General features: G+C 49.9%; 96 protein-coding genes and 1 pseudogene (1 of these 97 cut by a window edge). 47 read left to right on the forward strand and 50 right to left on the reverse strand.

The window, feature by feature from the left end; translation table 11 throughout:
- From C2M17_RS13325 to C2M17_RS13335, 3 genes are all read right to left on the reverse strand, one after another.
- Positions 1-1,953, reverse strand: a 1,953-nt coding sequence (locus tag C2M17_RS13325) for an Ig-like domain-containing protein (protein ID WP_199776028.1), incomplete at its 3' end; no start/stop codon positions are given.
- A gap of 74 nt (positions 1,954-2,027) precedes the next feature.
- Positions 2,028-2,912: an OmpA family protein gene (locus tag C2M17_RS13330; protein WP_105201231.1), complete on the reverse strand. Its 885-nt coding sequence runs from the start codon at positions 2,910-2,912 to the stop codon at positions 2,028-2,030.
- An 897-nt stretch (positions 2,913-3,809) separates the two neighbouring features.
- Complete coding sequence (locus C2M17_RS13335) at positions 3,810-4,526, reverse strand: hypothetical protein (RefSeq protein WP_105201665.1); 717 nt, start codon at positions 4,524-4,526, stop codon at positions 3,810-3,812.
- Positions 4,527-4,691: 165 nt separating this feature from the next.
- On the opposite strand from C2M17_RS13335, the gene C2M17_RS13340 reads away from it, so the two are divergent.
- The gene (locus tag C2M17_RS13340; RefSeq protein WP_105201232.1) at positions 4,692-5,120 is read left to right on the forward strand and encodes a GNAT family N-acetyltransferase; all 429 of its coding nucleotides are present in this window, start codon (positions 4,692-4,694) and stop codon (positions 5,118-5,120) included.
- Positions 5,121-5,241: 121 nt separating this feature from the next.
- Here the strand turns inward: C2M17_RS13340 and C2M17_RS13345 are convergent, their stop codons facing one another.
- The 3 genes from C2M17_RS13345 to C2M17_RS13355 all read right to left on the reverse strand — a co-directional run bounded on the left by C2M17_RS13345 (position 5,242) and on the right by C2M17_RS13355 (position 8,061).
- Positions 5,242-5,898, reverse strand: a complete 657-nt coding sequence (locus C2M17_RS13345; RefSeq protein ID WP_199776029.1) for a HEPN domain-containing protein — start codon at positions 5,896-5,898, stop codon at positions 5,242-5,244.
- Positions 5,899-6,115: 217 nt separating this feature from the next.
- Complete coding sequence (deoD, locus tag C2M17_RS13350; RefSeq protein ID WP_105201233.1) at positions 6,116-6,817, reverse strand: purine-nucleoside phosphorylase; 702 nt, start codon at positions 6,815-6,817, stop codon at positions 6,116-6,118.
- An 11-nt stretch (positions 6,818-6,828) separates the two neighbouring features.
- Positions 6,829-8,061 (reverse strand): phosphopentomutase, encoded by a 1,233-nt coding sequence (locus C2M17_RS13355; protein WP_105201234.1) that lies wholly within the window; start codon positions 8,059-8,061, stop codon positions 6,829-6,831.
- A gap of 304 nt (positions 8,062-8,365) precedes the next feature.
- Here C2M17_RS13355 and udk point away from each other — a divergent pair, with 304 nt between their 5' ends.
- From udk to C2M17_RS13375, 4 genes are all read left to right on the forward strand, one after another.
- Positions 8,366-8,995, forward strand: a complete 630-nt coding sequence (udk, locus tag C2M17_RS13360) for a uridine kinase (RefSeq protein WP_105201667.1) — start codon at positions 8,366-8,368, stop codon at positions 8,993-8,995.
- A 14-nt stretch (positions 8,996-9,009) separates the two neighbouring features.
- Entirely contained in the window at positions 9,010-10,233 is a 1,224-nt protein-coding gene (locus C2M17_RS13365; protein ID WP_105201235.1) for a NupC/NupG family nucleoside CNT transporter, read from the forward strand.
- 402 nt (positions 10,234-10,635) lie between these two features.
- Positions 10,636-11,403: a substrate-binding periplasmic protein gene (locus C2M17_RS13370; RefSeq protein ID WP_105201236.1), complete on the forward strand. Its 768-nt coding sequence runs from the start codon at positions 10,636-10,638 to the stop codon at positions 11,401-11,403.
- Between the two features lie 119 nt (positions 11,404-11,522).
- Positions 11,523-14,738 carry a S41 family peptidase gene (locus tag C2M17_RS13375; RefSeq protein ID WP_105201237.1) on the forward strand — a complete coding sequence of 1,072 codons (3,216 nt, stop codon included), beginning with the start codon at positions 11,523-11,525 and terminating at the stop codon, positions 14,736-14,738.
- 64 nt (positions 14,739-14,802) lie between these two features.
- Here the strand turns inward: C2M17_RS13375 and C2M17_RS13380 are convergent, their stop codons facing one another.
- The 10 genes from C2M17_RS13380 to C2M17_RS13425 are packed head-to-tail and all read right to left on the reverse strand — an operon-like array spanning position 14,803 to position 22,764.
- Complete coding sequence (locus C2M17_RS13380) at positions 14,803-15,492, reverse strand: hypothetical protein (protein WP_105201238.1); 690 nt, start codon at positions 15,490-15,492, stop codon at positions 14,803-14,805.
- Positions 15,480-16,208 (reverse strand): hypothetical protein, encoded by a 729-nt coding sequence (locus C2M17_RS13385; protein ID WP_105201239.1) that lies wholly within the window; start codon positions 16,206-16,208, stop codon positions 15,480-15,482. Before C2M17_RS13385 ends, C2M17_RS13380 begins: the two co-directional genes overlap by 13 nt.
- The gene (locus C2M17_RS13390; protein ID WP_233998016.1) at positions 16,205-16,546 is read right to left on the reverse strand and encodes a cupredoxin domain-containing protein; all 342 of its coding nucleotides are present in this window, start codon (positions 16,544-16,546) and stop codon (positions 16,205-16,207) included. Before C2M17_RS13390 ends, C2M17_RS13385 begins: the two co-directional genes overlap by 4 nt.
- Positions 16,531-17,817, reverse strand: coding sequence for a sensor histidine kinase (locus C2M17_RS13395; RefSeq protein ID WP_105201241.1), 1,287 nt, complete (start codon positions 17,815-17,817; stop codon positions 16,531-16,533). The genes C2M17_RS13390 and C2M17_RS13395 overlap by 16 nt, the downstream gene beginning before the upstream one ends.
- Positions 17,814-18,488, reverse strand: a complete 675-nt coding sequence (locus C2M17_RS13400) for a response regulator (RefSeq protein ID WP_105201242.1) — start codon at positions 18,486-18,488, stop codon at positions 17,814-17,816. The genes C2M17_RS13395 and C2M17_RS13400 overlap by 4 nt, the downstream gene beginning before the upstream one ends.
- Positions 18,489-18,503: 15 nt before the next feature.
- Positions 18,504-19,166 (reverse strand): tetratricopeptide repeat protein, encoded by a 663-nt coding sequence (locus C2M17_RS13405; protein ID WP_233998000.1) that lies wholly within the window; start codon positions 19,164-19,166, stop codon positions 18,504-18,506.
- Positions 19,167-19,169: 3 nt separating this feature from the next.
- Positions 19,170-19,955 (reverse strand): SDR family oxidoreductase, encoded by a 786-nt coding sequence (locus tag C2M17_RS13410; RefSeq protein WP_105201243.1) that lies wholly within the window; start codon positions 19,953-19,955, stop codon positions 19,170-19,172.
- Positions 19,952-20,641, reverse strand: coding sequence for a TenA family transcriptional regulator (locus tag C2M17_RS13415; RefSeq protein WP_105201244.1), 690 nt, complete (start codon positions 20,639-20,641; stop codon positions 19,952-19,954). Before C2M17_RS13415 ends, C2M17_RS13410 begins: the two co-directional genes overlap by 4 nt.
- A gap of 6 nt (positions 20,642-20,647) precedes the next feature.
- Entirely contained in the window at positions 20,648-22,081 is a 1,434-nt protein-coding gene (locus C2M17_RS13420; RefSeq protein WP_105201245.1) for an AMP-binding protein, read from the reverse strand.
- Complete coding sequence (locus tag C2M17_RS13425) at positions 22,078-22,764, reverse strand: thermostable hemolysin (protein WP_105201246.1); 687 nt, start codon at positions 22,762-22,764, stop codon at positions 22,078-22,080. Before C2M17_RS13425 ends, C2M17_RS13420 begins: the two co-directional genes overlap by 4 nt.
- A 273-nt stretch (positions 22,765-23,037) precedes the next feature.
- Between C2M17_RS13425 and C2M17_RS13430 the strand changes: the two genes are divergently transcribed.
- The gene (locus tag C2M17_RS13430; protein WP_158684027.1) at positions 23,038-23,991 is read left to right on the forward strand and encodes a HEAT repeat domain-containing protein; all 954 of its coding nucleotides are present in this window, start codon (positions 23,038-23,040) and stop codon (positions 23,989-23,991) included.
- 56 nt (positions 23,992-24,047) lie between these two features.
- Here C2M17_RS13430 and C2M17_RS13435 read toward each other — a convergent pair whose 3' ends face one another.
- The gene (locus C2M17_RS13435; protein WP_158684028.1) at positions 24,048-27,989 is read right to left on the reverse strand and encodes a rhombosortase-dependent M36 family metallopeptidase; all 3,942 of its coding nucleotides are present in this window, start codon (positions 27,987-27,989) and stop codon (positions 24,048-24,050) included.
- A 206-nt stretch (positions 27,990-28,195) separates the two neighbouring features.
- Here C2M17_RS13435 and C2M17_RS13440 point away from each other — a divergent pair, with 206 nt between their 5' ends.
- From C2M17_RS13440 to C2M17_RS13460, 5 genes are all read left to right on the forward strand, one after another.
- A complete protein-coding gene (locus C2M17_RS13440; RefSeq protein WP_105201249.1) occupies positions 28,196-28,603 on the forward strand; it encodes a hypothetical protein in 408 nt (135 codons plus the stop codon).
- Positions 28,604-28,697: 94 nt separating this feature from the next.
- The gene (locus tag C2M17_RS13445; RefSeq protein WP_105201250.1) at positions 28,698-29,861 is read left to right on the forward strand and encodes a BamA/TamA family outer membrane protein; all 1,164 of its coding nucleotides are present in this window, start codon (positions 28,698-28,700) and stop codon (positions 29,859-29,861) included.
- Positions 29,862-29,928: 67 nt separating this feature from the next.
- On the forward strand, positions 29,929-30,714 hold the full coding sequence (locus C2M17_RS13450; RefSeq protein WP_105201251.1) for a hypothetical protein: 786 nt from the start codon (positions 29,929-29,931) through the stop codon (positions 30,712-30,714).
- Between the two features lie 133 nt (positions 30,715-30,847).
- Complete coding sequence (locus C2M17_RS13455) at positions 30,848-33,106, forward strand: tetratricopeptide repeat protein (RefSeq protein WP_105201252.1); 2,259 nt, start codon at positions 30,848-30,850, stop codon at positions 33,104-33,106.
- Positions 33,107-33,136: 30 nt separating this feature from the next.
- Positions 33,137-33,589 carry a methyltransferase family protein gene (locus C2M17_RS13460; protein ID WP_233998001.1) on the forward strand — a complete coding sequence of 151 codons (453 nt, stop codon included), beginning with the start codon at positions 33,137-33,139 and terminating at the stop codon, positions 33,587-33,589.
- Positions 33,590-33,651: 62 nt separating this feature from the next.
- On the opposite strand, the gene C2M17_RS13465 is transcribed toward C2M17_RS13460, so the two are convergent.
- Positions 33,652-35,148: an arylsulfatase gene (locus tag C2M17_RS13465; protein ID WP_105201253.1), complete on the reverse strand. Its 1,497-nt coding sequence runs from the start codon at positions 35,146-35,148 to the stop codon at positions 33,652-33,654.
- A gap of 243 nt (positions 35,149-35,391) precedes the next feature.
- Between C2M17_RS13465 and C2M17_RS13470 the strand changes: the two genes are divergently transcribed.
- The 3 genes from C2M17_RS13470 (at position 35,392) to C2M17_RS13480 (ending at position 38,263) form a co-directional block, all read left to right on the forward strand.
- Positions 35,392-36,918 carry an arylsulfatase gene (locus C2M17_RS13470; protein ID WP_105201254.1) on the forward strand — a complete coding sequence of 509 codons (1,527 nt, stop codon included), beginning with the start codon at positions 35,392-35,394 and terminating at the stop codon, positions 36,916-36,918.
- A gap of 358 nt (positions 36,919-37,276) precedes the next feature.
- Positions 37,277-37,447, forward strand: coding sequence for a hypothetical protein (locus C2M17_RS13475; RefSeq protein ID WP_158677988.1), 171 nt, complete (start codon positions 37,277-37,279; stop codon positions 37,445-37,447).
- A gap of 183 nt (positions 37,448-37,630) precedes the next feature.
- Positions 37,631-38,263 carry an acyl carrier protein phosphodiesterase gene (locus tag C2M17_RS13480; RefSeq protein WP_105201256.1) on the forward strand — a complete coding sequence of 211 codons (633 nt, stop codon included), beginning with the start codon at positions 37,631-37,633 and terminating at the stop codon, positions 38,261-38,263.
- A 264-nt stretch (positions 38,264-38,527) separates the two neighbouring features.
- Here C2M17_RS13480 and cspE read toward each other — a convergent pair whose 3' ends face one another.
- The gene (gene cspE, locus C2M17_RS13485) at positions 38,528-38,740 is read right to left on the reverse strand and encodes a transcription antiterminator/RNA stability regulator CspE (RefSeq protein ID WP_105189283.1); all 213 of its coding nucleotides are present in this window, start codon (positions 38,738-38,740) and stop codon (positions 38,528-38,530) included.
- Between the two features lie 419 nt (positions 38,741-39,159).
- Here cspE and C2M17_RS13490 point away from each other — a divergent pair, with 419 nt between their 5' ends.
- From C2M17_RS13490 to C2M17_RS13500, 3 genes are all read left to right on the forward strand, one after another.
- On the forward strand, positions 39,160-39,624 hold the full coding sequence (locus C2M17_RS13490) for a hypothetical protein (protein WP_199774433.1): 465 nt from the start codon (positions 39,160-39,162) through the stop codon (positions 39,622-39,624).
- A gap of 3 nt (positions 39,625-39,627) precedes the next feature.
- Entirely contained in the window at positions 39,628-40,086 is a 459-nt protein-coding gene (locus tag C2M17_RS13495; protein WP_105201257.1) for a hypothetical protein, read from the forward strand.
- A 114-nt stretch (positions 40,087-40,200) separates the two neighbouring features.
- Entirely contained in the window at positions 40,201-41,013 is an 813-nt protein-coding gene (locus C2M17_RS13500) for an alpha/beta fold hydrolase (protein WP_105201258.1), read from the forward strand.
- Here the strand turns inward: C2M17_RS13500 and C2M17_RS13505 are convergent.
- Together C2M17_RS13505 and C2M17_RS16135 are read right to left on the reverse strand one after the other, a co-directional pair.
- Positions 40,989-41,663 (reverse strand): M15 family metallopeptidase, encoded by a 675-nt coding sequence (locus C2M17_RS13505; RefSeq protein ID WP_105201259.1) that lies wholly within the window; start codon positions 41,661-41,663, stop codon positions 40,989-40,991. The genes C2M17_RS13500 and C2M17_RS13505 overlap by 25 nt on opposite strands.
- A gap of 155 nt (positions 41,664-41,818) precedes the next feature.
- Entirely contained in the window at positions 41,819-47,128 is a 5,310-nt protein-coding gene (locus C2M17_RS16135) for a S8 family serine peptidase (protein WP_105201260.1), read from the reverse strand.
- A 379-nt stretch (positions 47,129-47,507) separates the two neighbouring features.
- Between C2M17_RS16135 and C2M17_RS13515 the strand changes: the two genes are divergently transcribed.
- From C2M17_RS13515 to C2M17_RS13535, 5 genes are all read left to right on the forward strand, one after another.
- Positions 47,508-48,347 carry a MipA/OmpV family protein gene (locus C2M17_RS13515; protein ID WP_105201261.1) on the forward strand — a complete coding sequence of 280 codons (840 nt, stop codon included), beginning with the start codon at positions 47,508-47,510 and terminating at the stop codon, positions 48,345-48,347.
- Between the two features lie 15 nt (positions 48,348-48,362).
- Complete coding sequence (locus C2M17_RS13520; protein ID WP_105201262.1) at positions 48,363-48,737, forward strand: DUF3019 domain-containing protein; 375 nt, start codon at positions 48,363-48,365, stop codon at positions 48,735-48,737.
- Positions 48,738-48,739: 2 nt separating this feature from the next.
- Complete coding sequence (locus tag C2M17_RS13525; RefSeq protein WP_158681416.1) at positions 48,740-49,429, forward strand: response regulator transcription factor; 690 nt, start codon at positions 48,740-48,742, stop codon at positions 49,427-49,429.
- A complete protein-coding gene (locus tag C2M17_RS13530) occupies positions 49,422-50,627 on the forward strand; it encodes an ATP-binding protein (protein WP_158677975.1) in 1,206 nt (401 codons plus the stop codon). The genes C2M17_RS13525 and C2M17_RS13530 overlap by 8 nt, the downstream gene beginning before the upstream one ends.
- A 211-nt stretch (positions 50,628-50,838) precedes the next feature.
- A complete protein-coding gene (locus tag C2M17_RS13535) occupies positions 50,839-51,204 on the forward strand; it encodes a DUF1232 domain-containing protein (protein ID WP_105201265.1) in 366 nt (121 codons plus the stop codon).
- Here C2M17_RS13535 and C2M17_RS13540 read toward each other — a convergent pair.
- Positions 51,201-54,059 (reverse strand): FAD-binding and (Fe-S)-binding domain-containing protein, encoded by a 2,859-nt coding sequence (locus tag C2M17_RS13540; RefSeq protein ID WP_105201266.1) that lies wholly within the window; start codon positions 54,057-54,059, stop codon positions 51,201-51,203. The genes C2M17_RS13535 and C2M17_RS13540 overlap by 4 nt on opposite strands.
- Before the next feature lie 280 nt (positions 54,060-54,339).
- Between C2M17_RS13540 and C2M17_RS13545 the strand changes: the two genes are divergently transcribed.
- Genes C2M17_RS13545 through C2M17_RS13565 form a run of 5 tightly spaced genes read left to right on the forward strand, consistent with a single transcriptional unit; the run spans position 54,340 to position 59,424 of the window.
- Positions 54,340-56,145, forward strand: coding sequence for a glycoside hydrolase family 3 N-terminal domain-containing protein (locus C2M17_RS13545; protein WP_105201671.1), 1,806 nt, complete (start codon positions 54,340-54,342; stop codon positions 56,143-56,145).
- A 35-nt stretch (positions 56,146-56,180) separates the two neighbouring features.
- Entirely contained in the window at positions 56,181-56,975 is a 795-nt protein-coding gene (locus tag C2M17_RS13550; RefSeq protein WP_105201267.1) for a putative hydro-lyase, read from the forward strand.
- An 8-nt stretch (positions 56,976-56,983) separates the two neighbouring features.
- Positions 56,984-57,712 carry a 5-oxoprolinase subunit PxpA gene (locus C2M17_RS13555; RefSeq protein WP_105201268.1) on the forward strand — a complete coding sequence of 243 codons (729 nt, stop codon included), beginning with the start codon at positions 56,984-56,986 and terminating at the stop codon, positions 57,710-57,712.
- Positions 57,700-58,557 carry a glutamate cyclase domain-containing protein gene (locus tag C2M17_RS13560; protein WP_105201269.1) on the forward strand — a complete coding sequence of 286 codons (858 nt, stop codon included), beginning with the start codon at positions 57,700-57,702 and terminating at the stop codon, positions 58,555-58,557. The genes C2M17_RS13555 and C2M17_RS13560 overlap by 13 nt, the downstream gene beginning before the upstream one ends.
- A 9-nt stretch (positions 58,558-58,566) precedes the next feature.
- On the forward strand, positions 58,567-59,424 hold the full coding sequence (locus C2M17_RS13565) for an aminotransferase class IV (RefSeq protein ID WP_105201270.1): 858 nt from the start codon (positions 58,567-58,569) through the stop codon (positions 59,422-59,424).
- Positions 59,425-59,458: 34 nt separating this feature from the next.
- Here the strand turns inward: C2M17_RS13565 and C2M17_RS13570 are convergent, their stop codons facing one another.
- The 4 genes from C2M17_RS13570 to C2M17_RS15945 all read right to left on the reverse strand — a co-directional run bounded on the left by C2M17_RS13570 (position 59,459) and on the right by C2M17_RS15945 (position 62,523).
- On the reverse strand, positions 59,459-59,857 hold the full coding sequence (locus C2M17_RS13570) for a hypothetical protein (RefSeq protein ID WP_105201672.1): 399 nt from the start codon (positions 59,855-59,857) through the stop codon (positions 59,459-59,461).
- Entirely contained in the window at positions 59,857-60,222 is a 366-nt protein-coding gene (locus C2M17_RS13575) for a hypothetical protein (protein WP_199774421.1), read from the reverse strand. Before C2M17_RS13575 ends, C2M17_RS13570 begins: the two co-directional genes overlap by 1 nt.
- A gap of 181 nt (positions 60,223-60,403) precedes the next feature.
- Positions 60,404-61,768: a TonB-dependent receptor gene (locus tag C2M17_RS15940; protein ID WP_199776030.1), complete on the reverse strand. Its 1,365-nt coding sequence runs from the start codon at positions 61,766-61,768 to the stop codon at positions 60,404-60,406.
- Between the two features lie 38 nt (positions 61,769-61,806).
- Positions 61,807-62,523, reverse strand: a complete 717-nt coding sequence (locus C2M17_RS15945) for a TonB-dependent receptor plug domain-containing protein (RefSeq protein ID WP_199776031.1) — start codon at positions 62,521-62,523, stop codon at positions 61,807-61,809.
- 238 nt (positions 62,524-62,761) lie between these two features.
- On the opposite strand from C2M17_RS15945, the gene C2M17_RS13585 reads away from it, so the two are divergent.
- Positions 62,762-64,258, forward strand: coding sequence for a dipeptidase (locus C2M17_RS13585; RefSeq protein ID WP_442792610.1), 1,497 nt, complete (start codon positions 62,762-62,764; stop codon positions 64,256-64,258).
- A 59-nt stretch (positions 64,259-64,317) separates the two neighbouring features.
- Here the strand turns inward: C2M17_RS13585 and C2M17_RS13590 are convergent, their stop codons facing one another.
- Positions 64,318-64,629, reverse strand: coding sequence for a monooxygenase (locus C2M17_RS13590; RefSeq protein ID WP_105201272.1), 312 nt, complete (start codon positions 64,627-64,629; stop codon positions 64,318-64,320).
- Between the two features lie 202 nt (positions 64,630-64,831).
- Here C2M17_RS13590 and C2M17_RS13595 point away from each other — a divergent pair, with 202 nt between their 5' ends.
- Positions 64,832-66,763 (forward strand): hypothetical protein, encoded by a 1,932-nt coding sequence (locus C2M17_RS13595; RefSeq protein WP_158684029.1) that lies wholly within the window; start codon positions 64,832-64,834, stop codon positions 66,761-66,763.
- 57 nt (positions 66,764-66,820) lie between these two features.
- Here C2M17_RS13595 and C2M17_RS13600 read toward each other — a convergent pair whose 3' ends face one another.
- From C2M17_RS13600 to C2M17_RS13610, 3 genes are all read right to left on the reverse strand, one after another.
- Entirely contained in the window at positions 66,821-70,597 is a 3,777-nt protein-coding gene (locus C2M17_RS13600) for a S8 family serine peptidase (RefSeq protein ID WP_105201274.1), read from the reverse strand.
- A 402-nt stretch (positions 70,598-70,999) separates the two neighbouring features.
- Complete coding sequence (locus C2M17_RS13605; protein WP_105201275.1) at positions 71,000-71,638, reverse strand: hypothetical protein; 639 nt, start codon at positions 71,636-71,638, stop codon at positions 71,000-71,002.
- Positions 71,639-71,892: 254 nt separating this feature from the next.
- A complete protein-coding gene (locus C2M17_RS13610) occupies positions 71,893-72,042 on the reverse strand; it encodes a DUF2986 domain-containing protein (RefSeq protein ID WP_105201276.1) in 150 nt (49 codons plus the stop codon).
- 275 nt (positions 72,043-72,317) lie between these two features.
- Here C2M17_RS13610 and C2M17_RS13620 point away from each other — a divergent pair, with 275 nt between their 5' ends.
- Positions 72,318-72,623: a hypothetical protein gene (locus tag C2M17_RS13620; protein WP_105201277.1), complete on the forward strand. Its 306-nt coding sequence runs from the start codon at positions 72,318-72,320 to the stop codon at positions 72,621-72,623.
- Between the two features lie 95 nt (positions 72,624-72,718).
- On the opposite strand, the gene C2M17_RS13625 is transcribed toward C2M17_RS13620, so the two are convergent.
- The 5 genes from C2M17_RS13625 to C2M17_RS13645 all read right to left on the reverse strand — a co-directional run bounded on the left by C2M17_RS13625 (position 72,719) and on the right by C2M17_RS13645 (position 79,976).
- Positions 72,719-74,905 carry an OsmC domain/YcaO domain-containing protein gene (locus tag C2M17_RS13625; RefSeq protein ID WP_105201278.1) on the reverse strand — a complete coding sequence of 729 codons (2,187 nt, stop codon included), beginning with the start codon at positions 74,903-74,905 and terminating at the stop codon, positions 72,719-72,721.
- Positions 74,906-75,124: 219 nt separating this feature from the next.
- The gene (locus tag C2M17_RS13630; RefSeq protein ID WP_105201279.1) at positions 75,125-75,469 is read right to left on the reverse strand and encodes a hypothetical protein; all 345 of its coding nucleotides are present in this window, start codon (positions 75,467-75,469) and stop codon (positions 75,125-75,127) included.
- Positions 75,470-75,603: 134 nt separating this feature from the next.
- Complete coding sequence (katG, locus tag C2M17_RS13635) at positions 75,604-77,820, reverse strand: catalase/peroxidase HPI (RefSeq protein WP_105201280.1); 2,217 nt, start codon at positions 77,818-77,820, stop codon at positions 75,604-75,606.
- A 160-nt stretch (positions 77,821-77,980) separates the two neighbouring features.
- Entirely contained in the window at positions 77,981-78,253 is a 273-nt protein-coding gene (locus tag C2M17_RS13640; protein WP_105201281.1) for a DUF4242 domain-containing protein, read from the reverse strand.
- A gap of 142 nt (positions 78,254-78,395) precedes the next feature.
- The gene (locus tag C2M17_RS13645) at positions 78,396-79,976 is read right to left on the reverse strand and encodes an ABC-F family ATPase (RefSeq protein WP_105201674.1); all 1,581 of its coding nucleotides are present in this window, start codon (positions 79,974-79,976) and stop codon (positions 78,396-78,398) included.
- 271 nt (positions 79,977-80,247) lie between these two features.
- Here C2M17_RS13645 and C2M17_RS13650 point away from each other — a divergent pair, with 271 nt between their 5' ends.
- Positions 80,248-80,439 (forward strand): DUF3185 family protein, encoded by a 192-nt coding sequence (locus C2M17_RS13650; protein WP_105188797.1) that lies wholly within the window; start codon positions 80,248-80,250, stop codon positions 80,437-80,439.
- A 503-nt stretch (positions 80,440-80,942) separates the two neighbouring features.
- Complete coding sequence (locus tag C2M17_RS13660) at positions 80,943-81,365, forward strand: hypothetical protein (protein WP_105201283.1); 423 nt, start codon at positions 80,943-80,945, stop codon at positions 81,363-81,365.
- 470 nt (positions 81,366-81,835) lie between these two features.
- On the opposite strand, the gene C2M17_RS13665 is transcribed toward C2M17_RS13660, so the two are convergent.
- Positions 81,836-82,708, reverse strand: coding sequence for a hypothetical protein (locus C2M17_RS13665; protein ID WP_105201284.1), 873 nt, complete (start codon positions 82,706-82,708; stop codon positions 81,836-81,838).
- A 237-nt stretch (positions 82,709-82,945) separates the two neighbouring features.
- The gene (locus tag C2M17_RS13670) at positions 82,946-84,385 is read right to left on the reverse strand and encodes a coniferyl aldehyde dehydrogenase (RefSeq protein WP_105201285.1); all 1,440 of its coding nucleotides are present in this window, start codon (positions 84,383-84,385) and stop codon (positions 82,946-82,948) included.
- 291 nt (positions 84,386-84,676) lie between these two features.
- Between C2M17_RS13670 and C2M17_RS13675 the strand changes: the two genes are divergently transcribed.
- Positions 84,677-86,629, forward strand: coding sequence for a fused MFS/spermidine synthase (locus C2M17_RS13675; protein ID WP_158684030.1), 1,953 nt, complete (start codon positions 84,677-84,679; stop codon positions 86,627-86,629).
- 317 nt (positions 86,630-86,946) lie between these two features.
- Here the strand turns inward: C2M17_RS13675 and C2M17_RS13680 are convergent, their stop codons facing one another.
- From C2M17_RS13680 to C2M17_RS13695, 4 genes and pseudogenes are all read right to left on the reverse strand, one after another.
- Positions 86,947-87,588, reverse strand: a complete 642-nt coding sequence (locus C2M17_RS13680) for a hypothetical protein (protein WP_158684031.1) — start codon at positions 87,586-87,588, stop codon at positions 86,947-86,949.
- 461 nt (positions 87,589-88,049) lie between these two features.
- Positions 88,050-88,502: a hypothetical protein gene (locus C2M17_RS13685; protein WP_158684032.1), complete on the reverse strand. Its 453-nt coding sequence runs from the start codon at positions 88,500-88,502 to the stop codon at positions 88,050-88,052.
- 126 nt (positions 88,503-88,628) lie between these two features.
- Positions 88,629-88,730, reverse strand: a pseudogene (locus C2M17_RS13690) (IS3 family transposase); the annotation flags it as partial.
- 165 nt (positions 88,731-88,895) lie between these two features.
- Positions 88,896-90,962, reverse strand: a complete 2,067-nt coding sequence (locus tag C2M17_RS13695; RefSeq protein WP_105201289.1) for a bifunctional 2',3'-cyclic-nucleotide 2'-phosphodiesterase/3'-nucleotidase — start codon at positions 90,960-90,962, stop codon at positions 88,896-88,898.
- A 177-nt stretch (positions 90,963-91,139) separates the two neighbouring features.
- Between C2M17_RS13695 and C2M17_RS13700 the strand changes: the two genes are divergently transcribed.
- The 3 genes from C2M17_RS13700 to C2M17_RS13710 all read left to right on the forward strand — a co-directional run bounded on the left by C2M17_RS13700 (position 91,140) and on the right by C2M17_RS13710 (position 93,512).
- Entirely contained in the window at positions 91,140-91,724 is a 585-nt protein-coding gene (locus C2M17_RS13700; protein ID WP_105201290.1) for a TetR/AcrR family transcriptional regulator, read from the forward strand.
- A gap of 100 nt (positions 91,725-91,824) precedes the next feature.
- A complete protein-coding gene (locus C2M17_RS13705) occupies positions 91,825-92,859 on the forward strand; it encodes an NADP-dependent oxidoreductase (RefSeq protein ID WP_105201291.1) in 1,035 nt (344 codons plus the stop codon).
- A gap of 23 nt (positions 92,860-92,882) precedes the next feature.
- Entirely contained in the window at positions 92,883-93,512 is a 630-nt protein-coding gene (locus tag C2M17_RS13710) for a glutathione S-transferase family protein (RefSeq protein WP_105201292.1), read from the forward strand.
- 86 nt (positions 93,513-93,598) lie between these two features.
- Here C2M17_RS13710 and C2M17_RS13715 read toward each other — a convergent pair whose 3' ends face one another.
- Entirely contained in the window at positions 93,599-94,540 is a 942-nt protein-coding gene (locus C2M17_RS13715; protein WP_199776032.1) for a DUF3644 domain-containing protein, read from the reverse strand.
- Positions 94,541-94,578: 38 nt separating this feature from the next.
- Positions 94,579-94,905 carry a hypothetical protein gene (locus tag C2M17_RS15950; RefSeq protein ID WP_199776033.1) on the reverse strand — a complete coding sequence of 109 codons (327 nt, stop codon included), beginning with the start codon at positions 94,903-94,905 and terminating at the stop codon, positions 94,579-94,581.
- Between the two features lie 498 nt (positions 94,906-95,403).
- Between C2M17_RS15950 and C2M17_RS13720 the strand changes: the two genes are divergently transcribed.
- Positions 95,404-95,817, forward strand: coding sequence for a hypothetical protein (locus C2M17_RS13720; RefSeq protein WP_105201293.1), 414 nt, complete (start codon positions 95,404-95,406; stop codon positions 95,815-95,817).
- Complete coding sequence (locus C2M17_RS13725) at positions 95,814-96,011, forward strand: helix-turn-helix transcriptional regulator (RefSeq protein WP_105201294.1); 198 nt, start codon at positions 95,814-95,816, stop codon at positions 96,009-96,011. Before C2M17_RS13720 ends, C2M17_RS13725 begins: the two co-directional genes overlap by 4 nt.
- A gap of 90 nt (positions 96,012-96,101) precedes the next feature.
- Here the strand turns inward: C2M17_RS13725 and C2M17_RS13730 are convergent, their stop codons facing one another.
- A complete protein-coding gene (locus C2M17_RS13730) occupies positions 96,102-97,088 on the reverse strand; it encodes an LLM class flavin-dependent oxidoreductase (RefSeq protein WP_233998002.1) in 987 nt (328 codons plus the stop codon).
- A gap of 218 nt (positions 97,089-97,306) precedes the next feature.
- Between C2M17_RS13730 and C2M17_RS13735 the strand changes: the two genes are divergently transcribed.
- The 5 genes from C2M17_RS13735 to C2M17_RS13755 all read left to right on the forward strand — a co-directional run bounded on the left by C2M17_RS13735 (position 97,307) and on the right by C2M17_RS13755 (position 104,638).
- Positions 97,307-98,566, forward strand: coding sequence for a glycerophosphodiester phosphodiesterase family protein (locus C2M17_RS13735; RefSeq protein WP_105201295.1), 1,260 nt, complete (start codon positions 97,307-97,309; stop codon positions 98,564-98,566).
- A 201-nt stretch (positions 98,567-98,767) separates the two neighbouring features.
- Positions 98,768-99,724, forward strand: a complete 957-nt coding sequence (locus C2M17_RS13740; RefSeq protein ID WP_105201296.1) for an SPFH domain-containing protein — start codon at positions 98,768-98,770, stop codon at positions 99,722-99,724.
- A gap of 16 nt (positions 99,725-99,740) precedes the next feature.
- Positions 99,741-100,196: an NfeD family protein gene (locus C2M17_RS13745; protein WP_105201297.1), complete on the forward strand. Its 456-nt coding sequence runs from the start codon at positions 99,741-99,743 to the stop codon at positions 100,194-100,196.
- Positions 100,197-100,332: 136 nt separating this feature from the next.
- Positions 100,333-102,399: a TonB-dependent receptor gene (locus tag C2M17_RS13750; RefSeq protein ID WP_105201298.1), complete on the forward strand. Its 2,067-nt coding sequence runs from the start codon at positions 100,333-100,335 to the stop codon at positions 102,397-102,399.
- 196 nt (positions 102,400-102,595) lie between these two features.
- Positions 102,596-104,638 carry a S9 family peptidase gene (locus tag C2M17_RS13755; protein WP_105201299.1) on the forward strand — a complete coding sequence of 681 codons (2,043 nt, stop codon included), beginning with the start codon at positions 102,596-102,598 and terminating at the stop codon, positions 104,636-104,638.
- A gap of 134 nt (positions 104,639-104,772) precedes the next feature.
- On the opposite strand, the gene C2M17_RS13760 is transcribed toward C2M17_RS13755, so the two are convergent.
- Together C2M17_RS13760 and C2M17_RS13765 are read right to left on the reverse strand one after the other, a co-directional pair.
- A complete protein-coding gene (locus C2M17_RS13760; RefSeq protein WP_105201676.1) occupies positions 104,773-106,239 on the reverse strand; it encodes a DEAD/DEAH box helicase in 1,467 nt (488 codons plus the stop codon).
- A gap of 241 nt (positions 106,240-106,480) precedes the next feature.
- Positions 106,481-107,620 carry a serine hydrolase domain-containing protein gene (locus C2M17_RS13765; RefSeq protein ID WP_105201300.1) on the reverse strand — a complete coding sequence of 380 codons (1,140 nt, stop codon included), beginning with the start codon at positions 107,618-107,620 and terminating at the stop codon, positions 106,481-106,483.
- 357 nt (positions 107,621-107,977) lie between these two features.
- Here C2M17_RS13765 and C2M17_RS13770 point away from each other — a divergent pair, with 357 nt between their 5' ends.
- Positions 107,978-108,385, forward strand: coding sequence for a hypothetical protein (locus C2M17_RS13770; protein ID WP_105201301.1), 408 nt, complete (start codon positions 107,978-107,980; stop codon positions 108,383-108,385).
- A 203-nt stretch (positions 108,386-108,588) separates the two neighbouring features.
- Here C2M17_RS13770 and C2M17_RS13775 read toward each other — a convergent pair whose 3' ends face one another.
- Together C2M17_RS13775 and C2M17_RS13780 are read right to left on the reverse strand one after the other, a co-directional pair.
- Positions 108,589-109,617, reverse strand: a complete 1,029-nt coding sequence (locus tag C2M17_RS13775) for an energy transducer TonB (protein ID WP_105201302.1) — start codon at positions 109,615-109,617, stop codon at positions 108,589-108,591.
- 122 nt (positions 109,618-109,739) lie between these two features.
- Positions 109,740-110,078, reverse strand: a complete 339-nt coding sequence (locus C2M17_RS13780) for a MerR family DNA-binding protein (protein WP_233998003.1) — start codon at positions 110,076-110,078, stop codon at positions 109,740-109,742.
- A gap of 346 nt (positions 110,079-110,424) precedes the next feature.
- On the opposite strand from C2M17_RS13780, the gene C2M17_RS13785 reads away from it, so the two are divergent.
- The gene (locus C2M17_RS13785; protein ID WP_105201677.1) at positions 110,425-111,840 is read left to right on the forward strand and encodes a serine hydrolase domain-containing protein; all 1,416 of its coding nucleotides are present in this window, start codon (positions 110,425-110,427) and stop codon (positions 111,838-111,840) included.
- A gap of 159 nt (positions 111,841-111,999) precedes the next feature.
- On the opposite strand, the gene C2M17_RS13790 is transcribed toward C2M17_RS13785, so the two are convergent.
- A complete protein-coding gene (locus C2M17_RS13790; RefSeq protein WP_105201304.1) occupies positions 112,000-112,308 on the reverse strand; it encodes a hypothetical protein in 309 nt (102 codons plus the stop codon).
- A 441-nt stretch (positions 112,309-112,749) separates the two neighbouring features.
- Between C2M17_RS13790 and C2M17_RS13795 the strand changes: the two genes are divergently transcribed.
- Positions 112,750-113,673, forward strand: a complete 924-nt coding sequence (locus C2M17_RS13795; RefSeq protein WP_105201305.1) for an NAD-dependent epimerase/dehydratase family protein — start codon at positions 112,750-112,752, stop codon at positions 113,671-113,673.
- A gap of 10 nt (positions 113,674-113,683) precedes the next feature.
- Here the strand turns inward: C2M17_RS13795 and C2M17_RS13800 are convergent, their stop codons facing one another.
- The gene (locus C2M17_RS13800) at positions 113,684-114,610 is read right to left on the reverse strand and encodes a LysR family transcriptional regulator (RefSeq protein ID WP_105201306.1); all 927 of its coding nucleotides are present in this window, start codon (positions 114,608-114,610) and stop codon (positions 113,684-113,686) included.
- Positions 114,611-114,748: 138 nt separating this feature from the next.
- Between C2M17_RS13800 and C2M17_RS13805 the strand changes: the two genes are divergently transcribed.
- A protein-coding gene (locus C2M17_RS13805) for a PepSY-associated TM helix domain-containing protein (RefSeq protein ID WP_105201307.1) crosses the window boundary here: on the forward strand, positions 114,749-115,343 show its 5' portion. It continues 473 nt past the right edge of the window; 595 of the gene's 1,068 nt are visible here — the first part of the coding sequence; it begins with the start codon at positions 114,749-114,751; its stop codon lies off the right edge, out of view.

Below are 115,343 nucleotides of genomic sequence, written 5' to 3' on the forward strand. Positions count from 1 at the left end.
ATTGCCGTTGCTATCCGTGCTGATCGCCGAGCTCGGTACCGTGATGGTGGTCACACCATCACTGATAGTGATGCTGTCGACGGTGGCACCGGCTTCGACAACGCCAGAAAGGGTCACGTTGGTTGCTTCGTCTGCGCTTAACAGCTCATCGCCGCCGTCGTCGAACGCAATACTGTTTGCACCATCACCCGTGCTCGGCGCGCCCGTATCCAAGGTGGTGGTATCGGTGACCGTGCCCGTGTTCCCGGCAGCGTCGGTCACTGTCATGGTGACGGTCAACTCGCCGTCGGCGAGACCTGACAGGTCTTGCCCAACGACGGTCAGGTTGCCGTTGCTATCCGTGCTGATCGCCGAGCTCGGAACCGTGATCGTCGTCACGCCATCACTGATGGTGATGCTGTCGACGGTGGCACCGGCTTCGACAACGCCAGAAAGGGTCACATTGGTCGCTTCCTCTGCGTTTAATAGCTCATCGCCGCCATCGTCGAACGCAATACCGTTTGCGCCATCACCTGTGCTCGGCGCGCCCGTATCCAAGGTGGTGGTATCGGTGACCGTGCCTGTGTTCCCGGCAGCGTCGGTCACTGTCATGGTGACGGTCAATTCGCCGTCAGCGAGGCTTGAAAGGTCTTGCCCAACGACGGTCACGTTGCCGTTGCTATCCGTGCTGATCGCCGAACTCGGTACCGTGATCGTCGTCACGCCATCACTGATGGTGATGCTGTCGACGGTGGCACCGGCTTCGACAACGCCAGAAAGGGTCACGTTGGTCGCCTCACTCGCGCTTAATAGCTCATCGCCGCCGTCGTCAAACGCAATACTGTTTACGCCATCACCCGTGCTCGGTGCGCCCGTATCCAAGGTGGTGGTATCGGTCACGTTTCCTCGGTTACCAGCAGCATCTTCAACCGTCATGGTAACGGTCAATTCGCCGTCGGCGAAAATACTGAGGTCTTGTCCGCTAATGGTCACGTTACCGTTTTCATCAACGCTAATTGCTGTAGGGTCAACCTCAATGTCGGTGGTACCGTCACTGATCACGACGCGGATGATTGATGCGCCTGTTTCGATTTGGCCACTTAAAGTGGCATCGGCCGCTTCCGTAGCAGATAATAGGTTATCACCGCCATCATCGAAGATGATGCTATTACCATCATCGCCATTACCTGGCGCTACGGTATCAATAACAACCTCGCCTTCAGCCTCCCCTTCGTTACCAGTTGGATCCGTCGCGATCACAACAACCGCGGTGGTGCCATCTTCTAATTCGGCAACGACGTCATCAGCAAGTGTCCAAGTGCCATCGCCATTGTTGGTTGCTTCATACTCAACACCGTTAATGATAACGACCACTTTCGCATCTGGATCATTGACTGTGCCGTTGAGCTCGGGCGTTGTATCATTAGTAATTAAGTCGTTAAAAGTAACGATTGGAGCTTCTGTATCACTGTTATCAGGAGGAATAATGACATCGTCGTCATTATCACTTCCACCACTAAGTGCCAATGCCGCTAATGCTGCACCGCCTAACACTAATGGCCACCACATTATACCTGAGTCGCTATCTTCGTAACCTAAGCTTTGATAAGTCTCGTCGTCTTCGTCAAGATTTTCCAACAGGTCGTCAGTCAAGCCGCTTTGCGGAACGAAGGAATAGTAATCTCCGTCTTCCGCTAAACCGAAAAACATGGGTGGCGTGCTCAGGTCATAATAACCTGTAATAATAACGTCTGCGCTTGCATCTGGCGCCGCATCACCAAAGTGAAGTTCTAAATTTTCGCCTTCACGTTTAAAGAAAACTTGTTGGGGCGCGACACCTGTTGTTGGGTCGAGTAGTTCGAAACGAACGTTGTTTTGAGCATTGATGGTCAATGCTCCCCCGTCAATCATTGAAGAGTGGTGCTCGACTACGCGCTCACCGCTGTAAACAATAAGTTCATACCCTTTGACCATGACATCATCTCCGTTAATGTTATAAAAATAGTCAGTAAGCGCTTTGACTTAGTAAGTGCGCTTGTAAATTAGAATTAGTTAGCCTGCCAAACACGTACTGTTACGCGTCGATTCGGTTGTAAACATTGAATAAGGACATCTCGGCTTAACGAAGAAGGGCAATCCGTTACAACTGGATCCGCCGCACCAAAACCAAATACTTGGAGACTGCCACTAAAACCTTTGCTTTTAAGGTAATTGGCGACGGTTTGTGCACGTTGCTCTGAGAGTGTTTGGTTGTAGTCGCGAGCACCTAGAAGGTCGGTATAGCCAGATACAGTAATACGTAGAGGGTGGTCAGAATGGGCCTCGATAAAGTTCACGACTTTGTCTAATGGGTGCGAGGCTATAACGTCAATGAGTTCAGCTCCATTAAAAGTAAAGAGCGCTTCTGAGTCAAAATTAAACGTTACAGGCTCCTCTGGTGCGGCGCAGTTAGATTGGTGACGCGGCACCAAAAATGAGCGTGCTTTGTAACTTTCTAAAACGTCGTTTACACGGTCATGTTTTGAAACGTTAAAACCTACACGTGAAGTTGTTGATACCGGCATTAAATTTACGTAATACACAGCATGCGGAGCGATGGTTAACTCAATAGAAGTCGCGGCGAGACCACCTTGGGTGATTTGAAAATCTTGAATGCCGTTGCATGCAGAGAGAACTGTGTATTGTTGCGGGTGAAGACCAGAAATGACTTTTCCTTGGGTTGAGATAACGATCGAGTTCGTTCGTAACGGCTCGGTATCAACAGGACCATCATGGAAAAATACAACTTTTGCAGTAGCTTCTGCACCACTAATTTGAGAAAAGGCTTTGCTCGGTTGGCCGGTTAATAGGGAACCTGAGGTGGTGCAGGCTGCTAAGGTTGCAGCGCAAGTAAGCGTACAGAGTAATTGAACGTGTTTTAGGTAACTTTTCATTATTTACTTTTCTCGGGAGCGTGTGAAACACCAGACTTACTTGTGGAATGAGAGAAAAAAATTAACTTCATCAATTAAGCAAGCGCTGAATTTTTAATTTTTGTAGCACAATATATTGTACATAACATACTCAATCGTCAAGTATATATAATAAAAAGGTACCAGTGAATAAAAATTGTTAATTGAATTTATATTTCAAATAAACTCAAAAAAATAACCACAAAAAAAGAAAGGTCAATTTTAACCAATGAAAATTATTAAATTTTATTCATTATTGATAAAAACAAAACAAATGTTTAAATTACAATTAAATCATATAGATACATCAATTTTAAATAAAAATAAGCAACTAGACGAATTCAACAAATAAAAACAAACTGTTAATATAAAATTAAAAAAGGTTTTATATTAAAAAACAAAGAAAAATTTAATTTTTATTTTCTAACCACTTTTAAAAAATCCCCCTATCTACCTACTTTAAACAGCGCTTTAAAATATTCATGGACAGCAATTTTTACCTGGTTTCCTGTAGCCCGATATTTCGTTAATCACTGCGCTATTTAACCGTAGGCAAGATGTATCATTTGCAAGCAGGGTGTTAACAAAATTGAAACTTTTAATTTCTTTATTCACACGCTCGAGCGCGCCGGTCATTCTTGTACGGCGACGGTACCCGCTAACCTTCAGAAAGCGCTGTTTCAGACCAAATGACAAATCCTGTTACGATTAGCTCGTTTATTGCACAAAATTTCGATGTGGTGTGTTGAAATAAAACAAACTTTGTCAGTTTAAAAAGAAGAGTTCGCAGGAACACCCACTCTTATTCTTCACAGTCTGAGGTGGGTGTCTTGGTAATTTTTAAGATTTGAGATGGATGTCTTGGTAATTTTTCCCTGCTCATTGTTGGCTCGATTCTGCCATACAGAATCCTTCTTTTTGAGCGGCTCGTCGGGCCCTTGCTATCGGGCTAAAACGGACCCACCTGAATAAATAAAGCACGGCGATTTTTGTAATGGCACTGACACTCGCCAACAGCAATAGCGGCCAACCTTGTGTAAGCCCCATGCTCAGAGAAAATGCGATAGTTGAAATGTCCATCAGTAAAATGAACGCACTCATTTTTCTATCCAGCGCCCCGGTCTCCCCCGCCTTAAGCACTAAGGTGATCTGACTGTAATAGCCATGCGCAATGAGCCCGGTAATACAGACTATCATTACCGCCATTATTTGCTGTCCTTGATCTTCATAAGCAGTTCCTATGACACCAAACAAAGCGCCTATCAAAAGTAGCGCCAGGGCCGCTGAAAAACATAGAAACGACGGCCGTGTCTTCCTGTCTCGCCATATTTCATAAAGAATGATACTAACCAGCACTGAGGCGCATAACCTAGGCCACACAATATAGTGATTGAAAGGCTCTATCGACATGCCATATACAAAGAAGGAGTAGTAGGCGAAGAAGCTAACCATAAACATTTTCAGCGACAGGATATGCGTTGGATTTTGTATGTGCTCTTGTTTCCTTCGCCATATAGTACGTACTTGTGAATACACCCCTAATAAACTAAATAAGATGAAGCAAGTATTGAGCGTTCCGAAAAAGTTAAACCACATTAGCATCTAATTCCCAAATTAACATTGTCGACAATTTTAATTTAAAAACCCATACAAACAATTTATTCATATGTATATCGAAAATAATTGTCGACAATGTGGATTTGAGATAAGTTTTATGTACGATGACGTTCGTTGCTTAAAGACACCAAAATGGAGAAGTAGATGGAAGTTAGGTTTATGAGTCAAGGTGACCTTCAAGACAAGGTGCTTGATGTACTCTTGCAGCTGCGCCCGCAGTACAGTCGTGAAAGTTTGCATGTGCAGATAGAGAAACAGAAAGCACAGGGCTATCAGCTAGTCTATGTGATATCGGAGGGCGAGGTGTTGGCGGTTGCCGGGTTCAGCATAGGCGAAAAACTCGCTTGGGGAAAGCACATCTATATTGAGGATCTGGTTACCAATGAAGCATACCGTTCAAAAGGCGTCGGCACTTTTTTTATGAACTGGTTTAAAAGCTATGCGAAAAAAGTCGGCTGTACGCAGATCCACCTCGATTCAGGCGTGCAACGCTTTCCCGCCCATAAATTTTACCTTAGGGAGGGCTTTCGAATAGCCAGTCATCACTTTTCTATAGTGGAAGGTTTGGACTAAAAGCTACCAAGAGAGCTAAAGAACCCAAGGGCTGAAAGAGAGCCGCTAGAAAAACTGAGTAATAAACAAGACACCCACTCTTATACTTTAAGCTTTGAGATGGGTGTCTTAGTAATTTGCTTTATTCTACAACGGGGTAACTTGCTTCTCCCCAAAACTCTTGGGCGTTATCCATCATGATTTCAATTGTGAACGGAATAAACTTGGATAAGAAGGTAACCGCATCACGGACCTGAGCCCGGTTTGCTGAACTATTCCAGGTGGCGCCACCATGGATAATCTGGTTTCTTAATGTATATAGGCGAGAAAATATGACCGATAAAACAGCGGAGGTGTTTTTACCGCCGAGTGCTTTATTAGCATAGGATTTTGCGGCTTTAAAGCGCTCTTCCCACTCTTGTTCGGACTTTTTATGATTGTGGAAATCCCAAAAGGGCTGAAACACAAATTTGTTGTTTAACAATACCCTGATACTGCTGGCAAATTCGTTCCAGACCAGATCTGCTAAGCGGCCTTGCTCGTCCAGCTGACATAAGCGTTCGATAAAATTACGGAATGTATCTTGCTCGGTATAACGGTAACAATCGTCAATAACATTTGAGTATGCGGCATTAAAGGCTATCCAATAAAAGATAAACTGGGAGTCTTTATCCCCTTCCATCTGCTCTGCTTTATGCAGCCAGCTCAGTGCCCTGTGTACCCGCAAGCCTATGTTTTCAGAGTATTCACTTCGTTCGCTACGCTGTCGCGCTTTTAAGCTCTGGTAAGTCACTTCCATATCAAATACCTAAGGTAATTCAAACAAGTTACCCTCAATATTAATAAGTTAATTGCTCCCCCTAGTCAAACGCCCACTATAAAAACGACAAAGCGCTCTCCTTATCTGCAGGCATAAAAAAGCCCCGCTAAAAAGCGGGGACTTTGAGGTTAACGTTTTTCACGTATTACCAAGGAACACGGGGGTTGCAATCTAGGGTGGCCCCTAGGTGCATAAATTAGATTGATTCGAGGGCGATTTTCACCATCTCGTTAAAGGTGCTTTGACGCTCTTCGGCTGGCGTTGCTTCACCGGTGATCACATGATCGCTCACGGTAAACAGCGCCATGGCGTTGGCACCGTATTCGGCGGCCACACCGTAAAGGCCGGCAGTTTCCATGTCCACCGCCAGTACACCTAGCTTATGCAGCTCTTCGTAAAACGAGGAGTCGGCCTGATAGAAGGTATCCGTGGTAAACACGTTCCCTACCTTGGCATCGATACCCAATTCACGGGCGGCGCGTACGCCGTTTTCAAGCAAGCCATAGTTGGCCAGGGCGGCAAAATCGTAGCCACGTACACGGGCACGGTTAACATTGGAGTCGGTGCTCGCACCCTGCGCAAAAATCACGTCGCGGATCTTAGTGTCTGCAGCGATGCCGCCACAGGTACCGATACGAATGATATTTTTCACACCGTAGCTGACGATCAGCTCGCGGGCATAAATGGACATGGATGGAATGCCCATACCCGAGCCCATGATGCTCACCGGCTTACCTTTATAAGTGCCGGTAAAGCCGTACATATTGCGTACGCCAGTCACTTGTTTCGCATCGTCGAGAAAGTGCTCGGCAATGTATTGGGCACGCAGTGGATCGCCCGGCATTAATACCGTTTCGGCAAAATCGCCCTGGGCTGCGCTAATATGTGGCGTACTCATATCTTGTCCTCTTACTGTGCTGTGTCCGGCGTATCAATCGACAGCGCCGCAACAAAGCCGTTACCATATTCAAGTGTTGTTAGGTCAAACCATTGCGCCAGGGTCTGGCCGATATCGGCAAAACTCTCACGCTCACCCAGAGCCACGGCTTGCATGCCCGGGCGATAGGCGATTACCGGCACATACTCACGAGTATGATCCGAGCCTGCGGCGGTGGGGTCGCAGCCATGGTCGGCGGTGATGATCAGCAGATCATCTTCTTTTAACTGCGCCAATACATGGGGCAAAAAGTCATCGAATACTTTCAATGCTTCGCCATAACCCACGGCGTTACGACGATGACCATAGAGTTCATCGAAGTCCACCAGGTTAGTAAATACCAAGCTGTTGTCCGGTGCCTGTTTGAACACCTCGACGGTTTTCGCCAGTAGGTTTTCCAGGCCCGGCGCCTTATATTTTTGGGTGATCCCCTGATGGGCATAAATATCGGCGATTTTGCCAATACTGATCACCTCGCCACCGGCGGCCGCCAGCTTATCAAGCACTGTCGGGGCCGGCGGTAACACCGAATAATCGCGGCGATTACCGGTGCGCTTAAAATCATCCTTGTCATTGCCAACAAAGGGACGCGCAATCACGCGGCCGATGTTGTAGTCATCAAGCAGTGAGCGTGCAACTTCACATACCTGATATAACTTATCCAAACCAAAGCTTTGTTCATGGGCGGCAATTTGGAACACGCTATCGGCCGAGGTGTAACAAATTGGCTTACCCGTGCGCACATGCTCCTCACCGAGCTCGGCGATAATGGTCGTGCCCGAAGCATGACAATTACCCAATATCCCGGGAATACCGGTGCGCGCTACCAATTCATCAATCAACTCGGCGGGAAAGCTGGGTGTCGTTAAAGGGAAATAACCCCAATCAAACAACACCGGCACACCGGCCATTTCCCAATGCCCCGACGGCGTGTCTTTGCCACTGGATAACTCCTTGGCATAACCCCACGCAGCCATTGGCTGTTGGCGATTGGCAACGTTAAGGATTCGACCAGACGCCGCCTCACAGGCATCAATCAAACCCAGTCGCGACAAGTTTGCCAGCGCCAAGGGTTCACCCCATCGCTGCTGGTAGGCATCTAAAATGTGACCCAGGGTGTTGGCACCAAGATCGCCAAAGGCCTCGGCATCGGGTGCCGCGCCAATACCCAGACTGTCGGCCATCAAGATCATTGCTCGTGCCATACTTGCCTCGCTCTATTACGCTATGTTGCTCACTTTAACCACTTGATAAATTTAGCTACAGGACAAAAGTCCTACACTAATTATAGGTTTGTTCTGGACGCTAGGGGTTCGCCGCTGATGTTTTTTCAAGCGGACATAAGTCCTTAATAAAAACCCGTTATAAAGGCTACATTTGTCGAAATAACGTGAGGATTTGCGTCACTTTTGGCGCGCATAAGCGCTAATGGATGGCATCAATTGAGATTATTCGTGGCGAATTTGCTAAAGTAATCAATTGTCTAATTTCAGTCTGGATGCTTTGTTTGTGACACAAACCATTATCGCCATTGCCGGTGCGTCTGCGTCGGGTAAGTCGTTGTTTAGCCAAACTATTTATTACGAACTGGTCAATGAGCTAGAGCCTGGGGCGATCGCCATTATCGAGGAAGACGCCTACTACCGGGATCAATCACATTTACCTATGGCGCATCGCGTCAAAACCAATTATGACCACCCCGATGCCTTTGAGCACGAATTGTTGGTCGAGCACCTGCGCAAATTGCGTGAAGGGTGCGCCGTGGATGTGCCCATTTATGACTATAACGAGCACACCCGCGCAAAGGAAACACGCCGCGTTTTACCGGCAAAGATCCTCATCGTCGAGGGTATTTTGTTATTAAGCGATCCGGCACTGAGAGATGAATTTGATATCAAGGTGTTTATCGATACGCCGCTGGACATCTGTCTGATGCGCCGTATGCAACGCGATATTGAAGAGCGCGGTCGCACAATCCAGTCGATTGTCGAACAGTATAAGCGCACCGTGCGACCTATGTTTTACCAGTTTATCGAGCCGTCCAAGCACAACGCCGACTTGGTGGTCACCCGAGGTGGTAAAAACCGCGTAGCAATTGACATAATAAAAAGTAAAATCAAACACCTACTACAAGAATAACGGGAACATCGGCAATGACAACATTAATGAGCCTGATCGGTATGCTGGTGCTACTGGCGATTGCCTACGGGGCATCAACAAACCGTAAAGCGATAAATCCACGCACAGTCGGCGTGGCATTTTTACTGCAAGTCATCATAGGTGGCTTTGTATTATTTTTTGAATTTGGCAAAAACATACTTGAAGCCATGTCCAGGGCGGTTGCCAAAATAATCGGCTATGCCACCGATGGCATCAGCTTTTTATTCGGTCCCTTGGCCAAGGAAGACACACTAGGCTTTTTATTCGCCTTTCAGGTGTTGCCGGTTATCGTATTTTTCTCATCCCTGGTGGCGGTCTTGTATTACCTCGGCATCATGGATTGGGTGATTAAATTCTTAGGCGGCGCGCTGCAAAAACTGTTGAAAACATCGCGTCCCGAGTCGCTCTCGGCCACCGCCAATATTTTCGTTGGCCAAACCGAAGCGCCTTTAATAGTTAAACCTTTTATAACCACCATGACCAAGTCGGAGTTATTCGCGGTCATGGTCGGTGGCTTAGCCACGGTAGCGGGCTCGGTCATGGCGGGTTATGTAAAGATAGGCGTTGAACTGCACTACCTGATTGCTGCCAGCTTTATGGCCGCACCCGGTGGTTTCCTGATGGCCAAAATGATAGTGCCGGAGACGGAAACCCCGAAGGAAACCCTGGCAGAGCTCGATACCGAGCATGAGCAGCCGGTTAACGTCATCGATGCCGCGGCCGCTGGTGCCTCAAGCGGTATGCAACTGGCCCTGAACGTAGGCGCCATGCTGTTGGCTTTCGTAGCGCTTATCGCCCTGCTTAATGGTGTATTAGGCTGGTTTGGTGGCTTCTTCGATAACCCGGAGCTGACGCTGCAACAGATTTTAGGTTATGTCTTCGCCCCGGTCGCCTGGTTATTGGGTGTGCCTTGGGATGAAGCCATGCGAGCCGGTAGTTTTATCGGCCAGAAATTAGTCGTAAATGAGTTCGTCGCTTATTTGGACTTTGTAAATTATCGTGATGAGTTAAGTGAGCACACACAAGCAATCGTAACCTTTGCACTGTGTGGTTTCGCTAACCTGTCATCGATAGCCATCTTACTAGGCGGGATTGGCGGTATGGCGCCAAGCCGGCGGAAGGACATCGCACGTCTAGGGCTCAGAGCAGTGTTGGCAGGATCTATGGCCAACCTTATGAGCGCCGCAATTGCTGGGTTTTTCCTCTCTATTGCTTAGAAAGAAAGAGAAGCCACAGTTGCAAAACAGGGTCTCAGACCTAGGTTGTTGCCTTAAGGGGTTAAGGCAGCAGCTAACTTGAACGATACTTCACCAAAGGGCCGCAAGGCCCTTTTATCGTTTCTGCGCCCTACTAATACCAATTCACTTAAATAGCTAATCATTCTAGCGGGCTAAATGTCATGCTCACGGCGTTGGAATTTTTCGATGTAGAGTAACTACATAAGAAAAATTCCGCCTTGTTATCACATCATTTATCCGGCGCTATATCTGCTCACATACTTAACAGAATTGGTATAAATCCATTAAAGTACCCAAATAAGGAATATTTTCTTCGTTATTAGGTGCATTCTTCATTGCATTTATCTATGCTTAGGGGAATTATTGGCTTAAGGAAAGAGCATGCCCCCCTTGCTGCGAACGTCACTCCCCTTGTTATGTTTCCTATGCGCACTTCTATCTTTTAACAGTGCTGCGGATGACACCGTGCAGGTGGTGACCGAACTGAGCCCGCCCAACCAGATTTTAATCAATGACAATATCGGCGGCAGCAGCACGGATATCGTTCGTCATGTGCTCAGCGAAGCGAATGTGGATGCCGATATCAACATCTACCCCTGGGCACGGGCCTTTTACCTCGCCAAAAAGCAGGCCAATACGCTGATATACAGTTTAGCGAAAACGCCGGAGCGGGAGCCGCTCTTTCACTGGCTTGGCAAGGTCGCCTATTTTCGTTTGGGCTTTGTCAGCTTATCGTCAAGCAAACACATCAACATCAAACAACTCGAGGACGCCCGAGCCTATCGCATAGCGGTGCAGCGCGATGATATCAGCGCCTTGTTTTTTGTAAAACGCGGCTTTACCGTGCTGCAAACCACAGATATCAAGCACTCCTACCGCCTCTTGCTTTCCGGTAAAGTGGATCTGATCATCGATGACCCTAACTATGTGGGTGCCATGGCGCAGCAGTTTAATCTGCCCGCCAGTCATTTGCGTTTTATCAGCGCCATCGAAGAGCTTAGCGTCTACGGCTACTTGGCAGCCAACAAAGACATGGACGCTACCACGGTCGCCAACATCAAAGAGGCCTTCGCCGCCATTGAAGACACGACCTGGTACCAGCAAAAGCTGCGCAATCCCTATCATGAGCTGCAAACCTTTAATGACTAGTGCGCCACCACAAAAACAACCATCTACATAATTTTTAACAAACTTTTAGTCGCACCTCGGTCGCAGTTATCCGCTCCCTTGCTATGATGTAACAGTCTCCCCAAAAGGATAGGATAACCATGAAAACAATAACGACCTTGGCTTTGGCCGTGGCAACCACGCTGGCCCCCTGGGTGTCGGCCTATGAAACCGAAGACACGCGCCTGTTGCGCTTCCCCGATATTCACAACGAACATGTCACCTTTATTTACGCCGGTGATGTGTATGTGGCTAACACCGCAACCGGTGCCAGCCAACGCCTGACCGATCATGTTGGCTTTGAGACCTTTCCTAAATTCTCACCGGATGGTGAGCGCATCGCCTTTGCCGCCGAGTACAACGGCAGCCGCCAAATTTACGTGATCAACCGCGATGGTTCCGGGCTAAAGCAACTGACTTACTATAACGATGTTGGCCCTATGCCGCCGCGCGGTGGTTATGATTACCGGGTGTTGGATTGGACCCCAGATGGCAAAAACGTGGTCTTTCGCGCCAACCGTACACCTTGGGGTAAGCGCATGGGCCGTCCCTATATGGTGCCGGCGGATGGTGGCTTAGAGCAGCCACTGGCTATCCCGGAAACCGGCGGGGGTATGCTCTCTCCCGATGGCGGTAAGTATGTGTACACCCCCATCGACCGCGAGTTTCGTACCTGGAAGCGCTCGCGAGGCGGTCGTGCCCAGGATGTGTGGGTGTATGACTTAGAAAACAACACCTCCAAGCAATTGACCAGCAGTCGCGCCACCGAGCAGCAACCGACCTGGGTGGGCGACAACATCTATTTTGTTTCCGACAGCGACTACACCCTGAATCTGTACCAATACCGCGAGGGAGCCGAGGCGAAAAAACTCACCAATCACCAGGATTTTGACGTGCTCTGGCCATCGGCTGGCCCTAACGCCCTGGTCTATGAAAATGGCGGCTACCTCTATCGCTTTGACCCTATTACCGAGCAAAGCACCAAGCTCACCATTAATATTGCCGGTCTACGCCAGTACGCCATGCCCTACAGCAAGAATGTCAGTGAGTATATCGACTCCATGTCCTTGTCTCATGATGGCAAACGCGCCCTGTTCACCGCCCGTGGTGAGCTCTTTAGCGTGCCTGTTAAACAAGGGCCCACACGCAACCTGTCCTATACGCCTACCGGGCGTGAAATTGACGCCAGCTGGTCGCCCAATGGTCGCTACATTGCCTATATGAGCGATGAAAGTGGCGAATATGAGATTTACGTCAAGGATCGCGCCAACAACAATGCGGTGAAGCAACTCACCGACAACGGCACCATTTGGCGTTTTACCCCGGTCTGGTCGCCGGATAGCTCAAAACTGCTGTTTGCAGATAAGAACCACACCCTGTGGTGGCTGGATGCAAAATCCGGTAAACAACACAAGATAGATACCGGCCTGTACGATGAGGATGGTATTCAACAGTACATCTGGTCGCCTAACAGCGAAGACATCGTCTTTGTGAAAAACAACGAAAACCGCTATGCCTCGCTATGGCACTACAATACCGATGAGCAAACGGTGACGCGCTTAACCGACGAGATGACCAATGAGCACAGCCCGGCCTTCTCACCGGATGGCCAATACCTGTACTTTACCTCTGAGCGCGACTTCAACCTCGCCTTTAGCAGCTACGAGTTTGACTACATGTTTAACCGTGCCACGCGCATTTATGCCGCCGCGGTAAACAGCAAGATCACACCCTTAATTGCCCTGCAAAGCGATGAAGCGGCCATCCTTAGTGACGATGACGACAGCAAAGAAACAAGCAAAAAGAATCAGCTGCAAAGCAGTGGCTTTATGCAACGGGTGACCGCTCTTAACGCTCCAGCGGGAGACTACAACGCCTTAGCCGGCGTCGAAGGCGGCGTGTTAACCATGAGCAGTGGCGATTTACAGCTGCTTGGCACCGAGCACGATGCTGAACTGAAAACCGTGGCCAAAGGTGTTAGTGGCTATACCCTGTCCAGCAACCGTGAACATGTTTTGGTACAAGCGGGTAAGGACTACAGCGTTATTGCGCCGAAAGCGGATCAGGATTTAAACGCGGCCAAGCTGGATTTAACCAAGATGACGCTGAAAATCGACCCGCAAATCGAGTGGCAGAAAATGTATGTGGAAGGCTGGCGCACCCTGCGTGATTGGTTCTACGATGAAAACCATCATGGTCAGGACTGGGATGCTATCTTGGCCAAATATCAGCCGTTGGCCAATGCCGTGGCGCACCGCGCCGATCTTGACTATGTGCTGAGCGAAATTGCCGGTGAGATCAATGCCGGTCACATCTATGTGCAATCCGGTGATATGCCTACGGCCGAGCGCAAAAAGCACGGTTTGCTGGGCGCCAAACTGGCGAGCCACGACTCGGGTTATGTGCAAATCGAGCAGATTTTCCAAGGCGAAAACTGGCATGAAGACTTCCGTTCCCCACTGGGCACCACGGGCGTTAAAGCCAGCGACGGAGACTTCATTATCGCCGTTAACGGCCGCCCGGTCACCCAGGTGAGTAACTTCTATGAATTGCTGGAAAACACCCAGGGAGAGCAAGTTGAGCTGCTAATAAACTCCAAACCAAGCCAAAAAGGTGCCTGGAAGGTCAGCGTCAAACCAGTGGCCAGCGAGCAAGGCCTGCGTTATCTGCAATGGGTGCACGAGCGCGCCGACTATGTGACCAAGCTTTCCAATGGCCGAATCGGCTATGTGCACTTGCCCAACACCCATTACGAGGGCAACCGCGCCATGTTCAAAAACTTTATGCCGCAAACCACCAAGGACGCCATGATCATCGACGACCGCTACAATGGCGGTGGCTTTATTCCCGAGCATATGATCACCTGGCTGGCACGTAAGCCGCTGAACTACTGGAAACGCCGTGGTGTTGAGCCGACAAAAACCCCGCAGTTTGCCCACGATGGTCCTAAGGCCATGCTGATCAATGGCTATTCCAGCTCTGGCGGTGATGCCCTGCCTTACTATTTCCGTCAGGCGGGTTTAGGTAAGCTGATTGGTACTCGTACCTGGGGTGGCTTAATCGGTATTTCCGGCAACCCGAATCTGGTCGATGGCGGCCAGGTGATTGCGGCGACCTTCCGCATCCTGGATAACGAGGGGAACTGGATCATCGAGAACGAAGGCGTAACGCCGGATATCGAGGTGATTGATCGTCCCGAGCTTATTTATCAGGGTAAGGATCCATCCATTGAGCGCGCCGTTGAAGAGCTACTCAAGGAACTTGAGGCCAAGCCGAGACAACCCCTGAGCGTGCCACCGGCACCCAGTAAGTTCTAACTAGAGCGTTAGGGCCTGCCTGTCTTTTAGAGATGCAGGCCCTGATAACAGCTGCAAAGTACTGTTAAAACTCGAACTCAAGGGCCAGGCGAAAGCTATGGTCTTTACCGCCATGCCCCACTTCGCTGATAAAGCCCGCTTCCCATTTAAGCTGATGCTGACCGTCATAACGATGCAAACCGATAAAGCCCGGGCCTACACCGACAAAGTCTTCGCCGCTGTAGAGCTCTAATGCCGGCTGAAACGCAGAGCGCAAACGGTAACGATATTGCGCCCGAAACTCCGACTCCCATTCTGATTCAATATCACTGCCCCACTCATACACCAAGAAGGCATTGACGGTGAGGCTGGTGATGCCGAACTCTTTTTCGAACAAGAGCCCAGAAGTGATTTCATAGTTATCTTCCTTGTGCTGCTTTTCTATTTCAAATAAGGCACCCAGGTCTGCCCAATAACGCCCCTGCTCGACCATTTGCCAGCGCAACTCCGCTTCATAGGCGGCCAGACCAAAGTCGCCTTCATCGTCGCGCTCACCGACACCATAGACTTCCAGGCTCAGGGTTTCACTGATGGCACCGCCGACACCAAAGCGCTGCGCCAGCACATTGCCTTCATCGGTTTGTCGCGACACCAGACGCCATTCCAGCTCCCTCTCATAGGGCAGGACATAGGGATGGTAGACCTTATCGACCACCATGCCATCGGCCCAACTGCTGGCACTCAGCAGCAATAAAGCCCAGGTTAAATATCGCATTCTTGTCTACTCCGTTGCCATTTTGCTGCCCCTAGCAGCGCCAACAGCGTCAATATATACACCCATAATGACAGCGAACTGGGGGTCGCTTCATAACCCACTACCACCTTGGCCAAACGGCCAAAAATACTGTGCTCGTCCAACAGGGTGCGCAGATCCACCAAGGGCGAGGGCATGGTTAATAAGCCTGCACCGGCGGCAATATCCAGCATGCCAACCATGGAGCCGGCAATATGCATGCTAAACAGGCCGAGTACCCCCCAGGGCCCGTAGTGCTCGGCCAACCAGGTAAGAAAGAAATAAAATAAAATGGCAAAACTACCGACTATGCCCACCCCGAGACACACCCCCAGGGCACGAGCCAGCTCCATCTGCCCTTGCAGCAGCCAGGGTAAGTAGTGACTCAAATATAAACAGCTGGCACTGGCCAACAGCAACACAAAACTGGCCCACAGCCGCAGCGCCAAACCGCTGAGCGCCGCCAGCACCAATAGGGCCACCAGCAGCATTTGTGAATACTCAAAGCCCAGGTAATCAAACCACTGGCTGATCTGCTCAAGCGCGAGGATATAGCTCAATGTCGGCACCACCAGCCACAGGGCTAAAATAAGCCAGCGCTTTCGACCCAAGGGCTTAACGTGCAACACCAGGGCAAACACCAGCAACACCGCCGGCGGCAACAATTGATTGATGGTCACTAATAAACTGTTGATCATGGCCTTTGCTCCGCAAATGGCACCGCTACCAAGGTTCCCCGTGCGGTGTCGGGTGCAAATTCGCCAAAAAAGAAGTACTCACCGGGGGCCAGAGGGCCGACATAGATAACGTTAATGCGCCCGGGGAACAGTACCTTCTCGCGGTTTAAATCAAAGCTGTCGAACTCTTCCGGGTCGCCGTCGAGGTTGTGCACCAAGAGGCGAATTTTTTCACCGCTCGGCACTTCCATACGCGCCGGATAGAAAAGGTGATCCTTGAGCACCAGCTTAAACTCTTTGAGCTCGGCGAACGCCGGCATACTCAGCAGCATCAATATCCATATCAATCGCTGCATAATGTCTCCCGCTGTACCGCCATGGTAATGATCACTTCTAATCCGCCCCACTCACTTTGCTTGAGTTGCACCTCGCCCTGATAGAGGCCAATCACATGCTGAACTATGGCCAAACCCAAACCCGCACCGGGAATATGAGCTGGGTGCGAGTCGCCGCCAACGCGAAAGAAACGATCAAAAATGCGCTCCCGTAACTCGCTGGCAATGCCGGGGCCGGAGTCGGCCACCCGCAGCTCAATATTATCACCTCGGTCGGCCAAGTGAATGGCAATACGGCCATTAGCCGGGGTGTATTTCACCGCGTTGCTAATGATGTTTTTCAACATCACATTAAGGGTAAAGGGCTCACCTATAACCTCGCGACACTCGCCGCTTAAGCTGATATCCAGATTTTTCTGCGCTATTTGCGGATAGAGCTCGGCGATTAACTGCTGGCAAATATGCGCCAGCGACTGCTTGGCCAGTTTGTCCTGCCACTGCTGGGAGGAAGTCCGTCCCAGGGCCAGCATTTGCTCCACCAAATGATTAAGGCGGTCGACACTCAGGCTCAGCGCTTTGGCATCCTCATCATTATGACGCTGTAATAAGTTGTGCAGGTTGATTTTCATCGCGCTCAAGGGTGTGCGCAGCTCATGGGCGGCATCGCTGGCAAAGTAGCGCTCACGCAAATAGGCCTGCTCGGTGCGCCGCAACAGGGCATTCAGGGTGTCCACCACGGGTTTGATTTCCGAGGCCTTGGCTTCGGTGCGCAACATGGAAAAGTCATTGGCGGCACGTGTTTTGAGCTCGCGAGAGAGTAAGGTGAGGGGTTGTAAGGCGCGCTTCACCGCCAGACTGATAAACACCGCCAATAAAGCAATGCCGAGCAACATGGGCAACATCAGGGCGATGATCAATTGCTCCGACAGGGCAAAACGCTCACTGATGGGCTCGCCCAGCACCACGCAATCTATTTGCCGGCAATAGGTGGCGATACGCAGTCGTTGCCCTTGGCTGTTAATGGTTTGCAGGCCCTGGGGCGGCACCTTGGCGAGTAAGCTTTCGCTTCCCCCCACTAAAGTATCGCCTTGCCAACGCTGCCAAAATTGCGCCTGTTGCTTGGGCAGGGCCTCGGGAGCAACGGCAAACAGCAATTGGGTGCGGGCCTGGAGATGCTGGTCAAACAAGGCATCGGCACGGGCCAAACTGCGTTGATAGCCCTGGGCCAGGGCTAAAAACAGGATAAGCACCAGCATGGCCAACAACAGCATCATCAGCTTGGTGCGTATGCTCAAGGTTCGCCGCCTTCATTGGTGGCCAACACATAGCCGATGCCACGCAGGGTTTTGATCATCTTGGCCGGCAACTTTTTACGTAAATGGTGAATATGTACTTCGATGGCGTTGGAGCCGAGCTCCTCCCCCCATTGGTACAGCTTTTGTTCCAGCTGCTCCTTGGACTGCACCCGACTTTGGTTTTCCATTAACGCCTTCAACAGCATGTACTCCTTGCGCGGCAGATTGAGCGAGGCGCCATCGACACTGACCTGATGGGCACCGAGATCCATTTGCACCGAACCACATTGCAATATGCTTGATGCCACACCAGTGACGCGCCGGCCCAGCACCCGCAAACGTGCTAATAGCTCGTCCACGGCAAAGGGCTTGACCAGGTAATCGTCGGCGCCCAAGTCCAGGCCCTGAATTTTGTCATCCAGACTGTCACGGGCGGTGAGGATAAGCACCGGCAAGGGCTTGGCACGACGTTTAATATCCGCTAGCAGGCTTAAGCCATCGCCATCAGGCAAGCCGAGGTCGAGGATCACCAGATCCACATCATCATGGGCCACCATGGGCCGCGCCTCGGCCAAACAGGTCACCGATTCCACCGCATAACCCTCGTGAGCCAGGGTACGGCTCAAGCCTTCATTAACGATGACATCGTCTTCCACCAGTAACAACCGCAATCCCTGTCTCCTTTGTTAGCGTTTTAGCTTGCGCTCCACCTTAGCCAGTAACTGAGCCACCTCTTGCTGGCGATATTTATCGGCCAGTGGGCGCTCGGCGCGTGGCGCCGCTGCCTGGGCACGCAACAAATGCGCTTTCGCTTGTTTATACTTCCTTTCATCATAGAGGAACTGAGCATAAAAGTAATTAATATCAATGCCGTCAGGGTTGATAGCCAAGGACTTTTTAAACAGCTCCTGAGCCTTCTCCTCATCGCCAAAACCGATAGGCCAGCCCGGCACCTGCGCATACAGGGTACCTAAACTGGTGTAGGCCGAACCTTGCAGTGCTTCGCCATTGATGCGCATGGCCATTTCAAAGTCTTTTTTCGCTTCTTTAGCCAGACCTAAGGCCCCCAAGCCGCCCTTTGCACCGGCGTAACTGGAATGAATAATGCCGGACCAGATATGGCCTTCGGCCTCATCCGGGTGTGCCTGACGATAGCTTTGCGCACTCTTCGCCAGCTCGGCGAAGGCATCTTCCTGATCGTCGCCCTTGAGCTCATAATTTACATGGGCCCACTGGCGCATCAGTTGTTGCAGATTCATCTGCTCATCGGCACTGGACAAGGTACTTTGAGAAAAGGCACTTTGAGACAGGGCCGCGGCCACAAGAGCCATTGCGAAATAGGGTTTCATAGTTCACCTCATTAATTGTTTAATGGTCGCAAGTTGTTTAGCTAGGGCGTTATCCACCACCTTGGGCAATAACGCATTGATTTTTGCAAAGAAGGACTCTTTGGCCCCGACACTGCGGCGGCGCTCGTCGGAGTCGAGTAAACGCATAAATTCTTCGGCCACATACTCCGGCGTATCCATGGCGTTACCCAATGCCTTATTGAGTGCCGTGACCTTGTCGCTGTTGATGGCCGTTTGTGTGGCACGCGGGGCAAAGTATTTAACCCGCACCTGAGTATCACTTAGCTCTCTGGCCAGCGCTTCACTAAACCCGCGCAAGGCAAACTTGGTGGCGCAATACTGGGCCTGTAACGGATAACCTATGGCGCCAAACGAGGAGCCAATATTCACTATGGTGCCGCCACCTTGTTGCAGCAGGGGTAATAACCCTTGAGACAGCAGCATGGGCGCACGGACATTGACCGCCAGCGCCGCGTCGAGATCACACTTGCTCAGGGATTCAAAGGGCACCATGGTGTTCACCCCGGCGCTGTTGACCAACAAATCACAGCGGCCAATATCGCCAAGTAGATCAACCACCCGGCTAATATCGGCGTCGTTGCTTAAATCCACCTGTAAGGCCAGATGATAAGACGCCTCGTCGCTTGGCAACTGTTGGCGAACCTGCTCCAAGGCCGGTAGATCGCGACCGAGTAAGATCATCCGGTAATTGCGGGCCGCCAATCGTTTGGCGATGGCACCGCCGATACCACCGCTGGCTCCGGTCAAAACCGCAATCGGCGCGCTCATAACGCCTCCACCTCTTCGCTCAGGGGCGCCAGTCCATGGTTAGTATCCAGGGTGCGGAACATGTCGCCGTAGAGACGATAAAAACGCTTCGCCGCATTCACTATCACCTGCTGATCCTGCTCGTCGGTAATACGGTCCATCAGCCCCTGGAAGAACTTCACATGCTCTATATCCAAGGCACCATGGGAGGTGAGATAGCTAAAGGCTTTTATTGGCAGCCCCAGCTTAGTGCGTATGGTGTCGGCAGCATTATCGGCCAGCGCAATGGACGTGCCTTCAAGCACATGCACCATGCCGAAGAAACTGAGCGGCGAAATACGCGCTATGCTGTCGTAGGCATAGCTGACCATCATTTCGGTGGCAAAATTGGGCTCGCTGTAACGGGCCTGCTCTTTATCAAAACCACAGGCCTTGATGTCATTGAGCACCCATTCCTGGTGTCCCAATTCTTCTTCTATGTATTCGGCAATGGCGTCGCGTAACCATTCCTGCTCGCTGCTAATGCGGGCGCCACAGGCCATCAAGAGTGGGATGGTGTGTTTAACGTGATGAAAGGCTTGTTGTAAAAAGGCCACATAAAGGTCGACGCTGACCTGACCGGCCAACGCCTTTTGGATCACCTCGGCAGACAACAGGTATTGACGCTCTTGTTCGGTTTGTTCGACCAGTTTTTGGAAAAATAACATAGCGGACTACTCCTGATATAACTGAGAAATTTGTTGTGAAAAATGCGCATTGATAGCCGGGCGCTTGGGCCTTTGATTGGCACTGAGCAAGCCCTCGGCAGCACTGAGCGGCGCACTTAAGCGCAGGGTTTTAACGATTTGCGCATACTCGGGCAGTTGCGCATTAGTGGTGTCGATAAGCGCCTCTAGCTGGGCGTTATCGACGGCCTCATGACAATAAATAAGGGCGCTCAAAAAAGCCTGACCTTCACCGACCACCACGGCTTGCAATATGGGCCCATGACTAAGCAAGAGCGACTCGGGCCACTCCGGGGAAATATTGCGCCCGGTGCTCAGAATAAGCTGGTTCTTTTTACGGCCAAGAATATGCAACTCGCCATTGTCCATGCGCACCAGATCGCCGGTGGCGAAGCCTTGTGACTGAGTGTTCGGCTCGCCAAGGTAACCAAGGAAGGTCGGTGCCTTGATGATCATTTCATCATCGCGTATTTCATAACGAACATGCGCCAATGGCTCGCCCACACCGGCGCCGTCACCCGTTGTTAAACTCACCACCGAGCCGGCCTCAGACAAGCCATAGCCCTGATACACGGGCAGACCCAGATCATGGGCTCGTGCAATTAACTGAGGCGCAACCTTGGCACCACCGACGGCTATAAAGGTTAAAGAACTGGGTGCCTGCCAACCCGAAGCGCAGGCTTGCACCAGGGCTTTTAATAATTCCGGCACCAAAATCAGGGTATTGGGCTCTACCTCGCTAATGGTGGCCAAGAGCTTTTGTGGGGTAGTTAACCGGGCGCCGTCGAAGCCTAAGCTTGTCAGCGAAGGCACATAAATATCGCCACCGGCCAACATGGGCGCATAAACCCCGGCTACGTTTTCAAGCAACACGGGCAAGGGGAGCAGACATAAATGCTTGGGCGCATCCACTTTGGTGCGACTGACCAAGGACGCGGCGACATCAAACATATGCGCCGCGGACAGACACACGCCCTTGGGTTGACCGGTAGAGCCTGAGGTAAAGGTAATTTTTTGCGTGCCTTGGGGCACTGCGTGCTCGGGAGCCGCCAGATTACTCGGTTGCAGGGCTATGCTTTCACTGCCAATAGTCCAGGTTTCTATGCCATTTTGTGCGGCGTTTTTTGCCTGGTCGGCGGCGCCAATAATAAGTTCGGGACGCGCCTTATCCAGGGCAAACTGGCGTTGCTCGGGCGAAAAGAAGGCTGGCAAGGGCAAGGACACTATGCCCGCCTGCATCAGGGCAAAATCAACCACCAGCCAGGGCAGGCCATTATCCAGTGCCACCGCCACACAGCTTAACTGCATGTCTTTTAGGTGCGTAGCCAGGCGCTCCACTTGCTGCCAAAACTGCGCTGCATCCATGTGTTGTTGCTCATCGACCACTTGGCCGTGCCAAAGGCTGGTTAATTCGGCCATCATAAATGCGCCACCTCAACGGCCAGATTAGCGATATCATTCTGATAGGACTTGGCAAAATAGGACAGGGTGTCGGTGCTATCCACATGCTTACAAACCTGCGCCACGTCCACCACACAGACCTGAGGTGTATTGGTGTAATAACTGCCCCAACTAAGCCCACAATCTGCCAAGCGCTCCGGCTTGGCATCGCCAAGTACTTCGAAGGGCGCACCAATGCGAGTAAGCAGGTTACGAATATGAGCGGTGGCACAAAATACCAGTTTGCGTTTATCGGCTCGTTGCAGCGCTTTGGCCAAGAATACAAAGTGTGCCAGCGTTGCCTGACTGTGGGTGGACACCAAATTACCCAGCTCGATACACTGAGACGGCAGGCATTGCCATTGCTGCAGGTGCTCGGCTAGTGGCTGATCCAAATATTGGTTAATAAACAAAGGCTGGCTGGCACTGCGCAAACCAAAACAGCAATAGCGCTGCTCGGAGTAACCAAGACAGGCCAACAGCGGCATAAACTCCTGCACATCGGCGCCATAATGCTTGGCAAACCCCGCTTGAATACGGGTCGCCAAACTACGATGGATGGGCTGCTCTGAATTGGCAACAAAATAACCCTGAGCGATAGATGCGGGCTCGGGTAACAGATATTGCGACTGCATTGTGCCGTAGCTGAGCGATAAAGATTCCATAACAAACCCTACTGAAGATGAGGCGATGGAATCAATTTAGAAAGCGAAACTTAAGAAAGTCTTAAGAAACTTAAAAAAGAGAAAATAATTAATTTGCTGCGCCTGCACGCGCTTACCGTGCACAGCCGTTGACGAGCGCTGACACCCTTTTATTCCCGTATTTTCAAAAGACCGGTTTACATCTTGGTAACAAACTCGTTGCTTTAGATTCAGCGGTTTGCTATTTTCATGCGGCTAATTATTAAGCAAATTGAAGGATCTATGATGTTTACAATGAAAACAATAACAATAACAGTTGCACTTTCCTGCTCTCTTTTACTTCAAGGCTGTGCGCCCAGCTCATACAAGCTGAGTAAGCCACAACCTTCGCCAAATGCCTATGAGGCGACGGCTCAGACCAACCAGCAAAAAATACAGGTGGTCGACCAGCGCAGCGATAAAAGCGCGCCCTTCACTTCGGGTATTTTGCCCAGCGCCTTGATGTATGAAGGCACGGTACTCAAGCAAGTGGAGTTCCTCAAGGCACATTTAGCCGAAGAATTTGCCGCCCGTGATTTGCCCATCACCTTAGGTGAGGGCGAAAACAAGCTAGAGATCTTGCGTTTTAATATGCGCAACCATAGAACCAATGGTTTCACTCCTTTTATTACCTTCACCATGCTCAAAGGCAAACTGGAGACGACTAAAGGCAGTTATCCCGTTGCCGTCTATGTGAAGCGCGGCAAGGTGCCGGTGTGGAGCTTTGACGAAATTATTGAGCCAACGCTGAATGAACCCATGAGCCTGGTGGTTAAAGAATTAAGCGCGAAAATTAATCAGCAACTTATGGGCGGCAAGTTGTCCGATGAAAAAACCCAGACTCTGATCGACAGCATTAAGGGTGCCGGCGTTAAAGCCAACTACCTGGATGTGTATGAGCTTGGTTTTAGCAATAACCCAATCGCCCTGCCTTATTTGCGCGAACTGGTTAAATCTGAGGATGAATACCTTCGTCTCGCCGCCATCTCATCACTTGGTAATATGAAAGACGACGCCAGTGTGCAACTCTTAATTGACCTGTATGAAGGTACCGGCTCCTGGTCGGATCGCGCCATGGCGCTTAAGGCCTTGGGTGATATAGGCAACACGGTGACCTATAGCTATTTGCAAAAGCAAAACGAAGTGCTGCAAAGTGACGGCTCTAAAGAAGGCTTGTGGAATCGCGAAATCATTCAGCTTTATTTATAAGCTGTAATTACCCTGCAAGATAAAAAGGCCGCATCCTCTTGCGGCCTTTTTCTTTGCTATTTCCGCAACAAGCGGATCAGGGTAAACAAGGCGAGAGAGAACCAACCAAAGGAGCCCCCTCCGCCGCCAGAGCTAGAGACGGGAGGAGGGGGGGGAGGCGTTACTACGGGCACATCATTGACCGTGACCACCACACTTTGCTCGGCGCTTAACGCGCCATCGCTCACGCTCAGGGTAAAATGCAACTGCTGCTGACTACTCACTTGAGGCGCGGTAAAGCTGACACTGGCGGTTTGTGCGCCACTGAGGGTCACACTGGGCCCTTGTGTCTGCCGCCATTGATAACTGAGCTCATCACCATCAACATCCTCGGCCTGAGCGGTTAAGGTCACTTCGTCGCCTTCATCCACGGTTTGCGCCATCAACTCCACTAAGGTAGGAGCGCGGTTATCACAATTGTCTGGATCCGGGGCGCTGAGTTGGTAAAAGGCGGCACTGTCCATACCGGCTATGGTGAGGTTATCTATCCACCAGCCGCTTTCATTAACGTTAATATCTGTGCTGATGCGAAAACGCAGTTGCACCTGCTTTCCTGCCAACAGGGTGCCAAAGCTCACCTGCTCTTCGTTGCCAAGCACACCGCCACTGCTGTTACGACCCGTGTATGCGTTGCGCAACTGTAGAGATTGCGATGGGCTCTCGTTAAGCGTGCCGTTGTAGCCAACACTAAATTGACCACCGGCCTCAGTCACATCCTGCCAGTCGCCATCATCGACCTTAATTTCAAGCACCGCGCCATCCCAGAATGCCTCCAAGGCATAGTAATGCCAAAATGACAGGCTGAATTCGCTCTGCGTCGACACCATAAAGGGTCGAGTTGTCAGCGCCACATCTGACTCATAGCCATTGTTATTGAGGAACAACGCCTGCTCTCCCAGCTCGAAACCGCCTTGCTCAAAGAGCGCGATTTGTTCCGAGTTATCAAAGCGCAAGGTGTTTTCTGCACGGGGGTCCGACTTCAGCAAAAGTAGCGGTAAATTGGCGCGACTGAGCACCGCCTTTTCCATATCATCGCCTTGGCTGGCGCTAACAAGCGGCGCGTCAGTAAAGCTAAAGTTGACCGTGAAACGCTCGATCACCGCCTGTGGCTCGACGATATCGTCGCCGACGCTTTGCTCGGGGAAGCTCACCTCGATCTCGAGCTCACTGGCCACTTCAGCATTAAGCAGGTCAATGCTGATGGGCACGCTCCAGGCCGACGCAAAGGGAGCAAGTTCTGCCACTGTGCTCTTGCCACCATTACCTAAAATCACGCCTTGGGCGGACATAAGGGTAAATTGTACCGGTATATTGGTTAGAGTTTCGCTACCTGTATTGGTGAGCTGTACGCTAAGACTGCCACGCTCTCCCACGTCTAAAAAGCCATCCAAACTGCAATACAGATCGCTGTCGGCGTCGAGCTTAACTCCCTGGACGGCGAACGCGGCCAACTCGGTTTCAAATGATTCCACCACACCGGCCAGGGTGACGCTGTAACGCTCTGGCGACTGTGCCCCTAAGCCTAAACCGCGCCTAGCAAAGGCGGCCAAGGCCAAGCGGTAGTCGGTCATATCCTCGGCGGCTATGGTAGCCAGTAGCGCATCCCGCGCCTCGGTGTAGAGCGGTGCAACCGGGGTCATCTTGTAACCGCCAATCAGATAACGGGCCATGCGTTGTTGCGCCTGGGCAAAACCATGACGATTAATGAGTGCCACATAAGTATCCCATAGCACCGACGCCCATAACTCCCCCGGGTCATGGGGCGAGGCCACCGAGGTCGGCGGCAGATTGACATCGGCACCGGCACCTTCGCTAATGTGTCTAAAATTAAGAGGGTTAATAGTCTGATCCGGGGTGTAAGGAACACGGCGAAGACCAAAGTAAAAGTCTGACACATAGGTACTGATGGCATAGGGCTTAGTAAAATCACTGTTACCCGCAATTGACGCATCTTCTTCCTTGGCGATAAACATCAGAGAATGAAAGTCTCCCCACCCCTCGCCCATGGCCTGGCCCTGAAAGTTCACTAGGCCAGCGCCATTCCCTACCAGGCGATTGCTAATATAATGCCCCCATTCGTGAGCAATAATACCATTATCAAAGGTGCCGTCCTTCAATGGGTTGGTGTCGAACAGACGCACGTTGACCACGCCATTATTCAAGGCAGTATACAGTGATTGACCGTCGGCAAAGTTGAGTCCCATATTGCCTATGGTGATGCTGTCATCGACACCGCCCATGGGCGCCGCAGTCCCGTCATCAACATTATTAGTGATCAAAGCCCCTACAGCACCTGCGTTCTGGGCGTTTTTCACCTTGGTCACAAAGGTACAACTACCACGCTCGATAATGGCTACCTTGCCCACCAGTAGGCTGGGGTCGAGGGGCACTTCACAGCCATCATAGACGCTAGCGGAATCCACATCGTTGCCATCGTTATAGCGCACCAGCTCGGCGCTGATATCAAAGGCATCCGGGCCAAATTGCGAACGCCGCGACGAAGTTAACACTCCACCGGGGCCTATCACCCCATAGTCCTCTCCTACCCTGGCGTCTTTGGAGTTAAACACAAACATCTGCATGCGCGGGCTGGCCCCATCCGCAGGCGTTGCCATATTGGCATTATTCAGGCCACTGTAGTCCTGTGCTTCGGCATTAATCGGGTCGCCCTCAACACCGCCGCGACCATAGTTGCTCAGTTGCGCCACACCGGCACTTTCATCAAAGCCATGGTCGTAGAAAAAGTCGTGGAGAAAGTTATTCATATAAAACAGATTCACCACCGCAGCCTTAATATTGACCTCGGCGCTGGGTGGTAAGTCTGGGTCGAGCACATAATCAAAGGTAAAAGCCGAGGTGGTTTCGGCATTGAGATCACCGGCGCTAAAGCCTTGAGGCGCAGTGAGATCGGCATAGGCATAGACATTGTTACCTTGGGTTTGGGTGGCCGTGTCGCTTAACCAAGGATCGGCGGTGGACAGCCCTGAGTAATAACTGAGAGACACGAGATTGGCGTTGAGCACTGAAGTTTCATCTTCCTGCCCCAGCCCCATGGCCGGGATCACGTCACCATGAGGGCCTTCCATCGGATAGCCGCTTTGTCCATCGGCATACACCCGATAGTTGTATGCCGTGGCATGACTTTGCAGATTCTTCTTGAACAGCACCTTGTTAGTGCCGCTGGCTATAACATAGGCAAAGTAATCACTCACCAAGGTGTCGCGGTTTTGCCGTTCAACCTCCACATAGTGAGCCGCCAATAGTTCTCCGTTAAGGGGGTAAAACACGGCTTTGGCGCGCACTCCAGCAAAGAGCTCATCGGCGTCGCTGCTGCCTACCCTAAACCAGTTATAGCCCTGTTGTGTGCCCATTGATTCAAGCTGCAGCGCAGCTCCACTAAGCTGATGCAAGGCATGGCGCACCGCGGTAGAGGCATGGCTAAAAGCAGTGAGGGCACTGAAATTCTGTGCCTCGCTAGGCACCTCGGCAAAATAGCCGGAACTGGCCACTAGCTCGCCACGGCGGTCGAGCATCACGTTATAGTGGCGATTAAATACCTCAATACCCTGCACATACTGACGATAGCGTCCGATCACCGCGCCCTGACCCGGGTCATGCCAGTGACTGAGCTGAGCTTGATGCCCAGCTTGATGTTGAGCCGACTTATTGTTGGCAATGCCGCTTAAACGCTGCATATGTGCCTGGGCTTTTTGCTGCAGGGAATCCTGAGAAGTGAAGTTAAGTACCGATGTAGCCGGTGCCCAGACAAAGGTGGCTCGGTTAAGCAAGGGATCAAAGTGCGAGGACATACCGAGTTTGGTCTGTTGCTGGGCTAATCGCTGTTGTTCTTTGGCCAACAACTTAGGCGGTTGCGATTGTGCCTGATAATGATCTCCAGGCGCAGAGGCGCCATATGCCATCGGCATATTCAACGACAAGGTGAGGAAAAGTGTCGTCATGACCCGGGTCGTGACTGTAGTCGGAACTGTCGTCGTGGCATTAGTCTTGACCGGTCCCAAAACCACACCTGATTCTGGCTTGTTCCTAGGAGTAATACCTTGCTTTATAACCATAATATACCTTGCCTATTTGAAACCAATGCAACTACCCTATCTGTAGGGCAAGAGAAAAGTGAGCGAATAAGGTGCTAATACGATCCCTGTTAATGCTTTTAACGGTAACAACCTTAGCCGCATGTGGTGAGGACGAGCCAAAGCAATCATCACCCCAGCCCAGCACATCTGCACAGACCTATTTCACCTTAGACAACAATGGCGAAAAAATCCGCTGGCGGGGACAAAAGTTATTGCCAGGAACCCGTATCGACAACCTCAGCAACGGCGAACCAGGACTCGTGGGCAGAGATTTTGTCGTCACCAGTTCGGCGCTGCCTTATGAACAACTGACACCCGAGTACAGAGTTACCCATATTGCCGGGGACAACTATCGCCTCAGCGCCACAGTGACTCTGGATATGGCCGCCGAACTGACTCGTTTAAAAACCATGCCCGAGCTCACCTTGGTCGAGCTGCAAATCGATTACAGTCCTCTGACCGAACTACCTCAATATTAGGCCGCTTTTACCCTCTTTTACCAGATTAGTAACGCATTGAATGTAAAAATAATTTGCTATACTAACGGTTTAATTTGCGAACAAGACAGAGACTATGGAAGGCACCTGGCCTCAACGCATCACTTTTTGGTTATTGCTACTTCTAGGCGGAGCGTCCCAGAGCTGGGCGCAACAAGCACCCGACTCAAGCCCGGCTCAAATTGAACAAAAGCCACGACGCTTTTTACCAGTACCCACCATTATTACCGAGCCAGCGGTTGGCGCTGGACTGGGCTTGGCCGGGCTGTTTTTCCACGACAGCAAAAGCAATCAGGACAAGGCCACCACAGATACGCCTATTATGCCAAGCGGCATCAGCGTGATTGGCGGCGCCTATACCAGCAATCACTCCCACCTTTTCGCCCTGGGTCACCTTGCATTTTGGCGCCAGGACACCCTACGTTATCGCGGCGCTGTGGGTTATGGGGATATTAACCTCGATTTTTACAGCCTAGGCAAACTGCAGTTAAGTGAGCCGCTAAAGCTCAACTTACGCGGACCGGCGTTAATACAAACCTTCAGCGCCCGGTGGCGCGACTCAAATTGGTTCTTTGGCGCCAAACAACTCTATCGCCATGTCGACATCAGCCTGGCCGAGTCGCCTTTGCATGCCTTTGAAGGCCGCTGGGTCGATGAGGTAAATCATGCTCTTGAGCAAATAGAGCTGGAGAACAACACTTCTGGCTTGGGGCTGGTTGCCGAATACGACTCCACGGATAGCCCCTTTAGCCCCGAACTCGGCTATAACTACAATCTGGAATACATGATCTTTGATGGTGCCCTTGGCAGCGACAGCGACTACCACAGCTATGTGTTTAGCGCCCTAAACTACTGGCATTTGACCAATAAAGTACGCCTTGCCCTACGCCTGGATTATGAGGGAGTAAGCAATCAGGGCGCAGGCAATTTACCCGTCTATGTGCTGCCCTATATCGACCTACGGGGTATTGCCAAGTCGCGCTACCAGGGTGAAGATATAGCTGTTGCCGAACTTGAGCTCGGTTATCACCTCAACGACCGTTGGAAGCTGATTGCCTTTAGCGGCATAGGCCGTGCCGCCAATGGGTGGGATAAAATGTCTGCGGCCAGCAGCAAAACCACGCTTGGGACTGGGTTTCGCTACCTGGTCTCGCCACGATATGGCTTTCACATGGGCATAGATGTCGCCCATGGCCCAGAAGAAAATGCGATATATATTCAAGCCGGCAGCAGTTGGTAGGCCACAACAATTATGAAATTTACTTACCCTGTTTGCAGTAAGGGACTTTGCTAATAAGGATAGAGAAATGAAATACGCTTTATTGACCCTGTGTGCGCTCCCCCTATGTAATAGTGCCTTAGCTCAAGAGCAAGACGTTGCCGATATGTCAGACCCGCTGGCAATTTATACCCAGGTTGGTGGCGGCGCCACCGACAAGGGACTGAACTTTAAACTGGGTAAGGCCTACGACACCGGGGATGATGCCACCGCCGCCCAGTTTGTGGTTGAGGCCAAGGGCCTGCTCGGCGATACCCTGGGCTGGCGTTCAGAGCGTCACACCACCGAGTCACTCGACTCGCTGCGTTTTCGCAACTTCGCCGTGACGCTAAAGAGCCTGCGCGCCACCCAACTCGATGTGAACTATAACTTTCGTGCCAATCTGGTCGCCGATGAAAGCGCCGACATTTCCTACTCTATTATCCAGGCACTACCACCTAAGGGGGCATTCAACTTTTACCCCCTTGCCGGCGTAGGCGCCTCAGTCGGTAAGGATGAACGTCAAAGCGATGGCAGCGTAGACGATGGTTACTCGTTAATGGGCGGCTACGGCCTGATCGGTATGTATGCCAAGGTTAATTTAAGCGATAAGATCTGGCTGAACTACAATCCTTTTTGGCTGACAACCCTCACCGGTTCAAGCACCTACAAAGACAATTATTACGGCCTCAACGAGAGTAGTATTTTAACCCATGAGTTTGCCGCCAGTTATCAGATCACCCCACGCATGAATGTGCGTTACTTTGCCAACTGGAACGAAAACGTCGATATTTTCGATGGCGATCACCGCATCGAGTTTAATTACCAGCTTTAGGCTCTGTTGACCCCTGATCACGTTGCGCTGACGCGCTCGGCAGGATAAGTTATTGAATACAGGCTGATATATAGCCTTATACTGGCCGAAGGGCGTCAACTATGCATTTTCAGGGTTAGGGAAAATTATCGTCATGTATTTGGGTTTATTAAGGAACATAGCACTCGTTTTCACGTCATTTCTCTTGCTCGGCAGTGCTTATGCCGAGCCCCAGCAGTGTCAAAGCTGCCATCAGGAACAGGTTGCCGACTGGCAAGCCTCCCATCATTTCCGGGCCATGAATCCCGCCACCGCCGAGTTTGTCCTCGGTGCCTTTGATGGGCAGCGCATTGCCTTCGAGCAGCAGATGCTGACCCTTAGCAAGGAAGGGGATGATTTTGTACTGCACCGTGAATATCCAAACGGCAGCAAAGAGAGTGAAAAGGTTCACTACACCTTTGGTTATCAGCCCCTGCAACAATATCTGGTTGCAGACGAACGCGGCGGCTATCAGTTTATCCCTCTGGCGTGGGACAGCCGAACCAAGGAAGAAGGCGGCCAACGCTGGTTTATTTTGCACCCGCAGCAGCGCAGCACGGATGAATTTCATCACACCCAAATGGGACAAAACTGGAACCATATGTGCGCCGACTGCCACAGTACCGACTTTAAAAAGCAATTTTCCTCTCAATCGAATCGCTTCGCATCGAGCTATGCAGCCATCAATGTCGATTGTGCCGCCTGCCACGGCGATAGCCAGCAACACCTGCAATGGGCCGAAGGCGACAAAAACATAGCACATAAGGGCTTTAGTAAAGACATAAGCACTCAGATAGCGCTTTTTAGCCGCGGTGCCGATGGCAGCCTATTACCTCAAGGAGAGGTAAAACAGACCGAGCAGATCGCTCAGTGTGCCACCTGCCATGCCAGGCGCTCGCAGCTCGCGGACCGTGAACCTCACGCCGAGCTGTTAGATACCTTTAAGCCCGCCCTGCTCACACCGCAGCTTTATCATGTGGATGGACAAATCCTCGACGAGGATTATGTCTGGGGCTCCTTTTTACAAAGCAAGATGTACGCCGCCGGCGTCACCTGCAGTAACTGTCATAACCCCCACTCGGGCAAACTAAAGCTGGACGGCAACCAAACCTGTACGCAGTGCCATGACAGCAGTCAATACCAAAGCACAGAGCATCATGGCCATACCCTTGGCAGCACCGGCAGCCAGTGCGTCGACTGCCATATGCCCAGCACCACCTATATGCAGGTTGATCCCCGCCGCGATCACAGTCTGCGCGTACCGCGCCCGGATCTCAGCATACAGACACAGGCACCGAATGCCTGTAACGGCTGCCATCAGGATAAAACCCCACAATGGGCCGTTAACGCCATTAAGACTTGGCATCCAGACTCTAACTACTTGGGAAAAAGCCATTTTTCTCAAGCCTTTTATGCCGCCGACCAAGGGTTGCCAACGGCGTCTCAATTGCTGACCCGTATCGCGCAAAGCAGTGAGTATACGGATATTATCCGCGCCTCGGCGCTGGCACGTATGGCCCGTTACCCGGATAAAAATACCCTGGTCGCAATCAGCCGAGCCGTTAGGGATGAAGAGCCGTTAAAGCGTTTGGGGGCCATCGAGGCCGCAAGGGGGTTTCCATTGCCACAACGCTATACCCTGCTACAACCCTTGTTGGCTGACCCGCGTCTGGCTATTCGCACCGGTGCAGCCCGCGCTCTGGCGGCGATGCTGGTGGTCCCCTTTCCAAATAACTTACAGGATGCGCCCAGAGCCGAGTTGGCAAAAGCGTTGGAGGAATACCGACAAACGGAGCGTTACAATAGCGAGCGCGCCAGTAGCCATACCAATTTAGGTAACCTGGCCTTGGAGCTGGAGCAAATTAAAGTGGCCCACCAACACTATGAACAAGCCATTGCAGTGGAACCCATTTATATCCCCGCCTACGTTAACCTCGCGGATCTTTACCGGCGCCAAGGCGATGAAGGCAAGGTACGGGCAGTACTCACACAAGCATTGCAACAGGATGCCGACAATGCCGATGTGCATTACGCCTTGGCCATGAGTTGGGTGAGAGAGAAAAACAGAACCAAGGCCAAAGAGCATCTTGCACTCGCCGCCCAATATGGCAGCGTAAATCATATCTACACTTACGGCTTGCTCCTGAACGAAATGGGTGAGACTCAGGGCGCTTTAACACAATTAGCGCGGGCCTTCGCCCTCGATAGCAATAACGCGGATCTGTGTTATACCCTGGTACAAATCCACATAAACGAGCAAAACTACCGCCAAGCTCTGCGCTATGCTACCCGGCTACAAGAGCTGGTGCCACAAGATCCTCAAATAGCGGCCCTGGTAGAAAAGCTTACCCTGATGCAGTCGGTCACGCCCTAGCTGAGTGCTCATAAGAATAAGGAGACAAGTGTGGCGCTAAAAATCCCACCTTTGGTTCTGGTGCTGCTCGCTGCACTGATAATGTGGCTGGTCGCAATCCTGACTCCGGATTTGACCTTCCAACTTTGGGGACGCCTAGGTTTTGCCCTGGCATTGGTGTCAACCGGTGGAGCTATCGCCGCCCTTGGCGTGCTGCAATTTCGCCTGGCCCAAACCACGGTCGACCCACGCTACCCACAGCGCTCGGCGCGCCTGGTCAGCGGCGGCATTTATAAAATGAGTCGCAACCCCATGTACCTGGGATTCTTGCTTATGTTGAGTGGGTGGGCTCTTTGGCTTGCTAACCTAGCGACCGTCCCCGTATTGCCTTTGTTTGTTATCTACCTCAACCGTTTTCAAATACGGCCGGAAGAGCATTTTCTCAGACAAACCTTTAGGGATAAATACAAGCGCTATTGCCGCCGAGTGCGGCGCTGGCTTTAAGGTCTTAAGGGATTATCAGATAACCTCACTCGGCCACAGTGCAGCCGAGTGAGGATGAACTATCAGCGGTTAGTCGATGCCGATTTGGCTTTACTGATGGCCTCGTTAATATTCAGCGAAGCCGACTCTTGACGTGGCGGGAACTTTTCAAAGGTCTTGATATGTTCCGTCAACAAGGCGATGGCCGGTTGGAATACCCAGCTTTTCTTCATGATCTGATGAAAACCGGTGACCCCGTCATAGTGCTCCATGGGATCCTTACGCAGGTTAAATAACTTGGGCATGGTATGCGTTACCAGGTATTCATAATAACGACCGCCTGGTTTAGAGGCAAAGTGCATCTTCCACGGACCAACGCGTACCGCGGTCAGCTGTGACTCGTAATAGTAGAAAAAGTGGTTACGCGCCGACTTTTCTACCTTGCCACGCCAGTACGCGAGGTTATTTTCACCATCGATATAGACATTAAATTCCTTTTCCATGGCTTTGCGCAGATTTTTCTCACCCACAGCCGCGGCTATAGTGGGGAACACGTCTTCATGTGAAGAAATGCCGTTGAGTTTTAACCCCGCCGGGATCTCCTTAGGCCAGCGCACCATAAAGGGTACGCGCACACCGCCTTCCCAGGTGGTCATTTTCTCACCGCGGAATTTAGTGGTACCGGCATCGGGCCAGGAGCTTTGCTCCGGGCCATTATCCGTGGTGTAGATCACTATGGTGTTGTCGGCAATCTTAAGCTCATCAAGCTTATCCAAAAGCTGGCCCACATGGCCATCATGCTCGATTAAACCACTGCCAAACACATCTTCTTCCGAGCTGATCTGCGTGGCCAGATGACGACTTTCGGGTTTAAGGTGGGTATACACATGCATGCGACTTGGCGCATGCCAAATAAAGAAGGGCTTATCCGCTTTGACCGCACGCTCCATAAAATCTAGGCTGCGAGCGAGCACCTCTTCATCGAATGTTTCCATGCGCTTGCGCGTCAGCGGGCCGGTATCTTTAATCCGGCCATCGGCATAGGCCTCTATGACCCCACGCGGGCCGAACTTTTTCTTAAAGTCTTTGCCCTTGGGGTAATCCTCCTGCTCTGGCTCCTCGGAAACATTGAGGTGATAGAGGTTACCGAAGAACTCATCAAAGCCATGACGGGTGGGTAAATGCTCATCCAGATCGCCTAAATGGTTTTTACCAAACTGCGCCGTCATATAGCCTCGCTCTTTCAAAAACTCGGCCATGGTCGGATCCGCCTCTTTAATGCCCAGCGGGTTACCCGGCTGCCCGACCGTGGTCAAGCCGGTGCGCACCGGCAACTGACCCATTAAAAAGGCCGCACGTCCGGCGGTGCAACTGGGCTGGGCATAGTGATCGGTAAACAGCGCGCCTTCATTGGCGATACGATCGATATTGGGGGTGTTATAGGTCATGCCGTGCGAGTATGCGCTCAGTGACAGTTGCGCAACATCGTCGACCATAATGGCAAGTACATTAGGATCATCTTTCGCATTTACCGCCAGCGATAACAATCCTGCCATTACACCTATCAATGGCAATTTCATAACTTCTCCTTGATTATTAGCAAGATAAAAATAAGTTTTAAACTACATCGATAAATAAATTTTGAGCCCTAGTAACTATAGACGAAGGTTGAGAAATAACGATGATTTATCAAAAAAAGGGACATCTTTTGTGATTAAAATCAAATACCAAGGCATGAGCTAGATAAAATAATCAGTTTCCTTGTTGTAATACCGGGAACTGCTATAACTTATGGGGACTCATATAATTTCAAGGAGAGAGCTATGTTACGTTTCGCTGTATTTATATCCTGCCTATTAACCTGTATTCCCAGTTTTGCAGCAGATAAGCCCAATATTCTGGTGATTTGGGGCGACGATGTGGGTATGTGGAATATCAGCGCCTACCACCGCGGCATGATGGGGGGCAGCACCCCAAATATAGACCGTATCGCTAATGAAGGCATGATGTTTATGGATCATTACGCGCAGGCTTCCTGTACCGCAGGTCGCGCTGCGTTCCTTCTCGGCCAATACCCTATCCGTACAGGTTTGAGTACTGTGGGCTTACCCGGTGCCAAGGAGGGAATACAAACATCCGATCCAAGTTTAGCGACTATGCTTAAAGCACAAGGTTATACAACAGGTCAGTTTGGTAAGAATCACCTGGGTGATCGTGACGAGCACTTACCGACCAACCACGGCTTTGATGAGTTTTACGGCATTCTTTATCACCTCAATGCCGGTGAATATGCTGAGCAATATGACTACCCACAAGATAAAGAGACGCAAGAGCGCGTTGGCTTAGCCCCCATGCGCGGTGTTACTCACTCCAAGGCTTTGGCAAATGGCAAGCAAGAAATCAAAGACTTAGGCCCCTTCGGTAAAGAAAGACAACGTAATATCGATGAAGAAGTTCTGGTTGAGTCCAAACGCTTTATTCGCGATGCGGTCAAAGCCGATACGCCATTTTTTGTCTGGCATAACACCACCCGCATGCACTATCGCACCAACCTCAACGAATACTATGAAGGCCGCAGTGGTTACGGCATTTATGCCGATGGCATGATGGAAATGGATGATGATGTGGGCGAGTTACTTAACCTACTCGACGAATTAAAAGTGGCCGATAACACCATAGTAATGTTCTCGACCGACAATGGTGCCGCCTCTAATTCCTGGCCCGATGGCGGCAATCAACCCTTCCATGGTGAAAAAGGTGTAGGCGGCTGGGAAGGCGGTTTCCGCGTTCCCCTTGTTGTTAAATGGCCGGGTAAAATCCCCGCGGGCGTCAGCACCGGCGAATTTATGACCATGGAAGACTGGCTACCCACCCTAATGGCCTGGGTTGGTCAGGGCAACCTTAAAGAGGAGCTGCTTAAGGGTAAAAAAATCAATGGCCGAAAATACAAGGTGCACCTCGATGGCTATGATCAAAGCGACTTGCTCCTTAATCAGGGCAAAACCAAGCGTAAAGACTTCTACTACTTTACCGAAGCAACGTTTCATGGATTACGTCATGGCGATTGGAAGTTATTGTTTAAAGAGCAGAATCACTGGTTTAGGGCTACACAGCAATCGTTAACCTCCCCCTATATCACTAACCTCAAACTCGATCCGTTCGAGCGCTTCCACGAAGCCCGCGGCTATGATGAATGGGCGGAAAATCGCAGCTGGATCTTAGGCCCAGCCGGCAAGCAAATTGCGGAGTTTGTTGAGACCTTTAAAGAATTTCCACCGACTCAGAAGAGCATGAGCTTGCAGGTAGATGACGTCAGCAAGTTTATTAATAACCAGGCTATTAGCCGCTAGTTATACGTCACAGGCAGGGTTCATCCCCTGCCTGATTTCGAGCGATAAAGCACACTCGGTAGCGACAGCTAAATAAAGTACTTGCTTTATCTTTTTTACATGGGTATATTGTTGGATTGCTTGCTCATCCTCAATAAGTAAGCAATTGCACATATTAAATGTGCGCGTGTGATGCCTTTCCTTGATCCAGTCAGTTCCATCCCGAAATTTATAACGCCTTAAAAGTCTGACAAAGATTAACCGGGTACTGCCGTTTTGTAACAGCAGCTAGCCCCAATGCCGCGCAATTGACGCCGCTTTCCAGACGATAATAAGGCAATTTGAATGCGCCCTACGGCGCCAATAAATGAGTTTTATTATGTCCTATTTATATAACAATCAACGTATTGATATTACCTTGCCGATCGCAGGTATTTCTATCAACAAACGCCGCATGGCCATTAGTCACCATCAAGGCAAAAGCTATATCGAGTTTGCAAATAACGCCGATATGCAAGGCTTTATGCAGTGGCTAAAGGGCCAGGCCTAAAACCAAAAAAGGGAGCGTTTAGCTCCCTTTTTTATGCCTTAAAACCCGAGGCAAACCTAATTGCGGTTAACTTTCACCGCGCACATTCAAAAATGGTAAAATCTCCCTGCGCGTCGCCCCTTATCTGAGCGCCTTAAAAGCGTTACACTCATACTCCTGTTTATAGCAAGGCGATCAGTGGCCATGAATTACCTCGCCCATCTGTATTTAGCTCAGCCCACTGCCGACTCCCACTTTGGCAACCTGCTCGGTGATTTTCGCCGCGGCCTGGTTAATCAACAATGGCCCAAGGCGGTGCAATTAGGTTTAGAGAATCATTTACTGGTGGACAGGTTTACCGATAAGCACAGCAGTGTGCGTGCCGCAACTAGCTTATTTTCGCCACAACGACGACGCTTCGCGCCGGTAGCATTGGATGTGCTGTTTGATCATCTGCTGATCCGTCATTGGCAAGACTTTACCAGCAGCGAATTTAACGATTTTTGCCAGCAAAGTTACCAGCTTCTCAACACTCGCACCGAGCTGATGCCCGAGCGTATGCAACATGTGGTGGGGAAAATGTGCGAACAAGACTGGTTTGCTACCTATGCCGAACTCGATGGCGTTGCCCTGGCACTGGATAGGATCGCTAGCCGGATCCGTTTTCGCAATGACTTTACTGGCGCAATCGAAGATATTGAGCGCCATTTCGATGCCTTTGAAGCCCATTTTTTGGCCTTCTTCCCCGAGCTTATCACCCATGTGCAAACCCATAACCTTGAATTGGTGAACATGGATTCGAACGCCTTGCCCGCGCCATTGAAATATCGGACATAAAGTAGCCGCTCACAGAGCTAATACACAGGGCTGCAAGGCTTAGAGTTAACAGTTCAAGAACGATCGAGATGAAGATGACAAAGGGCGTAAGTAAGGTTACTAAGGGCTTTATTGCTTTTTTATAGCAATTTCAATTTTTATGCTCAAAGCAAGCTAGGGGATGAAGCTTAAGAAAGCTTTAATAAAAAGCGAGAGGTAAAAATAGTGGTAAAGAGGAAGGTAAACGGGTGGAGCGAGGGCGCCCCACCTGGATATGCCAGCTAATTAGATAGCTGTAACGTCAGAAGCTTGAGGGCCTTTAGCGCCTTCTTCAACGTTAAATTCAACTTGCTGACCTTCTTGAAGGGTACGGAAACCGCCTTCAGCAACGATAGCACGGAAGTGTACAAACACGTCTTTGCCGCCATCAGTAGGAGTAATAAAACCAAAGCCTTTTGCTTCGTCGAACCATTTAACTGTACCAGTTGTTTTAGACATAGTGTCTCCAAAATATTTAAATTAAATAATGTGTTGCGTTGCAACATCAGAATTGCCGAACTAAGTACTAGCTAACACGAGTGGCTTACGCTGCATAAATTCGGGTGGAACACTAACTGGGTAGAACACACGAAGAACTGAAGTACAAAAGCAAAATCGAATCTGGGTAGAACTCATCAGACGCGAGCATCCTAACACAAGGGGACGAGATCACCTAAGGTTTACGTCATTTTTTTGTACAATTTTCACCCAACAAGTTCATAACCCCCGTTGCCGAGCCCTTGTTACCGACTTTGCTTGGTGTTTATTATGAATCTGATATCAATGTGTTACATTAATGTTCAGGTTTAAACTTAGTTTTAACTATATCGAGTTAAACATTCCCTAACCTTAGATATAACAAGAACAAAGGACTTCTTATGCGACATCAACTTGCGGCAATGGCACTGGGCCTATCGGCGGCTTTGTTAAGCACCACGTTAAGCGCTGCCCCTGAACCATTCGAATATCAAAAACAAGGACGAGGCATGGCATCCGAATCTAAGATGCGCGGCGTCTATGATCTGATCCCTAACCCCAGTGGCGATGCAGCCAAGGCGCGTTTGGCTATTCTCCAAGGCATGCAAAAAACCAAGGGCGTTGCCTGGCTACTGGAGCAAGAAGGCGACGGCTATATTCTGGCGCGCTGGGATTACAAGGGCCACACCATTTTTCATCGCATTGAATACAACGGCGAAGCGGTACAAATCAAATATGCAGGTGGCCTAAACGATTACCAATGTGAAAAACTGGTCGGCGATTATTGCTACAAAACACATAGAAACTATTACAAATACAACCGCTCGCTGGTCAAGCAGTTGAAAATCGCCTTGCAGGGAGTCTAAAGCATGAAAAATATAAAAAGCACCTTGTCGTCGTTATTGCTCACTGCCACCTTGAGCTGCACCTTAGTTAGTCAGGTTCAAGCGGAAACAAATCAATCATTTACCTTGTATGACGATCCATTGTTGTTGCAACCCTATGTCACCGAACCCGCTAAGGTGATCAAACTGGGCATGAACCAATATCAATGGCGCAGTGTTAACCAAACTCCGGACACAATTGAGGCGGAACTGGACTACAAGGGCTACGTGCTGCGCGTCGATATCCATTACAACAGCGAAAAGATTTGGTTTGAGGCCATTTCAAGCGTTAACAATGACTGTAAAAAGCCACCTTGCGAAGTTGAGCAGCGCCATATTGACCGCTGGCGTACCGGCCTGCGCCGTGGTATTGCCAAGGCGATCACCGACTTAGCGGTGAAAGATGCCTATCAGCAAGTGTATCTGGATAAACCAGAGCCCTGAGCAATCTCGACCCCAAGGTGGCCTATAGGCCGCCTTGATTTACCTTCCTCACTTACCCGAATACATTTCAAAAAATTAAAACATAGAGTTAAAAATTAAACTTTGGATGTCAGGATGACTAAATTTAGTGCCATTCTATTGCTGCTTATCTCCCTTAGCCTCAATGCCAAAGTCGCTTATGTGGCCTTGGGTGACTATCGGGTCGAATACGAATTGCGAGGCGACTCTAAAGCCACCTTGCTGCTCGAGGCCGGTGGCTCGGCCGGCCTAGAAGACTGGAACCCCATCTATGACCGGCTTACCAGCGAGTATCGTACCCTGCGCTATTCACGTATTGGTAACGGCGGTTCCACCGCGGTGCGCAAAAATTACAGCTCAGAAGAATACGCCGATGAGGCGCTGGCACTGCTTGATGCCCTGAACATTGATGGTCCGGTTATTTATATCGCCCACTCGTATGGAGCCTATATTGCCCGTACCTTCGCCGCTCGATATCCAGAAAAAGTAGCGGCGCTAATGCTTATCGAGCCGGCGTCCGAGCATGATGTTGATATTATGCGTCAGATCGATTTAGCCAAGGCGGAGCAGGAAATAGCCGAGGTAAAGCGTGATGACATGAAAAACGGTATGTCGAATCAGTACCTCGACTTTTGGGCTAAACGTCCCTTGCCCGATCACCCGGAGATAGCCGATATTCCGGTAACGGTAATCGCCTCGATTAAGCGCTATGAAAATCCGCCGCTGTTATTTTATACCGATAAGGCCAGAGTGATGTGGGGCGAACTGCACAGAGATTGGGCGTTGGCCTTCCCGCAAGGGAAAATCGTCCTCACGGATAAAAGCTACCATTTTCCGCAACGGGATGAGCCCGAGATGGTGCTCGAGGAAATTAAGGCGCTGGTTCAGCGCACTACAAAATCAAAATAGGTATTGGGATAGGGCTGGGGTTTCAATGAAAAGTGCCACCATTCCAAGGGGTAAGGAGCGAAGCCCTGGGCCATCATTAAATCCCGCAACAAGTAACGGTTTTTTCGCTGCACCTCACTAATGCGTGGATCGTCTGTGTTCGATAAAGTATCGAACATATCAAAGGGCGAACCCATATCCAGTTCTTTGCCACTGCTGCTGTCCACCAGGGTCAAATCGACCGTGGCGCCACGACTGTGGCCAGACTGAGCGGCAATATAGCCTCCCAATAACTTATCCTTAGCTAAATTCGGATAGTACTCGGCCTTAGTTTTAATATCGTTATCATCTTCAACCCAGCGCACAAAATGATCCACCGCGCGCTGCGGGCGATAACAATCAAACACCTTTAGTGTAAGACCACGCGCTTTGGCCGCCTGCTGCACTTGCGCCAACGCCTTAGCTGCGTTGCGCTGTAAAATGCACTTGGGCGCCTCATAACCCTCTACTTTATTGCCGACAAAATTGTTACTGCCAAAGTAGCGAATATCCATTGCTATGCTGGGGTCCAGCTCGCCCAGGGCAGTAAAGTCCTCGGGCATAACATTGTTCGAGCTAGCACATGCAGAAAATAATAATGGAGCAATACAGAAGATAATCTGCTTTTTCATAAAGCCAAGCCTAATCACTTGAGAGTTGTTTATTTAACATACCCCAATTAAAACAGTGGATAAAGGTCACTGCATCCCTTGGGTTTTAACAGGCATAAAAAATGCCGCTTACCGAGAGGGTAAGCGGCATTAAGCTGTTAACTAGGTTGGGTTAGTTAAGCTTTTTTACGGCGTAACCAGGCTAGCGGGCTAAGAAGTAATAACCAGGCTAGTGAACCTGAGCTTGATTTGCTCTCTGGCTCTGGCACTACTGTGATTTGCTCAGCAGTAATAGTTACAACTACTTCACGTGTCGTGACCATTTCACCATCGCTTACACTTACAGTGAAGGTATGCTCACCTTCGCTCAGGCCAGTCACATTGGTTACAGCCGAGTTTGGAGACTCAATTGTACCCGGACCTTCCCACTCAAATGTGATTTCATCGCCGTCAACGTCCGTCGAAGCACTGGCATCTAAAGTAATGCTGTCACCTTCTACCGCCGAGATAGCGGTTTGAGCTACTTCAGCAGTTGGCGCATCATTTACATTCTCAACGGTCAGAATGAATGTTGTGCTCACAGCATCAGATGGGTTCTCAATATCAGCAACTTTTACGGTTACTTCGATTTCGCCGAAGAAATCTTCCGCAGGAGTAATAGTCACGGTATCACCATCCACTTCTGCGGCCATGTTGTCGCCACTGACGATAACTTCATTCGCTGAGTTAAGTTCGTCGATGTAGGTCACGTCAAAGGTAATTGACTCACCTTCATTGGTAGTCATGTCTTCCAACTCAATCACTGTGATATTGCTTGAAACAGACAGGGTGTGTGACTTAACCATGGTTTCCATGCCATCCACTTCGATTGTTGCAGTGAACTCCATATCACGACCCGCTGATGCAGAAGTGATATCGGCCCATGCCGTTACTTCGAACTGTGATGACTCAGGACCCACATAGTCCATACAGATAACCATGCCGTCTTTAACCACTTCATCAACCTCATTGAAATTGATAGAGCGACCTAGGTATCCTTCAAGAGGGCCACGTTGGTATATTTGACCTTTATAGCCCTGAACACCGATGCTACCGCGAGTATTAGTTGAGCCGAAATCAATGTTGTCATAAGCCAAGTAGATTTCGTGCTGGTTGTCGCCGAAGCGAGTATGCGGCGTAAAGATAACTTCAAAGTCAAAAGAGCTGTCCTTTTTCTCCCACTGGTTTTGACCTGTTGCACGGTCATAACCTAAGTAAGAGTAGTCGGAGGCATTATCCCATTCAACAATGGCCCAGGTACCTGTAGTCGCCAGGGTAATCCCCTCTTGTGCACTTAAACCAACGCCTAGTACATCGTTCGGGAAGCCTGGGAACCAGCCACGCCAAAGTGGACCAATTGCCTCATATGGGAAGCTATCATACGGGAACTTAGAAACAATCGGGTTAAAGTGTCTTACTGGACCGAAACTAAGCTTACCATTACCATGAATCGCCATAGTGCCAAATTCAACATTCTTCGCTTCGGCATTGTTGTACAGACTTACTTCGTTAACACCGTTGAACAAGGTATTCACTGGAATTGAATAACCACGGTCATAAGTGATGGTGTTGCTCTCATCAAAGCCTGACAGGATAGGTGTTAAACCGAATCTTGAAAGGTCAACGTACCCGCCCGGGTTTGAATTGCCGAAGTTCGGTGTACGACAGAACTCGTCTGTGATGTTGTTAGTCACAATGTAATCAGGCGCTACGTCACGCGTATCTTCTTGAGTACCAGTGATAATCAGTTTGCCATCTGCTACTTCAATATTAACGTCACCGCGTGAACTCAAGACATTTTGCTCACTAATATTCAGGCCTTCAGGGATATCCGCTGTGAAGGTGAACTCACGGTCAATACCTGTGTTGTTTGCCAACACTTCGAAGGTGAACGGTACTTTATCACCGATATTAGCTTTAGTCTGCGGCACATCTAAGTGAACACGGTCTACGCCACGCTCTAGCTTAAACGGGATAGAACCTAGGTTACCGGCATTGACTTCAGACGTACCTACCTCGATGGTGCTGTAGAATACATCATCTAGCTCCATGTCCAGGTTCCAGGCGATATTCATATCTACCTTGTTGATACCGTCGCTCGCTGGTAATGACGCAGTAATTGAACCGTCAACTTCATCACTAACAACGGCTACTGCATATTTAAAGGTCTCTTCAACACCAGCTTGTCCAGATTTGTTGCTGTTGTAAACCATATACCAATATTCACCTTCTTCAGGGTTATTGATATTACAGAAGTTGGCATAACTAACGTGGCTAGATACACACAAAATCTCGTCTTGTGGCTGGATTTGACCATCACCATTGTAGTCTTTACCCACATAAATAAGTGGATTACCAATGTTCAATGTCCCTTCAAGTTCAGACTCGATCACGCCTAAGGTTTCAACAATCAAGCGCTTCGAATTCGCAGCAACGGTCACAAAACCTGTATGCACTGCTTCATCGATAATGTCTTCCTCTGCAGGCACCGTTGTACGGTTCATTGCCCAAGGGAATGTACGGTCATCATCTTTTGGCAAAGTAATGGTTTTAACATCCGCTTTTACCGGCTTGTAAGCGCGCGCAACCGGGCTGTCTACCAGTGGCATAGTGATGCCTTTAGCCACATAGGTGTCGTTGTTCGCATGCGCTACCGCACTTAGGCGTGAAGGCAATTCACCACGGTCATATTTAAATGCCATTGGCCAATGCGCATCTGGAATACCTTCTTCCTGAGCCTGGAAGATAAGGTTGGTGTGCAGCTCAACTTCTGAGTTTGAGAACCAATCCTGGGTATCCATTACCGAGGCTTTCACTATGATAGTTTGCGTTTCACCGGCTTTCAGAGAGAAGGTCTCTGGGATAATCTCGATATTTACGCCGTTTTGTGCCGCTTGCGAGCGCATATCAAACGCCCAGTTCACTACGTCTTCGTGGCTAACCGTCCAGGTACCGTCTTTGGTTGCTTTAACCGTACGTACCCACTGACACTCAGGAGCACACGAGAAATCAACCAGGTTAGGCATGTTCAGCTGATGCGGTGTACCACCATTGTATGGATCGGCTGCAAGGAAGTTCTCAGCAGACTCATCCATGATAAGGCCTGATTTAACCGCATTAGCAACGTTAATACGACCGGTACCGGCGCGGTAGATCTGTGCTTTGTCAGACTCTGAGCCTTCTTGGTTTAGACGCCAGTATTGTACTTCATTGTCAGATGTCATCATCAGCGCCGATTGTACCTCGGCCGCCGTCCACTCTGGGTTTGCCTGACGGATCAAGGCCATGGCACCGGCTACGTGTGGTGAAGCCATTGATGTACCGCTGCTCATTGAGTAATCCATACCAAAAGGCGTAGACACAAACGGATGCTCATCAGAGTAGGCGGCGTAAATATTAACACCCGGAGCGGCTAGTGTAGGCGCCAGGATTTCAACGTTCGAGTACGAAGGACCGCGAGACGAGAAGTTAGCCAACCAATCGGCATCTTCTTCGTTGATGCGACGCTCGATAACCGTTGGTTTAATGGTGATCATGTGACCCATTTCACTAGCGCTATCCACCCAGTCTTCTAGGCCATCATTTGGATAAACACCATTCCACTGATTGTAGGTAAAGTGCACACTAGGAAGTGAGTAGCTTTCAGGCACTGTGCCCTGGTCGCGGTTGCGGTTGAACATAATGAAGGCATCGGCACCGCCGGCTTTTACATTATCAACCTTGGCAGTACGCGCATTGGCGTTTGGATCTTGTGGGTCGTGACGCTGACAGATTACGATAACGTCCGTAGAACCGTCTGCCGCACCAGGGATAGCCGTGCCGTCTTTAAAGAAATCAAAGGTGCCAGCCGGGTATTCCGACTCACAATAACCATCAAAGTCTTTTTCACCATTGATATCGGCGTAGTCTTTCGCCCATACCACAACACCGGTTACTTCTTCGTTGTTGATTGAACCACCAACAAGGCCCATATCCGCCCAGCTAGGTACTTCCGAGCCCAGTGCAGGGTCGATAAAGCCAGCGTATTCAATGGCAGTATCGATAGCCACGGTGCGACCATGTGTCGTTGCCGCTACCTGAGCCAGCCAAGGTGATGAGTTATCCAAATAACCCAAACACTCAGAGCCACCACAGACACCTGTGCCCGAGTTACCTGCTGCTGCGGCAACGTTGATGCCCGCTTCACGCGCCGATAGGAAGGCTAGTTGTACCGGATCGGCCCATACATTTGAGTCGGCACCACCGATTGAAAAGTTGATAACATCAACACCGTCGGAGATAGCATCTTCGATACCCGCAACAAGCGCTTCGCCTGGACAACCGCGGTAGCCGCTTTCATTTGATGAGTGACACACCTGATAAGCAATGATGTTGGCGTGCGGGGCCACACCCGAGATCTCTGGGAATAAGGCTTCTTTGATGATCTTACCGTCTTGCTCCTCACCTGTACCAGCTAGCATATAAGGCACGTCTTTAAGTACGTTACCCGCCGCCGTTGAGGCTACGTGTGAGCCGTGACCCTGATAGTCTTCACCAATGGCTGGCCAGCCTGGGATCATAGCCGAAAATGAATCTGTGATGATGTCGTATGAACGTACGCCGATCAGCTTGTCGTTACATTGAATGTGCTCAGCATCTTCAACACAGTCACCCACGTATTGGCCTGCGCCCCACGGGTTGGTGTGGTCATAGCCGTCACCGCCGATATCAGCGAATGAAGGGTGGTCTGAGTTAATACCGGTATCGATAATACCGATGATTTGACCTTCCCCCTTGTGCTTTACTCCCGTAGGAGAAGCCATGCCAGACCAAACCTGATCCGCAGCAATTTGCTTAGGGCCTTGATCTGAAAGTAAATCGTAATGTTTAGAACGCATAACCGAGGCAACGCTGCCCAAGTTAGCAATGCGCGCCGCTTCCTGTTCTGTCATTTTCACCGAGAAGCCGTTAATAGCTTTGGTGAATTGACGACGCATTTCGGTGCGGCCGGTTACCGCCGTCACTTCCTGCATCACGCTTTGTTGCTTAGAACGCAATTGACGCTCATAAGTGATTACCGCTTTAGAAGTCGGTTGACCACGCTCGAATAGTTTGCCCGTGTTGTCACCGATTGAACGCGTTAGCGCTGAATTGGGATCCTGTGCGGCAACGGCAACAGACGCATCGCGCAGACGCACGATGTAGATATGTTCACCTTCGATGTTTTCCTTAACAAACTTACTTCCATGCGCGTTTAGTTGTACGTTTACGCCTTGTACATCGGCACTGTTCAAGCCTTGAGTATTTAGTTCTTGTTGTAGTGCTTGAACGCCTTCAAGGGTAAGGCTAGGTGCTTTAAGTTTATTCTCTGCGCTGACCGAATGGTCATTAGCATTAACGGCGGCATACAAAGATGTAGCGCTAAACAGTGCCACACCAACCGCTGTTGCGATGGTTGTTTTTTTCATGATGGACCCTAACTTAGTAAGTAATTAAGTTGTAATTTCGAACCAGCCGAAATTTTTTAACAGCCCGATTCAACCACATTAACAACACCCATCACCAACAACTCTTTGTACACTTTTGTACAACAACAAAACAAAATAGACACACTAAATTAACACAGAGAACAGAAGGTAACTTGGACTGGGATTAATGTAGCAATTTGTACATTGAATTCTGTTAACAATTTAAAAATTCCATATAAATCATTGGAATACATTATCGAGCAAATATTTATCTTGGATTGATGCTTTGCCAAACCCCCTGCACTGCGCTAACGTGGCTTGCGTAATATCGACAAATAATTAAGATTCAGTTAACGCAGAGAAGGAATACAACTGAAACATGAATAAACATATCGCCCTTGCGTGTACATTATTTTCCGCCTCGGTACTGAGCCAGGATGCGCCCAGCGAGTCGGCACAATATATTGAGGTAGGTACATTAGAGGCGTCAGTCACCGTGGGATACGGTGGCATCGAAAACCCAATTCAAGGGGCGGAACACGTCACTTCTGTTCTTCTGCCGCACCTGGCTTATTATGGTGAGAAATGGTACTTCGACGATTTTGCTCTGGGCTACAGTTTGCACCAGGATAAATCTTGGTACTTGGATATTGTCGGTGCTTTTAACGAAGACGGTTTTTTCTTCGAGCTTGACGGCATAGATAAGCTCTTTGCCACCTCGGCGGTGCGCAATTCGCCGCGCCCGGGAAGACCCAACGCCACACCTATCGAACTCACTCCCATAGAGCGCAGCCTGGCCTACGAAGGCGGTCTGGCGCTCGGTTACAGTGCAAAAAACTGGGGCCTTGAACTTAGTACCCTGCATGATATCAGCGGTGTGCATAATGGCTTGGAAAACAAGTTCATAGCCTATTACAGTCAAGACTTGCTTGGCGGCCAGTTTGTCATGGAGGCCGGAGTGACCCATAAAAGCACCGAACTCATCGAGTATTACTATCGCATCCATCCGGGCGAGGCATTGTCGCGCATCCCCAGATATGATTTGAATAGTGCGCTAAATTATCACCTTAAATTTGAGTACAAATACCGCCTTAGCGAGCAATTAAGTGCTATGCTAAATATCTCAAATACGTGGATTGACAACGATTTAAGTGATACACCTATGTTTGATCGAGACCAGTATATGACTGGCTTTACCGGGATTACTTTTGAGTTTTAGCAGTACTAACATCTCATGCTAGTTAATTACTTTGTTGCCTTATCAATGCTGCCGGCATCCATGCAATCTGCTGTGGAGGGTACCCTTAAGGTGTCTCCACACACCTGCATTGGCGAGCTACAAGCCACTAGCTGCACCATGGAAATTCATGTCAATGCGGTATCGGCAGCAGCAGAGCAACTGTGCATCAGTATTGCTCTGCCAAAGCGGCAATATGAGTGTTTTAACGGCAACCGGGTGTCGGTGACCTATCAGGTGACACTTGAAACCAACACCACCATCACCCTGACCGATCAATCCGGAATGGTACTGGCAGAACAAAAATTAGAGGTGGGGAAACTCGCCTCAAAAAACTATCGCGTAAGAAGACGTTTTGGTTGGGGTATTTAACATTGACGCACCAGGTTCTACTTATAGAAGACGACAAGGAGTTAGCCAGTCTAATTAGTCGTTACTTAAGCAAAAATGGACTTGATGTAAACATAGTAAATAGTATCGCCGCCTTTAAGGCTCACTTCGACCAACTGCAGCCGGATATCATTCTCTGCGACGTCATGCTCCCGGATGGAAATGGTTTTGAACTCTTTCCTCAGTTAAAAAAACACTTTAGTTGCCCGGTTTTATTTTTAACGGCCCTCGATTCGGATCGCTCGCAAATAAAAGGGCTTAATCTGGGTGCCAATGATTATTTAATCAAACCTATTCGCCCCGAACTACTGCTAGCGCGCATTAACAATAGTCTGCGCTTAAGCGGCAAAGGTGAGGCCACCAAGGCCATAGGACAATTAAAACTCGATACCACACACCGACTTTTACACTGTAAAGAGCAACAGCTCAGTCTCAATGACGATGAAGTGCGGCTGTTTAGTCTTTTTATCCAGCACTATCCCACCCCCTTGTCGCGGGAAACCTTGTTCAAGGAAATCATTGGCCGAGAATACGACGGCCTGGATCGCGCCGCCGATCTTAAAGTGAGCCGTTTGCGCCGCAAAATTCGCGATCATGGCATTGAAGGGCTGGACATTATTTCTATTCGTGGCGAAGGCTACCTGCTGCAAGTACCGACCGAGCACGATGCGTAAGCAGTTTTTTCGCCTCTACGTATTTATCATTGTTAGTGTTATCGCAGCGCTGATCGCCTTTGGGCAGATCTACCAAAACTATGTATTTGAACAATCCCCCAGCATCGCCCTGCCGGTAAGCCAGTGGCCAGCGCTCATTGATAACAAGGGCGACAACCTGGTTAGTTTAGCGCGCCAGGATCTGGCCTTACCACCGGCCTTGGCACAACAACTTAACGAGCAGAAAATGCTGACCGTGATCCAAAGCGAGGGCAACTTCGTTTATGTTCTTGGCAGCGGCGATAAGGCCGATACTGTGTATCGCATCGGCCCCATTACCGTGGCGCCGCCACCGGATGAGCACAGCATCTATTTTTTGTTGGTCTATAGTGCCATTGCGCTTCTTGTGATGTCTTTTATCTGGCCTGTATTCAAAGACTTGGCTGAACTAAAACGCGCCTCTCGACGCTTCGCCAGAGAAAAGAAAGCCTTTAGCGCCAAGGTAAAGCCGAGTTCAACCGTCTACCCCTTGGCGCAAACCCTGAGCGATATGGCCGAGCGCATCAGCAAGTTTATTCAACTGCACGAAGACTTATCACGGATCATTTCCCATGAAATTCGCACGCCGCTGTCGCGCATGCGCTTTATTCTCTCCCTGCACAGCGAACTCGATGAAGAAATTCAGCGCACCATGGCACGTAATATCGACGAGATAGAAAACCGCCTGTGCCAGTACCTGGACTTTGCCCGGGTCGAATACCTAACTCAACCCCTGCAACTGCAGGCACTTGATGCAAAAGAGTTTATTAATCAAGAAGCGAAAAAGAATCAGCTCTTTACCGATGTCAATATCGAGACTAAGGTGGCCTTGGACAAGCTCTATTGCGAACCAAATAGCTTTGCCATCCTAGTGCAGAACCTGCTTTTTAACGGCGTTAAGTATGCTCAACATCAAGTGATCTTAAGGCTTCAACAACAGGAGCAGATGCAAGTACTTGAGGTTTACGACGACGGTCCGGGCCTGCCCAACGACGCCGTGTCCTTGTTAGCGCCCTTTTCATCTTCCAAAGACAGCGCGGTGGCCAGTGGTTACGGCCTGGGACTTTATATAGTCGAGCGCATCTGTTTATGGCATGGGGGACAGATGACTTTGGGCAAACATCCCGAAACCGGTGGCGCCCATATTCGCATCAGCTGGCCGCGACAAATCGAAATCTAGCCCAGCTTTTCATCAAGCCAACTTATCGAGATGGCTCAAATACCAAGACCTGTATTTGCGCTTGGATAGTTAGGAATCAACTTGGTTAGACATTTCCTTTACTGTTGTGCCCTTTAACTCGACCACGCCTGGCGCTAGAGCGATGGCGTAACTGGCTGTAATATTATTTTCTCCCCTCCCGAGCTAACTTTGTTTCAGCAGGAGGGGAAAAATGAACAAGAGAACCGTTACACCTGAACGCGCTCAAGCTTCAAGGGCACATGGCGTACAGGCAGCAACAAGCTGGCTCTGTAATTTGGCACACGCAGTACTAGCACGTATTTTACTGCTGTACTACGCCATCAGTGGCGATACCTGCACCCCGTTACACCGCCTCGCTTTATGCGCAACTCTGGCCTATGTGGCTTTTCCTTACGACCTGATCACCGATACATACCCAAGCCTAGGTTTACTAGACGACATTTTATTGCTGGCCGTGGCCGCCGTGTCCCTGCTTGCCTGTATCGATGCCAGGGTCAAGGTTCTTGCCGAACTCAAAGCCCACCAATTACTGCTTAAGGCTCGCTCCCTCGTCTAGCTAGCGAGTGCCGCCGCTCGCTCATCCAACAAAGCCAGCAGGGAAGAGAAGGTCACTCCACTGTGCCTTGTTAGACCAATCTCACAGGTACGGCTGTTAGAGTAGCCCACAGTACAACCTTGGGGTTTGCTGGCGCTAACATGGCGTAGTGCATGCTCATTTAGCTGGGGGTGAGTAAAGCCCTTATCACCGGCAAACCCACAACAACTCACCTCCGTAGTGCTGACCTTGGAACTAAGCGCCCTGGCCACGTTCAGCATGGCGCTACCAGCATCCAAATGCTGCGAACTACAGGTAATATGTAGCCACAAAGGCTGGTCGCTGGTTTCAATTGCTAGGCGAGGCAATAAATATTCGCTGGCAAAACCTAGGCTATCCAGCACCCGAATTGGGCTGCTTTCTTCGTGCTGGCTTTGCTTTTCTTGGAGTTGGCTTTGCAGGGCACAGGGACTGGCGTCCATAACCACGGGCCAGCGCCCCTGCTCGCTCAATTGCGTGATGATTTCCTGTAATTGCTGCTGTTTTTGTGTGGCCACCTCCGCCAGTCCCTTGCTTTGCCAGGGCATGCCACAGCATAACTCGGCTATCTCTTCGGGTATTACCAGGGTCAGCCCTGCCTTGTCGCACAGGCTTTGCAGCGTCTGCTGCACACTTTGCTCGGTGGCATTGGCAAAAATACGGTTGCCGCAACTGGGCACATACACCACCTTATCGCCGTCGATAACCTGGCCGCTAGTCTGCTCGCCATGCTGCGCCTTGGGCCAGGCACTAAAGTAGAGCGGCGTACCAAAACGCTGCTGCAATTGGGCACTAAAACGCTCAAGACGCTGCGCCCCCAGCAGTTTGGCGCTTAAATGAGCGCCGCGCACACCCACTCGTGCCAGAGCGCTGGTCATGGCAAAGTGATTTGCACTCCAGTTGGCGATTTTAGTGATCACAGGTTTGTTAGCCATCTGCTTGGCGCGCAGCGACTTGATATAGGCTCCGGTATCAATGCCAACTGGACAGCGAGTGGCGCATAAGCCGGTGGCGGCACAGCTGTCTATGGCCAGAAGTTGATAACCCTGTTGCACAGCGGCCAGACGTCGATAGGCGTCCTTGTCTTTGAACTCGTGATTAAGCAATTGTTGCTCATGGCGTTTCAGGCTGATGCGCTGGCGTGGCGTAAGGGTGTATTCCTTGGATGGACACACAGGCTCACAAAAACCACATTCGATACATTTATCTATGTGCGCATCACTGGCGGGCATGGCTTTAACATGCTGCACATGAGCGCGAGGGTCGGCGTTGATGATCACCCCGGGATTTAAAATCCCCTGAGCGTCAAATAACTGCTTAATTTGCTGCATAACAGCATAGCCCTCATCGCCCCATTCGAGCGCCACAAAGGGTGCCATATTACGTCCGGTGCCATGCTCCGCCTTTAAAGAGCCCTTGAGTTCCACCGCCACCAAATGCGCCACATCGGCCATAAATGCCTCGTAACGCTCAATCTGCTCTGGGCTATCGAAGGCCTGAGTAAAGACAAAATGCAGATTCCCGGCCAGGGCATGACCGAAAATAATGGCCTCCGTGTAGCCATGCTTATCAAACAAGTGATGCAGCGCCTTAATGCCCCGGCTTAAGTCCGCCAAGGCAAAGGCCACATCTTCAATGATCACAGTAGTGCCGGTTTTACGCACCGCTCCCACCGCCGGAAAGGTGCCCTTGCGCACATTCCAAAGCGCCTGTGCCAGCTCGGCATCGTCGCTCAAGGGATACTTATGCACCAGCTGCTCTTGATATTGCGCCAAAATGGTATTGACCGAGCTCGTCAGCCCATCAAGTGCCTGCTGATTTTCTTCGCTAATTTCGATCAGCAAGGCCGTGGCCTCAGAGGGGAAATCGGCGACATTTTGCGGCATCACCGCATGCCCCTGCACCGATAAAAGCGCCCTTTTATCCAGCATTTCCACCGCGGCTATGGGCAAGGCGTTTAGTTGCTCAATAAGGGCACAGGCGCTGTCGACATCGGCAAAGGTAAATAATCCGGTGCGTTTAAAGGCAGGCTCAATAACCGTGTTGTAAGTAATGTTGGCGATAAAGCCTAAAGTGCCCTCAGAGCCTATCATCAGGTGTTTAATGATCTCTATGCCATCATGATGATCCACCAGGGCATTAAGGCCATAGCCAGTGGTATTTTTTAAGCGATATTTATGAGCGATGCGCTCACTTAACCCCTGGTTATCACGCACCTGCTGCGCCAGCTGTTCAAGGGCATTGAGCAGCGCTGCGTGACTTTGCCGAAACGCCGCCTTGGATTGCTCATCAGCGGTATCGAGGCAGGTGCCATCGGCAAGGATAATCGCCATGTCCTTTAAGGTGTGGTAACTGTTGTGTTTCACCCCGCAGCACATGCCAGAGGCATTATTGGCAGCGATACCACCGATTTTACAGCTATTGATAGAGGCCGGATCCGGGCCGATTTTGCGCCCATAAGGAGCCAGAATGCGGTTCACTCGGGCGCCGACCAAAGAAGGCGATAGGCTGATCCAACTGCCATCCTCGCCCACCTTATAATCTTGCCAATCATCACTGAGCAGTACCAGTACGCTATCGCTAATGGCCTGACCGGAAAGACTGGTGCCGGCGGCCCTAAAGGTGACAGGTAATTTATATTCGCCGGCGCTTAACAACACCTTTTGTACCTGCTCGGCGCTTTTGACCAGCACCACACATTGAGGCGTTAAGCGATAAAAGCTGGCATCCGTGCCCAGGGCATAACGCAAGGCATAATCTGTGATCACTTGCTCACGGCCGAGGACTGTGGTCATGGCATCAATGAAGGCTTCCATAGCCTTAGGGGACTCTGACATAATGAGGCACTAGCTATAACATGGTTGCCCTAGCATAGCTGGGAATAAAATATTATTAAACTCGTATTCATAGATCAGTACTGATATATAAAGAATAGATGGCCATGCTGTGTATTAGCCGCGCCTAAAGCGCTTGTGCTCATGGTATTAATAACTATAGAATCTTGAATACTTTATTCCAAGGGAGCTCGCCATGATTTTCCGCCGCCTAGTCAGTGCCTTGACGCTTCGCCTGCAAGCCAACAGACTAGCCAAATTCGCCACTTTAGGATGTGTATTTATGAGTGCATCTAGCCTAGCCGCCCCGGCGCTTACGCTAAAACAGCAAATCGGCCAAAAACTCATGCTGGATTTTCGCTACTACTGCGAAGATAAGGATATTAGCAGCGCCCGCTGCCGTACGCCTATGACCACCTTACCAGCACCTTTGGCAGAGCTGCTGACGCAGCAGCAAATCGGCGGTGTGATCCTGTTTGCGGAAAACCTTGAAAACAGCGCACAAATGGTAGAACTCACCCAGCAATTGCAAAGAGCGGCACAGCAAAGTGAGCTTGGCGCCCCGCTCTTTATCAGTATCGATCAGGAAGGTGGCCGGGTTGCCCGTATTCCCCGGGAACTAGGCACCGCCATGACCGGCAATATGTCTATCGGCGCTACCTATGCGCGCCATGGCACCGACTTTGCCCGCCGCAGTGCCGAGGTGATTGCCACTGAGCTGAACGCCTTGGGCATTAACCTCAATTATGCGCCCACGGTCGATGTGAATATGAACCCGGATAATCCGGTGATCAATGTTCGCTCCTTTGGTGAAGACCCTCAGCTTGTGGCCGAGCTTGGCGGCGCTCAGGTCGATGCCTACCAGCAGCACCAGGTGATAGCTGCGTTAAAGCACTTTCCCGGCCATGGCGACACCAATGTCGACAGCCACACCGGCTTGCCGCGGGTGGCCCATGATAAGGCGCAGGTGATGGCCCAGGATATAGCGCCTTTTAAACAGATTATCGATGCCGGCCATGCTCCAGGCATGATCATGACCGCCCATATTCAATATCCGGCGCTCGACAACAGCACCTTTGTCAGCAAGGACGGCGATACCATGATCAAACCGGCGACCATGTCCCGCGCCATTATGACCGACTTGCTGCGCGATGAGCTCGGGTATAGCGGCGTCACCATCACGGATGCGCTGGATATGGCCGGGATCAGCCACTTTTTTAGCGCCGAAGATGCGGTGATCAACACCTTTAAGGCCGGGGTGGATATTGCCCTGATGCCCATAGCCGTGCGTAACCAAGACGATATCGCCAAGCTCAACGCGCTCATTGATGCCCTAGAAAAAGCGGTGCAAACAGGCGAGCTGGATGCCACAGAATTTGAGCAATCCGCATCCCGGATTATGGCGCTTAAGGCCAGCTATCAGTTACTGCCCAAGCACCATAAGAAGCTAAGTAAACAGCAGGCCGTCGCCAAGCAAGTGCTAGGTAACCCTAAGCATCGTGCTTTAGAGGCTGAGCTTGCCAGTGCCGCCATCACGGATATAAAGAATGGCAAGAACACTGCGAGCATGCTTAAAAACGCCAAAAGCGTGGCCATTATTATGCCCGACACCCGCAAGTGCATGGCCCTGGAGCAAGCGCTACAAGCATACTTGAAAGACACCCAATTCCACTGCTTGAGCCTGCAAGGCCATGATCCCGTTAAGGCGCAGGCGCTGATAGAAGAAGTTGATCTTGTCATCGCCGGAAATGCCAGCCCGGCGCAAAGCGCGGTGGAAATTGGCGGTATGGACGACAGCGATGCCATTGCCGCATTTGCCCTGAGTCAGGCGCAGCAACCAGACGCCCTGGAGCGCTTATTAAAGCAGGCCAAAAACACACAAAAGCCCACGGTTTTTGTGAGCCTGCGCGCGCCCTATGATATTGCCCGCTTTGGCTCTTATGCCGATGCCATACTGGCCACCTACGCTTATAACATAGACGTGGATGACGGCGAAACGGTGCAAGGTCCTGCCTTTAGCGCCCTGGCCAAGGTGTTGCTTGGACAACAAATCCCAAGCGGACAATTACCTGTTACTATTAAACAATAATCTAGGCTGTTAATTTACAGATAAGGCGTATAAAAATGGATACCAATGCCTCGCTAAACACCCCTGCGGATATCCGCAAGCTGATCCGTGGTGGTGATTACACAGGTCATACATCGGGTTTTGCGCCGGGATTTGTCCAGGCAAACCTGGTTATTCTGCCGCAAAAATACGCCTACGATTTCTTACGCTTTTGTCAGGCCAACCCCAAAGCCTGCCCCTTGCTGGGACAAACCGAAACAGGCGCCCTGGGCCACCCTACTCTGGCTAAAGACCTAGATATTCGTACCGATCTGCCAAAATATCGGGTGTTCGAACACGGCCAGTTGATAGATGAACCGACTCAAGTTATTGATATCTGGCGCGATGATCTAGTGAGCTTCTTAATCGGCTGCTCCTTTTCCTTTGAAGAGGCGCTGCTGGCCGATGGCATAGAAATCCGCAATATCAGCGAACATAAAAATGTGCCCATGTATATCACCAATCAAGCCTGCAACGGCGCCGGCCCCTTTGTCGGCAATCAGGTGGTAAGCATGCGCCCGATGAAACCCAAGGATGCCATTCGCGCCATCCAAATTTGCAGTCGCTATCCCAGTGTTCACGGCGCGCCGGTGCATTTTGGCGATCCGGCAGCCATAGGCATCAAGGACATTGATCGCCCCGACTTTGGCGAAGCGGTCAGCATTAAGGCGGGAGAAGTACCGGTATTTTGGGCCTGTGGTGTCACCCCACAAGTGGCCATTAGCAATGCCCGCCCGGACTTTTGCATTACCCATAGCCCAGGACATATGCTGGTGCTCGACATCAAAAATACCTCGTTGGCGACGTTTTAGGAGGCAGCATGTTACTGAACTGTGATTTAGGCGAGAGCTTTGGCAGCTGGACCATGGGCGAGGATGAACTGGCCATGGCCCATATCGACTTGGCCAATATCGCCTGTGGCTTTCATGGCGGTGACCCTTTGGTAATGCAACGCACCCTGGCGTTGGCAAAACAATATGGCGTGCGTATTGGCGCTCACCCCAGTTATCCGGATCGCCAAGGCTTTGGCCGCCGCTCCATGGCACTGAGCCCCACCGAACTGATCGCCGATCTTCATTATCAAATTGCCGCCTTGACTGGCATGGCCAAGGTACAAGGGCTGCAAGTGGAATATGTTAAACCCCATGGCGCCCTGTATAACGATATGATGGCCAATGAGTCGGTGTTTGTCAGCGTGCTGCAAGCCGTGGCTCAATATGACCCAAGCCTTAAGTTAATGATTTTAGCGGGCAACAACACCGAAAATTACAGCGAACTGGCGGCCAAGCAAGACGTCAGCCTGTTGTTGGAAGCCTTTGCCGATCGTCGTTATACCGACGTCGGTACCCTGACGCCGCGCAACCAGGCCGGCAGTGTGTTAACCAAAACCGAGATGTTAGAGCAGGTGCAGCAACTGGTCAGTGAGGGTACGGTGCAAACCCATGGTGGTCAAACCTTGCCTTTAAAGGCCGACACCTTGTGTGTTCACGGCGACAACCTGGAGGCGGTCAACGCCATTATCGAGATCCGCGCCCTATGTGCCCGCTAAACAAAGAGCTGCAACTCAGTCGCCACATCGAAGACCTCTTGGTGGCGCGCAACCTGCGCGGTATGGCACAAATACAACCGGCCCTGCAGCCGGGCTATGTGCAGCGCAGCGCAAAAGCCCTGTATCAGGCCGAAGGAAAAATTCTGATCGGCACCGGCTTTTGGGTTGCCGGCACCTTTGAAACCGATGGGCCAGTCGGCGCCATTGCCCTGTATTTAGCTCTAAAGGCGCTTGGCAAAGAACCTGTGTTGGTCTGTGGCAACCCCCTTTACAGCAAGCTAAGTGAAGATTTTAATTGTTTTCAACTGCCCTTAAACGATCTTCCCCAGGCAAAGCTCTTGGCACAGCAGTACTTCGCTACTGAGCAGGTCGGCTGTGTGCTCGCCATAGAGCGCCCAGGGCTCAATCAGCAAGGCGGCTATTGCAATATGCGTGGCGAGGATATCAGCCATGGCTGTGCCAGTTTCGATCCCTTTATTGAAACCGCGCCCTGCACCAGCATAGCTATTGGCGATGGCGGTAATGAAATAGGCATGGGCAAGGTCGCCTCGGCACTGAGCCAGCTGGACATTATTCCCAGCATAACCAGCTGCGATGAATTGATAGTGGCCGATGTCTCCAACTGGGGTGCCTATGGGCTGATCGCCTTTTTTGCCCTGTGGCAGCGAGAAGATATGCTCGCAGTTATTGACCCGCCGCACTGGTTGGCGTATTTAAGCAAACACGGCAGCGTTGATGGTGTCACCAAACGCAACGAAGCCACCGAAGACAGTCTGGATGCCACCCATGCCCAGGCAGTGATCACAGAATTACGACGGTTAACGGGCTTTTTGCCCACTGAATGAGGAAACACAATGAGCCAGGTGTATTTAAACGGCGACTATATGGCCCCCGAGGAAGCGAAGATTTCGCCCATGGATCGCGGCTTTCTGTTTGGCGATGGCATCTATGAAGTGATCCCCGCCTACCATGGCAAAATGCTTGGCTTTAATGCCCATATCGAGCGCATGCAACAGGGCCTGGCTGCCATCGAAATCGCCCTTGATTACGGCATCGAGCAATGGCGTGAGATCTGCGAGACCCTGCTAAGCACCAATCCAGGTCCCAACCAGGGCATTTATCTGCACGTTAGCCGCGGCACAGACAGCAAGCGCAATCACGCCTACCCCAGCGGCGTTGCCCCCACGGTATTTGCATTTTGCTTTACCCTGCCCGGCGAGCCCAGCTGCGATGCCGACAAAGCCAGCAGCTATGAAGTCTCTTTAGAGCAAGACAGACGCTGGCAGCGCTGTAACATCAAGTCCACCGCCCTGCTTGGCAACGTAATGCATTACCAAAGCGGCGCCCGTGTAGGTAATAAGGAAACCATTTTATTTAATGCCCTGGGTGAGATCACCGAGGCCAGTTCCAGCAATGTCTTTATCGTCAAAGATGGTGTGATCGCTACGCCACCGCTGGACACGCAAATACTGCCGGGGATCACCCGCTGGTTGATTCTACAAATCGTGCACACGCACAGCGAGCTGCGCATTGAAGAACGAGTGATCACCAAGGACGAACTACTCGATGCCGATGAAGTGTGGATCACCTCGGCCACCAAGGAAGTGGGGCCCGTGCTTAAGGTCGATGGCAAACAGATAGGTCAGGGCCGCCCCGGGCCCATGTGGCAAAGAGTGCAGAGCCTCTTTAGCCAGCATAAATTTGACTACTAGGGTCTTGCTACTCGACCCTTGTTCTGAGAATTGCTCAGCCGCCGAATAAACCCGGCGGCTTTTTTATGCTCCGCGGAGCGCCCAGTAAAATAGCGACATGGCAAACACAAATGGCCATAAAGGCACTGAGCCCCAAGGCGCCGCCATAGCCGTTTAGTTTAGGTACCAGGTATTGAAAGAGGGGAGCGAAAATAATGGCCGAGCTGGTCAAAGTATAAAAACCAAAGCGATGGGGAGCGCTCATACCGATAAAGGTGCCACCAAAAAAGACCAGGGCGTAGAGATCCGGATTATCGCTAAATAACCACAACAGGCCATAGGCGAAAATGGCCAACAGCGCCGAGGCACGAATGGCATCAAAACGTTTATGCTGCGCCAGCAAATAGGTGCTGAGGGCGCCAAGCAGTGCCAATATAATGAAGATCAGAGTGATCATAAGACTCCCCGGGTGAGCATAAACAGTGCCACGCTGACAAAAGCCACACCACCGAGCTTGCCGCCGAAACCAGTAAACAGGTTCATGGTCAAGGCATATAAAGAAGTGCCGATTAAGGCCAGCAAGGTCAGTTGCCAGTAATCACCTATCAGCTCAGCCGAGCACATACCGGCAAAGCTACCGGCATAAATAGCCGCTCTTGGATGCATGCCAAAGGCCTGAGTTGAGGGAACAAAGCTGCCCAATAAGCCGGTAATACTGGCTGCCAGCACCACGGGCACGGCAAACTGCGCATGCAAAACAAAGCACAGCGTACAACCGAGTAAAAAGGCCAGATATTTAACGACAAAGAATTTAACCATAGCGACGTTATTATAAAGCAATCGCGCTGATGCTGGATACGATTTGAGTAACTAAAATAGCAGATGTATTTCGTTGTCGTTCGGCCTTTGCCTTGTAGGTCGGGATTTTATCCCGACAAAAGGTGCGATGCCGTTCCGATGTCGGCGCAAAGCACCGACCTACAAAGGCAAAACGCGAAGCCTAGAAGTTAATCTGATAAGACGCCGAGAAGGTACGTCCTATGCCCTTAAAGTTACGCTTGTCGTTCGGGCTCGATTGCGAGTAATAGGTGTAATAATCGGTGTTGGTCAGGTTTTGAATACCCAAGGTCACCACCCCGGAAAACGCTTCTACATTGGCACTGAGGTCCACCGTGGTATAGCCGTCGAATTCGTTGACCACCTCACCTTGAGCATTGTCTACATCGCGGTCAAACAGATGATTAACCTGTAAACGCGTGCTTAGGGTGTCCGTCCAATCCCTGTCCCAACTGGCGTTAACGCGATTCGGAGCGATATTAGTGCCGCCTAAATCACTGTCGACACGCCCATCCTGGTTCGAGTCATAACGACCGTCGGAGCTGGCAAAACGCAGCCCCAGTTTATCTGCTGCCGTGGCCAGATAGTTAATACGAAACTCGATGCCATCAACCTCGGTTTTCTCGCGCTTAACGGTATAAATACCATCGTCACCGCGCTGTAAGCGCTGACCAAAATCCGAGTCTGAGGTGTAATAAGCCAGTTGCGCCTGTACCAGATCGCCGCCGTATTCCAGGCCGATTTCGGTGTTTTCCGTCAGAATGGGCTTAAGGTCGAGGAAGGTTTCCACGCTTTGCCCCGGGACATTGATGCCACGCAGCACACGGCCGACGTCCGGCATTGAAAAGGCTTCCGAGTAATTGGCAAAGGTGCGCCAGTCGCCGGTTAAACGATAGGTGGCGCCCAGGTTATACAAGGTTTGTGAAAACTCCGGCTTACCGCCGGCAACAAATTGACTGCCGTAAGAGGCCAAGGTGGTAAAGTCATCCACTTCCAGTTTTGACTTTTCGTAGCGGATACCGGCGCTGACACTCAACGGCGAATCACCGGCATATTCCAACTGCGCATAGGGCGCATAGTTGCGGTATTTAGTCGGCGGCACCCAGGCACGGCCGGTTTGAATAAGCGCCTGCCAGGTCTCGTCTTCGAGTAAATCCAAACCATAAACCAGGCTTAGCGGTTCAAAAACAAAGTTTTCTTTAACCAAGGTGATCTTCATGCCGGTTTTTTCAGAGTTATTCTGCGACTGATCGATCAGATCCGGGCCATACGCCGGGTCCTGGAAGGTCGCTAAAGGAGTGGCTTCGGCGCCATAGGTGGCGGCAAAATCCTGGCGGAATAATTGCACCGATAAACGCTGAGAGAAGAAGTCCTGCTTGGAATAGTTCAGGCTCATGGTGGTAACCTTGTTTTGAGCCGCATCACCATTGATTGTGCCTTTTTCGGCGCTGCTGGGAATATCCGCATCGACATCGCCGGGCACAGAAATCCAGTCATTCTTGCCTTCGATTTGATAGCGGTTAAACATCAGCTCTAAGCGCGAGTCGTCCCATTCATAACCGGCCTTTAAAAAACCATCAAAGGTATCGCGTCCATGGTATCGCCCTGGGTATTATCCACCCCGATCAGCTTGCCGTCGGCATCATACGACATGCCGCTGGTACGCCAGCTTACACCAGCCAGCACATCGGCATTGTCCCAGCGATTAGACAGGCTGTAGTTAACACCCACACTGCCCTCGGACAGCTTGTCGCTTTGCACTGTGGTATCAAAGCGCAGCTGTTGCTCCAAGCCACCGGTAGGCTTTTTGGTGATCAGGTTAATGATCCCGCCGGCGGCGCCCAGACCATGAATGGCATTGGCACCGTGCAGCACCTCAACGCGCTCAAGGAAAAAAGGGTCTATGGTGTGGCCGTCACGGCCGCCACTGCGCAGCGGGTTCGATTGCGGCACACCGTCAATCAAGTACAAGGGTTTACGGCCGCGCAGGCTTTCACCGGCACTGGTCATCTTCTGGCGACTTGGCGAAAAACTCGGGATCAGATTTCCCAGCACGGTGGAAATATCATGCTGTAGCGACAACTGTTGCTGCAGCTCAGATTCATCAATAACGGTAATGGTATTAGGGATCTGGCTTAGCGGCCTTTCAATACGCGAGGCGGTAACCACTATGGTTTCCACCGGTTCGGCCGACTCCTTGGAGCCTTGCTCGGCAAGCGCGTTGTTAGTGATCAGTGGACCTGCGAGAATTGCGAAACACAGCTTCGACAGCTTGAACTTCATGACCTTGTCCTTACTAGCTAAATGGCTGGGGGAAATATAATGCCGACAATGTAAATGATAACTACTATCATTTCAACATTTGTTTTTGTTTTCTCAATAATGGGGAATTAGGCGCTTAACCCTGTATCTAGAGTAAATATATGTGCTGGCATACACAGCAAAAACTGGCCTCAAAGCTTAAGCTGGCGTTACAATCCAAGTCGTTAACGCACATCAACATCAAGGAATAACAGTGAAAATCTCTATTTTGGCTTCGGCCCTGGCGTTACTCAGTACGGCATCTCTGGCGGCCACGGTTGGCAGTGACAAAGATGCAGTGGCGCACTACGCCCTAGACCAGTACCAGGAAGCACAAATTCATACCTTGGCAAACCTGGTCTCTTTCCCCACGGTTAATACCCAGGATCTAAAAGCGCCGGATAACCCAGCCTTTATCGGCTTTAAAAACTACTTAAAGATGAAGGCGGATCAGTTTGGTTTCGACTATCAGGATTTCGGCTATACGGTACTGATTGGCATGGGTGAACAAAGCGAAAAAGTCACCATAGTCACCCATGGCGACGTGCAACCGGCGGATGCCAGTAAATGGACCAAAAGCCCGTTTGAGCTAGATAAAACCACAGAGCCGGGCAAGCTGATCGCCCGTGGCAGTGAAGACGATAAGGGCGCCATCGCCACCGCCTTATATGCCATGAAAGCGATAAAAGACAAGGGCGTAGAGCTTGATAACCGCATCGAGCTGATGGTTTACCTGGCCGAGGAATCGGATTGGGGTCCTATTAAAGAGTTTATGAAAACCTATAATCAGCCCAAGTATGCGGTCACTATAGACGCCAGCTACCCCGTGGTGGTGGCAGAAAAAGGCTGGAGCCTGATTGCCCCCACCTTTAGCGGCGCCAACCCAAGCGAGGGCCTGTATGCCTCTCACCTTAAAGGCGGTGCCTTTGTCAGCCAAATTCCCGAAGATGCCAGCGTGATCCTGCATAACGCCGACGACCAGACCAAAACCCAGCTACAGCGCAATATCAGCGCCTTACAAGGGGTTAAGGTGTCCATGGTCGAGCAAGAAGATGGCCTGCATATTCGAGTAAAGGGCACTTCGGCCCATTCATCCGAGCCGGAAGCGGGCGTTAACGCCATTGCCCACCTGGGGGCCATCTTTGATGGTGTCGCCCTAGCCACCAACAGCGATGGCCAGGCACTGATGTTTATTAATGAACTCATTGGCCTAGGTTTATATGGCAAGCAGTTTGGTGATATCGCCTACGAGCATGACTTTATGGGTCCGCTGACGGTGGCCCCTACACTGCTAAGTCGCGATGCGCAAAATAACGACATCACCTTGTCGGTGAATCTGCGCCGGCCCATGGGTAAAGATGCCGACTTGCTGGCACAGCAGATCGACAGCGCTCTTAAAACCTGGCAGCAGCAACATCAGGTAACCTTAAGTAATGTAGAAGTAGAACTTGGCACCCCCATGTTGCTAGATAATGCCCCGCACGCCCAGGCGCTGCTGGATATTTTCAAGCACTACACAGGGGATCAGGATGCCTCTTTTGTCTCCATCGGCGGCGGCACCAATGCCAAGTTGTTCGATAATGCCGTTTCCTTCGGTCCATCCATGCCGGGCAAGCCTTACACCGGCCACTCGGAGCATGAATTTATTACCGAGGAGCAACTGGCACTCAACCTGAAAATGTACACCGCCATGATGCTCACCCTGGGCAAGATGTAACCACAAAAAAGCCCACGAAAGTGGGCTTCTTTATATACATTGCTGCCAATAACTGACGGTTAGGCTGGGACGAGTGGTCCCTTATTGATAAGCGTCAGCGCTTCGTTGACATCAAATAGTTTGCCACGCACCTCGTCAATCCCCATTTTCTTCAGGCGCGCTGAGTGCATTGCCAAATAATTCCTGGCACTGGTTTCATCTGTAAACAGATAGATACCGCCACCTAGCTGCTCAAGTTCACTTTCGGTCCAAATCTTCCAGATCATGCCCGGTTCATCATTAATAGACTTAGCCAGTTCAACCAGCGCATCCGCCATTTGCTTTCCATACGGGCCATTATATTGAAAGTCGACTTGCAGCAATTTTGCCATCTCAACATCTCTTTAAATTAATCCTGCGTTCATTTTCACCCATAATAAACAGAAACAAAAGCCCGTTCAGTTTCGCTCGCACCTAAACTGTAATCTTTGTTGGACAACACTCTGTACACAGAGGGTATAAGCTTGTTTTGCAACCAAATTAGATTAACAATGGCGTTATAATGTCATGCTCAAAGAATAGGCAAGGAAAGCAATGAGAAAAATGATTTTGATGTTGGGGGCTCTGGCCTTAACCGGCCTTAGCATCTATTTGCTCATGCCCTCGCAGGAGCAGCCACACATTGCCGAGGGAGCGACCCCCTCCGGCACTCAACGCCCAGAGCAACAAAGCGTCTCCACCGCCGCACAGACACCCACAAAGCGTTACCAGCCCGAGCCCTTTCCCGAGCAAACCCTTGATAGCGAGCTGTGTGAGAACGTAAAGGATCTCTTTAATCAGCACCATTACCAGAACCGTCAGCAACTGGAACTCTTGGCCGCCCGCGCCTTAAAGCAGGGCCATAGCCTGGACGATATTAGCCTGGCACTGTGGGCCGCCGGCATGGATGAAAGAGCCCTCGACCACTGGCACAACAGGACCGCCTCCTTTGAGGCGACTCTAAAGATGCGGTCGGTGCTCAAGGGTTATATTCAAAAAAATATCCCAGCCAATGCACAAACAGAGGTTGAAACAGCCCAAGCTCAGACAATGGCGTCTTTTGTCGAGAGTCTCGACGAGCTGCCGATGCAAATGCAGCAAGAGCAATACTTGCCTTCTAGCTTTCCCATAGAATATCTGTATAGGCATACCCTAGAGCAAAAAGACTTTGAAGCGCTAATCGTCAATAATGCGCCAGCCCATGAGCTGGTACAAAAAATCAAAGATATGGTTTATGACGTGGATAGCGCCTTGGTGAACGACCCACACCTCACTCCCCTTAAGCTTTCTTTTGCCACCCTGCTGATGATGGGAAAAACCGAAGCGGCGGCCATGCTTACCGAGCAATACCCCCTGGCCTTTCGCAATGACTCCCTGTTTATCAGTGACATGCAGCACGCGGTACTAGAGCATATCGAAGCCTTTGGCAGCACATTTACCGATGCTCATGCCCTGTCCCGGCTGATTGAGGGCACGCAACTAGGTAGCAAACGCTACTATTACCATAGCCGAGGGCAGCAAGGGCTAAATCGCACCCCGGCCGTCTTAAGCCAATTGAGTATCAATATTGATATATCTCCTTTAAGCGATTTACCACGGGATGCCGGGAGCACACCACTGAAATTCGATGCGGGCACCGCCTTGGACGAGCAGCAACAGGCACAATTAGAGGCCTGCTCGGCGCGCAATAAATGGTTTAAGGAGCGGGAAAAGCCCGTCGAGCAATGGCAAGCCTTTGTCGAATCAGCCTTTGTTGAAAAGGTGATTCAGTCGCCCGAGTATGAATACTGCCAACGCCATAATGATGCGGATATCAAGCTGTTTATCAATGACACCGCGGCCTTGCTGGTTAGCCTGACGCAGAAAAAGCCTTTGGCCGAGCTGATCAGCCTGGAGCTGGATAACCTCAATTTACCGCCCCTGTCCGAGCAACAAAAAACGGCAATGAGCCTGTTTATCTCCTCGGTCGCGGTGCGTGACAACAAGCTTACAGAGCAGGAAATAGTAAACAAACTCAGTAACGTCGGGCTGGCACCCGATATTGAGGCTGACCAAGTAATGGCGCAGTTTGCCGGCAATAAAGAGCTGACCCTGTGGTTAAAAACCTTCTCCCATATCCCCCAGAAAACGGCCTTTGAGCTAGCCAACGCGGTCGCCGCCAAAGGCCACATAGCGCAATATAAATTGCTCGAGCCTTACTTAGACGCAACTAATGGGGAGCGCTTGGACCCACTGTATTTTGTGCTCAAAAACTATCGTTTAGAGCGCTATCTGCCGCCCGAGTCAAAGACCGAGAGGCCAATCAGTTACCGCCGCTTTTTAGAGTACCTGAGGGATAATGGCGCCGAGATACAGCCCCACCACCTGCGTCTAATGATGAAACACAGATTTGAGCAGCCCGAGATGTACCAGCACCTGGTCAACCAACTGCCAGGGCTGGCGGTAAGCGATAATAATGACTATTTCGCCGTCAGCTGCCAAGAGTAATAAACATTAAAAAAGCCGCCCAAACGCGGGCGGCTTTTATTTCTTGAGACAGAACACTTACTTCAGCATGTAAGCACGCATTGTTAATTGCTCTGCTGTGCTGGTGCCATAGTTAGCCATTTCCACACGCAGGTGTACAAATTCACCCGCTGGAGCGTCGTTTGGTACAATCGCAACCCACTCGCCATCTAGCTGTGTGATCTCCGCATCTACCCAGCTCTCAGGGGAGAATTTCGCCGTCACCGGGCAGTATATAAAGGCTGGAATATCGCTCATACCACACTCCTGGCCATAACCATATTGCAGTTTCACGTCCGCCAGTGATACCTCACCTTCGCCATCCAAAATCGCGGAAAGCTTAATATGTGCCGGCTCTCCCGCAGGCATGGCATTGTTGATGTCTACAGGCACATCGACAACAGGCATAAGGATAGGCTGAATACCTTGCATTGTGTCGTCAGTGGTGAAGCTATATTTACCTTCATAAAGCGACCCTAATGCGTCATTCACGGGGGAACGCTCGCCTACACCGCGGGCGTAAGAGCGCATTGACAAGCTCACTTGGTTACTGCCGTGCTCAAGTGTCAAGGTGCCCTGGTAAGGCGATGTACTCTGACCATTTACCATTAAGCCATAGGCTGAACGGCCATCGTAGCCAAAAATACCATCGTGCCCCGCAGCGTCACCGAATGCAGCCATGTTAAAAGACAAGACATTGGTGTCTCTGCTGATAATTGGAATACCGCTGGTACCTAAGCTACCCATACGAGGGCCTTTAAGCCAAGTCGTTGCTTCCTCACCCGGCGTCATAATACGTGCACCATCAAAATACGCCCCTGCGCTACGCATTTGGTAATTCGGCATGACGATGTTTGTCCACGCATTTTTAGTAGTCGCACTGAAGTACTCATCACGCTCAACAGGCAACATGATCAGCTGTGAACTACCCGTTGAGTAGAACTCGCCGGTGCTGTTGGTCATCGCCATCACGTCAGTCCAAGCCGGACGCTCATCACCTTGCGAGTGATATTGACTCTCGATTTTACGCATCTTGTGCTCTTGCAACACAATTTGCCCTGCGTCGATGCGACCGTCCGTAATGTGGTTGATAGAGTAGGCATAGGGTGAGCGCTCTGCAGCAATACCCGACCAGCTTACGGTGTTACGACCTGCTGCAATTTCTGCGGCAAGCTGTTCACCCTCGGCAGTACTGATGCCAATCACAGGCACTTTTGGCGTACCCGTGATACTCCCTTTGTAACGACCGTCTCGACCCGGGCGGTAGAAAATAACGCCCATTGCACCGTGCTTCATGGCGTTACCCACCATATAACTGGTTAGGTAGTTAGGGTTGGCAATAAGGGCTATTTTGCCTTCCAGGTCGAATTGGCTCCAATCGGTGCTGTAGCCTGCATCACCTACTGGCACTACTTCCGCTGAACCTTCACCATGAAACGACAGCGCTAAACCTTGTTTGATGTAATCAAACTCGGTGCCGTTTTCCATCATTACCTTGGTTTCAGGTGCCACGGCACGTGTGGTAATGAAAGAGCGGAAACGGTCGTCATGGCCTTGTGACCATGCGTACATGTCGTTTACATAGTCTGGCGCCAGCTCCATCGCCGCAAGCTTAGCTTGTTTGTTGTCATCCAGCGCGTAGGTAAAGCCAAATGAGTAACCTTGAGGGTCAAGTGGCTGCTCCGCTTTGAAGGTCACAGGCTGCGCGTTACGGGCATCAAAGTTTAATACCGTTGCGCTTTCAATCTTGCGATCCAAAATCGCCATCTGTGCCGCAGACTCAACTAAACCCGAGCTCGAGTTTGCGTTATCAAAGGTCATGATGTTGGCGATAATGCTGTAGTTGCCGGTGGGTACCTTTACCTCGGCTTTACCGCCATTTAGACGCAATAAGCTGCCCCAATCGTCCTCTTCGTTAATTAAATACACTTTCGAAGGAAACGACGCACGGTTGCCCCAGCGATCGGTCAAATTAACCGTCAGTGACACTTGTGGCTGATCAACCCAGAAAGAAACAGGCACCGTGATTTGCTCGTCTTCACCGCCAACAGCTGTACCCGTTATCTTACCTGTGATAGCACCGTATGCACCGTCGCGCATTGCCACTGATGGGTCAATCCACACTGGCACATCAACCTGGCCATTCGCTGGCACTGTAACGGATTTAACGCCTAAACCAGCAACCGTTGCCGGAAGCTGCGTTTTACCATCTTCACCGATCAGATCTAAATTAAGCTTGAATGTAATTTCTTCACTTGTGGTGTTTTCAAACGTCACGCTACTGTCGGTGTACGCATCATTTTGGCCATATCCGAAATAACCCAACTCACGGTTAGGCTGTGCGATCACCGCCTGCTTAATCGCACGATTGATGTCCATTGCACCTGCACCCTGCTCTAGTACGTGCGCATCTGATGTGAATACCGATGATGTGAGTACTTTTTTCACATCTCTAGGCGATAAATCAGCACGTGCTTGCATCACCATAGCCGCACCGCCTGCTACATGCGGGGCTGACATTGAGGTGCCTGAAAGCGCTCGATAGGCCGTCGCACCTTGACCACCCGAAGCGGCGGCGACTACCGCCACACCTTGTGAGGCAATATCAGGTTTCGCTGAGTGGCCATCCGGAGATGGGCCGCGCGAAGAGAAAGAAGCAGTGTTGCCATCGCGATCGAGCGCACCGACAGTCAGTGCGCTTGGTGCACAGCCCGGAGAACCCACTGTTTCACGAGTAAAACTATTACCCGCAGAAATTACGAATAAGGCGCGATCGCTCAGTGCTTCAACCATATCAACAAGCGGACCATCACATGAGGTAGCCGAGCCACCCAATGACATATTGACGATATCCGCATTTTCCGACATGACCGCCCATTGCATACCACTGAGGATAGAGTACATAGAGCCACCACCTGTGTTGCCCAGTACTTTACCAATTACCAGGTCCGCCCCTGGCGCTACACCTACCCACTTGCCATTCGATTCAGCGCCAGAGCCTGCAACCGTAGATGCTGTGTGTGTGCCATGACCATTGGTGTCATCCACACCATTTGCCGAATAGGTAAAGTCTCGAGATGCGATGACCCGCCCCTGAAGGTCAGAATGCTCAATGTCGTAACCCGTATCGAGTACGGCAACCGTCACACCCGCACCCGAATAATGACGCGCAACATCGCCATATGCGCCAGTTAAAGGCACCGTAGGGGTCAATGTTTCTGATTCGCTCACTTTATGGGCGAACACGGCCGCATCAAGCCAGACAGCATCCACATCGCCTTGCGCGACAAGTGCTGAAAACACTTCGGCCGCTTTGCTCTTGTCAATGCTCAAGGCTGCACTGTCGATTAGTTCTATTTCGCCCGTTAGCGATGTACCCGCTAACTGCTTAGGCGTTGCCGCCCCCGCTAGAGTGCCATCGTGATATTCAACGATAACAGGCAACTGGTGGGTGACTTCATCCGCATAACCAGACGCGTACAGCTTATTAATGTTAAATAGTTCTAAATCTATCGCACCCGAGTCTACCCACTCTTGTGCTTGGCTTGGCATTACATACGTATTGCCGCCGCGCTTGAAAATGCTGGTGATTACTTCATTGCCGTCTTTACCCAGCATGCGAATACCGCCAAGCTCACCTTGCTTATTCACTACGGCTGACACTTTATCGCCAGTAATGAGTGTAAAAGTAAGTGCCTGCGCACTTGTGTTGCCAGCCAACTCATCACCTTGTGCCAGCACCGGCTGAGCCAAACCTAAACTCAACATAGCAAGGTAGGTCGCTTTTAAACGCCCAAACCTACGTGGTTGTTTCATCTTAGACATCCTATATATGGTTATTTTTATTGCTTACAGAGCGTGTAACCCGCTCTTAAAATAAACGTATTCATATTGTCATATGAATGCGATCAACCTTTTTAAGTTATCGGCTAGGACAAAATGCAACCATCAAATTTGTGTACCATTTTGTTCACATTTTGTATCAAAACATCACAGCCTGGCAGGCTTCAGCCGAAAGGTTTGCAAAGAGGTGGGTGCGAAAATTGCGCCGAATAGGAAGGTATTGGGAAAAGGCTGGTAAGAAATGTAAGGGACAGGGCTGACGGCAAGAACTACTGGTACACTTGCCCTAGAAGCCAACCCTTTTTAAGTCATCTCGGAACGAAAATTCGTGGTATTAGGCACAAATATAAATGAAATTGAGCCGTGTCAATTCCGCTAAAGCTGGGTGATTTTAATACGAATTTGACCGTTGTTGCCGGCCGGGATCACCTCGTTTTCCACCACCTTACGACGGCGATTAACGCTGCTTTGATGGCCTACGAGCACATACTTTTTCTCTACTACGGGCGTGTCGACCATCAAGGGTAAGTCAATCGACTCGGGCAATTGCTCGGAGTCGAGTAAGTAGGTGGCTTTGCCGATAATATCCACATCTTCGTCATCGCCAAGGACGTCAATGACGGATTTGCCCACGGTATTGGTGATCTTACCCACATAGGCACTGCCAAAACCGCCGGTAAAAATGCCCAGGGTCGAGCCGAGGATGCTGTTTAACAGCTTTTTAAATGACGCCTGAGCCTGGGAGTCCTTATCGACGCTGCAGGCCTCGATAGAAAGCTGGGCCTTGCCCCGCAGTGGCGTTTTAAACAAAATCGCCTTATCGAAGTCGCTGTCCCAGTCGGTCGGCAGGTCGTCGGTCGACAGCAGGGTTTTCACCGATTCGATGGCCGAAATTCCTTCCGCCGGATAGCTCAGCACAAAACGAAACAAGTTAATGTCTTCGGCACCGTCCATAGGGCCGCGTTTGTGTAACATCAGCTCGGCAATAGAGAGCTGAATGATCTTCTTTTCCATAATTTCCCTGCGTACATTAGCTAAATTATAACCGCTAAAAGCCTATATGAGCGCCGGGAAATATGCCAGCCAATTAAAAATTAAACAGGGAAAGCAATCAGTTAGGCTAATTTTAAAGACGCCTAACGCCTAAATGCATGAGATAAAAATCGCGCCTTAAGCTGGCGATAAGGGTAAACAACTACTAGTCCGCCGTCGGCTGCGAATAGTCGAATGTATTTTTATTGATATCGCGTATTAGTATGCGTGGGGAATTACTCTTGTGACGCCGTATTCTCTTGTTGCTCTAACTTTTCTCGCTCTGCTTTTGAGATATAGGCTGGTTTATTGCTTTTATGCAATTTTGCATTCGCACGTTTGTCTTTGGCTTTGAGCTTGGTGAAAATTTTCTTTTTACGGTTCATTGTTTCGATGCTTGGTTTAGATATGTGATTGATGACGTCGCTCTCTATTATACCCTGCAATTGCTGTTTAGGCCGACATGTTTTAAATAACAAACTCGGACACCCACTTTAACTCAGACACCCACTTTAACTCAGACACCCGCTTTAACTCAGACACCCGCTTTAACTCGGACACCCACCTTAACTCGGACACCCACCTTAACTCGGACACCCACCTTAACTCGGACACCCACCTTAACTTAGACACCCACCTTAACTTAGACACCCACTTTAACTTGGACACCCACTTTAACTTAGACACCCACTTTAACTTGGACACCCACTTTAACTTAGACACCCACCTTAACTCGGACACCCACCTTAACTCGGACACCCACTTTAACTCAGACACCCACTTTAACTTAGACACCCACTTTAACTTAGACACCCACTTTAACTTAGACACCCACTTTAACTCAGACACCCACCTTAACTTAGACACCCACCTTAACTTAGACACCCACTTTAACTTGGACACCCACTTTAACTTAGACACCCACCTTAACTCAGACATCCACCTTTACTTAGACACCCATCTCTAACCTTTACTAAAACAACCAACAAAAAAGCGAACCACTGGGGTTCGCTTTTTAGCTTTAATTCAACGCCTTACTAATGGGCATTAAACTTATTCACGCTAGCCTTTGTTGAACAAGTCAGCACGGGCTTTGTGAATCTTTTTATAGCTCTCGAGTAAACGCAGGTGCTTGTCCAAGCCTTCGAGCTTCATATTGGTTGGTGTTAGGCCGTGGAAACGCACCTCACCGGTGACCAAGCCCACGGCATTTTCCATGGTCTCTTTACCAAACATGCGTGAGAAGTTATGGATAAAATCATCCAATTCCAGCTCTTCATCTAGGGTCACTTCCAGCACCGCGCTCACGGCTTGATAGAACAAGCCACGCTCAACCGTGTTGTCGTTATATTGCAAGAAGTCACCGACCAACTCCATGGCTTCTTCCAATTCACCAAGTGCTAAGTAAATCAAAATCTTAAGCTCAAGGATGGTTAACTGACCCCATACGGTGTTTTCATCAAACTCAACACCGATCAGGGTGATGATGTCGATGTAGTTATCAAGCTGGCTTTCTTCCAAACGCTCTACCAAGGCGGCCAGTGCATCGTCCGAGAGCGAGTGCAGATTCAAGATATCTTCACGGTATTGCAGTGCCTTGTTGGTGTTATCCCAAATCAGGTCCTCCACCGGGTACACTTCTGAAAAGTCCGGCACAAGAATACGACACGCACTGCCGATTTCTGTAAATTCAGCAATATATGCTTCTTTACCAAGCGCTTTCAAAATACCGAACAAGGCTTCGCTTTCTTCTTCATTGGTACCCGAGAAATCCCATTCAACAAAGTCGTAATCCGCTTTGGCGCTGAAGAAACGCCATGAGATCACACCGCTTGAGTCGATAAAGTGCTCGACGAAATTTTCCGGCTCAGACACCGCCATGGAGTTAAATGTTGGCTTCTGTACATCGTTCAAACCTTCAAAGCTGCGACCTTGCAGTAATTCGGTCAGGCTGCGCTCTAACGCAACTTCCAGGCTTGGGTGCGCACCAAATGAGGCAAATACGCCACCGGTTCTTGGGTTCATCAGGGTCACACACATAACCGGGAATTGACCACCCAGTGAGGCGTCTTTAATAACAATCGGGAAGCCCTGCTCTTCAAGCTTTTCGATGCCCTCAACTATGTCCGGGTACTTGGCCAGCACCTCTTGCGGTACGTCCGGCAGCACAATTTCCTGCTCAATGATCTGGCGTTTAATGGCACGCTCAAAGATCTCAGACAAACACTGCACCTTGGCCTCATTGAGGTTATTCCCCGCACTCATACCATTGCTTAGGAACAGGTTCTCAATCAGGTTTTGCGGGAAGTAAACCGTTTCTCCGTCCGAATGACGAGTGTACGGAATTGAGCACACACCACGGTCCACACGGCCGGAGTTGGTGTCGATTAAATGCGACGCTTGCAGTTCACCGTCCGGGTTGTAAATCTCTAAGCAGTAATCGTCTAAGATGCCTTGCGGCAGGGCATCGTCTGCACCCGCTTGAAACCATTTTTCATTGGGGTAATGGACAAAGTCGCTGTACGCGATTTCTTCACCCAGGTACTGATCGTTATAGAAGAAGTTGCAGCTTAGGCGCTCGATAAATTCACCCAGCGCAGAGCAAAGTGCACTTTCTTTAGTCGCACCCTTACCGTTAGTGAAACACGCAGGTGAAGCCGCATCACGGATATGCAAAGACCATACATGGGGAACGATATTGCGCCACGATGCCACTTCAATCTTCATACCCAACTCGGCCAGCATGGCGGTCATGTTCTGAATTGTTTGCTCTAGCGGCAGGTCTTTACCCAAGATGTAGGTGCTGTGATCAAGGTCGGCCTCAACCATCAACATGGCCTGGGCATCTTTGTCGATATTATCTACAGGGTCGATTTGGAACTCGGGCCCGGTTTGCACCACGCGTTTAACCGTGCAACGCTCGATTGAGCGCAAAATACCCAGGCGGTCTTTATCAGAAATGCTCTCTGGTAACTCAACCTGAATTTTGAAAATCTGATTGTAGCGGTCTTCCGGGTCGATAATGTTGTTTTGCGAAATGCGGATACCGTCGGTCGAAATCTCTCGACTGTTGCAATACACCTTCACAAAGTAAGCTGCGCACAAAGCAGATGATGCCAGGAAGTAGTCAAACGGGCTTGGCGCCGAGCCATCACCTTTGTAGCGGATCGGCTGATCGGCTATCACGGTGAAGTCATCAAACTTGGCTTCTAGCCTGAGGTTGTCGAGAAAATTAACTTTAATTTCCATGAGTTATCGCTACCCTAAAAATCGCAATGACCGAGCTTGCCAACGCTGCTGAGCAGACTAGGTGGCAATGTCGGTCAATCTAATGAATTTAATGTTCCAATTATCGTCTTTTTGCGTGCAATCGTCTTGGTTTATTTTGGAATTATATAAATCAAAACTAAAAAGAGACCTTGGATTCGATGTTAGCGAGTGGTCACTCACTAACAATAAAAGTGGGGGTTACTTTTCTACCGGCTCAAAGCGTAAAGACATCAAGCCTAAATCGCGTACCAGCACGTCGCCGTCTTCAATCAGCCAGGTTTGTTCTTCATTACCCGATTTAAATACCAGATAGTCACCGGATTTGAGTTCACGCACAAAGATTTCATCAAACTCGGTGCGCTGGCCATCCGCTTCGATAAAGTTCTCGCCGATATAGATTTTTTTGGCGCCAGCAAGCTCTGACAGCGCGTTAAATACCTTGTTGTCAGAAGTACTGACATAGTGCCCTTCATACCCATGGCCACCACAGCCAAGCATAAATAATGAGGTTAAAACAATGAGGGTATATTTGAAGTACTGCATATCTGTCGCTCGATTTTGTAAAACACAATGTCCCCGCTAAGGGGGCGGTTAATTTTACATCATCTCGGATGCGATACCAATACGTAAAAAAAGGGCCGCTTTTGCGGCCCTTTTAGTAACATCACAACGTCTGTTTATTTTAGATCGAAACGATCTGCTGTCATTACTTTTGTCCAAGCATCGACGAAGTCGTTAACGAACTTCTCTTTCGCATCCTGTGAAGCATATACTTCAGCAATAGCGCGTAATTCAGAGTTTGAACCAAAGATCAGGTCAACCGAAGTCGCCGTCCATTTTTTGTCGCCGCTGGTGCGGTCAAAACCTTCATACACTCCTTCTTCCTTGCTTGATTTGCTCCACTTGGTCGACATATCAAGTAAGTTAACAAAGAAGTCATTGCTCAGCGTACCCGGCTTGTTCGTTAACACACCGTGATCCGAACCTTTATAGTTGGCATCAAGCGTACGCATACCACCTAGCAGTGCAGTCATTTCCGGAACGCTCAAACCAAGCAGGTTGGCACGTTCTACCAGCATGCCCGTTGGTGATTTCCACGCGCTGCTATAGTAGTTACGGAACGCGTCAGCAGTTGGTTCAAGTACTTCAAATGATTCAACATCTGTGTACTCAAGTGATGCATCCATACGACCCGGCTTGAATGGTACAGTGATACTGTAACCTGCATCCTTGGCACCTTTCTCGATGGCTGCTGCACCGCCAAGAACAATCATGTCAGCAAGTGAAATTTGCGTTTTACCTGCTTTTTTGTTGAATTTCTTCTGAATTTTCTCAAGTACTTTCAGTACTTTTGCTACTTCTTCAGGGTTGTTTACCGGCCAGTCTTTTTGCGGCGCTAGACGCAGGCGTGCGCCGTTTGCACCACCACGCATATCGCTGTCACGGTAGCTAGACGCCGAGGCCCAAGCAACACGCACAAGCTCAGAAACTGTCAACTTAGAATCAAGAATTTGCTCTTTCAAATCAGCGACTTGCTTATCATTCACCAGAGTGTGGTTCACTTCTGGAATGTAGTCTTGCCAAATCAATACTTCGCTTGGTACTTCACTGCCAAGGTAACGAGCACGTGGGCCCAGGTCACGGTGATTTAGCTTAAACCAGGCCTTGGCGAACGCGAGCTCGAATTTTGCAGGATCGGCACGGAAGCTCTCGGCAATCTTTCGAAACTCTGGATCTTCCTTCATCGCGATATCTGTTGTGAACATGATAGGCGCGTGACGCTTACCTTTAACGTGCGCATCGGGAACCAGGTTTTTCGCCGCCTCATCGGTAGGGATCCACTGGATTGCTCCGGCGGGGCTCGTGGTTTGTTTCCAATCAAAGTTGAAGAGGTTGTCCAGGTAGTTGGTGGTCCACTGTGTTGGCGTAACCGTCCACGCACCTTCAAAGCCACTGGTCACAGTGTCTTCAGCCAGGCCTTTGCCACATTTGTTCTGCCAACCAAAGCCCTGGTCTTCAATCGGCGCTGCTGCCGGCTCTTTGCCTACACAGTCTGGCTTTTTAGCACCGTGTGCTTTACCAAATGTGTGGCCACCTGCGATTAGTGCCACAATTTCTTCGTCGTTCATTGCCATACGACCGAATGACATACGAATATCTGTAGCTGCCAATAAGGGATCCGGTTTACCGTGAGGGCCTTGTGGGTTTACATAGATTAGACCCATTTCAACCGCTGCTAGAGGACCTTTTAACTTGCCTTTTTTGTCGCGACGCTCATCGGTCAGCATCTTGCCTTCCGGGCCCCAGTACACCAGATCCGGCTCCCAGTCATCTTCACGGCCACCGGCATAACCGAAGGTTTTAAAGCCCATATCCTCTAAGGCCACGTTACCTGTTAACGCCATTAAGTCGGCCCAGGAAATGTTGCGACCATACTTCTGTTTTACCGGCCAAAGTAGGCGACGTGCTTTGTCTAAATTACCGTTATCAGGCCAGCTGTTGAGTGGGTCAAAACGTTGCTGACCACCACCCGCACCGCCGCGGCCGTCGAATACACGATATGTACCGGCTGCGTGCCATGCCATACGTATGAAGAATGGACCGTAATGACCATAGTCTGCCGGCCACCAGTCCTGCGACTCGGTCAAAACGGCACGAATATCTTCTTTAACGGCTTGCAGATCTAGGCTTTCAAAACCCTTGGCGTAGTCAAACTCTTCACCATAAGGATGTGACTCTACCCCGTGTGCTCGTAGCGGACTAAGGTCAAGCTGCTCAGGCCACCAGAATTGATTTGATTTCGGCTCAACAGAGGCGGCCTGCGCACCCAGCGTAAGTACCGAGGTAACCGCCAGTGCCGCTGCACTGATAAAAGGACGTGATTTCTTACCCATGAAACTCTCTCCCCGTTTGGAGTAAAGTGATTAACGGGATTAAATATAGTTCATGGTTTTAATCTATTGCAGCGATAAAAATAGATTGGGTTAATCGATTATTTAGATAATTGATTTATTAGGCTTGGCTACAACAATCAATGCCAAGCCCGAGTGACCGTTATTCGGCGGTGGTGGGATCAATAATGGTTTTCACTTCATGAATGGCACTGATTGGAAACTCACCCATACTGGCGTGCTGCTTGATCAGGCTTTCATTCGGGGCAATATACACACAAAAAATCTTATTGCCGGTTACATAGCTCTCCACCCACTGAATCTGCGGGCCGAGTTGCTCGAGTACATCACAGGAGCGCTGTGAAATCCCTTGCAGTTCATCGGCGGATAGCCCGCCCGCACCCTCTATTTCTCTTTCAATTACGTACTTTGGCATTACTCACCTCCGTTAAGAGTAAGAGCAATAAGTATAGTCAAGGAGCGCTGGAGTGAAGAGGCATAGCCAAAAATGACGGGGGCAGGGCTGCGGTTGGCATGATCCCCGACCGGCGAAAGCGCCAGTCGGGAAACCTAGGGCATTAAATTCCCTGACTTTTTAGGTACTCTTCATATGAACCCTGGAAGTGCACTATGCCCTCCGGGCGAATATCAATAATTTGCGTAGCCAGTGATGACACAAACTCACGGTCATGGCTGACAAAGAACAAGGTGCCTTCATAGTTTTCCAAGGCCAGGTTCAGAGCCTCGATAGATTCCATATCCAGGTGGTTGGTCGGCTCATCCAGTACCAACACGTTAGGGTTAATCAGGCTCATTTTGCCAAACAGCATGCGACCCTTTTCACCACCGGAAAGCACTTTAACCCGTTTTTTCACATCATCATTAGAAAACAACATGCGTCCTAGGGCACCGCGCACCACCTGATCATCACCCGTGGTCCACTGTTTCATCCAGTCGAACAGGTTATCGTCTTCAACGAAGTCGGCGGCATGATCCTGGGCGATGTAACCAATTTTCGCTTGTTCGGCCCATTTTACCGAGCCCTGATCGGCCCCGATTTCACCTAATAAACAGCGTAACAAGGTGGTCTTACCGGCGCCGTTTTGGCCGATAATGGCAACGCGCTGGCCGGCCTCAACCTGTAAATCAAAGTTGCTGAACAAGGGCGTTTCAAACGCTTTTGACAAACCTTCGATGGTAATAGCCTGACGGTGCAGCTTCTTATCTTGCTCAAAGCGAATATAGGGGCTGACGCGGCTTGATGGCTTTACTTCTTCAAGCTGAATTTTATCGATTTGCTTGGCACGTGAGGTGGCCTGCTTGGCCTTAGAAGCGTTGGCAGAGAAGCGGCTAACAAAGCTTTGTAGCTCGGCAATCTGTGCCTTCTTCTTGGCGTTTTCGTTGAGCATTTTCTCACGAGCCTGAGTGGCTGCTGTCATGTACTCGTCGTAGTTACCCGGGAATAGGCGCACTTCACCATAATCCAAATCGGCCATATGGGTACACACGGTATTTAAGAAGTGACGGTCGTGAGAGATGATCACCATGGTCGACTTGCGCTCAACCAGCACCTGCTCTAACCAGCGAATGGTGTTGATATCCAGGTTGTTGGTCGGTTCGTCAAGTAGCAGTACATCCGGATCGGAGAACAGGGCTTGCGCCAGTAATACTCGCAGCTTCCAGCCCGGTGCTACTTCGCTCATGGGGCCAAAGTGCTGCTCAATGGGAATTTCCAAGCCCAGCAAAAGTTCGCCGGCGCGGCTTTCTGCGGTGTAACCGTCCATTTCCGCAAAGCGCACTTCCAGATCGGCCACTTCCATGCCTTCTTCTTCACTCATCTCGGCCTGGCTGTAAATGAAGTCGCGTCGCTCTTTCACCGCCCACAGCTCGGTATTACCCATTAATACCGTGTCCATCACAGAATATTCTTCGAAGGCAAACTGATCCTGACGCAACTTACCCAGACGCACGCTCTCACCTAGCATCACGTTTCCAGCCGAGGGCTCAAGGTCGCCTCCCAGAATTTTCATAAAGGTCGATTTACCGCAGCCGTTGGCACCGATCAGGCCATAACGGTTGCCATTGTTGAACTTAACGGAAACGTTTTCAAAAAGAGGCTTAGCGCCAAACTGCATGGCGATATTTGCTGTTGCGATCAAGGGAAGTGATATCCATGTTTGCTCAAAAAAAGGACGCGCAGTGTAACGGAATATGCCTCTTTTAGAAACCACATTAAGGCAACTCTTAACAAAAGCCTGCTGTTTACCCAAGTAGTGGCAGTTCAGTAGCAGCCCAATGCACTCATAATTACCGATAACAAAGGTGCTCATCTTGCGCTATTTATAGGCACAAAATACATGCAATCAAGTAATTAAGTGTGTAAGGTAGAAAAGTCTATACTTGAAAATAACAAAAAATGAGGCATCTATTATGAATGGTAAAATTATCGGTATTATTCTTATTGTGATCGGCGTGGCCTTGGTGGCCTGGGGTTACAACGTGTACGACGCGGTAGAAGCACAGCTAACCCGCTCGCTTAACGGTGAAACACCCATTGAAGCCTGGCTGGGCATGGTCGGCGGTGCCATCTGTGTCGCCGTGGGTGTGTTTAAGCTGAAGTAAACGCAAAGCGAGTCATTGGTTCGCCAGTGGCTCGCCATTTAAGCTGGCAAGGAACAAACTCTAAGAGTATCAAGCACACGGTCACTCACCTACTTCTCCTCACTCCAAAATGCTCTTATCAGCCAAACAGCGATAGCATCCAGACAAACTTAAATTCAGTCACAGCTTTTTTAGAAGTCGGCACAACCATATGATGCCAAGAGCAAACCCTATTACAATTACAGGGAACTGGAGCCAACCAGGCATGACCCTTGTAATGTCCGCAGCAAAGAGTTTTAGCGTGGTAAAGGCGATGACAATGAGTAGAACTTTAATAATTTCCATTTTACTTTCAATAAGTAACAGGAAACCATAAAGACTCCCAAGCCATTTCATTAAGAATAAAATTGACAATTTTCACTCGTTATTTCATCACTACACTCTGAAGCAAAAAGCTCTTTTTATAATAACAAGCTTTCACTATTAAGCTTGGTGATAGCCAACATAGAACGGAAGATAACACTATGTTGTTTGAGAATTGCATAATTGAAAATAACGCGAGAGATATAAGAAGCAGCAAAAACAAACAAAAAGCTAAGCTCCCTTTAAATGCTATTACACCTCCATTAAAAGCTGAAACTACCGTCAGGTATAGAATTTTATCTAAGCCCAGCATTTTCCTCTTTGAATTGAGAGCCCACTCTACATTGCTTCTTACCCACAAACTTATTAGGCACATTAAAACATTCAGTGATATCAACCCAAACATAAGTGTAAAAGTTGATATCAATGGGCTTTCCCAAACTATAATGCTAGACCAAAACATCAAAGGGCTTGGAGCTGCTACTTTAAAATTAGAAAGATTATTCATGTACATTTACTGCTTTTGGCAAGTGTTTTGCCAACCTGAATCAAAACTTTCACCCTCTAAAACCCCCCAAGAATGATGATGGTAGCCTCCAGTATCCCAATCAATATAGATCTCATTATTTGAATAGTCGCCGTTTATAAAGTTTGGTGAACTACTGACAAACAACGAAAATACTCCGAACACAAAAGCCGGAGCGCCAAGCGCTGGGGCCTTAGGCGCCACCGCAGTGAGACCTAAAGATATAGCTCCCAATTACGCCGAAGCCTTACTATTTGAATTGTTCCTTTTATTTGCTTGAGGGCTGAATTGTTTTGGTATAAGAATGTCCCTGCAAGTGTTGTCTCGAAGGCGCTCCCTTTCACTGTGCCACTTACACGGAGTTTATTACAGTCCCCCACTGACCAAATAAGTCCTCGTTAGAGCTCCTACTATTACCTAAGGAATCTAGCTAGGTTATTGCCCAAGTCACCCAGCTTAACTTTCTGTGGTTGCTACGCCTCTTCCTGACATCAAATAATTATTTAGAGTGACGGTATCTTTTTTATTTTAATCTTGCCAGTAACCACTTACTGAAAATATCTTATTTTTTATCTTCACCTCCCGCCCTTCGTCTAACATGTATGCGTATAGATCACTCACTTCGCCATATAAAAATGAAAACCTGGGCTTCTGGTAAATTATAGCATTGTATTTTTTTGAATAAGAAACACTATTAAAGCCAAAATAAAATGGCAACCCGATTTTCAAACCAGTTTCAACATCAAGCAAAAAACTAACTCGAGAGTTAACTTTCGAGCATAAAAGAGAATTAGCCTTAGCCAACCAAGCTACAGGTATACAATCATTAAAACCTAACCCAAAAACTTCTCTCGTGGTTGAATTATAAGCCTTAAGTTCATTTCCTTTGGTAATAAAAGTAACTAAATTATCGGATATTTTAACTATCGGGCCTGCATAATCTACTATTGAACCATTTGGCAATTTTAAACCCATTACTTCTGCAATTTTCCTCTTTTTACTATCCCCTAGAGATTGCGCGTATAACGTAGTGCCACTACTTCCAGAATCGTAAATCAATATTTCTTTATGGTTGCGCATATAAAAGGGTCGAAAACCAGAGGCTACAACCCTACTTCTTTTTTTTATGAAACTATACTCATAGCTATCGCACCCATATTTTGAACAAGCACTATAAAGAATTGAATTATCTCCGAATGAAGTAACATCACTTATATTATAACCACCTCCTTTAAAATCAACCTTTACCGATGATTCTATTGAGTTTAAATTTAAAACATTAATCGAACCACCATCGGAATAGACAAAAACACCTTGAAATTCCGAACTTCTATCACAACCAGAAAAAAACGAAAATAAAACAAAAAAAACAATAGTTTTTAATTTATATTTTAACGACATAAACTTACAGCCTTATTCACATTTCCCCTTCTGAACCGCCCTGAACGCAGTCACAAACAAGTAAAACTTAGTTATGCCTCCCACAAAAAGCAAACCTGCACCATAAATGGCCAGCCCAGGGCTTTTGAACTTACACTAACTAAGACACCCACTTTAACTAAGGGGGAGTAAGGGGCTGGGCCTGAGCCTCTTTGCTGACCTTTACTCCGGCACAAATTCACGCTCTGGCCTGAGCGCCTATTTAACAAAGAGCTTATAAAACAGTCGGTGAATGCTGCGGCCATAAGGCGGGTATAGCAGCTTGCCGCCATTGAACTTGCCCAGAATGTGTACCGCCTTGGCCTTGGAAAAGGTCTGAAAGCCCTCAAAACCATGATAATGACCCATACCCGACTCACCGATGCCGCCAAAGGGCAAATCCACCTGAGCCAAATGGGTCATGGTGTTGTTGATACAGACTCCGCCGGAGTGGGTGTCCTGAATAACCCGCGCGTGTTCATTCTTATCCAGGCTAAATAGATACAGCGCCAAGGGCCGCGGACGCGCGTTGATATAGTCCACTGCCTGATGCAAGGACTCATAGCTGACAATGGGCAGCAAGGGACCAAAAATCTCTTCGGTCATCACCCGGGTATCCTGCCCGGCGTTGTCAATCAGCACCGGCGGCATTTTCCTGCTGCCGTTAAAGTCCTCCTTGGCTGGGTTAATGGTGGTGCAGCTCGCCCCCGCAGCTTTGGCCTCTTCCAGCAGTGCCTGCAATCTTTGGTATTGGCCGTCATTGATAATGGCGGTGTAATCCGGATTGTCTTTAATGCTGGGGTACATGCGAGCAAAGGCGTTTTGATAAGCGGCGATAAAAGCCTGCTTTTTATGCTCGGGGCAAAGAATATAATCCGGTGCCACGCAGGTCTGGCCGGCGTTCAGGGATTTACCAAAACAAATGCGCTCGGCGGCCATATCCAGGTCGATGGTATCGCCGATAATCACCGGGGATTTACCGCCGAGTTCCAGCGTCACCGGAGTCAGGTTGGCCGCCGCGGCGCGCATCACCAACCTGCCCACGGCGGTTGAGCCGGTAAAAAACAAATGATTAAAGGGCAATTGCGAGAACGCCGTAGACACATCGGCAACGCCGGTAGTCACCGCCACCTGCTCCTCGCTAAAGACCTCGGCCAGCAATGCCGCTAAGCAATGGTTAAAGTAAGGTGTATGCTCTGAAAGCTTAAGCATCACGCGATTTCCCGCGGCGATGGCGGTAATTAACGGGCTTAAACTTAAATATAGAGGGTAATTCCACGGCACCATAATGCCCACCACCCCAAGGGGTTGATACACCACCTTGTTGCTTGCCGGCTGGAAAATCAATGCGGTTGAACGAGCCGAAGGTTTACACCAGCGAGCAAGGTGTTTAATGGTGGAGTCGATAGCCTCAACCAGGGTCAGCACCTCGCACAGGCGGGTTTCATCTTCGCTGCGATGACCAAAGTCTTTGCTAATGGCCGCAACCAGCTCATCCGGCCTGGCCTGCATGGCTTTTTTGAGCGCCTGTAACTGAGCTTTTCGCTCGTCTACAGCCGGGTATTTATTGTTGTTAAAGGCCCTCAACTGCGCTTCAAACAGGGGTTGAAGCTGAGCAACCTGAGTGTGCTGGTGCAGACGATTGTTTTCACTATTCATAAAGGCTCACGCATGGATTGACTAGTCGCTTGCTTTACCTGGCTTTTAAGGTAAAGGCTTTAACTAATTCTTGGGTGTCGTACCCCTTGTTATACATCAAGTGATTGAAAATAACGATCAGGCCTTTGTTTTTAAGGTTTAATTGTACTGCGGCATTGTAAACCTATGCGCCAGAAGCGTGATTTGTGCTACATTTGCCGCGTTTTCCACCCTATTGAGGCGGCTATCGCCATGCTTGCGATTATTCTTGTATTTTTAAGCGCATTTTTACTTTTCCAAGTCCAGCCTATCATGGCCAAAATGTTACTCCCCAGCTTTGGCGGCGGCACTCAGGTTTGGACGGCGTGCTTGTTGTTTTTCCAAACATTTTTGCTCGCAAGCTATGGTTATGCGCACCTTATCTCGAGCCGCTTGGCGCTGAAAAAGCAGTTTTTCGTCCATGGTGCCGTTTTACTAGCCGGAGCCATTGCCCTGCCCATAGGCACGCAAGCGCTCGGCGCCCCCAGCGACGCCCCCGCCTTGGGCGTGTTAGCCCAGTTGGCGATGGCCGTGGGTTTGCCTTATTTTGCCCTGGCTGCCACGGCGCCCTTGATGCAAAGCTGGCAGGCCAAGGTGGATAATGAGCATGCCTACAAGCTGTATAGCTATTCCAATATCGGCTCCTTTTTGGCCCTGCTCTCGTATCCATTCGCGGTGGAGCCCTGGCTCGGCCTCGGCAATCAATCCTGGTTGTGGAGCGGTTTATTTGTGGCCTTTGCCGCCACCTTCTATGCCTATATGGCGCGCTTTTATAACCAGGCCAAACGCCTAGGCAGCACAGAGCAGAGCGCCTTTCGTGGCGGTGTTCACGGTAAATGGCTGTTGTGGTTGCTGCTTAGCGGCTGCGGCGTAATGGTGCTCACAGCGAGCACCAATGCCATGACCCAAAACGTGGCGCCTGTGCCCTTCTTATGGTTGTTGCCGCTGGCACTGTATCTGCTGACCTTTGTACTGTGCTTCCACTCGCCCAAAGCCTATCATCGTATTTTCTGGCTGGCGGCGCTGGGGGTCTGTGCCTTTATCTCCTGCTTCTTGTTCTTTATCGGCAGCCAGTTCGATATTGTCAGCCAGGTTATTCTCTATTCCTTGGTGCTGTTTGCCGCCTGTATGATCTGTCATGGCGAACTGGTGCATGCCAAACCCAGCACCGAATACCTGACCCAGTTTTATCTGGTGATGGCCCTAGGTGGCGCGCTGGGCACGGCGCTTATCACTTTTGTCGCACCGCAGGTATTCACCCTGTATTACGAATACCCCTTGGCCATAGGCGCCGCCTTGGTATTGTTTGCCTGGGGAGTTGTCAGTGATAAAGGCATACGCAGAGCTCCCCTGCTAGGTGGCAGCGCACTGGGCACGGTGGCTCTGGCGGGACTCTTGTTCTTTTGGCTCGATGGCCAGTTTAAAAGTAACGACATTGAGCGCCTGCGTAACTTCTATGGCCTACTAACCGTTACCGAAGTAAACATTGAAGGGCGCACCGAGCGCCGCTTGATCGACGGCACCACCACCCATGGCGTGGAAGTACTTAAAGGTGAAGGCAAAGGCGAGCCACAAAGCTATTACCGCCACCAAACCCTGGTTGGGCAGTTACTGCAAGACCTACCGAATGGCTCCCATGTAGGCTTTATTGGCCTGGGTGCCGGCACCTTGGCGGCCTACGGTAAAAGCAAAGATACCTATACCTTCTATGAGCTTAACCCCAATGTGCTGGCCACGGCCCAGGCGCAATTTAGCTACCTTGATAACTCCCAAGCCAAGTTAGATTATGTGCTAGGAGATGGCCGCATCACGTTAAGCGCACAACAAGCGCAGGGGCAGGAACAGGTGTTTGATGCCCTGGTGCTCGATGCCTTTAGCGGCGACGCCATCCCCATGCATTTGCTCACACAAGAAGCCATGGCCTTATACTTAACCCAGCTTAAAGAAGACGGCATTCTGGCGGTGCATATCTCCAATACCCATTTGGACTTAACCCCCCTGATGCGCGGACTAGCCCAGCAATTCGATTTAACCATCCTCTATGGCGAGGCCAAGGCCGAACAAAGCCATGGTCATGATGTACGCTGGGTGCTGTTAAGCCGAGACAAAGCCCAACTCGAGCTCTACCGAGCCAGCGAATCACCCTGGCCCAGCAGTACAGCCCCCTTTGTATGGCGCGACGACTACAGCAACCTGCTGCAGGCTATGAAGTTTATGGGTGAGTAGTAGAAGTTGAGCTGGCATGAGCAAAGGCGCTCGCAAAGAGCCTTTGCTCTGCACGAACAGGGCAAAATCGCCTTCATCTTTGAAAATTTCTTTGCGTTCGCTTCCTCAGAAGAATACATGATATAAGGCACCTGAAAACTCTAAACGCAGTGGCCTACTTATAGATTTGGCACTAAAAGTGATTAAGGTTTTCTGAATATAGTTAGCCTTCAAAGAAATGCACAATGCAAGACTAGACCCCATTGGTTACGTTCAAAATATAAGTTCAGCTTATTAAAGGGTCAAAATCAATTAAGGTGGGTTTTTATATTAATTTTTCATTCGATAATCCATCCCATTGGGATCAAATCCTTGAATCCATCTCGGGAATTAGCTAAGTGTTCCACAGTGTTCAGAATTGATTCTAAAACAGCCCTCGACCCCATGAATTCTAGTGAACCAAACTCTCTATAAAACACATAAATGCATCGCTGGTCTTCATTGAGCACACTGATTTCCAGCTCCTTTGTTAACTCATATACTGTGGAAACACCTTCACATAACAATAAAAGTTTATTCCAATCAATATCCTCTGGGTCTATCTTGAAAATTGGTTGTGCCGGATATAATTTTTGGCCCAATTTTTTTATCAAGTGCCTTTTTGAGATGAAAGGGCACTGCCAATATTCTATACAATTTACCAGATTGGAATCTCGATTTAATATGTAATAGCCGCCTTCATCTTTCATGATAGACATATCAATTATATCCTTCAAAACTGGAATTTTTACCCGTTTTATATTAGAACACCAGCTTTCGCTATATCCAGAAAAAATTACTTCAGATGCTGATAAAATTAATGGCCTCAACACATTGGTGAAATAGCGTTGGGCATTTACCCACCGTTCACCATCAAAATAACAGTCGAAAGCCAACGCTATATTTTTTTCTTGTAGGGCATATATTTTTTTTATCTTCACTCTATCACCCACCTCCCAGTAGAGTGTTTAGTATTGGATACAATGGCTTATATCCTTTTACAGTGCTACAACTCATATCAAATGCTTGAGTAGTAACTAGCACAAAATAGGGGTCAGGTCTTGCTTTTTGCTACTATCTTACTCACACGAGTAATAGTGTAATCGAAAATAATCCCCCACCTCTTTCAAACTATATCCCCCTGATGCATAAGCCGCTTCTATCCCATCATTTCGATTATCAAATTTCTGTGCGTATTCTTCTAGTGGTAATGCTTGGCTTCGTCTTTTTTATATGGCACCTCAGATAAGTCACCTTCTTGTTCTAGAAAACTAAATAGGACACCCACCATAATATTTTTCTCTTTTTGAGAAGCCTGTCCCGTTAAATCTCAACTTGCTTGCAGTACACCATAAACAGCCACAACGTCTTAGAATGGGTATATTGTTTATTTCGTACCGCCCTATAAATAAACCAAATGACATATGATGAACAAATACACTAGCGGTAACCCAGATGCAGTCTCTTCATCTTTGGTTTCAGAAGAATTACGCCTCAATACAAAAAAGCAATAGATGGGCACCAAGAAAAAAAGAAGTACAGAAATGAGCCCAACAAACTTCTTTTCACTGGCAAACTCAACCTTCCTTGTTATCGCTCCCTTGTTAACAAAATAAAAATCACCATATTCCATATTTTCGAATATAAGAATGCCAACACTGTACTTGTCGCTAGAGCTGGATTCAGTACGAAGCTTTACTACCCTCTCATTTTGAATGAGCCTGTTGTTTTCAATTTCTCTTTTATAAATCACCTCACCATAAACAGGGGGAGAGAATACATAAAAGTTCTCGACAGCTAAAATAATCGAAATAATAATTGCGATATATAAACAGACTTTACTTTCAGTTTTCAAATCTATCACTCATATTTTACAGCCTCAGACTGAATATAATTTTCAAGGCAAGTCATCCCAAAACCAACTACAAAAAGGAGTATAGGGTGAATCGCCACCGCTAATCGAGGCACACTCCAGCCGTTCTTAGGAACGGTTTTCATACTCTACTGGTGATAGCAAATTATTGGAACCATGTTTTCGTTTGTCGTTATAAAACATCTCTACATAATCAAATACATCGCTGCGAAAACAACCTGGACACCCATCTAAATATATCCGTGTGGAGCAGCTGTTACAGTATGACACTACAAGCCATGAAATTTATGGGTGAGTAAGGAATACCTTATCCTAAATAATCAGGGCCAGTCGATCATGGCTGGCCCTGAGTGCAGGTTAAAACCTTTTGGAAGCTTATTGCTGTAAGTCGATGCGATAGAGGGCAAAGCCGTTTTCATCGAGTTTAAGCGGTGAGGTCGGTGTGACGGCCGGCAGAGTTTCGGCGATGGCGGCCACATCATCTAAAGGCGAGGTTCTAAACACCACATTCAGTGGCGTGTCGGTGCTGACCTTGGCAAAGCGCCAGTTGTTGTCCGCTGAAGGATCTAACCCCGTCTCTGGCGATTTAGCCGCTTCGCTGATAATATAGCTACGCAGCACACCGCGGTTTTCATCCGGGCCTTCAAAGGTTTCACGGCTGCTGCCATCTATGGCCGGGAAGTTGCCGCCACCACTGGCGCGATAGTTATTGGTCACAACCAAAAACTCCGCCTCAGGATCGATAGCCTGGCCTTGATACTGCAGGTTAACGATGCGCGAGCTCTCTGGGTTAATAAGCACGCCTTCGTTGTCATAACGCTTAGGCTGAGTCACGTCGATTTCAAAGGTGACGCCATCGATGATATCGAAGTTAAAGGTAGGGTAGCTGGTATCGAGCAGGTTTTGCTCGGCACTGGTGCTCATGTCGATTTGGTTAAACTGACCAGCGGAGCGCTCTAGCCATTCCTTTACGTCACCGCCTGATACCTTCACCATGCGAATGGTGTTGGGGAAGACGTACAGGCTGACGGTATCGAGCATTGCAATCTCGCCCGCCTTTACATGGGTGTAATCCTCCACGCCATTGCGCCCGGCACGAAACGGCGCTGCCGCCGAAAGTACCGGCAAACCATCTAATTCGGTGCCCTGAATAAAGGCCCTACCCCAGGCGATTTGCGCATCCGCAACGATTTGAATGGACGGGTCGTCCTGTACCAGGGCGAAGAAACTAAAGATGGGTGCAGATATCTTCGCAAACGGCTCACTCACCCAGTCGATGGTGGCCTTATGTTCAAGCTCGATGGCCGCGGCAATTTCCCCATCGGCCTCGGCTAGGTCGACAAAGTTGCCTTCTGCATCCTTGGTGCTGATGGCGCGGTTGCTCACCGCCGAACTTGCAACCTGCCAGCCACCGTTTTCTGTGGGCTCCAGCTCCAGGTCGATAATACCCAGATGATTACCGAAAAAGCCCGGCATCACCGCGGGCACGCCATTGAGAGTGCCATTGACATTATCTATGCCCGCTTCTTCAAAGCCATCATAGGCGGCATCGCCGGGGAAAACACGGTGGTTATGACCAAATAAGATGGCGTCTATCCCCTCTACCTGAGAAAGGTAGAGGGCGGTGTTTTCGGCCATGCTTTCATAGGCGCTGGCGGTTAACCCGGAGTGAGGAATGGCAATAACAATATCGGCGCCTTCCTCTTTCATTTGCGGCACAAACTTCTCGGCGGTGGCGACGATATCCTTGGCGATCACCTTATCCTGCAAATGGGCGTTGTCCCACTGCATAATTTGCGGCGGTGTCAGCCCCAGGTAGCCGATTTTAACGGTTTGCTCGTTGCCATCGCTGTCGAAGACGATTTTGTCTTGAATATAATAAGGCGTGTAGCGGTTTTGATCGTTACTCTCATCATTATCACCGTCATCCACGTACACATTGGCATTTACATAAGGAAAATCGGCTCCCACCAAGGTGGCATCTAAAAACTCCAGGCCAAAGTTAAATTCGTGATTGCCCAGGTTAGCCACGTCATAGTCCAATAGGTTCATGGCCTTATAGGCCACGTGAGTCGCGCCATTGAGAATATCGTCCTTGCGCACCAGGGCTTCATAGTCGCCCAGCGGGCTGTTTTGAATTAGGTCGCCGTTATCCACCAAGACACTGTTCGGCACCTCGGCGCGGGCTTCCTTGATCAAGGTGGCGGTATTAACCAGCCCCAGGGTTTCCGATGGCGCTTGGGCAAAATAGTCATAGTTCGACAAATACATGTGAATGTCTGTGGTTTCCATGACCCGCAAACTCACCGTGGCTGAGGGGCTCACGCCAATGTCTTGGTCATCGTCATTGTCGTTACTTGAGCTGCAACCGCTGAGGCTTAGAGCAACGGCTAATGCCAAAGTAGACTTTAATAAGTGCTTGTTATTGAATGGGGTTTTCATACTTGTTCCATAGTTTTTTGAAAATGAAGATTGCCCCGTCACCCTAAAAAGGTTTTATGAATTTATGATGAAAAAGTAGTATCAAAATGTAATCGAGACGCCGCTCCACACCTTTTTAAATACGCGCTTCAACAAAATTACTAGACGACTGGTCTAATCGAGTTTAAGATGCACGTCATGAACGCAAAAACCAATGACACACGCCAGCATATTTTAAAGGTCGGCTACGAGCTAATCGTCAGCAAGGGCTTCACGTCCGTGGGCCTTTCAGAGCTGTTAAAAACCGCCAATGTGCCCAAGGGCTCTTTCTATCACTACTTTAAGTCGAAGGAGCATTTTGGCGAGGCGCTGATCCAGGATTATTTTAGCCAATACCTTGAAGCCATCACCGGGCTGCTTGAGAACCCGGCGCTCAGCGGCTATCAGGCACTGATCCAGTATTTTGAGCTGTGGCTGGCTCAGGATAAGGGCAGTTGCAATGCCAATAAATGCCTGATCGTTAAACTAGGTGCGGAAGTATCGGATCTGTCCGAGCCCATGCGTGTCGCCTTGAAAAACGGTGCCGATAGAATTGTCGATACCATAGCCAAATGCATTGAACGCGGCGTGGTCGACGGCTCAATTAAGGCCATTGATGCCAAGCAAAGTGCGCAGCAAATCTATTTTCTATGGATTGGTGCCAGCTTGTTGAACAAGCTATATCAGGACCAAGCCGGGCTAAAACAGTGCCTGGAGAACACCAAACAGTTATTGCAGGGCTAAACGCCCGGCGATGAAATTACACCGCCATGTGTTTGGCGGTTTTTTTGCAACGAATACTAGACGACCGGTCTAATCAAAAATTACATTTAGGAGAATACCTATGTCAGCTTCAACCCAAAACCGCCGCATCGTATTGGCATCACGCCCTCATGGCGCCCCGACGGCGGCTAACTTTCGCTTAGAAACCAGCGCTAAACCCGAGCCGCGAGAAGGCGAAATCCTGCTGCGCAGCGTGTATTTATCGCTCGACCCTTATATGCGCGGGCGCATGAGCGATGCCAAATCGTACGCCGAGCCGGTGGCCATCAATGACGTTATGGTCGGCGGTACCGTCTGTCAGGTTGAGCAATCAAACAACAGCGACTTTGAACCGGGTGAATGGGTGCTGGCCTACACCGGCTGGCAGGACTATGGCATCTCCGATGGCAAGGATCTGATCAAATTGGGTAAAAACCCCACTCACCCTTCTTACGCCTTAGGCGTTATGGGCATGCCCGGTTTTACCGCTTATATGGGGCTGTTGGATATAGGTCAACCGAAAGCCGGTGACACCTTAGTCGTGGCCGCAGCAACCGGCCCGGTGGGCGCCACCGTAGGGCAAATCGGCAAGCTTAAGGGTTGTCGTGTGATCGGCGTTGCCGGCGGCGCGGAAAAATGCCGTTATGCCGAAGAGGTATTGGGTTTTGATAAGTGTCTCGATCACTATGCCGACGATTTTGCCGAGCAACTAGCAGCAACCTGCGACCAGGGCATCGATATCTACTTCGAAAACGTTGGCGGCAAGGTATTCGATGCGGTAATGCCGCTACTGAACACCGGCGCCCGCGTGCCACTGTGCGGTTTGGTCTCTCAATACAATGCCACCGAGCTGCCACAAGGCCAGGATCGCCTGTCATTATTGATGGGGCAACTGCTGATCAAACGCATCAAGATGCAGGGCTTTATTATCTTTGATGACTACGGCCATCGCTACGATGAATTTGCGAATGATATGAGCCAATGGCTGGCGCAAGGCCACATCCAGTATAAGGAGCAGATCGTGACCGGGCTGGACAATGCACCCGAGGCTTTTATGGGCTTACTTGAAGGGAAAAACTTCGGCAAGCTGGTCATTAAAGTTAACGATCCTCTTTAATATTGCGCAATAAGGAAGAAAATATGATTAAACTACATCACCTTAACCAGTCTCGCTCTAAACGCATTATCTGGTTGCTCGAAGAGCTTGAACTGGCGTATCAGGTTGTGCCCTATCAGCGCGATAGCGTGACATTTTTGGCCCCACCGGAGCTAAAAAGCATCCATCCGCTGGGCAAATCCCCGGTGCTTGAAGATGATAACCAGGTGATCACCGAATCCGGTGCCATCACCGATTACCTGATTGACAAATATGGCGCCCAACAGCTGGCACCCGAGCGCGGCACTGTGGCGTACACCCAATACCAGCAGTGGCTGCATTTCGCCGAAAGCTCGGCGATTTTACCCCTGTTGCTTAAGATGTTTGTCAATAAAGACGGCGCCAAGATGAATTTTCTCGACGGCTATGCCGATATCGAAACTCATAAGGTAATGAGTTACTTTGACGCCAGCCTGGCAGGCAAAACCTACCTGGTGGAAGAGCGATTGACCGGCGCCGATATCATGATGTCCTTTATCGTTGAGATACTGCACAAGTTTGGCCTAATAGAGCAATACACCAACCTTCAACGCTATAGCGAGCAACTGGCCACACACCCCGCCTTTCATAAGGCCGATGCGGTTGAGGCCGAGCTGGATACCTCGGTAAGTTAGCGCAGATTAGTGCAACGACACCCAAGGGGTGGTTTACTCCACCCCATAAAAGCCGAAGGTGATCAGTCGACTCTCTAAAGGCACAACTAGTTTACCTTACGCTTATTGTACGAGTCCTTAGCAACCTTAAGATAGCTTTCATTCTCCATCACCTTTTTTATAAACTCTTCAATTAGATCATTTGAATAGTAGCGTATCTCAGGGTATTGGTTTTTATAGTGATAGCGGTTATTGCTTTGCTTCCACTTATTTTTGAAGAGGATCGCGTCAAAACAGTTTCTGTTAATAGCCGGCATCCCCGTTTTTCTACAAGTCCCAGATAAATGCTTTTTAAGCTTCGTTTCATCATAACGACCTTGTAGTCTCACATTAATCTCATTGATTGCGTCTTTTTGTAAAAGTGGGTGAGATTTAGCCCTGTCTACTGGCTTTTCAATTACCAGTGCTTTTTTTAACCCCTCAATGCCTTCATCTGCTCTAGCTATAGCTATAGTGCTACCATCCTCAGCATCTGTGGCGAAAACTAATTTAACATTCAGAGGAATTGCGAATTCTATATCGTCACTAGCTTCTACATCCTGTTGTACAGATGAAGCTAGCTCTATAATTTCACTCGCGATATCCCCGTAAGTAGACTTCATAATGGCTGCCGGGGGGGATTTAAACTCTCCCACTAACGAAATCATCCCTGCATGACTACTATTCAGGAATGAAACCTCAGTAAACTCTTCGAACTTTGACGTATAGTTAAGTACGCCGGATTGAAAAACCCTAGACATTATCCCCTGAATTTCTGGCATTAGTAAATGGACGGCTTGATCTCTGAGATAGGCTATCTGTTCAATGTTTTTCCGGACATTTGACTTTTCTGGATACACCTTATCCAGGCATTCTCTAAGGGAGACAGTTTCCTTAAGACCTCTTTTGCTGGTTTTGCGAAATATACATTCTTCACCATCTCTTTCAATTAGAATCGCTTTAAGAAACTGCTCCCATGCAGTACAAAAGCACATGACGAAAGCATCCATTCGGTTTTCTAATGAAGGTCGATTGTAAAGTTCCAACGCTAGGAGCAATTATCTCTAGACTTACTCAAAAGTGCTTTTGATAGCTTAGATTTACAGTTGTGGCCCAGGCCGCGTCTGTGCTTGCTTTGCGAAAGTAATTTGGCAAATTCAATCTCTGTAATATCTAGGCAATTTGAAGCCTCATAGAACCCTTCACTAACTTCACTTATAAAATCAGCAAGCTGTCCCTTGTTCCAGTAAGTGGAGAAAGTAGCAGGCTTCCAACCTGTAGCTGCCAGTATGTCTTCCTTTACAAACTCTTTGTTTTCCGCCTCATGACTCCTCAAAAACTGATAAAGTGACGACAATGCTTTAGTAACTTTCATGGCAATTCCCTTTGTAATCTGACGGTTAATAAGAAGCAAAACTTCACATTAGTTTGCTCATAAATTTCCCTACTCGTTACTCCTATTGATAACAAATCGCTACTGCATTAGCCAGCTTAGACTATATCTCCATCATTACTTCCAGCCCCTAGCAATCTAGAGAGGGCGGCCAATGTTGCGTTCCTCCCCCCCTTACATTGCATCCGAAACACGATACGAGAAGAGTAATCGCCAGCACGACGCTGGCGAAAGCCTGCTCAGGCCACGGACGGCCTGTGCAGGGTGGTTACCTTCATTTCTCGTAGCGGGTTGAGGAAACAATGCAATGTCGGGGCGCCTGGGGGTTCCAAGGGGTAATTGGCGCTAATTCCCCCTTGGTTGCCTGCCGCCAACGCGGCTCCCACGACCCCTTTATGTAAAACACCCTTGACATAAAAACAATCCAAGCCTAACTTAAATGTAAAGTAAACATAACTTTTAGACAAAGGAGTTAGACTTATGACCTGTGAGCAACTTGATTCGAGACCCGCGGTGATCAACACCACCAAGCAGCTGGCGCTATGGACGGGAGCCTGGGTTGGCTCGGCAGCGCTGGCGACTCTGGGCCATCAATTGTTATGGACAAATAACATCAGCCTGTCGCTTATTGCGATCGCAATTAACCTCTTGCTGGGAATGCAAATGATCCGTGCTTATATCAAGCACATTAAGGCCCTCGACGAACTGCAACAAAAGGTACAGATTGAGGCAGCGGCGATCACCGCCGGCACTGGCATAGTGGCGGGCAGCAGTTACAGCTATTTATCGAATTTTGGGGTGATCCAGCAAGAGGCCAATATTGCCGTACTCATAGTTATTATGGCCCTGGCCTACATAGCCGCCATAATTATCGGCATGTGGAGATACAGATGAAAAATCGCTTAAAGGTACTGCGTGCCGAGCGCGATTGGACTCAAGCCGATTTAGCAAACGCCCTGGGAGTCTCGCGGCAAACGGTAAACGCCATAGAAAAAGGCAAGTTTGACCCAAGCCTCCCCCTGGCCTTTAAATGCGCGAGGCTGTTTAACCTCGCCATTGAGGAAATTTTTGAGGACGAGAACCACTAAGAAGTCCGGCAAAGATACTTCTAGCATTATTGGCGGCCTGAAGGCCGACCTACAACCTTAGCGGCAAAGGCCGACCTAAAATGATTGGCATTAGCCCTTGGCGATTAATTCGTAGGAGCGCAATCGAGCCTGTTGATCATGAATAATGGCATTAACCATGATCTCATCGGCGCCGGTGCGCGCCTGCAACCCACGTAACCCGGCTTGTACCTTGTCCCGATTACCAACGATGGACTCGCGCAACATATGAGTGACCTGCTGGCGCTCCGCTGCGGTCCAAATCATATCCATATTCTCGGTTGGCGGTGGAATTAGCCCCTCCTTCCCTCGCAGCATGCTGACAAACTTTTGCTGTCCTGTGGTGGCCAGGAATTCGGCTTCTTCGTTGCTATCGGCGGCTATCACATTCACCGCCACCATAACGTAAGGCTCGGCCAGTTGCTGGCTGGGCTGAAACTGCTGGCGGTACAACTCAATAGCACGCATCATAAAATCGGGGGCAAAATGTGAGGCGAATGCAAAGGGCAGCCCCTTTTTCGCCGCCAACATGGCGCTGTAAGTGCTCGAGCCTAATAACCATAGCGGCACCTGAGTACCGGCTCCGGGATAGGCACGTACCCTTTGTCCGGGCTTGGCATCGGCGAGGAAATAAGCCAGTTCATCGACTTGCGGTTCTAAGTCTTCCGCCGCGCTCGGATCGCGACGTAGCGCATGAGTGGTAGCGCCATCGCTACCCGGAGCGCGACCTATGCCGAGATCAACGCGATCCGGGAATAAGGTCGCCAGGGTACCAAACTGCTCCGCCACCACCATGGGCGCATGGTTTGGCAGCATTACACCGCCTGAGCCAATACGTATCTTATCGGTATGCGCACCGATATAGGCCAGCAGGGTGGAAGTAGCGGCGCTGGCGATATCGGGCATATTATGATGCTCAGCCATCCAAAAACGCTGATAGCCCAGGCGCTCAACATGCTGTGCCAACTCTTTTGCGCGCATTAATGCATCCCGCGTTGAGCTCCCCTGCACCACGGGTGCCAGGTCAAGCACACTTAAAGGAGGTAATTTTGCCATCATACACTCACCAAGGTTAAAAATTGTCAGGGCGCTAGAGTAGCAGTTTTATTCGCTCGGATAGAGACAACTAAAAACACATCTTTGTGGCCTAAACGGCATCAATTGGCCTTACTCAAAACCTATTTATGCTTAAGCTAAGATAAAAATGTCATAAAATTAACACGCTTGAGCACTATGCTTAAGAATATGCTCGGGACTATTTAAGATAAGACCTGCCTATGCGCTTTGCCCTCACCATCATTTTTCTCGCATCACTACCCCAAGCCTACGCCGCGGAAAGTACAGCGACAATAACAAGTGCCCATACGCAGGTGCAGCTAGGCCCACGGCCCTATGCGCTTATTGATGCCATGACGCCAAGCGCCCTGAAAGACACCTTGCTCGCCTGTGGTGACAAGGAAGTTAAGGCCCATTCTTTTTCCATCGGCCATCGCGGCGCCCCGCTGCAATTTCCCGAGCATACCCGCGAGAGCTACCTGGCTGCAGCGCGCATGGGCGCTGGCGTGCTCGAGTGTGATGTCACCTTTACCGCTGACAAGGAGCTGGTGTGTCGGCATTCTCAATGCGATCTGCATACCACCACCAATATTTTGCAAACCGAGCTGGCAGCCAAGTGCTCCGAACCATTTACACCGGCCGCACATGGCAAACCGGCAAGCGCCAAATGCTGTACCAGTGATATCACCCTGGCGGAATTTAAAACCTTAAAGGGGAAAATGGATGGCGCCAACGAGAATGCTAAAACAGTGGCAGACTATCTGCGTGGCACCGCCGACTGGCGCACCGACCTCTATGCACACCAAGGTACGCTGATGACCCATGCACAGAGTATTGCGCTGTTTAAAGAGCTCGGTGTGCAAATGACGCCTGAACTCAAGGCTCCCGAGGTTAAAATGCCATTTAAAGGCATGTCGCAAACGGATTACGCCACCAAGATGATCGAAGAATATCGTCAGGCTCAGGTGCCCCCAAGCCTAGTGTGGCCGCAGTCTTTTAACCGCGATGATGTACAGTATTGGATTGACAGCCACCCTGAGTTTGCCGCACAAACTGTGTACTTGGATGACCGTGATAGTGACCTATTATTCGATCACCGCAGCCCACGCACCTGGTCACCCAGCATGAAAGCCTTAGCGGATCAGGGCATAGAAGTGATTGCCCCACCAATCTGGATGCTGCTTGATTTAGACAAAGACAAGAAGATAGTGCCCTCGGCCTATGCCAAGGCCGCCAAGGCTGCAGGGTTAAAGATCATTGCCTGGTCGCTGGAGCGCTCCGGCCCATTGGAAAATGGCGGCGGTTGGTACTATCAGTCAATTACTGAGGCGGTCAAGCATGACGGCGTGCTGATGCAAGTATTGGATGTGCTGGCACAAGAGGTAGGCGTGATAGCCGTCTTTAGTGACTGGCCGGCGACCACCACCTATTACGCTAATTGTTTACTGGCGCCGGATAAGAAAGAAATAAAACAAAAGTAAGTACACACCAACACACCTCTTGCAAAGACCGTACAAAGCAACTTCAGCGCCAGCTATAGAACTGACTTAAGCCTTTCATTATTCACGTAAAGTTCATATTTTTATGGCGCAAATAGGGACGCGGTGGTAGGCTAGATACGGCGTATTATTAAGCAATAACAAGCAAGCGCCCTAATTTCGGTCTTTTCTAAGGAGAGTAATATGGACCCCGTTTCGCAGATCCTCAACATGCTATTCACGGTTGAGGCATTTCTACTGATCTTCGTGATTGTGCTACTAAAAAGCAGCGTGAAGTTCGTTCCACAAAACCGCGCCTGGCTGATTGAACGTTTTGGTAAATATCAATCCACCAAAGAAGCCGGTCTTAACTTTATCGTGCCTTTTATCGACCGTATCGCCGCTGATCGCAGCCTAAAAGAACAGGCTCAGGACGTACCGTCGCAGTCGGCAATCACCAAAGACAATATCTCGTTGATTGTTGACGGCGTGTTGTACTTCCGCGTGCTAGATCCATACAAGGCAACCTATGGTGTTGATGACTATGTATTTGCAGTAACCCAATTGGCGCAAACCACCATGCGTTCAGAGCTGGGTAAAATGGAGCTGGATAAAACCTTTGAAGAGCGTGATTTGCTTAATACCAATATCGTCGCGGCAATTAACCAGGCTTCCGAGCCTTGGGGTATTCAGGTACTACGCTATGAAATTAAAGACATAGTGCCGCCTAACTCGGTAATGGAAGCGATGGAAGCCCAGATGAAGGCCGAGCGTGTAAAACGTGCGCAAATCCTTGAGTCTGAAGGTGACCGTCAAGCCGCTATCAACGTGGCCGAAGGTAAGAAGCAGTCACAGGTACTGGCCGCAGAAGCGGAGAAGGCCGAGCAAATTCTAAGAGCCGAGGGTGAAGCCCAGGCCATTATCGCCGTGGCCGAAGCCCAGGCGGATGCTCTGCTTAAAGTTGGTGCTGCTGCCGATACCGAGCAAGGTCAAAAAGCCATTCAGCTTGATCTTGCCACCAAGGCCATTGCCGCCAAAGAAGCCATCGCCCGCGAGTCTTCCGTGGTATTACTCCCGGAGAGCGGCACAGATGCTAGCTCATTGGTGGCGCAAGGGATGTCTATTATCAACTCCCTGAATAACAAACAAAAAATCAGTTAACTTTGAGGAGTAAGCCATGGAGCTGATCACCAACAACCTTGCCGAAGCCCTGATGATTTTGGGCGTGCTCGCCCTTATCGTAGAGGTCGCGGTACTGGGTATGTCGACCATAATCCTGTTGTTATTGGGTCTGTCGCTGTTGGCTACAGGGATAATGATGAACTTTTCCTTATTGGAGAGCTCATTAACCATGGCATTGTGGAGCAACACCCTGATCACTCTCGCCTTGGCTGCCTTGCTGTGGAAACCGCTCAAGCGCATGCAGGAGCAACGTGACAACGCCCAAGTGCACTCTGACTTTGCCGAGCTGACCTTTACTCTGACGGAAGACGTAAACGATCAGGGTCTGGTTCATTACGCCTATTCCGGCATTAGTTGGAAACTGAAGAGTGAGCAGCCGCTTAGCGCTGGCACCCTGGTTAAGGTGGTAAAAAAAGAAGTGGGTGTGATGTGGGTAGCCGCCTGCGAGTAGGCCCCAGCTAAACTCCCCCAAATTGAAAGCGCTTGTCGGCATACCGGCAGGCGCTTTTTTATGCCCGCTTGACCGCATCCGCTTGAAACTACCTCAAGTAACTCAGTAACATGCAAGAAAAACCGTTTACCAAACTATGTTAAAACGCGCGCTTATTCCCTGCTTATTTGCCAGCCCTCTCTGTTTGTATGCCAGCGAAGAACCTTCGCTGTCGTCCATCGAACACATAATCACCACCGCCTCGCGCCTCGATATCAATGACGATGCCACCACTTTGGCAATCAGTGCTGTGAGTGAGCAAGAACTGGCACTCATTGCCGCCAGTCATATAGAAAAAGCCTTACAGGGAGTGGCCGGTGCCAACTTGCAACATGGCAATGGCCAGGAATACTTGCCGGCTCTGCGCTCACCCGTGTATACCGGCGCCGGTGCTTGTGCCGCCATTTTAACTCTGGAGGACGGCATAGCGCTGCGCGCGCCCGGCTTTTGTAACGTCAACGAACTGTTCGAAGCCCATAGCGAAATGGCGCAACGTATTGAAGTACTTAAAGGCCCAGGCTCAGTTTTGTATGGCAGCAATGCCGTGCATGGGGTGATTAATGTGATCACCCAGGACCCAACCCTAGGTGGCGGTTACGGCGCCGTTGATTTGGGCTCCTACGGCTATAAGCGGGCAAAACTGCGTGCCGGCCAGGATTATGGAACGCAAGGCGTCGGCTTTAACGCCAGCGTCACTCGCGACTCGGGCTATCGCGATGACGAAAGCGTGGATCAGGAAAAGTTTAACCTGCGCCACCGCTATGATGGCGATAGCCTGACGCTGCAAAACGGCTTTAGCTACACCAACCTGAGACAACAAACTGCGGGGTATATCGAAGGTTTTGAAAGCTATAAAGACGAGGAGTTGGCAAAACAAAACCTCAACCCCGAGGCCTTTCGCGACAATAGGGCCATGCGTTTATGGTCTAAGTTAAAGTGGCAATACAGTGAGCAAACACAGATAGCTATCACTCCCTATGCCCGCGATCAGCGCATGACCTTTCGCAAGCATTTCTTGCCCGGCAAGCCTCTTGAGCACAATGCCCAGCACGGTGTCGGCGTGCAAACCCTGATGCAGCACCAGATCAATGAGCGCTGGCGCCTGCAGGGGGGGCTCGATGCCGAATACACTCAGGGCAAGATGTGGCAGTTCCAGGAAAGTCCAACTGATGGCTCGGCGTTTTTACAAGCCACCATACCCCAAGGGAAACAGTACGATTACGACGTCTATGCCACCGGCTATGCCCCCTTTATGGCCTTACAATATCGCCACAACGGCTGGCAGGCCAACCTGGGTGCTCGCTATGAATGGCTCCGCTACGATTACCGCAACCGCATGTTAGATGGCCGCACCAAGGACGACGGCACGCCGTGCGCCATGGGTGGTTGCCGATATTCTCGCCCCAGCAGTGACATCAGCTATTTTGATGATCTCTCGCCCAAGCTGGCACTGAGCTATCGCTTTAACGCCGAGCTACTCACCTATGCCAACCTGGCCAAGGGTTATCGTGCCCCTCATACCGCCGAGCTCTATCAGCTCCAGCGTCAGCAAGACCTTGCCGAGCTCGAAAGTGAAACCTTGGACAGTCTGGAGCTGGGTGTAAAGGGGGATTACGGGCACTGGCAATTTACCCTGTCCGGTTATCTGATGTACAAGGATAATGTGATTTATCGCAACAGTGATTTCTTTAACGTCAGTCAGGGCAAAACCAAGCATAGGGGCATTGAGCTTGAGCTCGATTACCGCTTTAACCATGCCTGGAGCCTGCAATTGGCCGTGGCCAATGCCCTGCACACCTATCGTCATAATCAACCGCTGGGCGAGGTGGATATTCGCGGTAATATTATTGATACGGCGCCACGCCTTATCGCCGATAGCCGCCTCAATTGGCGGCCAAGCGATGACCTGTTAGTGTCGCTGCAGTGGCACCATCTGAGCGACTACTTTACCGATGCCGAAAATCAACACAGCTATGACGGCCATGATCTGCTTAGCCTGCGGGCCAGCTGGCAGCTTGCTAAAGGCTGGCAAGCCATAGCCCGCATAGAGAACCTGACCGATGTTGCCTATGCACAGCGCGCCGACTACACCACTTTCAGTGGCGACCGGTATTTTCCGGGCAGACCCAGAACGGCGCTGTTTACCCTGAGCTACCAGTGGTGATAACGCACCCTGTCCTTTGCTCTTAAATATACCAAGCTCTGTAAATCTGGCGGCTGAGCCCGGAATTGAACCTCGCCGCCAGGCTCTGTTATTGCCAATACTTTTCATTAAAGCCTATAAAGTTCAACGTATTAAGTTGCAAATCCACCTCTGCCGCTCTACAAGTAATAGACTAGTCTTTCATTAAGGTTCGATTATGAAGCTCACCCATCTGGCCTCTGCCCTAGGCCTTGCCCTGACACTGGCTCCGAGCGCGTTTGCCAATGACGCGCACACCCTCAAACTTGAGGACGTATTTAACCTCGAATACGCCAATCAAATAGACATCAGCGATGACGGCGAGACTGTCTACTTTGTGCGTAACCGCATGGATATAAAAACCGACCGCAAGTTCAGCAATATTTGGCAGGTTGATAGCGGTTCTAAGCAGCTTCAGCCCGTGACCAGCGGCGTGCATCAGGACTTTGCTCCGGTGCTTTCACCGAGCGGGGATCGCCTGGCCTTTATCTCGACCCGCGACGGCAGCCCGCAGCTCTATGTGAAATGGTTAAGCACGGGTGCGCTAAGCAAAATCAGCAACCTCACCCAAAGTCCATCGCAACCGACCTGGACGCCGGATGGTAAGTCCCTGGTGTTCAGCATGTTCGTGCCCGCCACAGCCAAAAATCCGGTCAACTTGCCGGGGAAACCCGAGGGCGCCAAGTGGGCGGACCCGGCTGTGTTTATAGATGATGTGTACTACCGCGCCGACGGCGCCGGTTACAGCAAGGCGGGCTACAACCACCTGTTTAGCATTCCCGCCGACGGTGGTAATGCCTCTCAGTTAAGCTCGGGGGATTTTGACCACGGGGGTGCCCTCAGCTTTAGCGAGGATGGCAACACCTTGTATTTTTCCGCCAACCGCCACCACGAACACGACCTGAAACCCATTAACACGGAAATCTACAGCCTTGATTTAAAGAGCAAAGAGATCAACGCAATAACCGACCGTAATGGCCCGGATAGAAGCCCCAGTGTGTCTCCCAGCGGTCGCTATCTTGCCTACGTGGGTTACGACGATAAGGGCACCAACTACGAAAACGCCCAGCTCTATATTCGCGATTTAAGCAACGCCGATACCCAAAGCCTCACTGCCGATCTGGACCGCTCGGTAGAGCAGATCCAATGGGCGGACAATGGTCGCGGCCTATACTTTAGCTATGACGATCAGGGCCAAACCACCCTGGCCTATCAGCCATTGCGCGGCAAACGTAAGGTGATCACAGAGCAAATCGGCAGTGTCTCCTTTGGTCGCCCCTACTCCGGCGGCGACTTTGACGTAAGCGCCAGCGGTGATGTGGCCTTTACCCTGGCCGACACCCAACGCCCTGCGGATGTGGCCGTTAATAAGCGCGGCAATACCCGCCGCCTGACACATTTAAACGAGGATGCCTTGGGCGCTAAAACCCTGGGTAAAGTAGAAGAGCTGTGGGTAAAATCCAAGCACGATGGTCTGGGCATTCAGGGCTGGGTGGTCTACCCGCCGGAATTTGATGCCGAAAAGCGCTACCCGCTTATTTTGGAGATCCACGGCGGCCCGGTGGCCAACTATGGTCCGCATTTTAGCGCCGAAGCCCAGCTCTTTGCCGCCAAAGGCAATGTGGTGCTGTATATGAACCCGCGCGGCAGCGACTCCTACGGGAAGCAATTTGCGCAAACCATACACCACAACTACCCCAGCAATGATTTCGACGACCTGATGACAGGAGTGGATGCCCTGATAGACAAAGGCTTTATCGACACAGATAAACTCTTCGTCACCGGCGGCTCCGGCGGTGGGGTGTTAACGGCCTGGACCGTGGGCCATACCGATCGCTTCGCCGCGGCCGTGGTTGCCAAGCCGGTGATCAACTGGTTTAGCTTTGTACTCACCGCTGACTTCTATCCCTTCTTTACCGATTATTGGTTCCCGGGAAAACCTTGGGATCATATGCAGCATTATATGGAGCGTTCACCCATCAGCTATGTGGGTAAGGTAAAAACCCCGACCATGCTGCTTACCGGCGAAGCCGACTACCGCACGCCGATTTCGGAAACCGAGCAGTTTTATCAGGCCCTTAAGCTGCAAGGGGTGGACACCGCCATGGTACGTATTCCCGATGCCTCCCACGGCATCACCGCGCGGCCGTCTAACCTGATGGCCAAGGTTGCCTATATCCTGTGGTGGTTCGAAAAGCATGGCGAGAAAGACGCCGAATAATCTGACATTGGCATAAACAAAAAAGCGTGGCTCACCAAAGTGACCACGCTTTTTTTTAACATTATCGGCTGTGTGGAGTTAGTAAAAATATGATCTGAAATGCCCTCCGACAAACACGTCAATCAATTAAGTCATTACCTGCCTGCAGGGCGTCTATTTCGAGACTGATTACTTCTTCTGCCTTGACCTTCACCCTGGCCTTGACCCTGACCTTGTCCCTTCCCTTGGCCTTGCCCCTTCCCTGCGCCACCTTGCTTACGTTGGTTGTTTGAGTTGGCAGGACGACGACGCGCTTTGTTAGCGTGGTGGGAATGACCACGTCTATCGGTTTGTTCTTTGCTTTTAGCCGGAGCATTTTGTGCGTTACTTTCTGAAGCCTGAGCTTGACCGTCAACACTCACTTTAGGTTTTTTCGGCTTCTTCGGTTTCTTTGGCTTAAGCGGTTTGAGGGTACTTTCAGGCAACTCATTCGTTGGCTCAAATCCGGCAATCACTTTTCTTGGTAACAATTGCTGAATTAGGTTTTCGATGTCGTTTAGATCTTTCGCATCATCGGCAATCACAAAAGAAATCGCTAAGCCGGAAGCCCCAGCTCGGCCGGTTCGACCGATACGGTGCACATAGTCTTCTGCAATATTGGGAAGATCGTAGTTAATCACACAGGGCAATTGATCTATATCTATGCCGCGCGCGGCGATATCCGTGGCAACGAGTGCTTGTATGCTGCCGTCTTTAAACCCAGCCAAGGCTTTGGTTCGGGTGCCCTGGCTCTTATTGCCGTGAATTGCCGTCGATGGGATGCCACGGGTTTCTAAATTACGGGCGATACGGTTGGCACCGTGCTTGGTGCGGCTAAATATCAGCACCTGCTGCCAATCATTTTCTTTGATCAGATGGCTCAGCAAGGCCGTTTTACGGGATTTATCAACTGGATACACCCACTGCTCAACGGTTTTCGCCGTCGTGTTAGGTGGCACCACCGAAATCTCGAGCGGATCTGTCACTATGGTCTTGGCTAAATCACGAATTTCATCGGAAAAAGTCGCCGAGTAGAGTAAGTTCTGACGCTTTGCCGGTAATAATTTAATTATTTTACGAATATCGTGAATAAAGCCCATGTCCAGCATGCGATCGGCTTCATCCAGCACCAGCATCTCAAGTTGATTAAACTTGATGGCGTTCTGCTGATACAAATCGAGTAATCGTCCTGGTGTAGCAACCAAGATATCTGCGCCGCGGCGCAACTGCATCATCTGTGGGTTAATCTTCACACCACCGAAGACCACGGAATAACTCAGTGCTAATTGCTGACCATAGGTTGCAACACTCTCGCCGACTTGCGCCGCGAGCTCTCTGGTGGGTGTTAGCACCAGGGCGCGAACATTATTATTTTGCGCACGCTGACCTTTACTGAGTATTTCCAGCATGGGTAAGGTGAATCCAGCCGTTTTACCCGTGCCGGTTTGCGCTGCCGCCATCACATCTTTACCGGATAATACCGCGGGTATGCCTTTGGCCTGGATAGGCGATGGGTGCTTATAGCCCTGCTGTTCGACCGCTTGTAATAGCTTCGGCTGCAGGCCTAGGTCGCTGAACTGGATATTATCGTCGGATTGAATAGAAGTGGTCACTGGCGCTGATTGTTTGTTGGTCATATAAACTCGGTATGGGTGGCAAAATACGGCTGACGGTTATTTCACCAGAAAAGGTTTCGGATGCGAAGATTAAAGGACTCTGGCCACAATTACAAAGATAACCCGCACTTTTTCACTTATTTCACACCCAATAGGCACTATTGCTGCCAAATTCAATGTGCACACCCTTCTAAACTGTTGGCCAAAATTAGCTTTTTTTATGCAGTAAATGAGCGCGAACGGCTTGGCGTATTTGATTATGCAGATCGAACACTCGCTCCATATCATTGAGATTAAGGGAGATGTTTTCCAGCATCACAAGATCTAAATTAAATTCCGGGTAGTGAAGCGACATAGACATATACCCGGGTAAATACCCGGTATGGCTATATTCTCTAAGGTCGTCGTCACTGTTGAGCCTAAGGCCATAGCCATAGTTCATGTTCGGCCAGAAAAAATCCATCTTGGTATGAGCGCGCGTCATCAGTTCATAGCTCTTAGGGCTGAGTAATTCGCCGGAATGTAATTTATGCGCAAACGAGGCAAAAGTCGGTGCCGAGGCTATCAAGCCTCCACCCGGGAGTAATGACTCGTCGATATCTATGTTCGCGGCAATCAGGGTATCGGCTTCATCGAAGCCAACGGCAAGTGTCGTCAGGTTGCGACGAATATGCTCAATACTCCCTGTTTGGGCGTACAGCGCATTAAGCTGCGTGTCCTTGGCGAATTGCGCCACCTGCTCAGCGAATGCTTGCTTGTTTACCTTTTCAAGTAGTTGACCTAAAAGGGCATAACCATGGTTGGAATATTGAAACTGGCTCCCAGGCGCAAAGCGATTGGCTTTACCCAAAGCATCAACGCCTGATGTGTGGCTGAGCAGATGATGCAGGGTAATTCGCTCATCGTATCTGTGCTGCTCAACAGCATTTTGCTTAGCGCCGTCGTTGGTTTCATCCGCAAAAAGATAACTATTGAGTGAGCGCGTTAAATCCAGCTTACCGGCATCAACCGCCCGCAATACTAAGGTGGCGGTGATTTGTTTAGAAAGGGACGCCACAACGAAACTGGAATTTTGGTCAATCCCCTCGCCTTTTTGCAGTGCTAATTGCGCCTTGCCATCTTCAAGCAAAATCACGCTGCCACTAAATGGCTGTGATGCATCATCAATCAGCGCTTTGATGGCGGCACTTAGGGCCCTTAGATCTTGTGACTTCATTTGAGACTTCACACTCGCCTGGGCGGGCTGTAAAGGGGCTTTACTGTGTGTTGTGTCGGCCAGGCTATAGCCGCTAGGGCTAAGCAAAAACAAAGCGCTGCTCAGAAGTGTGGTGGTAATACGAAGACCCATACCTTGTCCTTAACCCAATTAGCGATAATGATGTAACCTCGTCAGGCTGATATCTTGTTTCAACCTTATGTTCATACCATGCATCCTGAATCTAGCCAGTTGAATTGTAAAGGCATTTTTAATCGGAAGTAACTGTGCGCAAACGAAAAGAGCGGCACCGGGCGTGCAAATAGGAAGCTGTGTTGCGATAAAAATCCAAGCTGGCAAAAGTGCGTATGCTTTGTTATCAATATAGGTAATACAGGATTGAAAATGCCCCTAGATAAGAGCGGGTCACTTCAATATGTGATTCACAGCAACGGCAAAGAGCGAGCGCGAGCCCAGTCGCTCACAGACGCTAAATAAAAGGAAGAATCTATGACGAACATAACGACAAAAGCTTTTGCTTTGTCGCTGCTTATGGCATCGACTTATGGGCAAACCGAGGACGCCGATAAGACCCTAAGGCTGGATAATACGCCGTTTAAAAACAGCGAAATCTATTGCGAGAACGATAAAGAATTGCACCCGTTTCAAAACGAGTTTGAACTCCTGGATTATTACTCAATGAGCTCGGACGAGGGCGAGCGCCAGGTTATCGTTACCGTAGAAAACAGCTCAAGCGGCGGCCGCTCTCTTAATCACACGCATTTTGTGGCCATTCTTGGTAACTGCGAGCATATCAACCCGATGAAGTTCGAACGCAAGTTTAACGGCAAAGAAATTGTCACCCTGACGCTCAACTTCGGCTTTAGTAAGTTCCCGATTTTAAAGGTAAGTAATTAGACTAGCTCTGACCGCATGTGAAATTCTCAAGATGGGATGACGGGTTATGTCGGCACAAGAAGCCATCTATGTGCTTAATTAGGTGTCTGCCCCTCTCAGACTTGGGGTTAGTAATGTACTTATCAGGTTTTAATGCAGCCTTTTCACTAATAGGAATAGGCTGCTTTTTTTGGTCATGGCCTTTCTGTGATTAGAAGGCGAATCTACATAGATTGCTGATGCTTATCATTCCACGCATCATCACAATCGACATAAGCACCGGGCTCTTTTGGCGAAGGTACCAAATAAATAAACCTTCCCGCCTCGGGTGATTGTACTTTGCTTGATATCTCCCAATCCGCTATCTGTGATTCTAGCGCGGCTTGCATCTCCTTACTCACGTCTCTACATGTACTAAGTAATTGGGCAGAGCCATCACTATTTATCAATACCTCGGTCTTCAATTGACGATACGATATTTGTTTGAACAGTTCAGATTCCATCCCCATCGACAAATCTTCAATATTCCATGTGGCCAAAAACTCAGGAAAACTCATGATTGGCAGTTGCTCAGTGCTTGGCTGCATGGACTTGTCATTACCTTTGGCGCTCAGCGAATCAATTTCTGAACTCTGCTCATCGGCAAGTCGGATAATTTGATGATAAGTGAGACCATCAATCGCGGAGATGGGTGAGTCACCTTTATTCGAACCACCCTTTTTTAACTCCAACTGAGAATAGCTTTTCACAAAGTGTTCTTTCTCGGTGTCAGTTAATACCGTGAAAATCCTTTCAAGTGATTGCTTTTTAACTACAGAGTCACTTGCAACTATGGGTGTTGAAAGTCGACTTTTTCTGAACGAGGCCATATTTTCTGACTCGGCAGTTAATACCGCATCACATTCATAAACGAAATCAGGATTGGGTGACAAGGCAAAGGATAATGAAACCTTCATACGTTCAGGAACGCGATCTGTGTTTGTTTCAGTCGGACTATAGCGCCACTGTTCCAGCGCTTTTATTGCCGCTTCGTCAAACGTTCCTTTAGGTAAGCTTTTTAGCACTTCCAGATAAGTGGGCACACCGTCACTGTTGACGAAAAACTGCACGTTCACACAGCCTTCCTGTGAGCTCTTTGCAGCTTCAATGGGGTATCTTGGCTCTACTCGTTGTTCAAGTTCCCATTGGTTCGCTAACAACCAACTGCTGTTCATCGCACATGCCATGCAAAAGATGCTAGATAACTTTTTCATACTATTCCCTGTGATTAGATTGATTTTTATACTTCACCTAAGCTACCCCTTAATAGCGTTCTCGTCAATTTAACTACTTAACAAGTACTTAGGCCTATTTCCCATGACTCCAAATGTTTCTCTCATTTCCGTTCCACCAACCCCAGTTGTGCCAGCACCCGCTTGGCGTTGTCTGCACAGTCCATGTCCTCGGGTTTGGATTCGATTTCAGAAAGGATGTGCATTAACTGCTTTTTATTTTCGGCCAAAGTTACCTGTAAGGCCTCTATGTCCGCTAGTTTTTGCCTAATTGCCCCAAGCAGGGAGTCGTGTTGCCAGTTCTCCATATCAGCGGGCAGCAACTGACGCAGCTCGTCCAGGCTAAAGCCGGCCTTTTGGCCATCAACAATCAGCTTGAGCACCACTTCCGCTTCGGGAGGATAGCTGCGATACCCATTGGCCTTACGCTCAACCAGTTGCAACAGGCCGATGTCCTCCTAAAAGCGAATCTTGGATGCAGCCAAGCCAGTGCGTTTTGCAAGCTCACCTATTTTCATAACTGGCCCAAAAAGTTTGTAAGCACTTACATTTAAGTTTATTCATTTGCACCTTATAACGCATTGCGCCCTCCTCACACTCGTCCTACACAAAGTATATCGTACACTTCCATCGGCTATGCTTATGCCAGTTTTAGACTGTTAGATAAACTCCGCGATTCAGCGCATTTCTTTGGCGCAGTTGCGCTCAAAGGTTAGAGTTTTTTAATCGGCTTAAATAGCTAAGCGTAACCCGACAGCCATGCGCTCCAAAAATAACAAAGGTCATGCAATGAAACGAACCACATTTCTCGCCTCTTTTCTTTTTCTGCATCTGCACAGTGCGCACGCCCAGTACGATGTATTTGAGCCGCAACGAGAGATGATCCACCTTGGCGTGCAGGCCGTGCTGACCTGCAATGGCTTGTTTACCTCTAACCGCACCATTGAACAAATTAATGCACAGGAGCTGAAGTACATTCCCGGTAAGTTTGGCATAGAGCCATCGAAATCAGTGCACATAGATAAGGATATTCGCGGCGTGGCCATTAGCAATGAGTCGGGTGTGACTATCCGCGCTATTTTTCGCGATGGCATAGGCTGTGTGGTGCTGCGCCCAGACCAAGATTTCAGCGTTGCCGATACGCTGCCTCGCATCGATTTAGCACCGGCTCCAAAAGACTATGCAACAACACCTTGGCCAATGGGGGATGCCACCGCCGAATATCAATTTAAGTCGGCAACACAAAAACAGGCAATGGACGCTGTTGCCGACTGGGCATTCAATACCCCAACGGATGAACAAGATACATTAAGCCTAGTGATCGTTCATCGCGGTAATATCATGCTGGAGCGCTATGCTGAGGGCGTAAATCGCGACACCAAAACGCGCACCTGGAGCACGGCGAAGAGTGTGTTTGCGACACTAGCAGGTATCAAGATCGACCGTAAAGAAATGGCGGTGACTAGCTCATTGAACCTGGAGTGGTCGCCACAGCTTGCAAACCCTGAGGCCGACCCGCGCCATAAAATCACCTTGGGCAATGCGTTGCAAATGTCTTCTGGGCTCTACCCTGTCGATAGCTTCAATATGGAGTACGCAAACGGCTCAGGCCTTGCGTATTGGGCGGGTGAGAGCTCGGCAGCGGGTGCCGTGAATCGGGGCCTTGTACGCGAGCCGGGCACCTTTTGGGACTATGAAAACTACGACACGCTGCTCGCAACCATGTCGTTTAAAAACACCTTTGATAGTGTTGCACAGTACCACCAATTCCCGTCGCGTGAACTGTTCAACAAGCTCGGGATGTACAACACGCTTGTCAGCACAGACCAATATGGCGACTTCATCTTTAGCAGCCAAATGTACACAACGGCGCGTGACTTGGCGCGCTTCGGTATGCTGTACGTCAATGGCGGCAAATGGTTTGGCGAGCAAATCATCTCGCCGCAGTGGTTAGCATACTCAACCACCCCTGCGCCCGCGTCAGCAACGCGAGGCTACGACTACGGCGCCCAGTGGTGGCTGCGCAAGGCGGATAAGAATAACGGCCCAGCAAAAGCCTTTACCACACGCGGTAATCGCGGCCAGTTTGTCGTGGTGATCCCCGAAAAAGAGCTGGTGATTGTTCGCCGTGGACTCGACTATGGCAAGCAAGGCTTCAATCCCTGGGAGCTGGCCGATAAGGTTCTTGAAGCACTTGATAAGTAGGTAGTAAACCGACCCCTTTAACACAGCCCTGGGGGGTCTGATTGGCGGCTCTGTGCCAGAGGCGGACGGTGGTAACGCCCCGCTAAACGGCGAGCGTTAGCGAGTGCAGTGGAGGCCACGCTTTTTGTGGCTGTAACGTGTTTGAGCGGTTTGTTATATTTATTTCTTGCTAAAGACATATGCAGCGACTGCTGAGCCAGCAGCCAACACCCCAAGAAATGCACCTTTAACAAAACCTGCTTCGTGGCCTCTCTTGTATCCTTTTTCTTCCCCAGCAGCATAACCCTTTAAATCTGCGCTGCTATTGTCCGACCAAATATATTTATTAGCCTCCTCAGAAACTTCCGGTTTTTCAAGTAATCGCTGAAGTATTTCTTTGGCTGCCAAAACTGCCAAATTATTTAAATCCGCAAACTCCTGAAGCTTGGTAGGATCATTGAGGATTTTTTGAATGTCTTCTGAGTTCATTGGATTCCCTGTTGGCTTGATTAAGAAATATAACAATTTAATATCGAGCGATTGGGTCGTTTTTCTGCCGCAATCTGTCTCGTTTTTGTCCTATGACCATTGATAGCAAATTTAGAAAGTACTTACCAGCATTGAAGTTACGCTAAGTTGCTATAAACGTGGACACGACAAAAACGACCCATTGGGTCGTTTTCCTGACTATGGGAGAAACTCATCGATTATGGATGTATAAACAGTAATTTCGGTGGAAGGATAAAAGACGATATGTCGTTAAAAACAGTCTCAGAGACAAAACCATATTCACCATAACTAACCTCTCCTTTCCCGGCGTCCCAGTTAATCTTTGCTCCCCCTCCATACCTTATTCATATTTACGTTTGACATTAAAGTTAACTTTAAGGTTAGAGTGATAGCCATATTCACACAATCGCGGAGCATCTTATGCAAACCATACTTGGAGCGAGTGGGCAAATTGGTACTGAACTGGCGAAGGCCTTATACCAAGAGCATACCCAGGCAATACGCCTTGTTAGCCGCAGTCCAAGCAAGATAAACCCGACGGATGAGCTGCTCAGTGCCGACTTATTAGACGCCCAGCAAACGCATGACGCGATTGCGGGCTCCAGCATAGTGTATTTCACTGCGGGGCTGCCCATCGACTCTGCTATTTGGGTGCAACAATGGCCGATTATGATGGCCAATGTCATCAAGGCCTGTGCGACTCACAGCGCTAAGCTGGTGTATTTCGACAACACCTATATGTATGAGCAAAACAATGTGCCACAAACGGAAGACGCGCCGTTTAAACCTTATGGAGCCAAAGGCCGCGTGCGGGCGCAGATCACCACCATGCTGTTAGAAGCGATGCAAAAAGGTGAAGTTAAGGCCATGATCTGTCGAGCGCCTGAGTTCTATGGGCCGGGGAAAACGCAAAGTATTACCAATGCGACCGTCTTAGATAAGTTACGCGCCAACCAACAGGCCTTGGTATTCTTACGTGATGATACCTTGCGTACCCTAATTTACACGCCCGACGCCAGCCGTGCCATGGCGCTGTTAGGCAACACCGAGGATGCGTATGGCCAAACCTGGCACCTGCCCTGCGATGATACTCGCCTGACCTACAAAGAATTTATCGCCACCGCCGCGCGGGTGCTTGGCAAGCCATGCTGCTACAAGGTGCTAAGAGGCTTGCAACATAGCCTCGTCAGCCTGTTTAATAAACAGCTGAGGGAAACAAAAGAGCTGCTGCCGCGCTACACCACAGACAATATTTTTGTCTCAGACAAGTTTAAAGCCCGCTTCCCCGATTTTGCAGTGACTCCCTATGAGCAGGGCATTCGTACTACCTTGGTGCAAGGGTAAAGGTCTCCTTCTAGCTTGCTCCCACAAACAAGTCCGGATCATTAGACACCTGTTCAAACCAGGTGCGCAGACTGTCGATGGCGGCGCGGGTTTTGGCCGCCACCGCATCCCGGTGCGGGGTGACCGCGTACACGCTGTAATGGGGTAAATGCCACTGCGGGCATAGGCGCTTGAGCTTGCCTGCGGCGATTAGATGGCGCACCTCCGGCTCTGGCAGCATGCCATAACCTATGCCGTCCAAGGTTAGCTGGATCACCGTCTGCATGTTATTGACCATCAATTTGGGCTCATCCAAAGAGCAGCTTTCCCCGCTGTGCTCATGGGTTAACGCCAGGGCCAAACGCTTAGAGTTGACATGGCCAATGAGGGTGTGCGCAGTCAGGGCTTGCGGGTTCTCTGAGTCTGTTTGCGCCAGCGGATGTGCGCTGCTGACACAGGGGATCAGCTGCCAGTCGGCTAGGTGGCGGGCAATTAATGTTGAGTCGTGTAAAGGGCCTATACAGATAGCAAGATCGACCCCTGCAGCGATAATATCGAAGGGCTCATCGGTAAGCGTTAATTGCAGCTCGATTTTAGGAAAGCGCTCCGTAAGTTGCTTAATAGGCTGGCTTAACAGGCCGCCACCAAAGCCTATGGGGGCGACTATTTTCAACCGTCCCGACGGGGTGTGCTGCAACTGTTCCAGCTGCTGCTGCGCTCGTTTGGCGGTGGCCAACAGCTGCTGCGCCGAGGCGTAATAGATTTCCCCCGCCTCGGTCAGCGTCAGTTTACGGGTATTACGATTAAACAGGCTTAAACCTATGTCCTGCTCTAACTTGGTTATCTGCTGACTCACCGCCGAAGCTGTCATATTCAGCTGTGCCGCCGCGTGACTCATATTGCCCGCATCAACCGTTTTCACAAACACCTGTAGCGCGCGCGTTATTTTAGAATTCATTATGTTAAGCGTTACTTATATCAGCTTTAAGTAAAAGCCAATTGCTCCTAAGATGGCGACATCATAACATTAAATGATAATGAATATCATTTCTTTTATTTGGACGTAAAAATTGCCACGTCGAACTGGAGTAAATACGTGACTAAACGCAGTAAGCTTTGGGATCTCAAAGCCTGGCATTGGATAAGCTCGGCGGTATGCCTATTCGGCATGTTGTTGTTCGCCATCACCGGCATCACCCTCAATCACGCCGGCAGCATTGAAAGCCAGGCACAAGTAACACAAGTCGAAGCCCGAGTACCCGGTGCAATTTTAACCCAGCTCGCCGCTGCCAATCAGCGCGAGCAACTGCCACAAAGTTTTGCCACCTGGTATACAGGGCAAACCAAGCAAAGGTTAGCCGCCAATGCGCAAATACAGTGGAGCGACTTTGAGCTCTATGTCGCCATGCCTAAGGCGGGCAGTGATTCCTGGTTTACCGTGGCCCTGGACACGGGCGAGTTTTACCAGGAAGCGACTCATCGCGGCTTGGTCGCCTATTTTAACGACCTGCATAAGGGCCGCAACACCGGCATCTGGTGGAGTCTGTTTCTCGATCTCTTCTCCATTGCCTGTATCGTCTTTTCACTCACCGGATTGCTGCTGCTTAAACGCTATGCCAAGGGCCGCAAGTCAACCTGGCCCCTAGTACTGGCGGGGCTTGGCATTCCCGCTTTGGTACTGGCCATACCCG

The organism is Pseudoalteromonas sp. T1lg10 (assembly GCF_002964545.1).
Classification (GTDB): Bacteria; Pseudomonadota; Gammaproteobacteria; order Enterobacterales; family Alteromonadaceae; genus Pseudoalteromonas.

Bases quoted from the DNA above. Each gene is read 5' to 3' on its own strand.
- C2M17_RS13330 (WP_105201231.1), bottom strand. From the start codon at position 2,912: ATGAAAAGTTACCTAAAACACGTTCAATTACTCTGTACGCTTACTTGC.
- C2M17_RS13335 (WP_105201665.1), bottom strand. From the start codon at position 4,526: ATGTGGTTTAACTTTTTCGGAACGCTCAATACTTGCTTCATCTTATTT.
- C2M17_RS13340 (WP_105201232.1), top strand. From the start codon at position 4,692: ATGGAAGTTAGGTTTATGAGTCAAGGTGACCTTCAAGACAAGGTGCTT.
- C2M17_RS13345 (WP_199776029.1), bottom strand. From the start codon at position 5,898: ATGGAAGTGACTTACCAGAGCTTAAAAGCGCGACAGCGTAGCGAACGA.
- deoD (WP_105201233.1), bottom strand. From the start codon at position 6,817: ATGAGTACGCCACATATTAGCGCAGCCCAGGGCGATTTTGCCGAAACG.
- C2M17_RS13355 (WP_105201234.1), bottom strand. From the start codon at position 8,061: ATGGCACGAGCAATGATCTTGATGGCCGACAGTCTGGGTATTGGCGCG.
- C2M17_RS13365 (WP_105201235.1), top strand. From the start codon at position 9,010: ATGACAACATTAATGAGCCTGATCGGTATGCTGGTGCTACTGGCGATT.
- C2M17_RS13370 (WP_105201236.1), top strand. From the start codon at position 10,636: ATGCCCCCCTTGCTGCGAACGTCACTCCCCTTGTTATGTTTCCTATGC.
- C2M17_RS13375 (WP_105201237.1), top strand. From the start codon at position 11,523: ATGAAAACAATAACGACCTTGGCTTTGGCCGTGGCAACCACGCTGGCC.
- C2M17_RS13380 (WP_105201238.1), bottom strand. From the start codon at position 15,492: ATGCGATATTTAACCTGGGCTTTATTGCTGCTGAGTGCCAGCAGTTGG.
- C2M17_RS13385 (WP_105201239.1), bottom strand. From the start codon at position 16,208: ATGATCAACAGTTTATTAGTGACCATCAATCAATTGTTGCCGCCGGCG.
- C2M17_RS13405 (WP_233998000.1), bottom strand. From the start codon at position 19,166: ATGAAACCCTATTTCGCAATGGCTCTTGTGGCCGCGGCCCTGTCTCAA.
- C2M17_RS13410 (WP_105201243.1), bottom strand. From the start codon at position 19,955: ATGAGCGCGCCGATTGCGGTTTTGACCGGAGCCAGCGGTGGTATCGGC.
- C2M17_RS13415 (WP_105201244.1), bottom strand. From the start codon at position 20,641: ATGTTATTTTTCCAAAAACTGGTCGAACAAACCGAACAAGAGCGTCAA.
- C2M17_RS13420 (WP_105201245.1), bottom strand. From the start codon at position 22,081: ATGATGGCCGAATTAACCAGCCTTTGGCACGGCCAAGTGGTCGATGAG.
- C2M17_RS13425 (WP_105201246.1), bottom strand. From the start codon at position 22,764: ATGGAATCTTTATCGCTCAGCTACGGCACAATGCAGTCGCAATATCTG.
- C2M17_RS13430 (WP_158684027.1), top strand. From the start codon at position 23,038: ATGAAAACAATAACAATAACAGTTGCACTTTCCTGCTCTCTTTTACTT.
- C2M17_RS13435 (WP_158684028.1), bottom strand. From the start codon at position 27,989: ATGACGACACTTTTCCTCACCTTGTCGTTGAATATGCCGATGGCATAT.
- C2M17_RS13440 (WP_105201249.1), top strand. From the start codon at position 28,196: ATGCTTTTAACGGTAACAACCTTAGCCGCATGTGGTGAGGACGAGCCA.
- C2M17_RS13445 (WP_105201250.1), top strand. From the start codon at position 28,698: ATGGAAGGCACCTGGCCTCAACGCATCACTTTTTGGTTATTGCTACTT.
- C2M17_RS13450 (WP_105201251.1), top strand. From the start codon at position 29,929: ATGAAATACGCTTTATTGACCCTGTGTGCGCTCCCCCTATGTAATAGT.
- C2M17_RS13455 (WP_105201252.1), top strand. From the start codon at position 30,848: ATGTATTTGGGTTTATTAAGGAACATAGCACTCGTTTTCACGTCATTT.
- C2M17_RS13465 (WP_105201253.1), bottom strand. From the start codon at position 35,148: ATGAAATTGCCATTGATAGGTGTAATGGCAGGATTGTTATCGCTGGCG.
- C2M17_RS13470 (WP_105201254.1), top strand. From the start codon at position 35,392: ATGTTACGTTTCGCTGTATTTATATCCTGCCTATTAACCTGTATTCCC.
- C2M17_RS13475 (WP_158677988.1), top strand. From the start codon at position 37,277: ATGTCCTATTTATATAACAATCAACGTATTGATATTACCTTGCCGATC.
- C2M17_RS13480 (WP_105201256.1), top strand. From the start codon at position 37,631: ATGAATTACCTCGCCCATCTGTATTTAGCTCAGCCCACTGCCGACTCC.
- cspE (WP_105189283.1), bottom strand. From the start codon at position 38,740: ATGTCTAAAACAACTGGTACAGTTAAATGGTTCGACGAAGCAAAAGGC.
- C2M17_RS13490 (WP_199774433.1), top strand. From the start codon at position 39,160: ATGCGACATCAACTTGCGGCAATGGCACTGGGCCTATCGGCGGCTTTG.
- C2M17_RS13495 (WP_105201257.1), top strand. From the start codon at position 39,628: ATGAAAAATATAAAAAGCACCTTGTCGTCGTTATTGCTCACTGCCACC.
- C2M17_RS13500 (WP_105201258.1), top strand. From the start codon at position 40,201: ATGACTAAATTTAGTGCCATTCTATTGCTGCTTATCTCCCTTAGCCTC.
- C2M17_RS13505 (WP_105201259.1), bottom strand. From the start codon at position 41,663: ATGAAAAAGCAGATTATCTTCTGTATTGCTCCATTATTATTTTCTGCA.
- C2M17_RS16135 (WP_105201260.1), bottom strand. From the start codon at position 47,128: ATGAAAAAAACAACCATCGCAACAGCGGTTGGTGTGGCACTGTTTAGC.
- C2M17_RS13515 (WP_105201261.1), top strand. From the start codon at position 47,508: ATGAATAAACATATCGCCCTTGCGTGTACATTATTTTCCGCCTCGGTA.
- C2M17_RS13520 (WP_105201262.1), top strand. From the start codon at position 48,363: ATGCTAGTTAATTACTTTGTTGCCTTATCAATGCTGCCGGCATCCATG.
- C2M17_RS13530 (WP_158677975.1), top strand. From the start codon at position 49,422: ATGCGTAAGCAGTTTTTTCGCCTCTACGTATTTATCATTGTTAGTGTT.
- C2M17_RS13535 (WP_105201265.1), top strand. From the start codon at position 50,839: ATGAACAAGAGAACCGTTACACCTGAACGCGCTCAAGCTTCAAGGGCA.
- C2M17_RS13540 (WP_105201266.1), bottom strand. From the start codon at position 54,059: ATGTCAGAGTCCCCTAAGGCTATGGAAGCCTTCATTGATGCCATGACC.
- C2M17_RS13545 (WP_105201671.1), top strand. From the start codon at position 54,340: ATGAGTGCATCTAGCCTAGCCGCCCCGGCGCTTACGCTAAAACAGCAA.
- C2M17_RS13550 (WP_105201267.1), top strand. From the start codon at position 56,181: ATGGATACCAATGCCTCGCTAAACACCCCTGCGGATATCCGCAAGCTG.
- C2M17_RS13555 (WP_105201268.1), top strand. From the start codon at position 56,984: ATGTTACTGAACTGTGATTTAGGCGAGAGCTTTGGCAGCTGGACCATG.
- C2M17_RS13560 (WP_105201269.1), top strand. From the start codon at position 57,700: ATGTGCCCGCTAAACAAAGAGCTGCAACTCAGTCGCCACATCGAAGAC.
- C2M17_RS13565 (WP_105201270.1), top strand. From the start codon at position 58,567: ATGAGCCAGGTGTATTTAAACGGCGACTATATGGCCCCCGAGGAAGCG.
- C2M17_RS13575 (WP_199774421.1), bottom strand. From the start codon at position 60,222: ATGGTTAAATTCTTTGTCGTTAAATATCTGGCCTTTTTACTCGGTTGT.
- C2M17_RS15940 (WP_199776030.1), bottom strand. From the start codon at position 61,768: ATGTTTAACCGCTATCAAATCGAAGGCAAGAATGACTGGATTTCTGTG.
- C2M17_RS15945 (WP_199776031.1), bottom strand. From the start codon at position 62,523: ATGAAGTTCAAGCTGTCGAAGCTGTGTTTCGCAATTCTCGCAGGTCCA.
- C2M17_RS13590 (WP_105201272.1), bottom strand. From the start codon at position 64,629: ATGGCAAAATTGCTGCAAGTCGACTTTCAATATAATGGCCCGTATGGA.
- C2M17_RS13595 (WP_158684029.1), top strand. From the start codon at position 64,832: ATGAGAAAAATGATTTTGATGTTGGGGGCTCTGGCCTTAACCGGCCTT.
- C2M17_RS13600 (WP_105201274.1), bottom strand. From the start codon at position 70,597: ATGAAACAACCACGTAGGTTTGGGCGTTTAAAAGCGACCTACCTTGCT.
- C2M17_RS13605 (WP_105201275.1), bottom strand. From the start codon at position 71,638: ATGGAAAAGAAGATCATTCAGCTCTCTATTGCCGAGCTGATGTTACAC.
- C2M17_RS13610 (WP_105201276.1), bottom strand. From the start codon at position 72,042: ATGAACCGTAAAAAGAAAATTTTCACCAAGCTCAAAGCCAAAGACAAA.
- C2M17_RS13625 (WP_105201278.1), bottom strand. From the start codon at position 74,905: ATGGAAATTAAAGTTAATTTTCTCGACAACCTCAGGCTAGAAGCCAAG.
- C2M17_RS13630 (WP_105201279.1), bottom strand. From the start codon at position 75,469: ATGCAGTACTTCAAATATACCCTCATTGTTTTAACCTCATTATTTATG.
- katG (WP_105201280.1), bottom strand. From the start codon at position 77,820: ATGGGTAAGAAATCACGTCCTTTTATCAGTGCAGCGGCACTGGCGGTT.
- C2M17_RS13640 (WP_105201281.1), bottom strand. From the start codon at position 78,253: ATGCCAAAGTACGTAATTGAAAGAGAAATAGAGGGTGCGGGCGGGCTA.
- C2M17_RS13650 (WP_105188797.1), top strand. From the start codon at position 80,248: ATGAATGGTAAAATTATCGGTATTATTCTTATTGTGATCGGCGTGGCC.
- C2M17_RS13660 (WP_105201283.1), top strand. From the start codon at position 80,943: ATGTTGTTTGAGAATTGCATAATTGAAAATAACGCGAGAGATATAAGA.
- C2M17_RS13665 (WP_105201284.1), bottom strand. From the start codon at position 82,708: ATGTCGTTAAAATATAAATTAAAAACTATTGTTTTTTTTGTTTTATTT.
- C2M17_RS13670 (WP_105201285.1), bottom strand. From the start codon at position 84,385: ATGAATAGTGAAAACAATCGTCTGCACCAGCACACTCAGGTTGCTCAG.
- C2M17_RS13675 (WP_158684030.1), top strand. From the start codon at position 84,677: ATGGCCAAAATGTTACTCCCCAGCTTTGGCGGCGGCACTCAGGTTTGG.
- C2M17_RS13695 (WP_105201289.1), bottom strand. From the start codon at position 90,962: ATGAAAACCCCATTCAATAACAAGCACTTATTAAAGTCTACTTTGGCA.
- C2M17_RS13700 (WP_105201290.1), top strand. From the start codon at position 91,140: ATGAACGCAAAAACCAATGACACACGCCAGCATATTTTAAAGGTCGGC.
- C2M17_RS13705 (WP_105201291.1), top strand. From the start codon at position 91,825: ATGTCAGCTTCAACCCAAAACCGCCGCATCGTATTGGCATCACGCCCT.
- C2M17_RS13710 (WP_105201292.1), top strand. From the start codon at position 92,883: ATGATTAAACTACATCACCTTAACCAGTCTCGCTCTAAACGCATTATC.
- C2M17_RS13715 (WP_199776032.1), bottom strand. From the start codon at position 94,540: ATGGATGCTTTCGTCATGTGCTTTTGTACTGCATGGGAGCAGTTTCTT.
- C2M17_RS15950 (WP_199776033.1), bottom strand. From the start codon at position 94,905: ATGAAAGTTACTAAAGCATTGTCGTCACTTTATCAGTTTTTGAGGAGT.
- C2M17_RS13720 (WP_105201293.1), top strand. From the start codon at position 95,404: ATGACCTGTGAGCAACTTGATTCGAGACCCGCGGTGATCAACACCACC.
- C2M17_RS13725 (WP_105201294.1), top strand. From the start codon at position 95,814: ATGAAAAATCGCTTAAAGGTACTGCGTGCCGAGCGCGATTGGACTCAA.
- C2M17_RS13730 (WP_233998002.1), bottom strand. From the start codon at position 97,088: ATGATGGCAAAATTACCTCCTTTAAGTGTGCTTGACCTGGCACCCGTG.
- C2M17_RS13735 (WP_105201295.1), top strand. From the start codon at position 97,307: ATGCGCTTTGCCCTCACCATCATTTTTCTCGCATCACTACCCCAAGCC.
- C2M17_RS13740 (WP_105201296.1), top strand. From the start codon at position 98,768: ATGGACCCCGTTTCGCAGATCCTCAACATGCTATTCACGGTTGAGGCA.
- C2M17_RS13745 (WP_105201297.1), top strand. From the start codon at position 99,741: ATGGAGCTGATCACCAACAACCTTGCCGAAGCCCTGATGATTTTGGGC.
- C2M17_RS13750 (WP_105201298.1), top strand. From the start codon at position 100,333: ATGTTAAAACGCGCGCTTATTCCCTGCTTATTTGCCAGCCCTCTCTGT.
- C2M17_RS13755 (WP_105201299.1), top strand. From the start codon at position 102,596: ATGAAGCTCACCCATCTGGCCTCTGCCCTAGGCCTTGCCCTGACACTG.
- C2M17_RS13765 (WP_105201300.1), bottom strand. From the start codon at position 107,620: ATGGGTCTTCGTATTACCACCACACTTCTGAGCAGCGCTTTGTTTTTG.
- C2M17_RS13770 (WP_105201301.1), top strand. From the start codon at position 107,978: ATGACGAACATAACGACAAAAGCTTTTGCTTTGTCGCTGCTTATGGCA.
- C2M17_RS13775 (WP_105201302.1), bottom strand. From the start codon at position 109,617: ATGAAAAAGTTATCTAGCATCTTTTGCATGGCATGTGCGATGAACAGC.
- C2M17_RS13785 (WP_105201677.1), top strand. From the start codon at position 110,425: ATGAAACGAACCACATTTCTCGCCTCTTTTCTTTTTCTGCATCTGCAC.
- C2M17_RS13790 (WP_105201304.1), bottom strand. From the start codon at position 112,308: ATGAACTCAGAAGACATTCAAAAAATCCTCAATGATCCTACCAAGCTT.
- C2M17_RS13795 (WP_105201305.1), top strand. From the start codon at position 112,750: ATGCAAACCATACTTGGAGCGAGTGGGCAAATTGGTACTGAACTGGCG.
- C2M17_RS13800 (WP_105201306.1), bottom strand. From the start codon at position 114,610: ATGAATTCTAAAATAACGCGCGCGCTACAGGTGTTTGTGAAAACGGTT.